This is a genomic window from Leuconostoc sp. XM4, assembly GCF_055698815.1.
The window spans coordinates 1300075-1415417 of record NZ_CP134507.1; the positions used below are offsets into that span (position 1 = coordinate 1300075).

The 115343-nt window shown below is 37.2% G+C and carries 108 protein-coding genes, 3 tRNA genes, 1 pseudogene and 1 other annotated feature (2 of these 113 only partly in view); of the genes and pseudogenes, 19 read left to right on the forward strand and 93 right to left on the reverse strand.

From position 1 onward, the window contains the following. On the reverse strand, nucleotides 1-433 hold the start of the coding sequence (locus RHP64_RS06605) for a beta-galactosidase (protein WP_061514975.1). It extends 2678 nt beyond the left edge of the window; the window shows 433 of its 3111 coding nt (coding positions 1-433); the start codon lies at nucleotides 431-433; its stop codon lies beyond the left edge, outside the window. A 223-nt stretch (nucleotides 434-656) separates the two neighbouring features. On the opposite strand from RHP64_RS06605, the gene RHP64_RS06610 reads away from it, so the two are divergent. Beyond that, nucleotides 657-2012, forward strand: a complete 1356-nt coding sequence (locus tag RHP64_RS06610; RefSeq protein WP_025268204.1) for a threonine/serine exporter family protein — start codon at nucleotides 657-659, stop codon at nucleotides 2010-2012. 59 nt (nucleotides 2013-2071) lie between these two features. Here the strand turns inward: RHP64_RS06610 and RHP64_RS06615 are convergent, their stop codons facing one another. Continuing rightward, nucleotides 2072-3016, reverse strand: a complete 945-nt coding sequence (locus tag RHP64_RS06615) for an NAD(P)-dependent oxidoreductase (RefSeq protein WP_060461419.1) — start codon at nucleotides 3014-3016, stop codon at nucleotides 2072-2074. A 218-nt stretch (nucleotides 3017-3234) separates the two neighbouring features. Here RHP64_RS06615 and RHP64_RS06620 point away from each other — a divergent pair, with 218 nt between their 5' ends. Both RHP64_RS06620 and RHP64_RS06625 read left to right on the forward strand, forming a co-directional pair. Further along, the gene (locus tag RHP64_RS06620; protein WP_011680029.1) at nucleotides 3235-4278 is read left to right on the forward strand and encodes a branched-chain amino acid aminotransferase; all 1044 of its coding nucleotides are present in this window, start codon (nucleotides 3235-3237) and stop codon (nucleotides 4276-4278) included. Nucleotides 4279-4398: 120 nt separating this feature from the next. Next, a tRNA-Glu gene (locus RHP64_RS06625) sits at nucleotides 4399-4470 on the forward strand. 81 nt (nucleotides 4471-4551) lie between these two features. Here RHP64_RS06625 and RHP64_RS06630 read toward each other — a convergent pair. The 7 genes from RHP64_RS06630 to RHP64_RS06660 all read right to left on the reverse strand — a co-directional run bounded on the left by RHP64_RS06630 (nucleotide 4552) and on the right by RHP64_RS06660 (nucleotide 9546). Further along, on the reverse strand, nucleotides 4552-5049 hold the full coding sequence (locus RHP64_RS06630; RefSeq protein ID WP_011680030.1) for a YutD family protein: 498 nt from the start codon (nucleotides 5047-5049) through the stop codon (nucleotides 4552-4554). Further along, nucleotides 5049-6392: a bifunctional metallophosphatase/5'-nucleotidase gene (locus RHP64_RS06635; RefSeq protein WP_025268206.1), complete on the reverse strand. Its 1344-nt coding sequence runs from the start codon at nucleotides 6390-6392 to the stop codon at nucleotides 5049-5051. The genes RHP64_RS06630 and RHP64_RS06635 overlap by 1 nt, the downstream gene beginning before the upstream one ends. A gap of 84 nt (nucleotides 6393-6476) precedes the next feature. Further along, nucleotides 6477-6923 carry a hypothetical protein gene (locus RHP64_RS06640; RefSeq protein ID WP_025268207.1) on the reverse strand — a complete coding sequence of 149 codons (447 nt, stop codon included), beginning with the start codon at nucleotides 6921-6923 and terminating at the stop codon, nucleotides 6477-6479. 1 nt (nucleotide 6924) lies between these two features. Beyond that, nucleotides 6925-8019 (reverse strand): aminopeptidase P family protein, encoded by a 1095-nt coding sequence (locus RHP64_RS06645; RefSeq protein ID WP_025268208.1) that lies wholly within the window; start codon nucleotides 8017-8019, stop codon nucleotides 6925-6927. A gap of 116 nt (nucleotides 8020-8135) precedes the next feature. Further along, a complete protein-coding gene (gene rpmA / locus RHP64_RS06650) occupies nucleotides 8136-8453 on the reverse strand; it encodes a 50S ribosomal protein L27 (RefSeq protein WP_002814840.1) in 318 nt (105 codons plus the stop codon). Between the two features lie 27 nt (nucleotides 8454-8480). Beyond that, nucleotides 8481-8780 (reverse strand): 50S ribosomal protein L21, encoded by a 300-nt coding sequence (rplU, locus tag RHP64_RS06655; protein ID WP_002814842.1) that lies wholly within the window; start codon nucleotides 8778-8780, stop codon nucleotides 8481-8483. Between the two features lie 11 nt (nucleotides 8781-8791). Then, nucleotides 8792-8875 (reverse strand) — a sequence feature (ribosomal protein L21 leader region). An 89-nt stretch (nucleotides 8876-8964) separates the two neighbouring features. Then, on the reverse strand, nucleotides 8965-9546 hold the full coding sequence (locus RHP64_RS06660; protein WP_002814844.1) for a TetR/AcrR family transcriptional regulator: 582 nt from the start codon (nucleotides 9544-9546) through the stop codon (nucleotides 8965-8967). A 536-nt stretch (nucleotides 9547-10082) separates the two neighbouring features. Here RHP64_RS06660 and RHP64_RS06665 point away from each other — a divergent pair. Next, a complete protein-coding gene (locus RHP64_RS06665) occupies nucleotides 10083-10343 on the forward strand; it encodes a SemiSWEET family transporter (protein ID WP_010285162.1) in 261 nt (86 codons plus the stop codon). A gap of 517 nt (nucleotides 10344-10860) precedes the next feature. Next, nucleotides 10861-11073: a hypothetical protein gene (locus RHP64_RS06670; protein WP_025268209.1), complete on the forward strand. Its 213-nt coding sequence runs from the start codon at nucleotides 10861-10863 to the stop codon at nucleotides 11071-11073. A 318-nt stretch (nucleotides 11074-11391) separates the two neighbouring features. On the opposite strand, the pseudogene RHP64_RS06675 reads toward RHP64_RS06670, so the two are convergent. Together RHP64_RS06675 and RHP64_RS06680 are read right to left on the reverse strand one after the other, a co-directional pair. After that, nucleotides 11392-11565: pseudogene (locus tag RHP64_RS06675) on the reverse strand (SemiSWEET family transporter); the annotation flags it as partial. A 533-nt stretch (nucleotides 11566-12098) separates the two neighbouring features. Continuing rightward, nucleotides 12099-12172: transfer RNA gene (locus RHP64_RS06680), tRNA-Arg, on the reverse strand. Nucleotides 12173-12272: 100 nt separating this feature from the next. Here RHP64_RS06680 and RHP64_RS06685 point away from each other — a divergent pair. The 4 genes from RHP64_RS06685 (at nucleotide 12273) to RHP64_RS06700 (ending at nucleotide 15404) form a co-directional block, all read left to right on the forward strand. Further along, nucleotides 12273-12791 carry a hypothetical protein gene (locus RHP64_RS06685; RefSeq protein ID WP_011680038.1) on the forward strand — a complete coding sequence of 173 codons (519 nt, stop codon included), beginning with the start codon at nucleotides 12273-12275 and terminating at the stop codon, nucleotides 12789-12791. Nucleotides 12792-12970: 179 nt separating this feature from the next. Next, nucleotides 12971-13504: a GNAT family N-acetyltransferase gene (locus RHP64_RS06690; protein WP_011680039.1), complete on the forward strand. Its 534-nt coding sequence runs from the start codon at nucleotides 12971-12973 to the stop codon at nucleotides 13502-13504. A 94-nt stretch (nucleotides 13505-13598) separates the two neighbouring features. After that, entirely contained in the window at nucleotides 13599-14489 is an 891-nt protein-coding gene (rarD, locus tag RHP64_RS06695) for an EamA family transporter RarD (RefSeq protein WP_071952191.1), read from the forward strand. 195 nt (nucleotides 14490-14684) lie between these two features. Further along, nucleotides 14685-15404, forward strand: a complete 720-nt coding sequence (locus RHP64_RS06700) for a hypothetical protein (RefSeq protein WP_025268212.1) — start codon at nucleotides 14685-14687, stop codon at nucleotides 15402-15404. Nucleotides 15405-15518: 114 nt separating this feature from the next. On the opposite strand, the gene RHP64_RS06705 is transcribed toward RHP64_RS06700, so the two are convergent. The 6 genes from RHP64_RS06705 to RHP64_RS06730 all read right to left on the reverse strand — a co-directional run bounded on the left by RHP64_RS06705 (nucleotide 15519) and on the right by RHP64_RS06730 (nucleotide 21418). Beyond that, the gene (locus RHP64_RS06705; RefSeq protein ID WP_011680042.1) at nucleotides 15519-15839 is read right to left on the reverse strand and encodes a DMT family transporter; all 321 of its coding nucleotides are present in this window, start codon (nucleotides 15837-15839) and stop codon (nucleotides 15519-15521) included. A 42-nt stretch (nucleotides 15840-15881) separates the two neighbouring features. Further along, nucleotides 15882-17570, reverse strand: a complete 1689-nt coding sequence (locus RHP64_RS06710; protein WP_025268213.1) for a glycosyltransferase family protein — start codon at nucleotides 17568-17570, stop codon at nucleotides 15882-15884. Between the two features lie 754 nt (nucleotides 17571-18324). After that, a tRNA-Ser gene (locus RHP64_RS06715) sits at nucleotides 18325-18413 on the reverse strand. Nucleotides 18414-18457: 44 nt separating this feature from the next. After that, nucleotides 18458-20299 (reverse strand): translational GTPase TypA, encoded by a 1842-nt coding sequence (gene typA, locus RHP64_RS06720; protein ID WP_025268214.1) that lies wholly within the window; start codon nucleotides 20297-20299, stop codon nucleotides 18458-18460. 61 nt (nucleotides 20300-20360) lie between these two features. Beyond that, nucleotides 20361-21149 (reverse strand): inositol monophosphatase family protein, encoded by a 789-nt coding sequence (locus RHP64_RS06725; RefSeq protein WP_011680044.1) that lies wholly within the window; start codon nucleotides 21147-21149, stop codon nucleotides 20361-20363. Then, a complete protein-coding gene (locus RHP64_RS06730) occupies nucleotides 21146-21418 on the reverse strand; it encodes a UPF0223 family protein (protein ID WP_002815004.1) in 273 nt (90 codons plus the stop codon). The genes RHP64_RS06725 and RHP64_RS06730 overlap by 4 nt, the downstream gene beginning before the upstream one ends. A gap of 55 nt (nucleotides 21419-21473) precedes the next feature. Here RHP64_RS06730 and def point away from each other — a divergent pair, with 55 nt between their 5' ends. Next, nucleotides 21474-22052: a peptide deformylase gene (def, locus tag RHP64_RS06735; RefSeq protein WP_025268215.1), complete on the forward strand. Its 579-nt coding sequence runs from the start codon at nucleotides 21474-21476 to the stop codon at nucleotides 22050-22052. 49 nt (nucleotides 22053-22101) lie between these two features. Here def and RHP64_RS06740 read toward each other — a convergent pair whose 3' ends face one another. The 19 genes from RHP64_RS06740 to parE form a co-directional block, all read right to left on the reverse strand. Then, complete coding sequence (locus tag RHP64_RS06740) at nucleotides 22102-23001, reverse strand: DnaJ C-terminal domain-containing protein (protein ID WP_011680046.1); 900 nt, start codon at nucleotides 22999-23001, stop codon at nucleotides 22102-22104. A 63-nt stretch (nucleotides 23002-23064) separates the two neighbouring features. After that, a complete protein-coding gene (gene dnaK, locus RHP64_RS06745) occupies nucleotides 23065-24912 on the reverse strand; it encodes a molecular chaperone DnaK (RefSeq protein WP_011680047.1) in 1848 nt (615 codons plus the stop codon). An 86-nt stretch (nucleotides 24913-24998) separates the two neighbouring features. After that, a complete protein-coding gene (gene grpE / locus RHP64_RS06750; RefSeq protein WP_025268216.1) occupies nucleotides 24999-25568 on the reverse strand; it encodes a nucleotide exchange factor GrpE in 570 nt (189 codons plus the stop codon). Between the two features lie 16 nt (nucleotides 25569-25584). After that, nucleotides 25585-26610 (reverse strand): heat-inducible transcriptional repressor HrcA, encoded by a 1026-nt coding sequence (hrcA, locus tag RHP64_RS06755; RefSeq protein ID WP_014324886.1) that lies wholly within the window; start codon nucleotides 26608-26610, stop codon nucleotides 25585-25587. Between the two features lie 121 nt (nucleotides 26611-26731). Continuing rightward, a complete protein-coding gene (gene ribF, locus RHP64_RS06760; protein ID WP_301554476.1) occupies nucleotides 26732-27676 on the reverse strand; it encodes a riboflavin biosynthesis protein RibF in 945 nt (314 codons plus the stop codon). Between the two features lie 2 nt (nucleotides 27677-27678). Further along, nucleotides 27679-28587 carry a tRNA pseudouridine(55) synthase TruB gene (gene truB / locus RHP64_RS06765; RefSeq protein WP_014324887.1) on the reverse strand — a complete coding sequence of 303 codons (909 nt, stop codon included), beginning with the start codon at nucleotides 28585-28587 and terminating at the stop codon, nucleotides 27679-27681. Then, nucleotides 28565-29104, reverse strand: a complete 540-nt coding sequence (locus tag RHP64_RS06770; protein WP_025268218.1) for a PTS sugar transporter subunit IIA — start codon at nucleotides 29102-29104, stop codon at nucleotides 28565-28567. The genes truB and RHP64_RS06770 overlap by 23 nt, the downstream gene beginning before the upstream one ends. 2 nt (nucleotides 29105-29106) lie before the next feature. After that, a complete protein-coding gene (locus RHP64_RS06775; RefSeq protein WP_025268219.1) occupies nucleotides 29107-30282 on the reverse strand; it encodes an aminotransferase class I/II-fold pyridoxal phosphate-dependent enzyme in 1176 nt (391 codons plus the stop codon). Nucleotides 30283-30377: 95 nt separating this feature from the next. Further along, nucleotides 30378-30731 carry a 30S ribosome-binding factor RbfA gene (gene rbfA / locus RHP64_RS06780; protein WP_002815019.1) on the reverse strand — a complete coding sequence of 118 codons (354 nt, stop codon included), beginning with the start codon at nucleotides 30729-30731 and terminating at the stop codon, nucleotides 30378-30380. 72 nt (nucleotides 30732-30803) lie between these two features. Then, on the reverse strand, nucleotides 30804-33308 hold the full coding sequence (gene infB, locus RHP64_RS06785; protein WP_462785001.1) for a translation initiation factor IF-2: 2505 nt from the start codon (nucleotides 33306-33308) through the stop codon (nucleotides 30804-30806). Continuing rightward, entirely contained in the window at nucleotides 33309-33629 is a 321-nt protein-coding gene (locus RHP64_RS06790) for a L7Ae/L30e/S12e/Gadd45 family ribosomal protein (RefSeq protein WP_011680055.1), read from the reverse strand. After that, a complete protein-coding gene (rnpM, locus tag RHP64_RS06795; RefSeq protein WP_462785002.1) occupies nucleotides 33619-33915 on the reverse strand; it encodes an RNase P modulator RnpM in 297 nt (98 codons plus the stop codon). The genes RHP64_RS06790 and rnpM overlap by 11 nt, the downstream gene beginning before the upstream one ends. A 53-nt stretch (nucleotides 33916-33968) precedes the next feature. Next, nucleotides 33969-35066: a transcription termination factor NusA gene (gene nusA / locus RHP64_RS06800; RefSeq protein ID WP_011680057.1), complete on the reverse strand. Its 1098-nt coding sequence runs from the start codon at nucleotides 35064-35066 to the stop codon at nucleotides 33969-33971. Nucleotides 35067-35090: 24 nt separating this feature from the next. Then, nucleotides 35091-35567, reverse strand: a complete 477-nt coding sequence (gene rimP / locus RHP64_RS06805; RefSeq protein WP_002815024.1) for a ribosome maturation factor RimP — start codon at nucleotides 35565-35567, stop codon at nucleotides 35091-35093. A gap of 294 nt (nucleotides 35568-35861) precedes the next feature. Continuing rightward, nucleotides 35862-36131, reverse strand: a complete 270-nt coding sequence (rpsN, locus tag RHP64_RS06810; RefSeq protein WP_002815025.1) for a 30S ribosomal protein S14 — start codon at nucleotides 36129-36131, stop codon at nucleotides 35862-35864. Continuing rightward, nucleotides 36131-36280, reverse strand: coding sequence for a 50S ribosomal protein L33 (gene rpmG / locus RHP64_RS06815; protein WP_002815032.1), 150 nt, complete (start codon nucleotides 36278-36280; stop codon nucleotides 36131-36133). Before rpmG ends, rpsN begins: the two co-directional genes overlap by 1 nt. 165 nt (nucleotides 36281-36445) lie before the next feature. Continuing rightward, a complete protein-coding gene (locus RHP64_RS06820; RefSeq protein WP_011680058.1) occupies nucleotides 36446-37351 on the reverse strand; it encodes a manganese-dependent inorganic pyrophosphatase in 906 nt (301 codons plus the stop codon). A gap of 46 nt (nucleotides 37352-37397) precedes the next feature. Next, on the reverse strand, nucleotides 37398-39836 hold the full coding sequence (parC, locus tag RHP64_RS06825; RefSeq protein ID WP_025268222.1) for a DNA topoisomerase IV subunit A: 2439 nt from the start codon (nucleotides 39834-39836) through the stop codon (nucleotides 37398-37400). A gap of 142 nt (nucleotides 39837-39978) precedes the next feature. Beyond that, nucleotides 39979-42042 carry a DNA topoisomerase IV subunit B gene (gene parE, locus RHP64_RS06830; RefSeq protein WP_014324893.1) on the reverse strand — a complete coding sequence of 688 codons (2064 nt, stop codon included), beginning with the start codon at nucleotides 42040-42042 and terminating at the stop codon, nucleotides 39979-39981. 176 nt (nucleotides 42043-42218) lie between these two features. Here parE and plsY point away from each other — a divergent pair, with 176 nt between their 5' ends. Beyond that, complete coding sequence (gene plsY / locus RHP64_RS06835) at nucleotides 42219-42833, forward strand: glycerol-3-phosphate 1-O-acyltransferase PlsY (protein ID WP_014324894.1); 615 nt, start codon at nucleotides 42219-42221, stop codon at nucleotides 42831-42833. Here plsY and dtd read toward each other — a convergent pair. Beyond that, the gene (gene dtd, locus RHP64_RS06840; RefSeq protein ID WP_011680061.1) at nucleotides 42827-43276 is read right to left on the reverse strand and encodes a D-aminoacyl-tRNA deacylase; all 450 of its coding nucleotides are present in this window, start codon (nucleotides 43274-43276) and stop codon (nucleotides 42827-42829) included. The two genes, plsY and dtd, sit on opposite strands and share 7 nt — an antisense overlap. Nucleotides 43277-43436: 160 nt before the next feature. Then, nucleotides 43437-45674: a RelA/SpoT family protein gene (locus RHP64_RS06845; protein WP_025268223.1), complete on the reverse strand. Its 2238-nt coding sequence runs from the start codon at nucleotides 45672-45674 to the stop codon at nucleotides 43437-43439. A 315-nt stretch (nucleotides 45675-45989) separates the two neighbouring features. Here RHP64_RS06845 and RHP64_RS06850 point away from each other — a divergent pair, with 315 nt between their 5' ends. Then, entirely contained in the window at nucleotides 45990-47198 is a 1209-nt protein-coding gene (locus RHP64_RS06850) for a multidrug efflux MFS transporter (RefSeq protein ID WP_014324896.1), read from the forward strand. 20 nt (nucleotides 47199-47218) lie between these two features. Here RHP64_RS06850 and RHP64_RS06855 read toward each other — a convergent pair whose 3' ends face one another. The 6 genes from RHP64_RS06855 to RHP64_RS06880 all read right to left on the reverse strand — a co-directional run bounded on the left by RHP64_RS06855 (nucleotide 47219) and on the right by RHP64_RS06880 (nucleotide 53035). Beyond that, nucleotides 47219-47521, reverse strand: a complete 303-nt coding sequence (locus RHP64_RS06855) for a DUF7671 family protein (RefSeq protein ID WP_025268224.1) — start codon at nucleotides 47519-47521, stop codon at nucleotides 47219-47221. Next, a complete protein-coding gene (locus tag RHP64_RS06860; protein WP_025268225.1) occupies nucleotides 47514-50015 on the reverse strand; it encodes a carbamoyl phosphate synthase preATP-grasp domain-containing protein in 2502 nt (833 codons plus the stop codon). Before RHP64_RS06860 ends, RHP64_RS06855 begins: the two co-directional genes overlap by 8 nt. Beyond that, nucleotides 49996-51075 (reverse strand): carbamoyl phosphate synthase small subunit, encoded by a 1080-nt coding sequence (locus RHP64_RS06865; RefSeq protein WP_011680066.1) that lies wholly within the window; start codon nucleotides 51073-51075, stop codon nucleotides 49996-49998. Before RHP64_RS06865 ends, RHP64_RS06860 begins: the two co-directional genes overlap by 20 nt. Before the next feature lie 125 nt (nucleotides 51076-51200). After that, on the reverse strand, nucleotides 51201-51728 hold the full coding sequence (pyrR, locus tag RHP64_RS06870) for a bifunctional pyr operon transcriptional regulator/uracil phosphoribosyltransferase PyrR (RefSeq protein WP_011680067.1): 528 nt from the start codon (nucleotides 51726-51728) through the stop codon (nucleotides 51201-51203). Then, a complete protein-coding gene (locus RHP64_RS06875) occupies nucleotides 51718-52656 on the reverse strand; it encodes an RluA family pseudouridine synthase (protein WP_011680068.1) in 939 nt (312 codons plus the stop codon). Before RHP64_RS06875 ends, pyrR begins: the two co-directional genes overlap by 11 nt. Then, nucleotides 52646-53035, reverse strand: a complete 390-nt coding sequence (locus tag RHP64_RS06880; RefSeq protein WP_014324899.1) for an EbsA family protein — start codon at nucleotides 53033-53035, stop codon at nucleotides 52646-52648. The genes RHP64_RS06875 and RHP64_RS06880 overlap by 11 nt, the downstream gene beginning before the upstream one ends. A gap of 184 nt (nucleotides 53036-53219) precedes the next feature. On the opposite strand from RHP64_RS06880, the gene RHP64_RS06885 reads away from it, so the two are divergent. Beyond that, nucleotides 53220-53603, forward strand: a complete 384-nt coding sequence (locus RHP64_RS06885; protein WP_002815051.1) for a ribonuclease HI family protein — start codon at nucleotides 53220-53222, stop codon at nucleotides 53601-53603. 20 nt (nucleotides 53604-53623) lie between these two features. Here RHP64_RS06885 and RHP64_RS06890 read toward each other — a convergent pair whose 3' ends face one another. From RHP64_RS06890 to RHP64_RS06900, 3 genes are all read right to left on the reverse strand, one after another. Further along, entirely contained in the window at nucleotides 53624-54151 is a 528-nt protein-coding gene (locus RHP64_RS06890) for a GNAT family N-acetyltransferase (RefSeq protein WP_025268226.1), read from the reverse strand. Nucleotides 54152-54209: 58 nt separating this feature from the next. After that, nucleotides 54210-55412, reverse strand: coding sequence for an aminotransferase class I/II-fold pyridoxal phosphate-dependent enzyme (locus tag RHP64_RS06895; protein ID WP_025268227.1), 1203 nt, complete (start codon nucleotides 55410-55412; stop codon nucleotides 54210-54212). Between the two features lie 152 nt (nucleotides 55413-55564). After that, entirely contained in the window at nucleotides 55565-56698 is a 1134-nt protein-coding gene (locus RHP64_RS06900; RefSeq protein ID WP_025268228.1) for a THUMP domain-containing class I SAM-dependent RNA methyltransferase, read from the reverse strand. 22 nt (nucleotides 56699-56720) lie between these two features. Here RHP64_RS06900 and RHP64_RS06905 point away from each other — a divergent pair, with 22 nt between their 5' ends. Continuing rightward, complete coding sequence (locus tag RHP64_RS06905) at nucleotides 56721-57002, forward strand: hypothetical protein (RefSeq protein WP_025268229.1); 282 nt, start codon at nucleotides 56721-56723, stop codon at nucleotides 57000-57002. On the opposite strand, the gene RHP64_RS06910 is transcribed toward RHP64_RS06905, so the two are convergent. From RHP64_RS06910 to RHP64_RS06930, 5 genes are all read right to left on the reverse strand, one after another. Beyond that, nucleotides 57003-57638, reverse strand: coding sequence for a DnaD domain-containing protein (locus RHP64_RS06910; RefSeq protein WP_002815059.1), 636 nt, complete (start codon nucleotides 57636-57638; stop codon nucleotides 57003-57005). Between the two features lie 98 nt (nucleotides 57639-57736). Continuing rightward, the gene (gene asnS / locus RHP64_RS06915) at nucleotides 57737-59044 is read right to left on the reverse strand and encodes an asparagine--tRNA ligase (RefSeq protein ID WP_025268230.1); all 1308 of its coding nucleotides are present in this window, start codon (nucleotides 59042-59044) and stop codon (nucleotides 57737-57739) included. Nucleotides 59045-59051: 7 nt separating this feature from the next. After that, nucleotides 59052-60245, reverse strand: coding sequence for a pyridoxal phosphate-dependent aminotransferase (locus RHP64_RS06920; protein ID WP_025268231.1), 1194 nt, complete (start codon nucleotides 60243-60245; stop codon nucleotides 59052-59054). 14 nt (nucleotides 60246-60259) lie between these two features. Further along, a complete protein-coding gene (locus RHP64_RS06925; protein ID WP_025268232.1) occupies nucleotides 60260-60787 on the reverse strand; it encodes a hypothetical protein in 528 nt (175 codons plus the stop codon). A 71-nt stretch (nucleotides 60788-60858) separates the two neighbouring features. Beyond that, complete coding sequence (locus RHP64_RS06930; RefSeq protein WP_025268233.1) at nucleotides 60859-63252, reverse strand: exonuclease domain-containing protein; 2394 nt, start codon at nucleotides 63250-63252, stop codon at nucleotides 60859-60861. A gap of 161 nt (nucleotides 63253-63413) precedes the next feature. Here RHP64_RS06930 and mvk point away from each other — a divergent pair, with 161 nt between their 5' ends. From mvk to fni, 4 genes are read left to right on the forward strand one after another with little or no spacing between them, the layout of a single operon-like run. Beyond that, nucleotides 63414-64346 carry a mevalonate kinase gene (gene mvk / locus RHP64_RS06935; protein ID WP_011680077.1) on the forward strand — a complete coding sequence of 311 codons (933 nt, stop codon included), beginning with the start codon at nucleotides 63414-63416 and terminating at the stop codon, nucleotides 64344-64346. After that, entirely contained in the window at nucleotides 64343-65284 is a 942-nt protein-coding gene (gene mvaD, locus RHP64_RS06940; RefSeq protein WP_080987883.1) for a diphosphomevalonate decarboxylase, read from the forward strand. The genes mvk and mvaD overlap by 4 nt, the downstream gene beginning before the upstream one ends. After that, on the forward strand, nucleotides 65277-66296 hold the full coding sequence (locus RHP64_RS06945; RefSeq protein ID WP_014324909.1) for a mevalonate kinase family protein: 1020 nt from the start codon (nucleotides 65277-65279) through the stop codon (nucleotides 66294-66296). The genes mvaD and RHP64_RS06945 overlap by 8 nt, the downstream gene beginning before the upstream one ends. 1 nt (nucleotide 66297) lies before the next feature. After that, on the forward strand, nucleotides 66298-67350 hold the full coding sequence (gene fni, locus RHP64_RS06950; RefSeq protein ID WP_011680080.1) for a type 2 isopentenyl-diphosphate Delta-isomerase: 1053 nt from the start codon (nucleotides 66298-66300) through the stop codon (nucleotides 67348-67350). Nucleotides 67351-67366: 16 nt separating this feature from the next. Here the strand turns inward: fni and hpt are convergent, their stop codons facing one another. The 4 genes from hpt to larD all read right to left on the reverse strand — a co-directional run bounded on the left by hpt (nucleotide 67367) and on the right by larD (nucleotide 70874). Next, the gene (gene hpt, locus RHP64_RS06955; RefSeq protein WP_011680081.1) at nucleotides 67367-67930 is read right to left on the reverse strand and encodes a hypoxanthine phosphoribosyltransferase; all 564 of its coding nucleotides are present in this window, start codon (nucleotides 67928-67930) and stop codon (nucleotides 67367-67369) included. Further along, nucleotides 67927-69222 carry an adenylosuccinate lyase gene (gene purB / locus RHP64_RS06960; protein WP_002815074.1) on the reverse strand — a complete coding sequence of 432 codons (1296 nt, stop codon included), beginning with the start codon at nucleotides 69220-69222 and terminating at the stop codon, nucleotides 67927-67929. Before purB ends, hpt begins: the two co-directional genes overlap by 4 nt. After that, nucleotides 69215-69979 carry a formate/nitrite transporter family protein gene (locus tag RHP64_RS06965; RefSeq protein ID WP_061514978.1) on the reverse strand — a complete coding sequence of 255 codons (765 nt, stop codon included), beginning with the start codon at nucleotides 69977-69979 and terminating at the stop codon, nucleotides 69215-69217. Before RHP64_RS06965 ends, purB begins: the two co-directional genes overlap by 8 nt. Nucleotides 69980-70154: 175 nt before the next feature. Then, entirely contained in the window at nucleotides 70155-70874 is a 720-nt protein-coding gene (larD, locus tag RHP64_RS06970) for a D/L-lactic acid transporter LarD (protein ID WP_042250343.1), read from the reverse strand. Nucleotides 70875-71087: 213 nt separating this feature from the next. Between larD and RHP64_RS06975 the strand changes: the two genes are divergently transcribed. After that, nucleotides 71088-71540: a flavodoxin gene (locus RHP64_RS06975; protein WP_002815077.1), complete on the forward strand. Its 453-nt coding sequence runs from the start codon at nucleotides 71088-71090 to the stop codon at nucleotides 71538-71540. A gap of 11 nt (nucleotides 71541-71551) precedes the next feature. Here the strand turns inward: RHP64_RS06975 and RHP64_RS06980 are convergent, their stop codons facing one another. From RHP64_RS06980 to RHP64_RS07160, 37 genes are all read right to left on the reverse strand, one after another. After that, complete coding sequence (locus tag RHP64_RS06980; protein ID WP_014324911.1) at nucleotides 71552-71968, reverse strand: GtrA family protein; 417 nt, start codon at nucleotides 71966-71968, stop codon at nucleotides 71552-71554. Between the two features lie 43 nt (nucleotides 71969-72011). Next, entirely contained in the window at nucleotides 72012-72914 is a 903-nt protein-coding gene (locus RHP64_RS06985; RefSeq protein ID WP_061514979.1) for a glycosyltransferase family 2 protein, read from the reverse strand. A gap of 10 nt (nucleotides 72915-72924) precedes the next feature. Next, entirely contained in the window at nucleotides 72925-73797 is an 873-nt protein-coding gene (locus RHP64_RS06990) for a hypothetical protein (protein WP_011680086.1), read from the reverse strand. 1 nt (nucleotide 73798) lies between these two features. Next, entirely contained in the window at nucleotides 73799-75706 is a 1908-nt protein-coding gene (locus RHP64_RS06995; protein WP_111303478.1) for an LTA synthase family protein, read from the reverse strand. Nucleotides 75707-75812: 106 nt separating this feature from the next. Continuing rightward, on the reverse strand, nucleotides 75813-77201 hold the full coding sequence (locus RHP64_RS07000) for a hypothetical protein (protein ID WP_129531692.1): 1389 nt from the start codon (nucleotides 77199-77201) through the stop codon (nucleotides 75813-75815). 753 nt (nucleotides 77202-77954) lie between these two features. Beyond that, the gene (locus RHP64_RS07005; protein WP_025268248.1) at nucleotides 77955-78908 is read right to left on the reverse strand and encodes a glycosyltransferase family 2 protein; all 954 of its coding nucleotides are present in this window, start codon (nucleotides 78906-78908) and stop codon (nucleotides 77955-77957) included. A 43-nt stretch (nucleotides 78909-78951) separates the two neighbouring features. Further along, complete coding sequence (gene glf / locus RHP64_RS07010) at nucleotides 78952-80142, reverse strand: UDP-galactopyranose mutase (RefSeq protein ID WP_025268249.1); 1191 nt, start codon at nucleotides 80140-80142, stop codon at nucleotides 78952-78954. Beyond that, nucleotides 80142-80912, reverse strand: coding sequence for a DUF4422 domain-containing protein (locus tag RHP64_RS07015; RefSeq protein ID WP_011680093.1), 771 nt, complete (start codon nucleotides 80910-80912; stop codon nucleotides 80142-80144). Before RHP64_RS07015 ends, glf begins: the two co-directional genes overlap by 1 nt. Beyond that, on the reverse strand, nucleotides 80909-82285 hold the full coding sequence (locus RHP64_RS07020; protein WP_059442141.1) for an O-antigen ligase family protein: 1377 nt from the start codon (nucleotides 82283-82285) through the stop codon (nucleotides 80909-80911). Before RHP64_RS07020 ends, RHP64_RS07015 begins: the two co-directional genes overlap by 4 nt. 9 nt (nucleotides 82286-82294) lie before the next feature. Continuing rightward, nucleotides 82295-82921 (reverse strand): YveK family protein, encoded by a 627-nt coding sequence (locus tag RHP64_RS07025; protein ID WP_011680095.1) that lies wholly within the window; start codon nucleotides 82919-82921, stop codon nucleotides 82295-82297. 17 nt (nucleotides 82922-82938) lie between these two features. Beyond that, a complete protein-coding gene (locus RHP64_RS07030; RefSeq protein ID WP_011680096.1) occupies nucleotides 82939-83565 on the reverse strand; it encodes a sugar transferase in 627 nt (208 codons plus the stop codon). Between the two features lie 65 nt (nucleotides 83566-83630). Beyond that, nucleotides 83631-85076 carry a flippase gene (locus tag RHP64_RS07035; protein WP_128739693.1) on the reverse strand — a complete coding sequence of 482 codons (1446 nt, stop codon included), beginning with the start codon at nucleotides 85074-85076 and terminating at the stop codon, nucleotides 83631-83633. 96 nt (nucleotides 85077-85172) lie between these two features. Further along, on the reverse strand, nucleotides 85173-86684 hold the full coding sequence (locus RHP64_RS07040) for a glycoside hydrolase family 32 protein (protein WP_129531690.1): 1512 nt from the start codon (nucleotides 86682-86684) through the stop codon (nucleotides 85173-85175). Between the two features lie 108 nt (nucleotides 86685-86792). Beyond that, nucleotides 86793-89822 (reverse strand): glycoside hydrolase family 68 protein, encoded by a 3030-nt coding sequence (locus RHP64_RS07045; RefSeq protein WP_462785003.1) that lies wholly within the window; start codon nucleotides 89820-89822, stop codon nucleotides 86793-86795. Between the two features lie 396 nt (nucleotides 89823-90218). Continuing rightward, nucleotides 90219-93290 (reverse strand): glycoside hydrolase family 68 protein, encoded by a 3072-nt coding sequence (locus RHP64_RS07050; protein WP_129531689.1) that lies wholly within the window; start codon nucleotides 93288-93290, stop codon nucleotides 90219-90221. Nucleotides 93291-93428: 138 nt separating this feature from the next. Continuing rightward, nucleotides 93429-94460, reverse strand: a complete 1032-nt coding sequence (locus RHP64_RS07055) for an acyltransferase (RefSeq protein WP_128739697.1) — start codon at nucleotides 94458-94460, stop codon at nucleotides 93429-93431. Between the two features lie 60 nt (nucleotides 94461-94520). Next, nucleotides 94521-95834: a GH25 family lysozyme gene (locus RHP64_RS07060; RefSeq protein WP_011680103.1), complete on the reverse strand. Its 1314-nt coding sequence runs from the start codon at nucleotides 95832-95834 to the stop codon at nucleotides 94521-94523. A 45-nt stretch (nucleotides 95835-95879) separates the two neighbouring features. After that, on the reverse strand, nucleotides 95880-96389 hold the full coding sequence (locus RHP64_RS07065; RefSeq protein WP_011680104.1) for a hypothetical protein: 510 nt from the start codon (nucleotides 96387-96389) through the stop codon (nucleotides 95880-95882). Between the two features lie 104 nt (nucleotides 96390-96493). After that, nucleotides 96494-97501 carry a hypothetical protein gene (locus RHP64_RS07070; RefSeq protein WP_105296126.1) on the reverse strand — a complete coding sequence of 336 codons (1008 nt, stop codon included), beginning with the start codon at nucleotides 97499-97501 and terminating at the stop codon, nucleotides 96494-96496. 122 nt (nucleotides 97502-97623) lie between these two features. Next, entirely contained in the window at nucleotides 97624-98673 is a 1050-nt protein-coding gene (locus RHP64_RS07075) for a WxLIP family cell surface protein (RefSeq protein WP_160212038.1), read from the reverse strand. 28 nt (nucleotides 98674-98701) lie between these two features. Further along, entirely contained in the window at nucleotides 98702-99436 is a 735-nt protein-coding gene (locus RHP64_RS07080; RefSeq protein ID WP_150288607.1) for a WxL domain-containing protein, read from the reverse strand. Continuing rightward, nucleotides 99429-99749, reverse strand: coding sequence for a hypothetical protein (locus tag RHP64_RS07085; protein WP_060461435.1), 321 nt, complete (start codon nucleotides 99747-99749; stop codon nucleotides 99429-99431). Before RHP64_RS07085 ends, RHP64_RS07080 begins: the two co-directional genes overlap by 8 nt. An 83-nt stretch (nucleotides 99750-99832) precedes the next feature. After that, the gene (locus RHP64_RS07090) at nucleotides 99833-101365 is read right to left on the reverse strand and encodes a hypothetical protein (RefSeq protein ID WP_150288608.1); all 1533 of its coding nucleotides are present in this window, start codon (nucleotides 101363-101365) and stop codon (nucleotides 99833-99835) included. Nucleotides 101366-101749: 384 nt separating this feature from the next. Beyond that, complete coding sequence (gene rfbD, locus RHP64_RS07095; protein WP_060461437.1) at nucleotides 101750-102589, reverse strand: dTDP-4-dehydrorhamnose reductase; 840 nt, start codon at nucleotides 102587-102589, stop codon at nucleotides 101750-101752. 48 nt (nucleotides 102590-102637) lie between these two features. Then, nucleotides 102638-103675 carry a dTDP-glucose 4,6-dehydratase gene (rfbB, locus tag RHP64_RS07100; RefSeq protein ID WP_060461438.1) on the reverse strand — a complete coding sequence of 346 codons (1038 nt, stop codon included), beginning with the start codon at nucleotides 103673-103675 and terminating at the stop codon, nucleotides 102638-102640. A gap of 13 nt (nucleotides 103676-103688) precedes the next feature. Next, on the reverse strand, nucleotides 103689-104282 hold the full coding sequence (locus RHP64_RS07105) for a dTDP-4-dehydrorhamnose 3,5-epimerase family protein (RefSeq protein WP_150288609.1): 594 nt from the start codon (nucleotides 104280-104282) through the stop codon (nucleotides 103689-103691). 9 nt (nucleotides 104283-104291) lie between these two features. Next, nucleotides 104292-105167, reverse strand: a complete 876-nt coding sequence (rfbA, locus tag RHP64_RS07110; RefSeq protein ID WP_150288610.1) for a glucose-1-phosphate thymidylyltransferase RfbA — start codon at nucleotides 105165-105167, stop codon at nucleotides 104292-104294. 56 nt (nucleotides 105168-105223) lie between these two features. Then, nucleotides 105224-106375, reverse strand: coding sequence for a glycosyltransferase family 2 protein (locus tag RHP64_RS07115; RefSeq protein WP_150288611.1), 1152 nt, complete (start codon nucleotides 106373-106375; stop codon nucleotides 105224-105226). 467 nt (nucleotides 106376-106842) lie between these two features. Continuing rightward, nucleotides 106843-108351, reverse strand: coding sequence for an oligosaccharide flippase family protein (locus RHP64_RS07120; RefSeq protein ID WP_105296134.1), 1509 nt, complete (start codon nucleotides 108349-108351; stop codon nucleotides 106843-106845). Continuing rightward, nucleotides 108338-109222 carry a glycosyltransferase family 2 protein gene (locus tag RHP64_RS07125; protein WP_105296135.1) on the reverse strand — a complete coding sequence of 295 codons (885 nt, stop codon included), beginning with the start codon at nucleotides 109220-109222 and terminating at the stop codon, nucleotides 108338-108340. The genes RHP64_RS07120 and RHP64_RS07125 overlap by 14 nt, the downstream gene beginning before the upstream one ends. 2 nt (nucleotides 109223-109224) lie before the next feature. Next, nucleotides 109225-110346 carry an EpsG family protein gene (locus tag RHP64_RS07130; protein WP_190323650.1) on the reverse strand — a complete coding sequence of 374 codons (1122 nt, stop codon included), beginning with the start codon at nucleotides 110344-110346 and terminating at the stop codon, nucleotides 109225-109227. A 20-nt stretch (nucleotides 110347-110366) separates the two neighbouring features. Beyond that, on the reverse strand, nucleotides 110367-111356 hold the full coding sequence (locus tag RHP64_RS07135) for a glycosyltransferase family protein (RefSeq protein WP_105296137.1): 990 nt from the start codon (nucleotides 111354-111356) through the stop codon (nucleotides 110367-110369). Further along, entirely contained in the window at nucleotides 111349-112593 is a 1245-nt protein-coding gene (locus RHP64_RS07140; RefSeq protein WP_105296138.1) for a CDP-glycerol glycerophosphotransferase family protein, read from the reverse strand. The genes RHP64_RS07135 and RHP64_RS07140 overlap by 8 nt, the downstream gene beginning before the upstream one ends. A 17-nt stretch (nucleotides 112594-112610) precedes the next feature. After that, entirely contained in the window at nucleotides 112611-113525 is a 915-nt protein-coding gene (locus RHP64_RS07145; RefSeq protein WP_105296139.1) for a GT-D fold domain-containing glycosyltransferase, read from the reverse strand. A 9-nt stretch (nucleotides 113526-113534) separates the two neighbouring features. Beyond that, nucleotides 113535-114356: a glycosyltransferase gene (locus RHP64_RS07150; protein WP_146105440.1), complete on the reverse strand. Its 822-nt coding sequence runs from the start codon at nucleotides 114354-114356 to the stop codon at nucleotides 113535-113537. Between the two features lie 270 nt (nucleotides 114357-114626). Continuing rightward, entirely contained in the window at nucleotides 114627-115286 is a 660-nt protein-coding gene (locus tag RHP64_RS07155; protein ID WP_150288613.1) for a sugar transferase, read from the reverse strand. 35 nt (nucleotides 115287-115321) lie between these two features. Beyond that, nucleotides 115322-115343: the final stretch of a CpsD/CapB family tyrosine-protein kinase gene (locus RHP64_RS07160; RefSeq protein WP_150288614.1), read on the reverse strand. It continues 743 nt past the right edge of the window; only the last 22 of its 765 coding nucleotides appear in the window; its start codon lies off the right edge, out of view; it ends in the stop codon at nucleotides 115322-115324.

The following is a 115343-nucleotide window of genomic DNA, read 5'->3' on the forward strand; positions in this document are numbered from 1 at the left end:
CAGACCCAACACCATTAAAGACAACATGTGATTCTGTGTTATCTGCTAACCATTTATTATCAAGAAAGACCTTTTTGGAATAAGCGCCAACCGGATTCTCAGTCGGCACATACGGTGGATTTACTGGAAATGGATAAGTAACGTTTGTATAAACAGGAACATCATAGTCCCCCTGCAACTGCCAATTACTAGGAACATGAATAATTTTTGACGTAGGCAAGTCTTTTTTTCGCCATTCTTCGTCAATGTCTGATAGATTTTCAAAATAACTAAACTGCCAAGGTCCATTGAGGCTTTTTCGTGGTTGTTTAATTTCTCGTTTGTCTCGTTCATTAGCGTAGCTCATACTCGTGTGTAGTGGTAATCGATTCCAATTCGTTACCACTGGATTTTCCCAATCATGGCGTGCTAATATTTGTTTTATACTTGTCATATTTAATCCTCGAGAATTCTTCTGCCAAATTATACACACATCTTATCATCGATGTTCAGAAATGTAAACGCTTACCTATCGGAGTTCATCTACTTTTGGGACGCAAAGAACTTGTTAACCCTTTATTCATCACTATTGAATAGCTTGAATACGACAGCAACTGCAACTATAATGAAGGAATTAGGAGTGTTGTATTAATTTCATTGATTCATTGGAGGAAATAATGGACAAGAATAGTAATCCACACGTGTTAAAAAAAATACCTTTGTCTTTACGCCATCATATGACGATTCCTTGGGCCACTTTTATTAAAAGCGAAAATATTCCAGCTAAAAATGCTAGTCTCCAGGAACGCGCCTCAATTGTTGGTCGAATTGGTATTCTCATGTTGTCTTGCGGTACTGGCGCATGGCGAGTGCGAGATGCAATGAATAAGGTTGCTAGAAAACTAGACCTCACATGCTCTGCCGATATTGGATTAATTTCATTGGAATATACTTGTTTTAGCAATAATCAAAGTTATTCTCAAGTATTATCGCTGCCAAATACAGGTGTAAATACCGACAAGCTAAATATTTTAGAGCATTTCGTTAACAATATCCAAGATGATTTTTCATCTTTAACTATTGGTCAAATTCATCATACGATTAACGACATTCAAAATCGACCAAAGCAATATACGCCGATCATCTCTGGCCTTGCTGCTGCTCTAGCATGTAGTGCGTTCATTTTTTTACTTGGCGGCGGTATTCCAGAGATGATCTGTTCATTTATTGGTGCTGGGATTGGAAACTATGTCCGTTCAATTTTAGGTAAACATGCTATAACCACCATTGTGGGCGTCGCTATCAGTGTTGCCACAGCATGCATCACCTATATGTTTGCATTTAGAATATTCGAATTTTATTTCCATATTTTAGCTCAGCATGAAGCCGGATATATTGGGGCTATGCTCTTCGTTATTCCTGGTTTTCCTTTTATTACTAGTATGTTAGATATCTCGAAATTAGACATGCGCTCTGGTTTGGAAAGACTAGCTTATGCCATAATGATCACGCTAATTGCCACATTAGTTGGTTGGTTAGTCGCTTCGCTGGTTCATTTTAGACCAGCAAATTTTTTGCCACTTGGCTTATCGTCAATCACACTGATGTTACTTCGTATCCCAGCCAGTTTTTGCGGCGTATTTGGTTTCTCAATCATGTTTAACAGCTCGAAAAAAATGGCTGCTGTGGCTGGATGCATTGGTGCAATTGCCAACACTCTGCGACTAGAACTAGTCGATTTAACTACTATTCCTCCCGCAGCGGCGGCATTTTTTGCCGCTTTGGTTGCAGGATTAATCGCATCGATGGTCAATCGTTACAATGGTTATCCAAGAATTTCCTTAACTGTTCCTTCCATCGTCATTATGGTGCCTGGTTTGTATATCTATCGTGCAGTATATAGTATTGGTAATAACCAAATCGGTATTGGCGCGCTATGGATGACCAAGGCTGCTTTAATTATCATGTTCTTACCACTGGGGTTGTTTGTGGCACGTGCCATACTAGATAAAGACTGGCGGCATTTTGATTAATATAAACAAAAAAGCAGTAATACTCTAAATTAGAGTCTTACTGCTTTTTTAAAAGAATATCAATATCCTTTATTTAGATCAACAACATTTTGAACGAACGTACCATTAGCCATAAATGAAGGAACATTTTTTTCAAACAAACGAAATAATCCACCAACACGACCAGCACTTTCTTGTTCACCCCAACTTGTATGTTGTGTCAATAAGATTTGTGGCCGCTCAAATAATGGATGATTCATTGGTAATGGTTCAGGTGTTGTGACGTCTAATGCAGCATATTTGACACGAGAATCATCAATTGCTGAAAGTAGGTCGTCCTGATTCAAAGTTGTGCCACGCCCAATATTGATAAACAAAAACAATTGATTAAACTGTTGGAAAAAATGCTCATCAAAAAAGTTTTCGGTTTCTTTTGTCCCTGGTAACCCGTCAACAACAACTTGCGATTTAGCTAGTGCTTCTTGATAGTCAGAAATCGCATAAGTTGCATCGAATCCTTCAACTGGACGACCTGTAGTATTTACACCAAAAACTACACCGCCCAATGATTTTACAGCGTGAGCAATTTGCTGTCCAATTCGACCAGTACCAAACACCAAAACTGGTAATTCACTCATCAAATACTGATCTGTAAAAGGCTCCCAATGTTTCCGTGTAGAATAAACATTTAAGCCACGAGCAAAGTGGAGAATATAGCCCAAAACAGTTTGAGCTATAGGTACCGCTTTTAACCCACTCGCATTTGTCACAGTAATTTGACGCTCCTGTAGTGTTTTCAAGGGTAAGTAGTCAACACCAGCCGATTGCGCCTGAATCCACTTTAATTTTGATTCTGGGTTAGCAAGGATTTTATGCCCAATTTCTGTATCCCAAGCATAACTTATCAATACCTCAGGTAATTGCTCATCGGTAATCGTGTCCGGTGTCACAACGCTAATATCATATTGTGCAAGAAATTCACGGTTTTCTTGCGTTATTGCTTTCACTGCCAGTAATAATGCCATTTTAATTCATCTCCAATAATACTTGATTTATCACTGATATGATAAATAATTTTAGTGATGTTGTGCAATGACCCAATTCATAGGCTTCAGCACTACCTTTAATTATACGAGATTTCTAAATAATTAACATTAAAAAGATTCATCGTTAGCTATTGCACAATTCCCTTCTAAGCGTTATAGTAGTTTTATCATATTTTTCTAAGAAAGAAGGACGTATTATGTCAGAACAACGAAAGGCTAAAGCTGAAGATTTTGATTGGGACAACTTGGGATTCGAATACCATGACCTTCCTTATCGTTTTCGTGCCTATTATAAAGATGGTAAGTGGAGCGAAGGTGGTCTCGAAACAGACTCAAACATTCCAGTCAATGAGGCAGCAACCGGACTTCATTATGGTCAAACAATTTTCGAGGGGTTGAAAGTTTATCGCCGTAAGGATGGTGGTGCAAACATTTTCCGTCCTGACCGTAATGCAAAGCGTCTACAAAATTCAGCCGCTCGTTTGATGATGGCTCCCGTCCCTGAAGAACTTTTTGTGCGTGCTTTAAAAGAAGTTACGAAGGCAAACCAAGATTTCATCCCACCTTACGGAACTGGCGCAACACTTTATCTACGTCCCTTTGAATTTGGTGGTGGCCCAGTTGTCGGCGTGCATCCAGCAGATAACTATGTCTTTGAAGTATACGCAACTCCTGTTGGTGCTTACTACAAAGGTGGATTAACACCAACAGCCTACGTTACTAATCATTATGATCGTGCTGCTCACGGTGGTACTGGTGCAGCCAAGGCTGGTGGTAACTATGGTGCCTCAATGCTTGCTGGTGATGAAGCCCATGCTGCTGGTTATTCTGATGTTGTTTACTTGGATCCTCGTTTGCATGAAAATATTGAAGAGTTGGGATCAGCCAACTTCTTCGGTATCACAAAGGATGGTCGCTTCTTAACACCAAAGTCACCTTCAATCTTGCCATCTGTAACCAAATATTCATTGCTTCAAGTAGCTGAAGAACTTGGCCTAAAAGCTGAAGAAACAACTATTTCAATCAATGATCTTGATCAGTTTGCTGAAGCTGGTGCAATGGGAACTGCTGCTGTAATTTCTCCTGTAGGTTCAATTACACATAACGGTAACAAGCACGTATTCTATTCTGAAACAGAAGTTGGTCCTTGGACACAAAAGCTTTACGATCGTTTGACAGCCATCCAATATGGTGACCAAGAAGGTCCCGAAGGCTGGGCAGTTGACGTACCACTTGATTAATATACTAAAAAAACGTCTTAGTGACGTTTTTTATTTTGTACTTAAAAAGTATTGACAGCGCTGCAGATTCTTGTTATTCTATTATAGTTGTTTGATTCAAGCAAATAACAAATTGATCATGGCTCGTTGGTCAAGTGGTTAAGACGCCGCCCTTTCACGGCAGAATCGAGAGTTCGATTCTCTCACGAGCTACTAATTAAGTTACAACTTTGGTTGTAGCTTTTTTTGTTTCTATATATCAATAAATCAAAAAATAAGAGCCTAAAATGGCTCTTATTTTTGCTTAATCACAAATGATTTCTTGTTTTTTTGTTTAGCTGCAGCCACTTTTGCTCTTGATTCTTTTTTATGAGTTACGGGCCGATGATGCTTACTTTTATTCTTATTTTTGGAACGCTCGTTCACCTCAGGAACACGAGGATTAATATTTTCTAGAACAAAGTATGGTGCGCCAAAATTCACATATTCATACAAATAATCCTGTAAAGATTGAATTTTATCATGATTATTCACTGCTTTATTATTATTATAAAAGCCCTTCAAGCGTAATTGTTCAGCAGAAATATCCCCTACAATATAATCATACTGAGCTAATAGCGGTGTGTATCGTATGGCTAGTTTATCTTCATCAAAGGCATCTTTAAAGTCTTCAACTATTTCTAGCGTCAAACGGTCAATTTCAACCTCATTACCCAGCTTTTTAACTTTATAAGTCCCTTTGCGTTCCTCTTGTTGTTTGAGTGTACGTTCTTTTAGTGTGTCGTGATCCATTAGTTATCCTTATATTTATTCGCATAATAATTTGCCATAAGTTCACGCAAAAGTAGATTTAATTCTATTTTTGCTGGCGCTTGCGCTACATCTGGGAAAAAAGAAATCCACTTGTAATGATCGAGTGTCGCTATTTTATACAATTTACCTTTATCGATCGCCTCTCCATTATACAAAACTTCACCATTCTTTTGTCGATCAATACCATCAAAGCGCATATAACCAAAAATTTTACCTCGAAACCCACTACCTTTCATAGGATACTGCGCTAAGTTCGTTATCTGTTCGTCAATACTGTGCAATAAGGAGAGCAGCTTTTCTCCAGATATGGTAATTAGCATTGGATTAATTGCGTGTGGCATACTTTCTAGTAGTTCATAGCGACTTAGTTTTCCTTTTGGTAACTCTTCACTAAACATCCCTGTAGAAATCATTGACACTGGCACATTATAATACTGCTTCAAAGCACGTAAGCCATCATAAACTTGTTCATCTGATGTTATCTCACGAGGCAATGTGCACACGTACTGTTGTTCGAGTAATTCTCGCCCTTTAGCAATCCAACTCCGAACTGTTTTATAATCATCATCGTTTTCTGCTAACTCATAAGTGGGTGTTGCTATCGCCGACTTATGAATAATTCGATGACCCTTGATAGTTAATGTGATATCACCGACATTTTCGCCATAGCGCCCTGCCGCTGCTAACAGAGTGCCACTAACCATTTTACCTTGCGGTAGCAGATGATGCGTATGGGCACCCATAATAACATCTACGTCATATTTCTGAGCAATATGCTCATCTGTTGGCAAACCTAAATGAGAGAGTAACAAAATAATATCTACTTGATCACGCAAAACTGGTAAGTACTTGTCTAACGTCTCATCAATAGCAATGGGATCCCAGCCAAGTGCCGGATAAGTTAGTTGGTATGGCGCTGTTAATCCTATGACACCTATTTTCGTGTTATCTTTAGTGGTCAAAATTTTGTAATTTTTAGCCCACTTAGGTTGTGTATCATGAGGCATTTCCTTCAAATTAGCCAATAATACATCAAAGTTAGCATTATCATATAAATGATTCATGGTGTCATGTGAGAAAACAAGCCCCTCGTTGTTTCCAATAGTCACACCATCATAATGTACATCATTCATTAACGAAACATTGCTCAACCCCTGAGTTGCTTCAGTCAATGGATGTAACCTGTCGATTGCATCCCCAATATCAAATGTAAAGCTCTCATCATACTTAGCCTGACCTGCTAATAAATAGCGTGATATGCGCGGCCAATTTTCGAAATGCGAATGAATGTCATTTGTATGTAATAAGTGAATTGTCCCCATTGGTTTCCTCTCTAGCCGATCACGAAATGATTTATATTTTAATTTTACACCTATCTACGTAAAAAGACGTCAACCGACGTCTTTTTATTGTCCAAAACGATACAAAAAATGACTAAAATCGTCCAAATTTGCAGGAAAAGCATTTAATCCCCAAATAAATTGCTCCTTTTCCCCTGGTACTTTGAAACGAACACCCCATTCATCATTTTTACTAGGATCATCATAAGATGGGCCACGGTATTCACTCATCCAAGTCGTAATATAGGCCATTGCCTCCTCTGAAAAATGATCCCAAACTTTTGTCATATCAACCCAATCCTCACGATAACGCCAATTAAAAGGCTCCCCTTTGTCATTTAAATGTGGATTATAAAACATAAAGTCCTTATCTAAAATATCTTTTGCTTCCTGCGCCTTGAGAGCACTCTGCCAGAAAGCATGCCCTTCTTGACGTTTTACGTATATGTAATCAAAGCCCGTAACCAAATTACCTCGATAAAATACTAAAAAGTCTAATCGTTCTTGTGCCATTCTATTCCTCAATAACTATTAAATCTTTAGGCAACGCCGCTGTCAAATTTTCAAAACCATCTGTCGTAACAATAACGTCATCCTCAATACGGACGCCACCCTGATTAGCTAGATAAATTCCTGGTTCAATTGTTAGCAAATGCCCAACTTGCATTTCATCACTAGAACGTGGGCTAATTGCTGGACCTTCATGAATGTCCAGACCAACGCCATGACCACCACCATGATTAAATTGCTGACCATAGCCATGTTCTGTAATATAATCACGTGCCACTTTATCAATTTCGCTACCCGATATTCCTGGTTTAACAACATCAATAGCATTTTGATTAGCCTGTTTAACAATTTCATAAATAGTCTTCAGTTCATCACTAACATTGCCCACAGCAATTGTTCGTGTTACATCCGAAGTATAGCCATCAACATAATACCCAAAATCGATGGTCACTAACTCACCATTTTCAATCACTTTGTCAGTTGCTTCACCGTGTGGTAATGCTGATCGATATCCAGAGGCAACAATTGTATCAAATGATGCTTTTTGTGCACCATATATTTTTTGTAGTCTATCCAATTCATTGGCAACTTCACGCTCTGTCTTACCCGGTTTTATAAAGGGTAGCAAGTCCTTAAATGCTTTCACTGAAGCGTTAGCCGCCTTACGTAAAGCTTCTAATTCTTGCGCGTCTTTGACTTCGCGTAACACTTCAATAGCTTTTGGCAATGCATCAAAATCAATATCTGCTGGCAATAATTCATCCAAGTAATCATAAATGTGATAAGGTAAGCTTGCTTCGAAAGCCAACTTCTTGATACCAAATTCTTGCGCTGTTTCTACGGCAACGCCGTAATAATCACGTGTGACTTTAAAATCAACACCCTCAGGTAATCTATTTTTGTAGTCTTCTTCGTAACGAGCATCTGTAATTAAGCGAGCATTCTTCTTGCCAACAACTACAATACCATCACCTGTGCCACCTTCAAATCCAGTTAAATATTTTGTATTAAAACCTTGATAAACAATCATACCGTCCAAGTTAAGCTTGGCCAGTAGCTTCTGCAATTTAGCAATACGCGCCTCATAGTACTTTGACATAAAAATCCTCTTTCCTATAACTGATTTAATTATAACATCTGCAACGTTAATCATTTGTAAGTAAAAAGACTAACATATTATCTGCATAATACGTTAGCCTTTTCAATAATTATTACTTACTTTGCAGCAGCAACAATTTCATTGTATTGTTCACGTGTGTAAACAGATACTTGACGCTTTTCGCGACCTTTACGTTCAAACTTAACAACACCGTCTGTCAAAGCAAACAATGTGTCATCGCCACCCTTTTTAACGTTTACGCCTGGATAAATATGCGTACCACGTTGGCGGTAAATGATTGAACCAGCAGTTAAGTCTTGTCCGTCAGCAACCTTAGTTCCTAGACGACGACCAGCTGAGTCACGACCGTTGGCTGAAGATCCGCCACCTTTGTGGTGCGCGAACATCTGCAAGTTTTCTTGATTCATCAACATAAGTCTATTCTCCTTTACAAGTAATGATTACGCGATTGAATCAATCTTCACGCGTGTATATGGTTGGCGGTGGCCTTGCTTAGTATGTGAATGCTTCTTGGCACGGTACTTGAAAGTAATAACTTTCTTTTGCTTGCCTTGCTTTTCAACAGTACCTTCGACCTTTGCACCTTCAACAAAAGGTGTACCAATCTTTGAATCAGTTAATACAACTTGGTCAAAAGTAACCTTTTCACCTGCTTCTGCATCTAACTTTTCGACGAAGATTGTGTCGCCTTCAGCGACTTTATATTGTTTGCCGCCAGTTACAATAATTGCGTATGCCATTATTGGTTTCTCCTTATACTTAGACTCACCATCACAGGCGGTCGGGCCCTTGTCCCGAGCATGCTTTGACCTGTTCTGAGTGGTTGTAGCTATGCTAACAACCGTTTAATTATAACAAAAATAGATCATCGAGTCAATGATTTTCAAAAGAGCTTCAAATAATCCAGAATGACTCAGATGACCATCATATCAGTTCATTACCATTGCTAAAGTCGAATAGGTTCAATCCGTTGCTGGCAACCGTGTTGGTATTGATTCGCCATAGCTCTGTAAATTCTTTAAACAAGTCAGATTGCGAAATGTTCATATTATCCGCTAACCACTTAGCCATGATGGCCCAAAAGCCAGCATTGATAACTTCCCATTGATATTGTTGCGCCCGTCGTTCTTCGTCGTTTAACTCACTGGTACGGGTTGCCATTTGGGTACGCAGCCTACTATATAGTGCATCACTAAATGGTTTGTCAATATCATGGTTCAAAACAGCATTATAAAAAGCCGCTTGTTTACTAACCGTATTGATCATGTCGGTTATTTTAAAAGTTTGTTGCGTATGTTCCAGTAGGTCATTAATCAAGGAATCATTAATCTCAGATATAAGATGTTCTTTGTTACGATAATATTTGTAGAATGTGCCGCGCGTGATGTTCGCACGAGCCAATAGGGTTGTGATAGAAAAATCTGGCTGAGTTGATAGTAATAAAATTGTTTCAGCTTGAATAATGTGTTTAGTACGTACAACACGTGCATCAGTTTTATTTGACATAAATTTACTCCTGACTAAAATATTATGGTTATTCCCACTTTATTTGCTATATTCTTCAATCATCAATTTCAGTTAGTAATTATTAACCAATCAGATATTCTAATTATTCACTCTTAGTAAATCATAACATATTGAAATTAAATGAAATATTACTTTTCATGTCACGGGCAGCGACAGCATATTCACTAATCTTTTCCAATAAAAAAGTACCCTAATCAGGCACTCGTTACATAGTTTATTATATTAAACTATTGTATTTAACAGACATGATTATCCCCATCCCCGTCTATGTATGGTGATCCCCCAATAATGAAATGAATAAGGATCTTATGAAATAAAATAGAATATAGAAAAGATCACCGTATGTTTATAATAGCACTATTTCTAAAAAAGGTACAAATTAATATGACAAATATTCTAAAATTACAACTTTTAAGGTAAAAATTGCGACCACTTTTCATCAATATGATAAAAGTTGTGATTTTCTTCACTTCGTTGTATTATTAAAGCGTACAATAAAAAGGGAGAAGAATATCGTGAAAGAAACAAATTTTATAAAGTACCTAAGCTGGATTGCGACCGTCATGGCTGTGTTAATGTATGTTTCGTATATCCCTCAAATTGCAGATAATCTAGCTGGTTCTAAGGCGAACCCCTTACAACCACTGGTGGCGGCTATCAATTGTACCTTGTGGGTTATCTACGCACTAAAAAAGAATCATCGCGACATACCTGTCGCCTTAGCTAATTTTCCAGGCATAATATTTGGTCTAATTGCTTTCGTGACTGCCGTTTAACTTCTGGACAGCTTACATTGTGATTTTATAAACATTTTTAAAGATTGTGTTCATTAAAATCAGGGAAACATTTTTTATAATGTTCCCCTGATTTTGTGTCATTTCATTTGTGCGTTTTTTGCTTTTTATAAATAACGTGATAATTAACCAAGGGGGTATTTATAAGAACTGTCACCAAAACTTTAACCCATGTTTCCTCAATGACTATGCTAAGAATGCAACTCCCGATAATAGTTGATACAAAGAAATAATCAGCTGCTTTCAGTTTTATTAGCTGTCTTAATACCAATTGCTCTCATGTCACTAGATAAATTTTGATGCTTTCAACATCATCAAAATTCCAGTAACGAAATTTCCAAGACTGGACTTATAGATGCGCAATACTTATCAGTAGTATCTTTATGCTTCAAACCAGACAAATAATCTTGCTCGGGTTCTTTAGACTTTTTCATGTTATTTAAGACTTTCTTTTCACGGTGTTAGTGCTATAATTTATCTATACATCTAGGGGGAAAGTATGGTAAATTTTATTGTTTCTTTATTACATCTTATAATCTTTGTAAGTGCTATCGGATCGTTTGTGGTTTTGAAACCTTTATTCAAAACATTCACCAAAGCCCAAAAAATATGGGTTATCATTCTAGTGGTTGCTGTTATCATTGTGTTTTTTACTAATGAAATGCCAGATATGATTAAAGGGTATAGCGACGGCTACAATGCTTATAAATAATCAAAAACCATCAACATTATTGATGGTTTTTATTTTGGTGTTGTCTTTTCATGATTAAGCACTTTTAATAGCGTTTTGTGCTAATTTAAAAATGGCATAATTTAAACTATTTTTTTAAAAAATGGAACAAAACAGCAGCTATAAGAACCAAAATAATTGGAATAAATACACCAATCATTAACCATGATTCTGCTGAAGCTTCATCACTCATATCGTCACCTTCAATGTGTTATTTACTAACATCATACCAGTAAATAATCACATATTCATAATCCTCCCAAACTAATTTTAAAACAAAAAGCACCGTAGTGCCTTATTTTAATGAATATAAATTGTAATGACAGTTACTAATCCAAAAAAGATGCCTGGAACGTTAGAAATTATGATTGGCCAATCTTTATATGTTTTACTCCAACCATACCCTGTCCAAAGAGAAGCGTTAATCACTGCAACTAAAGGCTGTAAAAAACCAACAGGATGACCCGAACAGTTACTAAGTAGTTTTAATCCTGTGCACATTTGTGAATTATAAGTTGGTGACTTTTTATAGAATCTCTTCCACAACCCGCAATGACATCTTGTGAGAATTTAAAGAGCACTACAGCAAGCACTTTTTTGACTATTTCAATATCATACTCAAAGATGAACGTAAAGCGGGTCTCGAATGTATAACAAAAAACTCTTTAAATGAACCCTACAACATTTAAATAGTTCTTTGTAAATCACTTATTCTTAATTGTGAGCACTTCTTCAATTTCTTGAATGCTTTTATCAAAAAAATTTTGCTGGGAATAATCTGTACTTTCAAGTGAAGACTATCTATTGGGGATATCTCTTCAGCGGAAAAACGTGTTTAGATATGTAACCACTGCGTGGTGTTTCATTAGTCAAAAAAGCGCAAAAATCGAAAATACGATTTGTAAAAGTTTAAGAAGAACTACAATATCACTTCCCAACACCTACATATAGCAACACTTAAGCAAACAAAAACCGTCCTATCAACATTTGTGATAAAACGGTGTAAATGCGCTGAGGGGGATTCGAACCCTCGACCTGCCGGGTAGAAACCGGCTGCTCTATCCAGCTGAGCTACCAGCGCGTACTATAATATAATAACATTTTATTACGTTTCATGAAAGTATTTTTTTTAATCTTAAATTGATTTATACTAACATTAGATAACATTGGGAGAATACCACATGAGAAAAGCATTTATTGCCTTGGGTGTCGTGATTGCAGCGTTGCTCATCGCCTTTATAACTTTTAATCAACAGCCAAAGTACGCAGATGTTTCTATGCCAAAAGCTGATTATACCCATTTACAAGAATCGCGTACCAATATAAAAAGATTGATTGATGATTTAAGTAAATTTAATTACAAAAAAGACAGCACAATGGCGGCAATTGAAAAAGATGCTAAAATTATTGCTAACGAAAACAGTAAAGATCTAAGTAGTTCTGATGCACAGACACTTCGTGATGCCTTATATGGGCAAAATGGCATTGTCACGATCGTTAAAGCCGCACAAACTGGTAAATACAACATTGACGCTAGTGTTGCTTCACGTTTCCATACCGGATTCGATTCAATCATTACCATGTCTGTCAACGCAATCAATAAAAGCTCTGCTCAGCGCGCAAATATTGTTACTCAAATGAAAAAAGACTTAAATATCGAAGAAGCCATATACCAAATTGGTGCCAAGCATGAAGAATAAAAAAGCGATTCTAACCAATCGCTTTTTTATTTTTGCTCTTTTCACAACAAACGAACCCTATCTCAAAATAACTCCTATTCCCTTGAACAAATTGACTACATTTAACTATTTATTATCCTGCAATCTCATGTTAAAATGGTTACCTATTATTTTTTTATCCCAAAACTAGGAGTAATAATATGATGAATGTTCGCACGGTGAAGTTAGCAGACGCACCAACATTATTGAATATCTACAAACCTTACGTCGAAAGAACAACCTCTACTTTCGAGTACAATGTTCCTACTATCCAGGATTTTGAAGACCGAATCGCCAATACGCTTGAGAAATACCCTTATATCGTCATAGAAGAAGATAACACGATTTTAGGCTATGCTTACGCTCATGAGTTTAATAGTCGTGGCGCGTACAAATGGACCGTTGAAATTAGCGTATACGTCTCACAAGAAGCTCGCAGTCGCGGAATAGGTAAAATGCTCTATTCCGAAATTGAAAATATATTAAAAAAGCAAAATGTTGTTCATATTATCGCTTGCATTACTGAAGAGAATGAAACAAGTAAGAAGTTCCATGAACGAATGGGCTATGAGAATGTTGGCTTGTTTAAAAAAATAGGTTTTAAATCTGGAAAATGGCTAGATAACTTTTGGATGCAAAAAACACTCTGTCCTTCTGATCAACCGAAAGAGTTTGTGCCTTTTAGCTCATTATAATTATCCGTACTAATTCAAATACTTAACATAAACGTGATAAATCGTTTGCAACAAGTGGTATTATAATAGTTATATTTAATTCGGGAGTATAGCTATGGAAAATAAACGTCTAGGAATTATTTCAGGCCTCTCTGCATATCTTCTGTGGGGCATGCTTGGTGTGTTCTGGGAACTATTAAGTGTTGTCCCAGCAATGTATACTTTAGCCTATCGAATTGTTTGGTCGCTTGTAACCATTAGTGTGGTGTTAACCTTTCAAAAAAGTTGGAAAGAAGTCTGGCACGTCATTATTGAATTAATCCAAAATCACAAAATGGGTTTGATTATATTAAGTGCCTTCCTAATCTCAATTAACTGGTTTTTATATATCGATATGGTTACTCATGAGCAAGCCACTGAAGCGAGCCTCTCTTACTATATAATGCCACTAATGAATGTAGTTGTCGCAGTTATTTTCTTACATGAAAAACTATCAAGATCCAAAATAGTCGCCTTAATACTTGTTATTATTGGCGTTGTCATCCTAACTATTCAAACTGGATCACTACCTTTAAATACACTACTAATGGCGGCTACATTTTGTTTCTATGGCTTGATCAAAAAACAAGTACCCTTACCAGCTACAATTTCATTAACACTGGAAACCCTCTTCGTTGCACCTATTGCTTTAGTTTATCTGTTCTTATCTCCACATGTGATGATACAAAATGGGCCTAAGATTACGATTCTATTGATTATGAGTGGTATCTTAACGGTTATCCCCTTACTTTTATTCGCTGTTGCCAATAAAAATACTGACTTTATCACGTTGAGTTTTATTCAATATCTTAATCCAACTATTCAATTGCTTATGGCCATTTTTGTTTTGCATGAAGCCTTTAACTGGCATAAGGTCATTGTGTTTGCTTTTATTTGGACTGGCATACTCGTATTTATTATTGGCAGTTTGAATAGCTATCATAAATTGAAAAAAACAGTTTCATAATAAAAAAGCATCTTTGCGAAAGTGTTCCAAACGAATCGCAAAGATGCTTTTTGATAACATTTTTTACATATTTTCTAAAAATGTTTGCTATAATGCAAAAAAGAGCTTCTTTTAATTAGAGGTGCTAGTGTTTTCTGCCTTCACGTGCTAGGCGTCCACGTTAAAAAGTTGAAGAGAATTTGGGAGAATTTGAAAATGTTAGATTATGCAAACTTCAACAATAAGTTAAACAGTTGGAAACGAAAACCAATTTTTTGGATTATTCTTTTATTTATTTGGCCGCTTTTTTTACTTTGGTGGCTTGGCCTTTGGTCCATCAATGACATTAAAAAGAAGCGTAGCCATGCTCCTTGGTATAAAATAAAAGGTACTTATGGACTAATCTTCATTGCCCTATTTCTATTGATTGAGGCATCACCAAATCATAGCAGTAGCAATAGCAATCAAACTAGCTCGGAAATAAGTAGCTCCTCTACATCTGAAAACAGCGAAGCCAGTCAATCCAAATCAATTTCAATAGCCGCAGAAACGAGCTCCCGTGCTGAGGTTGCTAGTATAGAAGCAGCTTCATCATCTCAAGCCAAAGCTAGATCTGATGCTGAAAAATCTAGTTCAGAATCTGCCGCTTTATCCTCGTCAATCTCCGCTAGTTCAGCTTCTAACAGCGAATCTATTGTTCAATCATCTCGTATTGCTGCTTCTCAAGCGCAAGCTAGTTCTGAAGCAACACAACAGGCAAATACTGATACTTCAACTGTAACCACCCAGACAGCTGATAGTAATAATATCAATTCTACTGATCGATATAAATGGGCTATACAAGATGGCTTTACCTGGGAAACTAGGAAAGGTCATTCTACTAGAATAGCACCTGGAGAAGCTTTACCTGTTGGCTATCATTGGCAAGTCCAATGATTGTACGAAGTTATTTGTTAATTCACAAAATAAAAATTATAAAGCCCTTTCTTAACTGATAAGGGCTTTATAATTATGTTTTATTGAACCATCAACGCAGTTGGGAACCACTTGTCACTCTCCGGCTGTCATCTTTATTCCAATAATTGCAACAATCAATAATGCAACAAAAAACCACGTAGCAGTTGAGAATTTATCGTGAAAAAGGATAACCCCCACAAGGACTGAACCAACAGCGCCAATACCTGTCCATATTGGGTAAGCGAGACTAAATGATAAGTGTTTAACAGCTTGCAGAAGACAAAGCATGCTAGTAATTAGACCTACTACAGTAATAACAGCCCAACCCACTTTAGAAAAACCATCACTTAACTTCATAGCAGTTGACCATAATATTTCCGAAATACCCGCAAACAACAAAAAGATCCAAGACATAGTTATCCTCCAAAATTAAAGCAGTTAAATAATCTAATTAGTTCAATGTTTTTTAAACAATGGTAACAGCTTAGTCAATTTTTTATTTTTTAATACAATTAAAGTCAACAATGCAATGACACTTATCCAAAATGAAATTATTTGAACCGGCGTCTTTACATATTTCACATCAATTTTACTAATACCTTTTTCTATAGGAACAACGATGGCATTGTTTTTATTATATTTTTCAGGCATTTTTTCCCCATTCACGTATACTGTGAACCCAGGATAAAAGATATTTGGCAATACAACATCAGTATACTTTTGTACTGAATTAATTCGATAATGTATGCTGTCGTATCCTGTTGTCCAACGTGTTTGTTGTATCTCTTTCTTTGGATTCATCAACGGAATAGAATGTTGTTCTAACTTATCTTTGATTTTGAATGCATTATGTGGCAAATAATCATATACATAATTATTTAGTGTGGCATTTTGAAAATCATCCCAAGAAACTATTTTAACAGCATTGCCGTTTGGGTTTCGCTTAATACTAAAATTAAGACTAGTGACTGAGAGCAATCCAATAGAACAAAATAGCGTTACCAGCAAGTAGCGACTCTTTCTATTTTCAACAATATTAGCAATGGCAATTGCCCCAAGAAAAGCTGAAATAAAAGTCGCAGTATAGAGAAATCTGCCAACGAATTGTATGAACCCTAAATATTTATCAAAAATTGGCCAAGGAAAGATATTAGTTACAAGTATTAAATTGATCAGCAAAACTACTGATAAGTATTTTAATGCGGGATGAAATTTGTTCCAGCCATTAATAACAAAGAATACAACGATTAGGCCTGATAAACCTAAGCTGTACGAAGCCAACTTGTCTGTTAAAAATACACTCATTGTAGGTAAAACAGTATTTGACAACAATAGTTTATTGACAGAAATATTTTTAACAAACAACAAATTTTGTAGAAGTGGTGCTAAGAAAAACGCTGAAAGTAACGCTGAAAGCATTCCTGCGTAAATTAACTTTACTATACGCGTTAATTTAATATTCTTAGCTTCTTTAACAGTAAATGTCATTGAGAATGAAAAGACCAACATCAAAACAACAACTACCGCATCAGGTAGATCACATAAAATGAGTCCGGCAACCCCTAAAGACATTATCCACCATTTTTTATGATCTTTTAATGCAATCTGATACATTCCATAAAAAGCAATTGGCATAAAAATAAAAATAAAAGATCCACCAAAGCTACGATAAAACAATGTTATAGAAATCGCAAAATGACTAAATCCATATAGCGCACTACTTAATAGAGCAATGAAACGACTTTTTGTTATTTTTAATGTACAAATGTACATTGACATAAACGTTGAAAAAAAGATTAAAGCAATAAATGCCAAATAACCACCGTACGCATTGCCAAAGATTATGTGCAAGAGCACCTCTGGAAGCATAGTTATCAACGGATAAAAAAGATTTTGTGGATATCCAAATGATCCAAAAGTTTTAGTCATCACACTGGGAATTGCTTGATCCAAATGACCATGACTTAAATTCAAATAACTTTCTGCGACACGAGCCATATGGAAACGCCCATCCCATCCCTCTTGATGGATATAGGCTGGCCCATGCAAATAAGGTAAAATAATCAAACAACTGAATAACGCAAAAAGTAAGCAAACACTTATGTTTAAATGCTTACCAATTATATACTTAACTTTATTTATCATACTATTCTACTTTCCCCAAAAAAGAGCGAAATAACCTTCATTAACATCTCCAAAATAAGAAACACGCTCCTATGTATCATAACAGAAGTAATAGTGTTTTTAAAGCAAAAGTTTCTATAATAATTTCTGAAGTGAACTTTCACCATAATTTGTACCTAATTTTTCTAACATTAGAAGAATAGAGATAATTTGCTACTAATCACTGTTCAATTTTAAGAAATAGCAGCTTTCTATCAAATACTTTGTAAGCATTTAATGGTTTTTAAATCTGGCTATGTTTTTATATAGCATACCCCATATACCATATTTGTGATATCCTTTAATTACTAGCGCCAAAATGATACTGATTTAAAAAAGGACAGAATTTCATGGATTGGAAAAATTATTCTTTGCAAACTCAAAATGCCGACTAGGCATTTTTGGATGAAATGTTAAGACGATCAAAAAGTAAAAAATTCGAGTTATCAGATTTTTTTGAAAATTATCAACACAAAAGATATGTCCTCGAAAATTGGAGTCGTAATCATTTACACAAACAAGTATTTTTTTCAAATTTTGATGAAATTATTCGGATTGAATGATTTTAAGAATAAACCCTACATAAATTTTTTTGCAGTTTGAGTTACGAAAACAGTAAATGGCTCCTACTGTGTACTGTGCTGTTTTCTAACGTTGTATTAAGTTATGCAAAATAAAAAAACGTTGAGATAACAACGTTTTTGTACATATAAGAACATGAGATAACATATAATAAAGGAGCTAGCGGGATTTGAACCCGCACACCGCGAAATGCGGCTCGACGGATTTCGAGTCCGTTGCAGTACCGGATTGTGCCATAGCTCCATAACGAAGAACCCAAGCAGGTTCCTGATTATTTAAAATAAATGTTAGTTTGTTGATGCCTTACGACGCTTAGCAGACTTTTCACGCTCAGCTGTGTTCAAGATAGCTTTACGGATACGTACGTTTTCAGGAGTTACTTCAACATATTCATCATCATTCAAGAATTCCAAAGAAGCTTCCAAATTCATGATACGTGGTGTCTTAATTGAAGCAGTTTGGTCCTTGTTTGATGAACGAACGTTTGATTGTGGCTTCAATTTTGTGACGTTGACAGAGATATCATTGTCACGCGCATTCATTCCAACAATCATTCCTTCATAAACTTCAACACCAGCACCAACGAACATTTGTCCGCGATCTTCAACACCCATGATAGCATAGTTTGAAGTTGTTCCTTGGTTAATAGAAACCAAAGCCCCATTACGACGTCCTGGTTCCCAGTTACGAACAACTGGACGATATTCAGCATACGTATGGTTAAAGATACCGTATCCACGTGTAGCTGACATAAATTCAGTTGAGTAACCAATTAAGCCACGTGAAGGTGCCATATAAGTCAAACGTGTTTGTCCGTTACCAACAGACTCCATGTTGACCATCTCACCCTTACGTTGGTTCAATGAATCAATAACTGTTGATGAATATTCATCAGGTGTATCGATTTGAACTGATTCATATGGTTCTGATTGAACACCATCAATTTCACGGTAAATAACCTGTGGACGAGAAGCTTGCAACTCAAAGCCTTCACGACGCATCGTTTCAATCAAAATTGACAAGTGCAATTCACCACGACCAGATACTGACCAAGCACCAGCTTGTCCAATATCTTCAACGCGCAATGACACATCAGTATGCAATTCACGACGCAAACGATCTTCAATTTGACGTGCAGTAACAAACTTACCTTCTTTACCTGCAAACGGACTGTCATTTTGACGGAATGTCATTTGCAAAGTAGGTTCGTCGATACGTAAAATTGGTAATGCATCTGGATGAGCAGGATCTGCAACTGTTTCACCAACAGAGATATCTTCCATACCAGAGACAGCAATCAAATCACCAGCTTTAGCTTCTTGGATATCTACTTGGTCTAACCCGATGAAACCAGCAAGCTTAGTTACACGGAAACTTTGTGTTGAACCATCCAACTTCAAAACTTCAACGTTGTCACCAATTTTAATTGTTCCGCGCTTAACACGGCCGATACCGATACGACCAACGAAATCATTATAATCCAACATTGCCACTTGGAATTGTAATGGTTCATCTGAGTTGTCAACTGGTGAAGGAATTGTATTAAAGACAGCATCAAAAATTGGCTTCATCGTATGTTCTTGATCGTCAACATTTGGTGACAAAGAAGATGTACCGTTCATCGCTGAAGCAAAGATAACTGGGAAGTCCAAATCTTCTTCATCGGCACCTAATTCAATAAACAAATCCAATACTTCGTCAACAACTTCTTCAGGACGTGCACCAGGACGATCCACTTTGTTAACGATAACGATTGGTGTCAAATGTTGTTCGAAAGCTTTTTTCAACACAAAACGAGTTTGTGGCATTGTACCTTCAAAAGCATCAACGACCAACAAAACGCCATCAACCATACCCATGATACGTTCAACTTCACCACCGAAGTCCGCGTGTCCAGGTGTATCCAAAATGTTAATTTGCTTGTCCCCAACCTTAACGGCTGTGTTTTTTGACAAGATAGTGATACCACGTTCTTTTTCAATATCGTTAGTATCCATTGCACGATCACCCAATTCCTTGCGTGAATCCAATGTGTCTGATTGCTTCAAAAGTTCGTTAACCAGCGTCGTCTTCCCGTGATCGACGTGGGCAATGATAGCGATGTTACGAATGTCTTCGCGATTTGCCAATTTTCTAGTACTCCTTTAATTTAAATGCTGCCACATACAAAAGCTAGGGACACTTCGTTCCCTAGCTTCTATGCAACGCCAAAATATCGCGATGCGCTCGATTCGTAGCAACTAATACTATGTTAGATGATAACATATCTAACTGCTTTCCGTCAATATCTGAAACAATTAATCCTAATGTTTTTGCTAAAACTTGACCAGCAGCAAAATCCCATGACATCATTTTTGAAGAATATCCAACGGCCTGACCACGTAAGACACGGATAAAAGACGGACCAGCAGCGCCAATAACTCGGTATCCCAAGGCACTTTTAGCAATTTCATCATATCCAAACATTCCATAGAGCAAGCGCGCACCACTCAATAAAACAATTCCTTGATTAAGCGCATCATTTTCTGGTGGATCTAACCGCAATTGATTGGCAAAAACACCCATTTGAGGACCCCCATGATAAACAATATTATTTACCACATCCATAATCCATCCCAAAATAGGTTGGTTATCAATGTAAAGTGCTATCATAATAGCAAAGTCATCGTGCTGTTTATAGAAATTCATGGTACCATCAATTGGATCGACAAACCACACATGTCCAGCCATACTAATTGGTTTATCACCAAATCCCTCTTCACTCACAATTTGTGCATCTGGATCAAATTTTCGAATGTACTTGTTGATTATTTGCTCATTGCTTTTATCAACATTTGTAACTAAATCACGTGCATCGTGTTTAGTAGCTACATCTAAATGCTGATTCATTGCCGCTATTGTAGATTTTTGCAATTCATCAAGCCACACTAATACAGTTTGGTCAATTTCTTGAATTTCAAATGGGCTTAATGTGCTCATAAGCGTACTCTGTCTTTCGTCGAATTTTGGACAAATTTTATGGTTTTATATATGCTGTATCCCGTTTGGCGTTCAAAATCCTTATCAAATTTTTTCTGCTCGCTTTTGGCAGGCATTATTTTTCTGTATGCATCGTAGTTTTTTAATACCTCTTCACGAGAAGATCCTTTTTCATAAACACCTAACACACTGTTTATAAAATTTGTCACAATAATAATATCTTGGGTCGTCCAATCACCATCGATTGGTAATACATAATTTTCATTCATAATTTTATTTTAACATGTTATAACGTTTGATATACTAGATTGTGAGGTAAAAAAAATGACAATCAGATTTACTATGGATAAAATCACACGGGACGGGGATCCCGTACTACGTAAAACGGCTGCGTCCGTTCCTTTCCCTTTGAGTGAAGAACACGCACAACTTGCTAAAGATATGATGGAATATTTAGTTGTATCTCAAGATGAAAAACAAAATGAGAAGTACGGTCTACGTCCAGGTGTTGGATTAGCTGCTCCACAAGTAGGCTACTCTTTGCGTATGTCATCAATTTTAATACCTGCACTTGACCCAGAAGGCACAACTGACGAACCTTATTTTAAGGGCACGATTTTCAACCCTGTAATTATTTCAGAGTCCGTCAAGCGAGGTGCCTTAAACGTTGGTGAAGGTTGTCTATCAGTTGATGAAGATGTGCCTGGCTTTGTACCTCGTGCTTATCGAATAACAGTACGCTACCAGGATGAAGATGGTAATAAGCAAACAATTAAATTGCGCGACTATCCTGCCATTGTTTTCCAGCATGAAATTGATCACTTACATGGGCACTTATATTATGATCACATTAATATGCAATCGCCTTGGGAAGTTGATGAAGATACAAAATATATTGATTAAGTTGGTCAATCTAAAAAGCTCTGCAGATAATCACTGCGGAGCTTTTTGATTACAATTTATCGAAGAAACTCTTTTTCTTAGTTGTACCGTCGGTAGCTTCCTTGAAAGCTTCCAACGCCTTTTTCTGATCTTTATTAAGTCGTGTCGGTACTTCGACAGTCACAATAACAAATTGATCTCCGTGTCCATTGCCACGCAAACGCGGAGCACCCTTACCACTCAAGCGGAAACGCTTACCAGTTTGAGTACCAGCTGGGATTCTTAACTTCACTTCACCGTGAACCGTCTTGACTTGAATTTCGTCACCCAACGCAGCTGTCACAAAGCTTATCTTTTGTTCTAAGTAGACATCTGCACCATCACGTTCAAATCCATCTCTTGATGGTGATACTTGGAAGACAACGAACAAGTCTCCTTGTGGTCCACCATTAACACCACTTTCACCTTGTCCACTCAAACGCATTTGCTGCCCAGTTTCAACACCAGCAGGTACAGTAACCTTAATCTCGTGTTGCTTACCATCACCACGGTTAAACTTAATCGTAGTTTCCTTACCAAAAATGGCCTCTTCAAAAGTCAAGTTCATGCGGTACTGTAAATCTTGTCCTTTGCGCGGACGATTTGGATCAAATCCGCCACCAAACATTTGACTAAATATATCACCCAAATCGGAGAAGTCGCTAAAGCCACCTTGGCCGCCAAAACCGCCTTGGCCACCAAAACCACCTTGTGCGCCGTTAGGTCCAAATTGATCATATTGCGCACGCTTTTGTTCATCACCTAGCGTCTCAAAAGCTTCTTGAACTTCTTTATATTTTTCTTCAGCACCAGGTTCATGATTCAAATCTGGATGGTATTTTTTTGATAGCTTACGATAAGCCTTTTTAATTTCATCTTGACTGGCGTCTTTACTAACGCCGAGACGGTCATAATATTCAGTGTTATTCACGCGCCCGCTCCTTCTAATTTATGTACACAAACCGCACTCAATGAATGCGGTTTGTTTTAATAATTACTTCTTGTCGTCTTTATTTGGATCAACTTCTTCAAAATCACCATCAACTGTGTTGTCATCAGCAGACTTTGCGTCTCCTTCAGCTCCGTCCTTTGGCGCTGCTTGTTGATACAACTTCATTGCTAATTCACCAGCTACCTTAGTTAATTCTTCTGACTTAGCCTTCAAATCTGTCAAATCAGCATCATCAGCTGCGGCATCTTCCTTAGCTTTTTTCAAAGCTTCCAAAGCGTCTTGTGTTGGCTTCTTTTCATCGTCACCCAACTTGTCACCAACTTCTTCCAAAGTCTTTTCAGTTTGGAAAATCAATTGATCAGCTTCGTTGCGTGTATCGACAGCTTCTTTCTTCTTAGCATCAGCCTCTTCGTTTGCCTTGGCATCGTTCATCATCTTTTCAATTTCTTCGTCTGACAAACCACCAGCAGCTTGGATTGTAATCTTTTGCTCCTTCTGTGTTCCTAAGTCCTTAGCAGAAACATTAACAATACCGTTACGATCAATGTCAAATGTCACTTCAATTTGAGGTACACCACGTGGTGCGGCCGGAATATCTGCTAATTGGAATCGACCCAATGTCTTGTTGTCGGCAGCCATTGAACGTTCACCTTGCAAAACATGAATGTCAACAGCTGGTTGATTGTCAGCTGCAGTTGAGAATACTTGTGACTTTGAAGTTGGAATCGTTGTGTTGCGTTCAATCAACTTAGTGAACACACCACCCATTGTCTCAATACCCAATGACAATGGTGTAACATCAAGCAAAACAACATCCTTAACATCACCAGTAATGACACCACCTTGAACGGCAGCGCCCAAAGCAACAGCTTCATCAGGGTTAATTGAGTGGTTAGGTTCCTTACCTGTCATCTTCTTAACAGATTCTTGTACGGCTGGAATACGAGTTGAACCACCGTTCAAGATAACCTCGTCGATGTCAGAGAATGACAATCCGGCATCCTTCAAAGCACTCAAAACAGGTTGCTCTGCTTTCTTAATCAAATCAGCTGTTAATTCGTTAAACTTTGCACGTGTCAATGATGTCTGCAAGTGCAATGGTCCGTTATCACCTGAAGCAATAAATGGCAAATCAATTTGAGCTTCGTTTGCAGATGACAAAGTCTTCTTAGCTGATTCTGCGGCATCCTTCAAACGTTGCAAAGCTAATTTGTCATCCTTTAAATCAACACCATTTTCTGACTTAAATTGTTCTGCCAAATAGTCAATAACTTTGTTATCAAAGTCATCACCACCAAGATGAGTATCACCGTTTGTTGACAAAACTTCAAACACGCCATCTCCTAATTCAAGGATTGACACATCGAATGTTCCACCACCTAAGTCATAGACAAGAATTTTTTCATCCTTATCTAGCTTGTCCAAACCATAAGCCAATGCGGCAGCTGTTGGTTCGTTAATGATACGTTCTACTTCCAGACCAGCAATCTTACCGGCATCCTTAGTAGCTTGACGTTGTGCGTCGTTAAAGTAGGCAGGAACTGTGATAACAGCTTTTTCAACCTTTTCACCTAAGTAATCTTCAGCATAGCCCTTAATATATTGCAAAATCATTGCTGAAATTTCTTGTGGTGTGTAGTCTTTACCATTGGCATTAACTTTATAACCAGCTTCACCCATGTGAGACTTGATTGAAATAATCGTGTCTGGGTTTGTAATTGCTTGACGCTTTGCAACATCACCCACTTGACTTTCGCCATTTTTAAATGAGACAACTGAAGGTGTTGTACGACCACCATCTGGATTTGTGATGATCTTTGGTTCGCCACCTTCAAGGACAGCAACAGCTGAGTTTGTCGTTCCTAAATCAATACCAATAATTTTTGACATAAATATTTTCTTCCTTTACTTTAAAATCATTTTCATCTTTTTAAGGTGTGGTATCTCATCGATTGAATCACCATGCAAAATCGTTCTTATTTCGCCACTGAAACCATTGCTGGTCGAATTACGCGGTCTTGTAATATGTAACCCTTTTGCAAAACTTGTGCAATCTGGTCAGATTCAACTTCATCTGACTCAACACTTTGAATTGCTTGGTGCTTAGTTGGATCAAAAGATTCACCAATTTCACCCGTTGACGTAATACCATTGTCTGTTAAAGCTTGATTTAACGTCTTAAGTGTCATCTCCACACCTGTTTTAATTTGCTTTGACACTTCATCGTTAGCTTCAACTTGAAGGGCTCTTTCCAAATTATCAACGGCTGGCAATACTGCACTGGCTAATTTTTGTCCATCATACTTGCGTACATTTTGTAGTTCACGCGCATTACGCTGTTGTATATTTTGAATTTCTGCTTGTGAACGTAATAATTTTTCTTCGAGGTTGTTAACTTGCTCTGTTAGCTTATCAATTTCCGCTTGTTTCGGATCAGGCTCCACCTGCAAATCATCAGCTTCAGATTCAATTTCTTCGGTCAAATTTTCATCAGTTTGATCAGAAATGTTCCTATCTTCTACAACTTCTTCGTTTTTTTCTGTCACAAGTGTGACCTCCTAGCTATGTATATTCAATCATTTTGCGACTTAACGCTTCACCAAACGCGTCTGTAAGCAACGTATTGGTACTATATGACATAGGAATTGGACCAAGTAAAGCAATAATACCACTTCCTTGATTTGGTACCAAAAATCCACGCGTAATCAAGCTGAACTCTGAAAGTAATGGCTCGCCAATCTCACGTCCAATTTTAACTTGAACATCTCGTGTTGGCGAAGCAATTTGTCTAACATCCTCAGCATTGTTCAAAAATTCCAACAGAGGCTTCACATCAGCGATATCTGTTTCTTTACTAAAGTCTAGAACATTCAATCGGCCGCCAATATGGACGTTATCTCCGTTCGATCGTGCTAACACGTCGCCAAATAGTTGCAAAAAAGCTGCCGGCGTTTTAATCATGCGACTCATTTGCGTAGGCAACTCATCAGACTGCATCATACGCAACACATCATTAACCGGTCGACCGACCATCTGATCATTGATGTATGCAACCATACTTTCTAACGATTCAATCGCCATTTCATTTGGTAATTTAAATGTCTGGCTAGTCACTTTACCATCATTAGTAACCAATACTGCAATCAGCTGATGGCCCTCCAATGGAACCAATCGAAATCCCGAAACTTTAATATCAATTCGCCTTGGCTTCAAAATTAACGCAGTATAACCAGTTAAATTTGATAAAGTCCTAGCTGTTTCGTCTAGCAAATCATCTATCTCATGGAAGTTTCCACGGAATGATTGAATGACCGCTTGTACATCGCGATCAGTCGCTCTGCGTGTCATCATCAGGTGATCTAAATAATAACGATACCCTTCGTATGATGGTACTCGACCAGCAGAAGTATGCAATTTTTTTATAAGATCATCGGATTCTAGCGCTGCCATTTCATTACGAATCGTAGCAGAGCTAATTTTAATATCTAGATGTTCTTGTAGACTTTTTGAACCAACCGCATGCTCACGCTGTGTATACTCATAAATAATGGCGGTTAAGATTAACTTTTGTCGTTCTGTTAGCGCCATATTATCGACTCCTTTTAGCACTCACTATATCTAACTGCTAACACTTATTATAATACACTATTTGAGAAATAATGCAAGTCTTTTTAGCACTCTTTTTATAAGAGTGCCAAAAAACTGTATTTTATAATTTTGTATTAAAATAATGCCTTGTTTGTCTTGCATCTTCATTAAGTTGATCTATCAGTGCTTGAATGTTTTCAAATTTCACTTCACCACGCAGATAATGACACCATTGTATCTGAACAAACTCACCATATATTTCTTCTTGATAATCTAAAATGTTAATTTCAACTGTGATTGGACGAGCATCACCAAACGTCACATTGCGTCCGATGCTAGCCATTCCTAGATACCAAGTATCATATACTTTTATTTTTACAGCATAGATACCAATACCAGGCAGCCATTCCTCTTCAGGTGTTTGTATATTGGCAGTTGGGAAGCCTAATTCACGGCCTCTAGCTTCGCCATGGACGACTATACCTGATGTCGAATGGACACGACTAAGCTGCTGTGCGGCGCCATCTACGTTCCCCTGATCTAACATAGATCGAATTGTTGAAGAAGAAACTTTCTGATTATAATCATCAAATTCAGACACAGTAATAACATCAAAGCGATTAGTTGCATATGTTGCTAAATGTAGCATATCACTATCCGTTCCCGCTGCACCATACAAATGGTCGAATCCTGCTACCACCGTAACAGGGTTTAATTGCATGACCACCTCATCTACAAACTGTTGACCACCTAATTTAGCAAGTTTAGAAGTAAATTGCATAACATAAACCCGATCAATACCTAGCTGGCTCATGATGGACTTCTTTTTGGCTAATGGTGTTAAATAACGCAGTGGTTTTTTCAACGTCTGAAAAGCTACAATTGGATGTGGATCATAGGTCAACACAGCCAAGGGCACCCCTTGTTTTTCAGCTTCTGCTTTCGCACGAGCTAAAACAGCCTGATGCCCGCGATGAACACCGTCAAAAAAGCCCATTGCAACGACCTGTTGAACCGGCTTTTTAAAATCTAATATCGGATAATGTAAACGAATTAATTCTGTCATAGTCATTGGTTATCAAATACATAACGAGAGCGCCATAATTGCTCAATCTCGTCATATTGATATACTGCTTTCAGTTTGTTTTGATAATATAGTTGCAAATAGCTGTCATTTGCAGGCCAACTAGAAATTTTCTGACCATTTTTTACAGCAAACCATTCATTTTCACTCAAATTTTTAGTTGGCCACTTCAATACTTCTCTAATAGGTATTACTTGTTTTAATACTTCTTCATACGATAGTGTGGACAAAAAATCCAGGTCACGTGCTTCAGAAATTTTGAAGCCGCTCCCCATCGTTCGAGTTAATTGTGTCATTGTTGCCGGGATCCCAATTATTTTGCCTGCATCTACGGCTAAAGTGCGAATATACGTGCCCTTGGAAACTGTGGCTTCAAACTTGAATACCTGCTTACCATCTATAAATTTAATACCGGATGTACGTTTAAAGTCATGAATTACCGCTTTACGAACTGGACGTTCAACAGTCTCACCATTTCGAGCATACTCATAGAGCCGCTTACCATTAACTTTTACAGCAGAGTACATAGGTGGCCTTTGTGTGATTTCGCCATTTAATTGCTGTATCGCTTGATCAATTTTCTGGTCAGAAAAAGGCGTTACGATATCCAGCTGATCAACGATTTCACCATCAAGGTCCTCTGTTTCTGTTGAAAACCCTAATGTAATTTCACCAATATAACTTTTTGGCCGTGTTTGCAATTCATCAATCAACTTTGTCGCTTTACCTAAAGCAACTACTAGGACACCATCAACATTCGGATCTAAAGTGCCAGCATGGCCAACTTTTTTTTGACCAATAATACGGCGTACTCTACTAACAACATCAAAAGATGTCATGCCACGAGGCTTATTGATAACTAACAAACCATCAACTATCTGATTCTTTGTCATTTTGCAATTCCCCTACTTGCCAGACGTTTTGTCCTGCATAAACAGAACCATACCGAATATTTGGTAGGTCTTGGTTTGCCCAAACAACATAAATGCGTAGTGCTTCATGATCAGCAGATAGCACCTTCTGATTTGTCGTTCCAATAACATCACCTGCATGTAATTGTTGTCCTACACCGTATTGAGCCAACCGAACGACATTTGATGTGCCCACGACAGTTACAGTTACAGTCTGTTCTGAAATATCTGTTAGCGTCAAATAATCATTAGTGGACTCAGTAACAATACCCGAAACCGGTGCCATTAAATTACCACCATGCGGCACTAACATAACCCCGTTTTTAGTTTTAAAGGGTTCATCGCGGCTGTCGGTAATTTTTTGTAAATCCCCAGTCACTGGCGCTACTAAAACAGGCGTATCATTATTACGCGCTAATCTAGTCGCATTGATTTGACCCGTACTCTTCAATTGTGATAATTTTTTTTCTGAACCAAAAAGTCGTTTCCAGAAGTTCATCTTTAGCCGCGTACCTTTTCAATATATTTTGTCATTCGCTTCATTCCTTTTGCCAAGTCTTCATCGGACGCAGCGTATGAAATACGAATGTAAGCTTGCGCTGCATCGCTGAAGGCCGAACCAGGAATAACCGCCACTTTACCTTCTTTTGCTAACTGTAAAGCAAACACATCGCCATCAGTACCTAAATCAGCAGGCAATTTAGCAAATAAATAAAATGCCCCTTCTGGCTCAACCACATCAAACCCTAACGCCTGCAACTGTGATAACACTTTGTCTCGACGTTGACGATAAATATCACGCATCTTTACTGGTGTGTCGGTTACATCACGTAAAGCAACCAAAGCCGCATCTTGAACAAATGTGGGTACAGCGAAAACCAGCGTTCCATGTGTTTTTTGCAATTGCGCAATTGTCTCAGCTTGGCCTAAAATAAATCCCACACGATAGCCTGTCATGGCATGAGATTTGGATAAACCATTAATGTAAATTGTGCGTTCAGGTATGTACTCAGCAAATGATACATGTTCTTGATCATAAGTTAGGACGGAATAAATTTCGTCAGAAATGACCCATAAATTATGCTTCGTAAATGTTTCAGCTAATGCAATGATCTCATCACGTGAGTATGTTACTCCCGTGGGATTAGTTGGGTAATTCATCAAAATAGCTTTAACGGGTACCGTCGCATTTTTGATGGTTTCTTCGACCATATCAGGTGTTAATTTAAAATCGTTTGCCGTTGTATCAATGGACAAACGCACACCATGTGCTAAATCAAGAGAAGAAAAATAAGGTCCATAGGCTGGTTCTGGTACCAACAAGCCATCATTATCATTCAGGAGGGTTTGAAATATAACATTTATGGCTTCACTCACACCCTGTGTGATGATAATATTTTCTGGACCATTATAATTTAAATGATACTCACGATTAAAATACGCAACAGCAGCTATTCTCAAATCTGTTTCACCTTGACTTTCAGCGTAGTGAGAACGATCATTTGTAATTGCATCAATAGTCGCTTGCTTAATACGTTCATCAACAGCAAAACCAGGTTCACCAAATGTTAATCGTAAAATATCTGGAATATCACGAACTTTTAATTGAAAATCCAATAGTTTGTCAGGCGCCATATCCAATACTATAGAATTGAAGGGTTGAGTTGGATTAGTCATATTAAATCTCATTTTCTTAAAAATTAATTGTATAGAACTATTTTAACACAAAAAGCGCTCATCCTAATGGAGAGCGCCCAATATTTGATAATTTATTAATTTTCAGTGTGCAGCTTGCGAATCAAGTCCTCAATATGATTTCCGTATTGAACAGATGTATCACGCACAAACTTCAATTCTGGCGTTTTGTAAACCGTCAATCGTGAACCTAATTCTTTACGAATCAATCCACTAGCAGCTTCCAAGCCGGCTTGAGTTTTCTTAGCATCACTGGCCAAATCAGATAAAATGGAATAATAAATTGTTGCTATCTGCAAGTCACCAGACAATTCAACACTTGTTACTGTAACCTCTTTTACTCGCGGATCATTAATACGCTTAAGTAATAAATCAGTAACATCACGTTGTACTTCTTGAGCGAGACGACCTGCACGTTGTGGATTTGCCATAACTATTTCGCCTTCTCTTTCTTTCTATTAAAAGACACAACCTACCAAAAAGCATTCAGCGTAATCGGTCTCTTACTTAGGTTTAACTTCTTCCATTACATAGGCTTCAACAACGTCCCCAGCGTGAACATCATTAAATTTGGCCACTGTAAATCCGAATTCAAATCCCATCTTCACTTCGTTAACTGCATCTTTACCGCGCTGCAATGAGCCAACTTCACCGTCAAACACTACCACATTATCACGTATGACGCGAACCTTAGAATCCTTAGTAATTTTACCTTCTTCAACCATGGCACCGGCAATAGTTCCGACCTTAGAGAATTTGAATAATTCTTTAACTTCGACTTTTCCAATAACCTTTTCTTCGTATACAGGTTCAAGTTGGCCCTTCATAGCTGCTTCAACATCGTCGATCGCATTATAAATGACATTATAGAAACGAATATCAACCTTTTCAGAATCAGATTGTGATTTTGCCAAAGGTGTAGGACGAACGTTGAATCCGATGATAATTGCACCAGATGCTTCAGCCAAAGTAACATCCGATTCGTTAATCGCGCCAACAGCAGTATGGATAATATCCACACGAACACCGTCAACCTCAATCTTTTTCAGTGATCCAGAAAGTGCTTCGACAGATCCTTGAACATCAGCCTTGACAATAACTGGCACCGTCTTCATCGCTTTTTCAGCCATTGTATTGAATAATGTATCCAAAGTAACAACTGATCCTGAATTACGAACTGCTTCTTGTGCTCGCTTTGCACGTTCTTCACCGGCTGCGCGAGCTGTCTTTTCATCAGCCATAACAATGAAACGATCACCAGCTTGTGGCACCCCATTCAAACCAGTAATTTGGATAGGTGTCGCAGGCAAAGCTTCTGATAGCTCAACGCCACGTTCGTTTGTCATTGTACGTACACGGCCATAAGTATTACCAACAACAATTGGATCACCAACATGCATTGTTCCTTGTTGTACAAGAACAGTAGAAACTGGTCCACGTCCCTTATCCAAGCGGGCTTCAATTACTGAACCACGTGCTGGCATATTAGGATTTGCTTTCAATTCCAAAACTTCAGCTTGCAACAAAATCATTTCCAGTAGTTCATCAACATTTTGACCAAACTTAGCTGAAATTTTAACGAAGATTGTGTCACCACCATACTCTTCAGGAACTAAGTCATAAGCCATTAACTGATTCATCACATCGTCAGGATTTGCTCCAGGCTTGTCAATTTTGTTAACAGCAACAATGATTGGCGTTCCCGCTGCCTTAGCATGATTAATCGCTTCAATTGTCTGTGGCATAACACCGTCATCAGCAGCAACAACAAGAATTGTCAAATCAGTTACGTTAGCACCACGTGCACGCATCTCTGTGAAGGCGGCGTGTCCTGGCGTATCCAAGAATGTAATTAATTTATCATTAATACGTGTTTGGTATGCACCGATATGTTGTGTGATACCGCCTGCTTCACCTTCAGTAACATGAGAATTACGTAGATAATCCAACAATGTTGTCTTACCATGATCAACGTGTCCCATGATCGTCACAACTGGTGGACGAGAAACTAACTTGCTCTCATCAATATTTTCATCATCAAAGAATCTGTCAATATCAGCAACGTCTTCTTCTTCTTTTGCTTGTGCTTCGATACCATAATCAGCTGCCAAAATTTCGATTGTATCTTCATCCAAACTTTGGTTTTGATTTGTAACAATGCCCAGTAAGAATAACTTTTTAATAATTTCTGCTGTATCACGATGCAACAACTTTGACAAATCTTGCACGTTCATACCAACACGATATTCCAAAACTGCTGGTAATGGTTGTTCTTTACGTACTGTTGCTGGAGTTGATGGTTGGTGTTTAGCAGCAATACGACGTGACTTTTTAGAACCGCGTGGACGATCATTACGGCGTGGTGTTTGTTGGCCAGTACCATTAGTATTACGCTTACGTGAGTTATTGCGCGCAGAATTATTACCAGAAGCGAGAGCGCCACCAAACTTCCCTGCACCAGTGGTTGTTGATGCAGTAGCTGGTTTAGTTGCACTAGTTTCTTTCTTTTCAGCTGGCTTAGTTGCTGCAGCTGGCTTCTTTGGATGCTTAGCAGCTGCAGAAGCTTGGCGCTTCTTTTCATTTTCATTCACGTACTGCTTCAAGCTATTATCCGGTTTAGCAGAATAATCAACTTGCCCTTCACGTGGCTTCGTTGACCAATTTTTCTTCTCTCGAATCATTGGACGCCCTTCAGCAGGTGCAACGCGTGATCCAGGACGATTGTTGCGGTTTCCACCGTTATTTGAACGGTTTTGGCCACCAGTAGATGTATTCGAGCGATTCTGATTATTGCGATTTTGGCTTTGGCCACCATTATTTGGACGATTTTGATTGTTATTGTTAGGACGTGCAGGACGGTTTGGACGTGAGCCTCCTTGGGCTGGCGTTGTACCATCTGCTAACTTTGCCGCATGACGGCGTTGTGATGCGGGCAATTCCTTACGTTCTGGGACTGCCTGTTTTCGTGCAGGACGGTTTGAACCTGAGAATTTCTTTTCTTCTGTCATTTAGTTCCGCTCCTTTTCTGAAATTAATTGTTTAATTTTTCGACTAAAACCTTGATCAGCAATGGCGAAAACACCTCGGTTAACACCAATGGCATCCGTTAATTGCTTTTTAGTATAGTCTTGTACTAGTTTGATATTATAGAAGTTTGATTTATCGGCGAATTTTTTTGCCTGGCTTTTACCACCATCACTGGGAAAGAAAACTAGAAAAACCTTTTGCCCACGAATAGCTGATAACGTAGGTTCTGTTCCAAGTACTAGTTTACCAGCGCGCATTGCTAAACCAACTAAATTCAATATTTGGTCATTCTTATTTATCACCAAACAACTCCCGACGTGCTTGTTGATGGTCAACGTAAGCAATGAGTTCATCATAGAATTCATCTGCTACTTTCACACCAAATGCTTTATCAAGGATACGCTTTTCTTTAGCCATTTCTGCATTTTTTACATTTAGGCTAACATACGCACCACGACCATTGGCTTTCCCTGTTGGGTCTAAAGTCACGTCACCTTCTTTACTACGCACGACTCGAACGAGTTCTTTTTTAGGAAACATTTCACCCGTTACAATGTCTTTTCTCATTGGTATTTTACGAGGTTTCATATGTACCAGTATGACTATAAATCACTTGATTTATGATCATATTTCCTTTCAAATTATTCTTCGTTTTCGTCAGCAGCTGTAGCAGCTGGTGTTGGGTCTAAGCTAGCTGCTGCTTCACTTTCAGATTTAATGTCAATCTTGAATCCCGTTAAACGTGCTGCTAAGCGAGCATTTTGACCCTTTTTCCCGATTGCTAGAGATAACTGATTATCTGGAACAATAACCGTTACCGCACGGTCGTTGGCTGGATCAAAAATGACATCAGTTACTTCTGAAGGGTTTAAAGCATTCGCAATATACTGTGCTTCATCTTCAACCCACTCCACAATATCCATATTTTCACCAGCTAGTTCGTTAACAACGCTTTGTACACGTGCACCACGTTGACCAACCATGGCCCCAACTGGATCTAAGTCAGTATCATGCGTATAAACGGCAATTTTTGAGCGATCACCAGCCTCACGCGCAATAGACATGATTTCAACAGTACCATCATAAACTTCTGGCACCTCTTGTTCAAACAATCGTTTAACCAAATCAGCTGCTGTTCGTGATACAAAGACTTGTGGTCCCTTGGCATTGTTTTCAACTTTGTTAACCAAGACCTTAATACGATCTCCCATGTGATACCGCTCATTGGGCATTTGATCGTTTGGGGCCATTACAGCTTCTTGATTTCCAGGTAAGTTCACATATAGGAATCGTGCATCTTGTCGGTCAACTTCACCTGTTATAATTTCATCTTCATAATCAGAAAACTTGTTATAAATAGCTTGTCGTCCAGCTTCACGCATTTTTTGCACAATCACTTGTTTTGCAGCTTGTGCCGCCATACGACCAAAATCTTTTGGCGTAACATCAAAGCGAATCTCATCTCCTGCTTCATATGCTCGATTGATTGCCAATGCATCGGATAAAGAAATCTCTATTTCTTCATCTTCAAGATCATCATCTAAAACAACATGCTTTACTTGTTTAATACTAATGTTGCCCTTTTTATCGTCGAATGTTGCTTCGACATTATCAGCGGTATTGTATTGCTTCTTGTAGGCGGCTTTCAATGCGTCTTCAAGCGCTTCGACAACAACTAAACGATCAATTCCTCGTTCTGATTCAAGAGCATTAAGTGCTTCCACTAATTCTTTACTCATTTGATTTTCTCCATTTTTAACGATTTAAAACTGGACATCCAGTATTGCTTTAGCTATTTCGTCAAAGGTTAATGGCAAACGTCCATTAGTTGTCGTCAGCGTCAAGCCATCTTTGTTTAGATCAGCAATCTTTCCTTGCCACTTTTTTTGGCCTTCTTTGGCAACAAACAAGGATACTAAAATATTTTCATTGGCCTCTTTAGCCCACTCAAAATGCCATAGTTCCTTTAATGGTCGATCAGCGCCTGGTGATGAAATATCTAAAACATAGGCTTCAGGAATTGGATCTGGATCCACGGTATCTAACAATTCATTAACTTCTTGCGTGAATAGTGTCAAATCATTCATCGTAATAAATTGATGATCAGGTTTATCCAGCAAAATCCGTAAAACTTTTTGTCCACCTTCTTTGGTAAACGTTAAATCCCACAGTAAATCATTATGTGCTTCAATGATTGGTGAAATCAAGTCAATAACTGTCTGTTCGGTTTTGTTTGCCATTTATTTTCCCCTTTCGATGAATAGTTTTGTCAATTACGTTTACTAATATAGCGTTAACACTATCTTATATTGACAATAAGCGTGCTAATCCCATAAAAAATGAGCCGGCCGCTTTTCCAAGTGACCCGCCCATTTACAATTGCTATGTAAATTAACTATATTTATTGTACCCTATTTATTAAAATAGTGCAAATTACAGTGCACATACGTCAACAACATAAAAAAGCCCGCAAGCTGGGGCTTTTTTATACTAATCCTTCGAATGAAACAATTAGAAAAAGTTGCTGGTTTCTTTTACCAAGAAGCCTTACGAACACCAGGAATTTGACCCTTGTGTGCTAATTGACGGAAGTTCAAACGTGACATTCCAAATTCACGCATGTAAGCGTGTGGACGGCCATCAATCCAATCGCGGTTATGAACGCGTACTGGAGATGAATCCTTTGGCAAAGCTGCCAATCCAATATAGTCACCCGCAGCCTTCAATGCTGCACGCTTGTCAGCGTACTTTGCAACTAAAGCTTCACGCTTTTGTGCCTTAGCAATCTTTGACTTCTTTGCCATTACTTAATCTCCTTAAATGTTACTACTTTGCGAAGTTTTGGTGAGTACTTCTTTAACTCAAGGCGGTCAGGCGTATTACGACGGTTTTTAGACGTCAAGTAGATACGCTCACCAGTTTCATCATTTCCTAGAACGACGTGGATACGCATAATCCTTGCTCCTTAGTGTTTTTCTTAAAATTTTTATTTGCTTGTCAATACAAATATCTATTATACATGAACCGATTACCAGTGTAAAGGTCTGTGAATAAATTTATCAACATTTTATCCACAAAAATTCATAATTCGAATTAAATTAATTTGGTATGAATTTTTTTAGAGTTGGTTTTCTAATGGTGGAACTACTTGCTTCTTTCTAGAAACAACACCAGGTAGATCAATTACATTATTGTCAAGTTTTTGATTAAATGCTGCTTCGATTGATTGAGCAGCATCTCCAATGTACAAGCCCTTAGAGTTTGAATTCAAGATATCAGTAATCACAAACAAAAAGTCTTCATAACCTTCCTCTGCAATTGCTGCTTCAATTCCTGCCTGACGAGATAATACTTCATCAATATCAACAGTGTTGACTTGACCAATCCGGAATTGGTGCCCGCCCATTTCAAATGATTTGGCATCACCATCAATTAATTCTTTATCAGTGCGTGATGACAAATCTGTTCCAGCTTTCAACAAATCCAAACCATAGGCAGCATAATCTTCAAGTCCTGCAATCTTAGCTAAGGATTCCAAAGCGGGTTGGTCGTATGATGTCGTCGTTGGACTCTTGAGCAATAATGTGTCAGATATAATTGCTGAAGCTAATAGACCAGCAATTTCTGCAGGAATAACAATGTTTGCTTGTTTGAATTCATAGTACAAAATAGTTGCTACAGAGCCCCATGGCTTAGCCGTGATATACAAGGGTGTAGAATTTGTGAACGCAAACTTATGATGATCATAAATATTTTCCACGGTAACGTCAGCTAAATTATCAACTGATTGTGCAGCTTCATTATGGTCAACTAAAACAACTGTTTCTGTATCGGCCTCAGAAATTACACGAAGCGGCTTAACTTTAAAATAATCTAACGCGAATTGCGTTTCAGCGTTGGGCTCACCTTGCGCGACTGCTTCTGTATCCTGACCTTGTTGGTTCAATAAATAACTTGCAGCGATTGCTGATGCGATTGTATCTGTATCTGGGTTCTTGTGCCCAAAAACTAAAGTCTTAGCCATTAGTTTATCTCCTAGCATTTTATATTTTTATTTTAACAAAAATTAATCATTTTGTCTCAGAAATTGTTAGCGGTTTTATAATCCACGGTTCGCCATTTTTATCAGTGTCAACGACATATTGGCCATTGCCAATACGTTGTGATTCATGATAATCACTTAATTGTAATTCTTGAATTTGATAACGCTTTGTCAAAATAGAAAGTGCTTTCACATTGCTATCAAATATTGTCGCTGTGGCAACTTTATAGGCTACAGTTTTCTTTTGTGTGAAAATGAGAACACCTTTATTACCACGTTTTGAATGGTTAATTAACGATACTGGCATATACTTGAAGGCGCCATTTTCAGCAACAATAGCAACACTTTGTTTATCATCGGTAATAAACAAGGCAGCTTTAATCGTGTCATCATCGCGTAAGTCCATTGCCTTGACTCCAGAGGTACGGGAACCAATTTCTGGCACCTCTTTTATCGCGTATCGTAAACCAACACCATTATGTGACAACAATAGCACATTTTGGCGCTTAACATTTTGGAAGTACGCAACATTAACAACGTAGCTCACATCTTTTTTAAGCTTAATAGCCATCGAAGATTTCTTTTTATAAGCTTTGGGAACAATATCTACTAAAGTAGTTTGTTTAATAAATCCGTCATTTGAAACTATTGTAAATGCGCCACCTTGTTCGAGATTATCAACAGCGATAGCTTTAATCACCACTTCGTCTTTATCCCAGTTCGATAGTTGCTGTGAAAAATGTTCTCCTGTATCTTTCCATTTTGTATCAGGTAGTTCATGAACCGGTCGATAAATAACATTCCCCTTGTTGGTAAACATAAACAAATGATTTGTCGTATTTAGGGTTCCTTGGAAAACAACTAGATCATCTTCTGCCAGACCATTTTCATTATCCGAAGCTTTAAAGGAACGCAAAGATGCACGCTTATAGTAACCATTACGTGACACTAACACTTGAACATCTTCTTCAGCAATCGTTACCGCTGTATCAATTACCAAATTCTCAACTTCTGCTTCAATAACACTGCGACGTGGTGAAGAATAGGCCTTAGTAATTGCCTTAATTTCTTCGCGAATAACATCTTTCAATGCTGACTCTTCGTGAATAATTTGGTTCAAACGATTAATTTTATCATTCAACTGGGAAAATTCTTCTTCTAATTGCGTCACATCTGTGTTGGTCAATCGATACAATTGCAACGTGACAATGGCTTCAGCTTGTGCTTGTGTAAACTCAAAACGATTAATTAAGTTTTGTGTAGCGTCTTTACGATTCTTAGATGCTCGAATGGTAGCAACGACTTCATCCAATATAGACAGCATGCGGATTAAGCCTTCAACAATATGTTGCCGTGCTTGTGCTTTAGCCAATTCATATGCTGATCGCTTTAATACAACCTCTTTTCGGAACGAAAGGAAAGCTTCTAAACCAGCCTTCAAACCAACGTGTACTGGTCGTTGATCATGAATAGCAACCATATTGAAGTTATAAGATATCTGCAAATCAGTTTTTTTGAACAAATAAGTCAAAATACCATTGGCATTTGCTTCTTTAGATAATTCAATAACAATAGACATTCCCTCGCGATCGGATTCATCGCGGACTTCTAAAATGCCGGTTACTTCTTTATTTAATCGAATGGCATCAATTTTTGATACCAAATTTGACTTAACAACCTCATAAGGCAGTTCAGTAATTTCAATTTTCTTCTTGCCAGCGCGAAGATCAGATATTTCTGTCTTAGCACGAACAACGATTTTACCACGTCCAGTTTTGTACGCTTTTTTTATACCATCAAGTCCCTGAACAATACCACCAGTCGGAAAATCAGGGCCTTTTACATAGCGCATTAATTGCGATAAAGTAGCGGCTGGATGATCGAGTAAGTAGATTAATGCGGCATTGATTTCTTTCAAATTATGGGGCGGAATTTCTGTTGCATATCCCGCCGAAATACCAGTTGCGCCGTTAATAAAAAGACTAGGAATACGAGAAGGTAAAACTGTTGGCTCATAAGTTGTGTCATCAAAGTTCAAAACCATGTCCACGGTTTCTTGACCCAAATCCGCCATCATTTCACCAGCAATTTTAGACAATCGCGCTTCAGTATAACGCATTGCTGCAGCCGGATCATTGTCCACTGAACCATTATTACCGTTCATGTCTATCAACGGCTCACGAACTTTCCAATCCTGCGATAAACGTACCATGGCTTCATAAATTGATGAATCACCGTGCGGATGAAAATTACCCATTACGTTACCAACAGATTTTGCTGATTTACGATATGGATGATCATAAGTGTTTCCATCCTGATCCATTGCAAACAAAATACGCCGTTGCACTGGCTTCAATCCGTCTCGAATGTCTGGCAAAGCACGTTCTTGAATTATATATTTTGAATAGCGCCCAAAGCGCTCCCCCATCACTGCTTCAAGTGAGAGTTCGGTTATACGATCTGCCATCTAAGTGCGGTTCTCCTTGATTAAAACATCTATAAAATTACTAATTACAGATAAATGTCATAAAAAGTTTTATTTAAAATATTAAGTAATAACCTAACCATAATTTGAATAGCTAGCTATTCTTATCTAGTAACAAGTGAAATCAGTCGTCACCATTCTGCCAAGTCTTAATGACTGGCACATTTTTTTGTTCTTTAAATTTTGTACCAGTTTCTTGATTGCGCGCTTTTTCAAAAACATCACTAGACTTTGTGTCATCCCCATCAACTGTGTCTAGAATTGACCCGGCTTCATCCAATGTAAAGTGAACATTGGCTTCAATCCATTCACGCCGCGGATCAACTTTATCACCCATCAATGTAGTGACACGTTTTTCAGCTAACACAGCGTCATCAATTTTAACACGTATTAATGTTCTTGATTCGGGATCCATTGTCGTTTCCCATAATAATGGCGCATTCATCTCACCAAGTCCCTTGAACCGTGTTAATTCATAACGTGCATCACTCTGACTCGTAATTGATTCTAACTCATCATTAGTCCAAGCAAATTGGTCTTCTATTTTCTTGGAAGAGTACTTGACGCGGTATAATGGTGGTAAGGCTATATAGACACGCCCAGCTTCAATTAATGGCCGCATATACTTATAAAAGAATGTTAGTAGTAAGGTTTGAATGTGCGCGCCATCATCATCGGCATCTGTCATAATGATAATTTTGTTAAATGAAGCATCTTCAACTTTAAAATCAGTTCCAACACCGCCACCAATGGCATAAATCAATGTTGATATTTCTTCGTTTTTTAAAATATCTGCTAACTTAGCTTTTTCAGTATTTAGTACTTTTCCACGTAGCGGCAAAATGGCTTGGAACTTACGGTCACGACCTTGCTTTGCAGAGCCCCCAGCTGAATCACCCTCGACTAGAAAGAGCTCATTTTTATCAGCATTTTTAGATTGGGCAGGTGCTAACTTCCCGGAAAGCAGACGATCTTTCGCCCCTTTAGTTTTACCAGTGCGACTTTCGTCGCGGGCGCGACGAGCTGCTTCTCGAGCTTCGCGCGCGCGCAGTGCCTTACGGATTAAGTTTTGTCCGAAGTCACCATTTTCCATTAAGAAGCGTCCAAGAGTTTCATTAACCACAGAGTCAACAATACCACGTGCCTCTGGCGTTCCTAGTTTATCTTTGGTCTGTCCTTCAAACTGCAAAAACTGTTCTGGAACACGCAATGAAATAACAGCTGATAATCCTTCACGGACATCCGTGCCTTCTAAGTTTTTATCTTTATCTTTTAGTAAGTTCACTTTTCGTGCATATTCATTAAAAGCCTTTGTCCACGCAGTTCGGAAACCGACTTCGTGGGTTCCACCATCCTGTGTACGGACATTGTTAACAAATGAAAGAAGTGTTTCAGAGTAACCATCATTGTACTGCGCTGCAACATCAACAACAATACTCTCTTGTTCACCCTCAAAGGTCATAACTGGTCCGATAGTTTCTTTGTCTTCATTCAGAAAACCAACAAACGCTTCAAGACCTTTTTCATAATGATATTCTTCAACACGAACTGGATCAACTCTTTCGTCGGTTAACGTAAACTTAACACCACTCATTAAGAATGACGATTCACGCAAACGTTCTGCTAAAATATCAAATTTATAAACCGTAGCACTAAAAATTGTCGCATCTGGCTTGAAAGTAACCGTTGTCCCTGTTGGTTCCTTAGTTTTACCTAAATCTCGTAAGGTACCAACTGGATTACCACCATTCACGAATTCTTCTTGCCACTTATGGCCTTCGCGAACAATGGTTACCGTTAAGCTCTCCGACAATGCATTAACAACAGAAGAACCAACACCGTGTAACCCACCGGAAGTCGCATAGCCACCCTGCCCAAACTTTCCGCCGGCATGTAAAACTGTTAAAATAACTTCTGGTGTGGGTTTACCAGACTCATGCATGCCAATTGGCATCCCACGGCCAAAGTCTTGTACGGTAATAGCGTTATTATCATGTATCGTAACGCGAATTTCATTTCCATAGCCACCAAGTGCTTCATCGACAGCATTGTCAACGATTTCATAGACCAAGTGGTGCAAACCACGACCATCTGTTGAACCGATATACATTCCTGGACGTTTACGAACGGCCTCAAGTCCTTCTAAAATTTTTATTGAATCTGAATCATAATGATTTTTTTCTGGCATATTAATCTATCCTTCGATACACGAACCAGTGTTCGTGCGCTAATGTCAATCTATTTTATCATAGATGAAAATCTTGTTTCTGACAAGTGTCAATATTTTATTTTCAATAAGTTATGCCATATACTACTTAAATATATGGTAAACTTGTACTTGCTTTTATATTAAAGGGGTTTTTTATGTTTACTACTATATTAATGTTTATACTCTCTTACTTGATCGGATCTCTAGTCCCAGGATTTTGGGTAGGTAAAATCTTTTACCATAAAGATATTCGCGATGAGGGGTCAGGTAACATTGGTACTACCAATTCATTCCGTGTTTTGGGTATCCGAGCTGGCATAACTGTGCTGGCACTTGATATGCTTAAAGGTACGGCAGCAGGCTTGCTTCCCTTATTGTTCCATAGTAGCATTAATCCAATGTTAGTGGGTATTGGTGCTATACTGGGACACACGTTCTCCATCTGGATTGGCTTTAAAGGTGGTAAAGCAGTTGCTACTTCAGCTGGTGTATTACTTGCCTATAATCCCATATTTTTCATCATCATCATTAGTATTTTCGTTATTTTATTGTCAATTAGTTCAATGGTATCTCTGAGCTCTATGATTAGTTTCTCATGCGCCGTCCTAATATCACTATACTATCATGATTGGATACTAACGATAGTTGCTACCATACTAACAATTTTTGTTTTCTACCGCCATCGTACAAATATTTCCCGAATCAGAAATGGTACAGAAAGTACTATACCATTTGGCTGGTATTATAACCACAAGAAAAGCGCTCATTGAGCGCTTTTTGTATCGAATAAAATTGTCACCGGTCCATCGTTTGTTAAGCTAACTTGCATATCCGCTCCAAATTCTCCAGTTTCAACCTGTAATCCACTTTCCCTTAATGTCGCATTGAATTGATTATACATAACAGTCGCAAATTCTGGTGCCCCTGCCTTGGTAAAACTTGGACGATTTCCTTTTTTAGTATCAGCAAACAACGTAAATTGTGAGATAGATAAAATAGCGCCAGAAACGTCTTCGATACTACGATTCATCCGGCCGCTTTCATCTTCAAAAATTCGTAAATTATGTATTTTCCGAACTAAATAATCTATATCTGCTTGCTCGTCACCGTCAGCAACGCCAACTAACAATACATATCCTTTGTTAATTGCTCCTTTTACTTGGTCGTCAATTTTAACACTAGCTTTGCTTACGCGTTGCAATACAACTTTCATGCTATCTCCATTCTAAAAATACATTTACTTGCTAACATCATACGTGAAAAACGATATCGTATCAAGAACTTTCAAACGTCTTCCAGTTTTGACACAATTTTTATCATAAAAAGCCTCGAAATTGTTTTATTTGAGGCTTATCAACATATTTTGACATATTTTAATGAAATGTGCGTTCCACATCGTATACTGCTGGTAAATTGTTTAGAGAATCCATAATTGCTGTCAGCTGTTCTGAATTTTTGACACCTATTGATAGAGAAACTTGCGCCATCCCGTTTTTTGTCACATGACCGTTAACAGAATTAACATAGCGCGTTCGTCCATTAACACTACGAAGTACATCGTTTAGCAATCCACCGCGATTTTCACCATGAACAGTCAAATCAGCATCATAATTAGGTTTTGAGCCATTTTCATCTTCCCACTGTACATCCACAAGACGTTGTCCTTGAAGTTGAGCGGCTCGAATATTTGGGCACCCCACACGATGAACAGAAATACCACGTCCCTTCGTGATATAACCTTTAACATCGTCTCCTGGAACTGGTGTACAACATCGACCTAAACGTACTAATAAATTATCCACTCCTGCAATAACAATATCATCAGCCGTTGATTTTTGTCGTTTGGTGAAAGCTGTTTCATCACGAGTGATTTCGTGGCCTTCCTCCAGCATTTCACGCTGTAATTCCGCTGTAGCAGCTTCCTCATTAGCCTCGCGTATCTTTTCGGTTAATTTATTAGCCACACCAGGTACAGCAATATCGCCAAATCCTATTGCTGCCAACATATCATCTGCCGTATGATAGTGCATCTTATCTGCGGTTTCTTGAATATTTTCTGGCGTCAGAATCTCAGCAGGATTGAAATTATTGTCTCTTAGGTTTTTAGCTAACAATTCTCGTGCTGCGGCGATGTTGTCTTCTCTGTCCAACTGCTTAAAATACTGCTTAATTTTGTTTCGTGCTCGGCGTGTCGAAACAATCTCTAACCAGTCACGGCTTGGTTTAGCATTAGCAGAAGTGATAATTTCTATAATATCACCGGTTTTTATTTTATAATCCAGTGGTACGATTCGACCATTTATTTTTGCACCAGTTGTTTTAATCCCAATATTTGTATGGATTGAAAACGCCATATCCAACGGTCCGGCACCTTTAGCCAGTTCGAACACATCACCACGAGGTGTAAACGCATAAACACGATCAGAAAACAAATCACCCGTTACACCATCCATAAAGTCTTCAGCATTTTTGGCATTTTCTTGCAGTTCTAATATGCCTTGGATGACATTTAAGGCTTGCTGACTGTTATCATCGACATTTGCCTCTTTATTTGAGCCCCGATTTTTTTTATATGCCCAATGTGCAGCTACTCCATATTCAGCCACTTCATGCATATGATGCGTACGAATTTGCACTTCCAATGGACGTCCGTCAGGACCAATAACTGTGGTATGTAAACTTTGATATCCGTTCGCTTTTGGCAATGCAATATAATCTTTAAAACGGCCAGGAATCGGTGTCCATTTTGAGTGTATTGCTCCTAATACAGCATAAGTGTCCGGAATCGAATCCGTTAATACGCGAACAGCCAATAAATCATAAATTTCTTCAAAAGCCTTATGCTTATCCACCATTTTTCGATAAATTGAGTAAATATGCTTTGGACGACCATACACATCAACATGACTTAATTCAAGATCTTTTATCGCACCATTAATCTGGTCTACTGCTTCCTGTACGTAGCTAATTCGTTCTTCGCGCTTCATATTCATCAGTGAAGCAATATGATAATATTGCTCGGGATCAATATAACTTAAGGATAAGTCTTCAAGTTCCCACTTAATCGTACTAATACCAAGGCGGTCAGCCAGTGGCGCGTAGATTTCCAATGTTTCTTTTGCAATACGCTTTTGTTTTTCTTCCCGTAAAGCGCCTAAAGTGCGCATATTGTGCAAACGGTCGGCTAACTTAACAATAATCACACGTATGTCTTTTGACATAGCTAAAAGCAACTTACGATGGTTTTCTGCAAGCTGTTCTTGTGAACTTTGATATTGAATTTTACTAATTTTCGTTACACCATCAATAATTTGGGCAATTGTTTCTCCAAAATTATCTCGAACATCCTGTAACGTAGCCGTCGTATCCTCAACAACATCATGAAGATAGCCTGAAATAACCGTTGCCGTATCCATCTTCAGTTCTGCCAAAATACCAGCAACTTGAATTGGATGAATAATATATGGTTCCCCAGACTTACGTTTCTGTTCCTTGTGCAACTCTGACGCCCATTCGTAGGCCTTTTTAACATTTTTTGTATCTGATTCGGACATGTATTGTCCGACCATCTCGAGGACTTCCGGTCCTGTATAATGCTTTGTTTTTGCCATATTTTAGCGTATAATGTGTGACCATTTATCAATGTTTCAGTGTTTGATACACTACTGTCTTAAGCAAGCTAGATCCACTGATTTCAAAGATGTCGCACACAATTCCCTTCATGGATTCCGGAGAGTACAAAATCACTTAACAAAACGATTTGCACCTTATTAACGCTTTACAATGCGTACTCTCATTATAAGCAAAATTTAATTTTTTCACAAGCCACGTTTAAATCTGTGCACGAGTGAGTCATAAGCGCTAAAATTAAATAATAAACTTTACTTGTTTAATTATTTAAAAATAGGGAGATAACGTGCTTAGTCATGTCAAAAAATCAAGAAAAATCTCTTTGGAAACGTAACGTATTGGTCCTTTGGTTTGGTGTGTTTATGACAGGAATCGCTCTGAGTGAAGTCATGCCATTTCTTTCTTTGTACATTGACACCTTAGGCCATTTTAGTAAAAATCAGCTAACATTTTATTCTGGGGCAATTTTCTCTGTGTCATTTTTAGTTATGGCGATCGTGTCCCCTTTATGGGGGAAGCTCGCTGATAGAAAAGGTCGCAAATTAATGATGCTTCGTGCTGCACTTGGTATGGCGATTGTCCTATTTTTAATGGGGTATGTCACTAATGTTTGGCAATTATTCATTCTTCGTGCCCTTCAAGGTGCTACGGGCGGCTATATTTCCAATTCAAATGCCTTAATTGCCACACAAACCCCGAAAGAACACGCCGGTCACGCACTTGGCATTTTGGTAACTGGTATGACAGCTGGTAATTTACTTGGTCCACTATTTGGTGGTACTTTAGCTTCAGTTGTTTCATATCGTATGTCTTTTCATATCACCGGTATCATTTTATTTTTGGTATTCATACTGACCATGTTTTTTGTTAAAGAGGAGCCTCACGTAGCCCCTGCTGATTCAAATCCAACGTCAACAGCTGATCTCTGGCATGCACTACCAAACAAACAATTAATTTTTGGACTATTTATTACTACAATGTTAGTACAAACAGTCAATACCTCCATCAATCCCATTATCAGTCTGTTTGTCCGTGAGTTAACAAACAACAGTAACAACACTACCTTTCTCGCCGGTGTCGTGGCAGCAATGCCTGGTATTGCAACAGTTTTTGCAGCGCCACAGTTTGGAAAAATTGGTGACCGCGTGGGTACACACAGAATGATAAAAATTGGTTTTTGTATTGCTATCGCTGCATTAGTCCCAACAGCATTTGTAACAAGTGTCTTCATGCTAATGGTATTTCGATTTATTATTGGTATTAGTGATGCCACCATGTTACCAGCTGTGCAGACCTTGCTATCTAAAAACTCACCCTCAGCAATGACTGGCCGAATCTTCAGCTATAATCAAAGTTTCCAATCAATCGGAAGTGTCATGGGTCCAATGTTTGGTGCCCTAGTAGCCAGTGTATTTGATTATCGAGGTATTTTTATTTTCAGTGCTTTGTTAATCGTATTGAATGCTATCCTGTTTAACTTTAACACCAAATCTTTGAGAAAATAAGCATACAAAAAGGATGAACTTTATGATTCATCCTTTTTGTATGCTTCAAGTTTTCTCAAGTCAACAGTTGCTTCTGTCCATCTTTGTAACGGCACATAATCATGGCGCTTATTAAAAGATAATTTTTCTTGTGATAGTACAGCAACACTTTGATTATTTTCTGTCAAAAATACTTGCCCAGTATGTTTGTACTTTCCTTTTGTATGTTTTCCAGTTCGCCACCTGTGCAAAGTCGCGCCATCTTTAGGAATATAGTTTCCTGACAGATCCTGCTCAACTACAATACCTGTAAACATATGTGTTTCATACTTGTCTTTACTCATAATATTTGATGCCCACCCCTAATTCAAATCTTGTACCGTCAATAGGCTCTGTGGGTTGCAAGTGGAGCTCATAATCAATATTGGAAGCCACTAAGCGGACATCTGTTTGTAGTGTCAATTTATTAACATTATCCAATAACTTTCTATCTTGCTCCGTCATCCGATCTAACAATGATCGAACTGTCATACGTAGCCACTGAACCTGCATTACTTTGCTTATAAAGGCAACTTGTCCAAATGGCATAGGACGTAACCATGTATCATAACTGATGTTTGAGACTTCAACATGATCTACCCAGTCATTACCATTTTGACACCATATTACCTGGTACACGCCTGGATTTTCCAAATGTGTTTGTGTTAGTTCTTTTGGCAAATCAACAATTTGTGGCACAATCCGCATTTCACCGACCATGTGTTGGGTGATGTTAATTGGATAAATTTGATGCCCATCAGAAAATACGTTTAAGGCAAATTCAGTTTGTGTTGTTTCCGGTCCACTTGGTGTATGCTTTTCCTTTGGCAAAATCAACACGTTCTGATTGAGTTCGCGTAATGCCGTAATTAACTTACGTCGATTCCCTGGAATAATTATGGCTATCGGATTTTCGAGTTCAACAACCTTCATGACGTCTGAAATTTCCAATGGCTCCAAATATTGCTTATCAGCCAAATTTTGCATCAGCGTTGCATCACTAGCGTTATTATTCATAATTACAGTATGGTACTGCAGACGTCGTAGTTCAGATAACACAACGGTTGTCGCATAACCACCAGATGCAGCATCCCCTAGTCTAAAGGCACCACTACCGATGACCAGAACAGTATTATCACTGACCTGTTCAGATTCATTTTCTTCTTCGTAAGTCGAGTAATATTGACGTGCGTTCTCTGGAAACTCACCGGCCGATGGTTCTAAAGCTTTATAAGTTGGGTCAATGTTGTGTTCCTTTGTTAAGGCTCGAATAATTTTAAAATCGGTATCCCAAAAAAGAGCAATTAGACCATCTGATAAGCCATACCTTTTACCACGCCGCAATGACACGATACTGTCTACATCTTTTTCAATCTCAAGTTCTAATTGCAATAGATGCCTTAATTGATAAAAGTAAAATTCGTCAATATTTGTTAATTCGGCTAACTCGTCAATTTCGTAACCACGTTTTATGGCTTCAATGAGTAGCAACACACGATTATCTTCAGGATGAATTAGCTGCTGGATTAATGCGTCATCACTAACATGTGCCATATTTGTTGGTGAAAATGTGGCATTGTTAAAATGTGCCGATCGAATGGCTTTTTCGAGAGCCTCAATGAATGTACGCCCAAACCCAATCGTCGAGCCAACAGACTTTTGTATACTATTCAGCTGTCGATTCACCGAAACATTGGATTCCTCTAACTCACCGAATGGAAAAATTGGCAACTTTACCGTGATATGATCCATCATCGGTTCCATCATAGCCATTTTTTGACCAAAATCGTGTGAAAGCACAATGTCTTCTAACGCAATACCCATCGCCAAGTTAATGGCTACTAGCATTACTGGATATCCAGTTACAAGCGCCATACGACTAGACATTTGATCAATATAGGGTGAAACCTTAATGATATAAATAGCACCTGTCGTATCGTCAAAGGCAAATTGAACGTGCATTACACCTTGTAGTTCTAATAAATCAGCAACTTGGAAGGCATACATCCTCATTTTTTCCAAAATTTGGTCTTGAATCGTTAATGTTGGTGACACACTTAATGAATCAGCAGTATGAATACCAATTGGATCCATATCCTCACTGGCACCGATTTTCATCTTGTTCCCGCGAAAATCTCGTAACACTTCCATTCCAATTTCTTTCAAACCATTTATGGCTTTAGAAATAATGATTTCTTGCGTCATTGACTGTGTTTTGGCATTATCAATTGCTTCTTCAAATTCATCTAACCGCTCAACCATCTGACGTGTATTAGTATTTTTTGGATGCAGAGATCTAATCATTAATGGGACCTGAAGCTCACGTAACAATTCGTTTGCATCGTCTTGCGCTTTGACAACATGGCTTGTGATAACTGGTAAACCAGCTTCTGCCATAAATTTCGTAAAATCAGCCAGATTATTAATCCTTAGTAACATATCAATGCTCAAGCCAAGAGTTTGAGGTACTAAACCGTCCCCATGCTCCCATGATTGCACAACATCTGCCCATAACCTTACCGCGCGCACGCCACCAAAAAGTGGTAGCACCGTGTCAATATGGTTATGCTTAATAACCTGTTTAACGTTTTCAACTGTCAAAGGCTTCCAAATTGTTTCAGCCGCTAAACTTTCTAGAGACAATGCGTAAGGGTTTTCGTCAATTAGAAAGACATTAATACCATGTCCCTTTAATTCGGGCATGACCTGATAAATGGCTGCATCATGCTCCGATTCAAGACCAAAATCATTTGATCCCGCACCAATGAATAAAATATTTTTAGCTGTGATGTTCGACATAATCTTCTACCGTTTCAAAAAAATCTGCAAATACTGCTGTCGCTTCATATGGTCCTGGAGCGGCATCTGGAAAAAACTGTACACTAAAAGCTGGATAATCACGGTGACGCAGTCCCTGTACAGCACCATCTACTAAATCACGATAGGTAACAAATAATTTCTTATGGTCAAGTAATTCTTCGTCAACCGCATACCCTTGGCCCTGCATTGCATAAAAAATTTGCCTAGAAATAATTTCTTGAATAGGATGGTTCATGCCGTGATGTTCAGATGGGAGTGCCACCAATGTTGCATCATTGGCTAAAGCAAATAATTCATGGCCCAAGCCAATACCCAGTAACGGCGCCTTTGTTTGCAATACTCTGATCAACGTAAGAACACTTTCTGGCAGTGAGCGCGGATCGCCAGGGCCTGTAGATAGGATAATGCCATCTGGATCTAAGGTTAATACTTCATCAACGCTTGTTGTATATGGTAAAACGGAAACATTGGCATCGTAATCCCCTAACATGCGAAGAATACCATGTTTTAAACCAAAATCTATTACTACAATATGACGACCACGCCCGGGATTAGCATATGGCTTAGAGGTCGCTGTATTTTGGACTTGTTTATTTGTTAAAACTGTCGCTACTAATTGATCTACTGCGTGATCATCAGCGTAGTCAACAATTGTAGCTTTTTGTGGCCCAGTTTCTCGCAAATGTCTGATCAATTTTCGTGTATCAACTTGATACAATCCAGGAATATTGTGTTGCTTCAGGAAACGATCTAAATTCATACGACGTTGCCGATTAACTGATACCTCAGCCAAATCATGTACGATCATTCCTCTTATCATTGGTTTCACTGATTCATAAGCCTCAGCATGAATACCCGCTGCCCCGATAACAGGCATCGAAAAGACAATCATTTGCCCATCGTAAATTGGATCTGTGATAATTTCTTGATATCCAGTCATGGCCGTATGAAAAATGATTTCCCCAAAAGTGGTGGCAGGTGCACCAAAGCCAAGGCCCTCAAAAACCGTGCCATCTTCTAGGATTAAATGTCTAATCATAAGCTATAATTCTCCAAACTGCTGTATACAAATAGACAGTATTGTATGCAGCATTAAAGTAACAGATTATCTGTTATCTACTTCCCCACAAATATATCAATTGATCCTTAGCCACCAAAAAGTTATTAATGAACAATTTCAACTGCATCTTTCCCATCAATTTCTTGCACAAAGACTTTAATCTTTTCATTCTGTGCGGTGGGAATATTTTTTCCAACAAAGTCTGCTCGAATAGGCAATTCTCTGTGTCCACGATCCACCAAAACAGCTAGTGAAATCGTTTTAGGACGACCAATATGAATCAGTGCATCCAATGCTGCTCGAATAGTTCGTCCTGTAAACAATACATCGTCAATCAAAACAATATTCTGTTCGGAAATGTTCAATCGCTCTTCTGAGTTCAAACCTAAATCGTTATGCTGATCAGGTTTATCATCCCGAAAGTTAGTAATGTCAATGGCCATGACCGGAATTTGAACGCCTTCTAATTGTTCTAAACGATCTGCAATACGGCGTGCAAGATACTCGCCACGTGTTTTGATTCCCACCAGAACCAAATTTTTACCGCCCTTATTACGCTCAATTATCTCGTATGTAATACGAGTTAACGCGCGCTGTAATGAGGCATTATCTAAAACTTCTTTATTTGGCATATTCATCTTCCTCTCTATTAATCGGTGTTAATGTTGATAAAGCAAACTGAAAGTAATCTGGTAATGGACTGTCAAATGACAGTTCATCGCCTGTTGTAGGTTGCTCTAAAGTCAGTGTCTTAGCATGCAATAATTGCCCATTCAACTGTGTACCATCTAGCTTCTGTGCCGTGCCGTATACCGGATCCCCAACAACTGGATGACCAATGTAACTCATATGCACCCTTATTTGGTGCGTTCTGCCAGTTTCTAAACTCACTTTTAACAGCGTATAACCAACATATCGTTTTAAGACACGAAAATGCGTGACAGCCTCACGTCCGCCTTCAATAACTGCTTGTTTTTTTCGATCAATTTTATGACGTCCAATCGGAGCTTCAATTGTTCCTGAATCTTCCGTAAATTCACCACGGACTAGCGCGTAATACACGCGCTGATTTTTATGAGATTTTAACTGTTCAGATAGTGAACGATGAGCCTTATCGTTTTTTGCGACCATTAGTAGGCCGCTGGTATCACGATCAATGCGATGTACTATTCCAGGTCGGAATTCACCATTGATGGTTGACAATGGTGAATGATGAAGTAATGCGTTCACCAATGTACCAGAACTATGTCCTGCAGCAGGGTGCACGACCATTCCTTGTGGCTTATTTACAACAATAATATCATCATCTTCATAAATAATATCAAGCGGAATGTTTTCAGCTTCGATCTTTGTTTCTTGAGTCTCAGGTGGAGTAATAGATATTGTATCTCCACTGACAACTTTATATGAGCGTTTTACTTTATGATTATTAACTAAAATCGTACCATCCACTAGCCAATTTGAGAGTGTGGTACGTGAGTAACTCAGATTTTCTTTCGATAACACAGCATCAACACGCCCAGCTTGATCTGTTATATGAATTAATATTTTATTTGCCATCAGTATCCATGTAATCCTTAATTTGTTGCACAATGTTTTTTGTAAGATAATATTTTCGTTCTCGGTCAGCACGAACAAATGATAAAACATGACCATTCAACTGCCAATGTTCAATATCTTTCAAAGAAATTTTTTCATACTCTGATAATAACACCCGGCCCAAAAAAAGATTAGGCCCAGCGATGTAAACACGTCGACGAACGACTAATAGTACGCCTAATAAAATCATCACCATAATAAACAAAATTGGTAGGATTTCAAGTTTGAAACTCATTTCATCCCAAACGACAATACTGCCCATAAAAAATATACCCCACCACAACCAACTAATTGTACCTGTTGAATCCAGTGGTTGAAAAAAACCGCGTCTTGGTATCATGTGTTGCCCTTTTCTGTAAACGTATTCAACTAATATTTTACCAGATTTCAATTAAAGGAATGTAAAAAGTTACTGCTAACAATGCATAGCTTATTATCCTCAATGTATTATTCGACGACAACATATAATATTTCAACAAAATTTGTTATACTTTCGGTATACGTTCAATTAAAAGGAAACTTATATGATTACACTATATGTTGACGCAGCACGTGACGTATCTACTGGTCGTTCGTCAGCTGGCGCAGTTTTAATTATTGATAAAGTACAAAAACAGCTAAAAACAGCCTTGAGAGAGACTGTTAATAATCATGAGGCTGAATTTTTGGCAGTTCTTTGGGCATTAAAGTACCTACCTAGCAATGAAAATGTACAAATATATAGTGATTCAAAAATCGTAACTGATGCCTTGCATAAATCTTATGCAAAACACTACCAAGGGCTTGTTGATGAAATCAATCTACAATTAACACCATACCCTCTAGTTTTGATCAATTGGGTTCCAGAAAAAGAAAATCGTGGAGCTCATAATTTAGCTTTGCAAGCATTAAAAAACGCGAACCATTAAAGTTCGCGTTTTTTAATTGTTTACAATACAAGTTGGTACGCCCACCGAACACCATTAATTTCTTCTCCCTCATTAATGTGCACAATGCCACGCTTCTCAAATCCATTACCCGTGATAACAGCTTGCATTGGCAAGTTACCTGGATGAGTATCAATTCGAAAATCGCTTGTACCGTTTTCATAGAAAAATGTCAAAATAGCAGTTATGAATCGCTGCGCCAGTTTTTGCCCCCGGTACTTATCAAGGATAGCAAAGCGATGAATGCCAATGTAATCTGTTTCATCATTTAGCCATTGACCGTCCTCTATCAGCGTATATATCGGGTCTTCACCTGCTAATATTGCTGTATATCCCGCAACTTGATGATCCACAACCAACACGAATCCTCTTTGCAGTACTAAGTCTTCCTCAATCGTATCTTGATTAGGATATCCCGATTGCCACTGTGAAAGCCCTTGTTCTTTCAGGTAATAACGGGCATTATTGATGATTGATACAATTGATTTTATATCCTCCTCATGCGCCCGTCGCATATAAACTGATGTCATATTCCCGTCCTTATAATTAGAAATAATTTATTTTATCATAAAAATTATAATAGGACAATCATAAAATTTTTACCGTTCTCTTTTCTTCACAGTAACTTTCCAAACGATTCATAGCTGTCTCTAGCATGTCCAGAGATGCCGCATAACTAATTCGTACATATCCTGCACCACCTGGTCCAAATCCAGATCCAGGAACGACTGCCAACTGTTGCCTATCTACCAAGTCATAAGCAAACTCCACGTCATTTTGATTTAAATCTACAGGTATTTTAGCAAACATATAAAATGCGCCGCTTGGTGTTGCCATTTCAAAACCTAGTTTTGTCATTTTTTCAACTAAGTAGTCACGTCGTTTTTTATATTGCTCTTTCATCCATAATGTATCGTCCTTACTTTCAGAACTTTTAAATGCTTCAGTAGCCGCTGCCATTGCAGGATTTGAAGGTGTCATTATGACAAAACCATGCACCATATTAATTTTCTTCATTAATGCCGCAGGACCCGCCAAAATACCGATTCGATAGCCCGTCATGGCATGGGACTTTGATACGCCATTAACAACAATTGTTTGTTCTGGTAAAATTCTTGCCATTGAAACATGAGGTGCATCATAGCTCAATTCAGAATAGATTTCGTCTGAAATGATTAAAATATCTGTTTCTCGTACCACGTCTGCTAAAGCTTTCAACTGTTCTGCTGTGTAGGTCACGCCAGTTGGATTAGAAGGATTGGTGATAATGATTGCTTTGATATGGTCTTCGGTAGCAATAATTTCGCGTAAATGATCTGGCGTTAATACGAATTCGTCTTCCGAAACGTCAATAAACACTGGGTGCCCACCATTAATGCGTGTCATTTCAGCATACACAGGGTAGGCGGGCGTCGGGATCAGAACCTTATCATCAGGATTCAAAATTGCTGCCAATAATGTATAAAGACCTTCTGTGGCACCAACTGTTGTAATGATTTCTTCAGCTGGGTCAAAATCAAGTCCATAACGATCATTTAAAAAGTCACTAGCTGCTTGACGTAGTGTTTTCTTTCCTGCTGAAACTGAATAGTGTGAATCATCTGCACTAATTGCAGCTAAAGCAGCTTCTTTAATATGCTGGGGAACTGAAAAATCTGGCTCACCAATTGTTAGTTTCAGGATATTGGGAATATCACTAACTTTTTCGTCGAATGAATGGATTGGGCTAGGCTTTACTTTATCTAAATTATCATTAAAAATACCGACTTGTTCTAACTTTGACTTAATCATATTGAATCCTCATTTCATTGTTGCTTTATTCTAACAATGATGAATTATTTTTTCACGAAAATATTGTACAAAGAAAAAATTTATCATTGGTCATATTGCATAAATAGTCACCCTGAAAATAAAAAAACAAGAGATCATTGATCCCTTGTTTTTTATCTAACACGCTTACCCCAGTACTGGAAGTAATCGACACGCAATGCCCCATTATATAGTTTGCGTCGTTTTGTCGCTTTTTCACCGTAAGATTTTTCAAACTCCAAGTCACTAGTTAAAATATACTTACTCCAACTTGGTAGATTACGATAGACAGAACCCATTTGCTCGTATAACTCACGGGCGGCTTCGAGTTCACCTAAACGTTCACCATAAGGCGGATTAGTCACCAGTACACCGTTAAGTTTATCAGTTGTCCAGTCTTTGGCAGCTAACTGCTTGAAAGTGATATCCTGACCAAGTCCCGCATGTTTGGCGTTTTCTCTAGCAATATCAACCATATTTTCGTCAATATCAAACCCTTCAATATCAAGAGTACGGTCATAATCAGCTTGCGCTTCAGCTGCATCACGCACTTCGTCTGACAATTTTTTATCAAACCAGTCCATGCTCTCAATATCAAAGTCACGAATTAATCCAGGTGCGATATTACGACCAATTAATGCTGCCTCAATCGCAATCGTTCCAGAACCAGTTGTTGGGTCAACAAATGGACGATCCGGGTGCCAATTTGTTAGCAAAACTAGTGCCGCTGCAAAGTTTTCTTTTAATGGTGCACCACCCTTATTCACACGATAGCCACGCTTAAATAGGGATTCCCCTGTTGTATCCAAGGTAACCATAACGTGATCTTTATCAATCATCACTTCAAGTTGTGCAAAATAACCGTTTTCAGGCAAACGTGTTCGAATATGATAAGCTTCTTGCAATCTATTGACGATTGCTTTTTTAGTAATAGCTTGAACATCTGGCACACTAAATAACTCAGATTTTTTTGAACGTCCTGCGACGGGGAATTCTGAATCATAGTTCAAATAATCCTCCCATGGTAACGCTTTAACGCCCTCAAACAGCTGATCAAATGTCGTCGCATCAAATTCACCCACAATAATTTTAATTCGATCAGCTGTACGAAGCCAAATATTAGTATTCAATATATCTTTTTGTGTACCATCAAAACGTACTCGATAATTTTCAACTTGATGTTCATAGCCCAAGCGTTCTAGCTCTTTACCAACAAGCGATTCCAATCCTGCTGCTGCTGTTGCCATTAAATGATATGTTTTTTCCATGATTTTCCTTTATAATTAGCGTATGAGATTAACTGATTTAGAAGATTTAACACAATATATGTCACTTGATACAAAATTATTAGTACAAACTGAGGACTTTGTTAATCCAGTGACAGCAATAAAATATGCAAATAATCATTCGGATATTATATTGCTAGCTAATGATCAGACTAATGCCATGACACTATCACAACTATTCGCACGTTTGCGTACACTACCGGCAAATACTATTCTCCTCACAGAAAATAATCAACCTATTTTTGGTTTTCATCTTGATAATCAATACAATATTATTTTTAAATAATTAATCAATAATATTGTTATATGTTACACCACGTCTGCGCTGCTTAGAGACCTGCGCTGCCTGTGGTGTAGTAATATTATCACGTTGCCAGTTGGCCAAAATTGTTTCAATATAACGCAAACTACGGGCATTATTTGCAACAGCCTCTTGAATGGCCAATAACATCATCACTGGCTCAAAGTGATCCTGATCGAACCAATGCCCAACAGTTTGCATTTCCATTGGTGATAACGGACGCCCAAATTCTGCCTCTAACGTCTGCATAATCTCACGACGAGCACTCTTACCATCTGACACAATTTCCGACCGTTGTGTAGTTTGACCATCTAATAGTTTTTCGTATAATGGTGTAAAATCATAAGTTTCAGTCTGAATACTGCCACCTACCACCTGCATCAAATCTCGTCTTATCAAACTCTGCAAACGCGTAATAACAATTTTTTCGGTCGTGTGCATTACTTGGGCAATAGCTGCCGGTGTAGCTTGATCTCCCCGCCCTTGAATACGCTCCACCTGCATATACAATGCTAAATCATCATTATCTAGACCAACATCTTGATAATGTAACAACAAGTCATTACTTACGCCAGTGTTACCAGCTTGAATATACTGTTGTAATCTTTTTTCTAACGTCATATTTCCTCGGTTTTAAAAACGTCCAAATAAATTGGACGTTTTTCTTATATAAATAGTGTATCACATTCGAGTAAGAATACTATGATACAAAACTATAATTAAGGACGTAAACGGTTGGTCATTCGTGGAAATGGAATGGCTTCACGAATATGCTCCTCACCAGTTACAAATGTCACCATACGTTCTAAGCCCAAGCCAAATCCTGAGTGTGGCACTGAACCGTACTTACGCAAATCAAGGTACCAAGCATACTCATCCATGTTTAACCCTAGTTTTTCAATTTCATTCTTCAGGTAGTCATAATCCGTATCACGTTCTGATCCACCTATAATTTCTCCATAACCTTCCGGAGCTAATAAATCAGCTGAAACAACAATGTCATCTCGTGTTTTATGGCGCTTCATGTAGAATGGCTTAATTGCTTTTGGAAAGTTAACAATAAACACGGGTTTAGCAAAATGATTAGCCAAGAACGTTTCTTCGGGTGAACCAAAATCAACACCCCACTCCACATCAAAATCATTATCTTGTAATAATTTGACTGCATTATCATAGCTCACACGTGGATATGGTAACTGCGTATATGAACGAAGTAGGTCTTTGTCACGCTTGAGAATGTCAAGTTCTTGATCATTATTCTCGAGTACCTTTGAGATCAAGAAAGCAATATAACGTTCTTGGAGTTTCAAACTTTCCTCTTGATCCATAAAAGCCATTTCAGGCTCAATCATCCAAAACTCAGTCAAATGACGTCTCGTCTTAGATTTTTCTGCGCGAAATGTTGGCCCAAATGTAAATACTTTACCAAACGCCATTGCACCAGCTTCAGCATACAATTGACCAGTTTGCGACAAGAATGCTGGTTCGCCAAAATAATCCGTTTCAAATAATTCAGTCGTTCCTTCTGGGGCAGATCCAGTCAGCACAGGAGCATCTAATTTCGTAAAGCCTTCTTTGTTAAAGAACTCGTATGTTGCTGCAACAAGTGTATTACGAATTTTTAGAGTAGCAAACGGCTTCAGATGCCGTAAATACAAATGACGTTCGTCAAACAGAAATTCAGTCCCATGCTCTTTAGGCGTAATTGGATAGTCATGGCTTTCACCAATTACTTTAATATCGGAAACAGCCATTTCATAACCGAAAGATGAACGAGCATCTTCATGAATTTCACCAGTAACATAAATACTAGTTTCTTGCTTCAAACTTTTAGCAGTTTCAAACACTTCTTCTGACACGTCAGCTTTAGCAACAACCCCTTGGAAGAAGGCTGTGCCATCACGTAATTGTAAGAATGCAATTTTGCCACTACCACGCTTTTGACGGAGCCAAGCCCCAATAGTCACTGTCTTTCCAACAAAGTTTTTTGCATCAATAATCTTAATTTTAGGTATTTCTTCAGTCATCACTATATTAATCTTTCGTATATTTTTTAAAGAATTGCGTCAAACGTAAAACTGCTTCATTAAGGGTATCTTGGTCTTTAGCATAACTCAAACGCAGATATCCTGGCATGCCGAATCCCTCACCGGCAGGCAAAGCAACATGTGCTTCTTCTAAAATTTTCGTTGATAATTCAACAGTATTACTTACGCCAACAAGTTTCATTAATTTTTCATCAACTTGTGGAAATAAATAAAAGGCACCTTGCGGCTTTACATCAACGTGTACGCCATTAATTTTGTTTATTGCCTCAAAAGTCGTATTTAATCGTTGTTCAAACGCTTGACGCATTTTTTCAACGGTGTCTTGCTCCCCATTCAATGCCTCAATTGCTGCATATTGAGCCGCTACTGTTGGATTGGAAGTCATGTGTCCCAATAACTTATTCATCGCCGAAATAATTTCTGAACTCGCTAAAGTCCAACCTATACGCCATCCTGTCATTGAGTATGCCTTAGACACACCATCCACAATAATCATAGCACTGTTTTCAAGATGTTGTAACTGCAACCCAGATGTAAACTCAGCACCATTATAAACAAGTTGACCATATATTTCGTCTAAAATAACATAGACCCCATGTGTATTTGACCAATCTAGGATATCTTGAATTTCTTGTTTACTATATACTTGCCCAGTTGGATTGGTAGGAGAATTGACAATAACCAACTTGACCGTTTCTTTAATTTTGTCCAAATCTGAAATGGTTAACTTCATCGACGAGCTTTCCGAATGAACCTCTATCAGTTCACCACCAGCTAGCTTGATTTGTTCAACATAACTCACCCACTCCGGAGCAGCAGTAACAACTGTGTCACCAGGATTTAGTAAAACTTGCATCAATACATACAGTGATAATTTTGCTCCTGTCGTTACGGAAACATTTTGAGTAGTAATAGCTGCTTCATATCGCTGACTGACATTTTCAACAATCGCCTGCTTCAAGGCAGGTAAACCACTGGCTGGTGTATAAAAACTTGTTTTTTGTGCTTGAATCGCTTCAATAGCTGCGTCAGAAATATTTTTAGGTGTTTGAAAATCAGGCTCACCTACGCCTAAATTAATGACATCAATACCCTCTGCTTGCATTTGTTTAGCAAGGCCGTTCATAGCTAACGTTGGAGAAGCAGTTATAGCATTCACACGATTCGAAAAAGTCTTCACTTTATAGTTACCTCTTACATACCTGAAATGGCACGATACGTCTTTCCTGATTTAAAGTCTAATGTTAAATAATTTAGTTTATTGTCCTGCCCTTTATAACTAATCTCCCAAACTAATACACCTTGGTATTCACTAATATTAGCTGAATATAACTTTTTTGGCTTGTATTTGTTAGTTATCATTTTTTTGAGCTGACTATCTGTCATTCCTGATGAACGATTATATGTTTTTATTTTATTATTGCGAACAATTGCAACTTTTTGAGTGCCAGTCGTTGTTTGCCCTAGAACAGCATAAGTGGTCGTCTTTCGATAATTAACAGATACTTGTGTTACTGTTGCAATGCTTGTTTTTTCACGTACTAATTTTTCAACTCGATTTTCTGCCTGGCGCATTGGAGCTAATGAAACGTAAAAATACCCCAAAATAAAGGCTGCTAGGATAATCAGAATACCGATTACTATGAACCAGAAGTGCGCCCAATGAATGCGCGCTTGGCGATGTCGCTGGCGGATTCGAATATCATCTTTAAATTGTATCATTTTTTGAACCCTCCATAATGGCATGTACACATGATATTATACCAAAAAATATGGTGATTTTGATCTGCGAGTTAGAGGTCATGCAATAATCGATCATATTGCTGTTCTAAACCTTTTTTCAAGTTCATCTTTTCAACGACAATTTGTTGCTTAAATCGATTACGTTGCATAGCATTCAATTGAGAAACTAATATACCATTTTGATGACGTTGCATTTGGGTTAAAACATAAGCTAGACGTGATACAGGTTGCCATACTTCTCTTTCTGGAACAATTACAATTGCAGGTAATTCCTGCTCTCTAAGCCACATGGTTGAAAAAATTTTGGGGGTAACAATAATAATATTATTTCGTTTGGTTTGACTCTGTCGTTGTATTTTTTCCAACGAGCCAGTAATTCCTTCCGCGACAATATTATAATTCGTTGTCACTGCATATTTTATTTTTTGATACCAATGATTAACCCGTTCTTCATTGGGGACGATTAATAGTATTTCTCCAACATTACGCTGCGTAATAGCTTGTAAATGCACTATTGGAGACGCACGTTGCAATTGTACAACATGAATTGGTTGTAAATCATTATGAACAAATTCACGCTCAACAGTAAAGGGCTCCGGTACATCACGTAAGAATTCCGTAACCTCTGTTGGTAAAAACTCACTCACAATTAATAATTTATGAACATTGGAAACAAATTCTGCTTGATAAATCGCACGTTCCAAAATATCGAATACGACTTCAGTTTGAGTTTGTCCGTTAACTTCGGAAAATTCATTTGCCACCACAATGTCATTTTGTAACTGTAAGCGTCTAATCTTCAACAATTGATCTCGAGCATCTTGGAACTCATGAGGAATACTATTTTCACTAATTTCAAATAATTCCTTCAAATGTAATATTATCAGTAGAAACCGTTCCACGCGCTTTAAATTAGCCCGTTGATTATCGGATTGCAATATTTGTTTTAGTAGTTTTAATGCTTCACTTAAACTCTGCCGAACAAATAAGCGCTGTTTATGCGTCAAACCAGCAATCTCTTGATGATTCAATCCTTTTAAAATGTTTTGATACTGCGTAACATTTAAAGAAACGTGAAAATAATCATGTAAATCATCAACAAATTGCGTTGGTGTTTCCATGACAACAACTGGCCATTTATCAATCTTTTTCTCTTCACGCAGTTTCTGACTTTGCACAAAGTATGTGCTGAAGTTCATGATAATGATATTAGCTTGATGCGCACTTTTATAAGCCTTTTCGAAAAATTGTGCATGACTGTCACCACGAATCGATGATACGTAGTCACCATTTTGAACACCTACCGAAATTTCTCGAAGTAAACCAGTTTTTGTTTGCGTTAGCCAAACCAAAACACGAGCTTTAAAAAATTGAATTTGCAATGTACTTTTTTCTTCTAAAGTTTGAGCAAACTTTTCAACATCTATATACTCTGATGGCTCGTACAAAATAGCACTTTGCATTGGTCGGCTAAATAGTTTTGTAAGATTAGTAATAATGTCTACTTGCTGAGCTTGTAAACTCTCATCATTAGTCAATAAAACCGCTGTTTTTCCACTTAGAATAACTGGAACCAAATAGGCCAATGTTTTTCCAACTCTCGGACCGGTTAAAATGGTCAGCAAGCCATCAGTACGTTTATTTAAGAATTGATTGGCACGATCCATTAAACTGTTCTGTGCAACATTTGTCGTTAACCACTGCCCAAATAACTTTGTCTTTTCGTCACTTGTTTCTGGATAATCAACTTGGGCAGATTTAGAAGAATGAATTGTTTGTTCTGTTGTAGTGGTTAATACAGCGACTTGCTCAACGGTACCAAAATTTTGCTTGTTTTTTGAATGAACAAGCTTTAAAAATTGCTGCGTTTGACGTAGTAACGGCCAATCACCTTGTTGCAATTGTTTTAATGTAATGTCCGGTAATTCTTCAAGTTTTTTCCAAAATTTCAAAAACAGCAAAGCCGTGGCATGCGCATCCGCATTGGCACGATGTGCATTTTTGAGCGTGATATTTAAGTAGGTCGTTAAATCTAATAAACGATATCCCGGCGCCGTTGGAAACAATATTTGAGCAAGCTGTACTGTGTCAATAGCAGCGGATTTTAAGAGTGGAAAACCAGTTCTTTCGAACTCATCATTTAAATACGGATAATCAAAATTAACATTGTGCGCAATAATCACTGTATTTTGAAGTAAATTTTGCAATAACGGTGCAATTTCTTCGAAATACGGTGCGTTTTGCACATCCTTTTGTGATATATGCGTGAGCTGCTGAATTTGACGATCAATTAGTTGGCCAGGATTGACAAAAGATTCAAAATGATCAACGATTTGACGTTTCTTTATAAATGTCATACCAATTTGAATAATTCGTCCACCTTTTTTTACGCTATGTCCTGTGGTCTCAAGATCGACAACCACGAATGTATCGTTGGCGTTCATATAAAGCACCTTTCTAAACGTGCGTGCTAGAGCACTTTTTATGTGAGAATTGCGCTGTTTACTACACAATAATTATGCGCACTAAACAACGCAATTCTCTTTTATATTTTACACTAAATACTACTGTGCGGTACAATAGTAGAGTACATCTGGAGAAATTTATGTTAAGTCAAATGAATGGCGTAGGTCAATCCCACGCAAAAGCAATATTAATCGGCGAACACGCCGTTGTTTATGGCGAACCTGCCATTGCAATTCCCCTACCAAATATGACGGTCACTGCTACATTGAGGCCAGCATTTCGTGGTCAAACAATCGATGGTGCTGAATTCCATGGTGATTTAAGTGAACTTGGTGCAAACGTTGAAGGTATCCGACAGCTATTACTGCGCCTAATCAATAAATTTAAAATGACTAATGTGCCATTCCTTCTCTCTATTGAGTCAAATGTTCCTCAAGAACGAGGATTTGGCGCTTCAGCTGCTCTAGCAACTGCGATTACAAGAGCATTTTTCGATTACTTTAACACGACTTTAAGTAATACGGAACTGAATTACTTCACAAACATTGAAGAAGTCATTTCCCATGGATCACCTTCTGGCTTAGATGCCACCACCGTTAATTCGAGCAACCCGATTTGGTTTATCAAGAACAAAACAATGGAAAAATTCGAAATGAACTTATCAGGTACGTTGGTATTAGCCGATACAGGTATCCATGGTCAAACCGTTCACGCTGTCAGCATAGTCAAAGAATTTTTGATTAATGATCAAGAACGTGCTTGGTCAACAATTAGTCATCTCGGACAAATTGCTGAAAAAATACGGATTGATATTTCTGAAAATAATCCCGAGCATTTAGGTATGATGTTTACAGCAGCCCATCACGAATTACAATCATTGGGTATTTCACATCCTAAACTTGACAAACTAGTTAATGCTGCGAATCATGCTGGTGCTTTAGGAGCAAAGTTAACAGGCGCTGGCATTGGTGGTGCTATGTTTGCTTTAGCTAGAAATAATAATGATGCAATCGCAATTGCCAATGCTCTCAATAAAGCTGGCGCACAGAATACATGGATTCAACCCTTATGAAAGCTACTGCCCATACAAATATTGCCCTCATAAAATACTGGGGGAAAAAAAATACGGAACTGAATCTACCGACAACTAGCTCACTTTCATTAACACTAGACAAGTTTTACACAACAACTTCTGTGGAACCTGCCAATCATGATCGTTTTATTTTAAATGACCAAGTCGTCGACGCCACTCGTGTTCATCGCTTTTTGGATATTCTGCGACAACAGTTGGGTGATTTTACACCACTGCAGGTTATTTCTGAAAATCATGTACCTACAAGTGCTGGATTAGCCTCCTCTGCTTCGGCTTTTGCTGCGTTAACAGGAGCTGTTACACACGAATTAGGAATGGACCTACCCAAGGAAGAATTATCCCGCTTAGCCCGTCGTGGTTCTGGTTCAGCTAGTCGCTCTTTTTTTGGTAACTTCGCCATGTGGCATAAAGGTATTGACGACGCATCTTCTTTTGCCGAGAGCCTTAACGCGCCTGAATTGCCCATTGCCTTGGTTGTTGCTGAGGTTTGTGATGCGCCTAAAAAGATAACTTCAACTGAGGGAATGAAACGTGCTATTACCTCACCAAATTATGATCGCTGGCTATCAAAGTCGGCTAATCAATTCATTGATATGCAACATGCTATCCTAGATCAAGATATTGACAAAATTGGTGCTTTGGCTGAAGATAATGCCTTGGGTATGCATGCTTTAAATTTAACAGCTACAAGAAGCCCATTCACTTATTTTACAGACAAAACACAATTAATTTTATCTTTGATACAAGATATGCGCCATCAAGGAATATTGGCCTATGCAACAATTGATGCAGGGCCAAACGTTAAAATTATCACAACAATGCAAGAAGCGCCCAAAATTGTGACCATACTAAATCATGCCATACCATCCCTGAAACTTGAAATTGCTCAAAGCGGGCCTGGAATTTCTTATGACTAAAATATTAATCCCTGGTAAACTCTTTTTGGCTGGTGAGTATGCAATTACTAATCCTGGCAATACCGCGCTTGTTGTTGCCATTACTACAGGGTTAGCAATAGAAATTACCACAGCCCGTGAAGTTTCTACTATTACTTCTAATATCATTACAGATGATCTAACTTTCAATATCAACCAAGAAACGCCAGAGCAAACTGATGACTGGCGTTTTGTTCGCGCGGCTGTGAATCTGATGACACATTATGTTCACACGAAAAAAATTAGGGCAACATTACAAGAAGTAAATATTGACATCAAAAGTAATATGAATCATCCTACAGGTAAAATTGGTCTTGGTTCGTCTGCAGCCGTGGTTGTAGGCATCGTATCGGCTTTTAATAACCATTTCAAACTCAACCTAACGTTACTGACTCAATTTAAAATTGCTGCGCTCGCACACTTGCATGTGCAGAAAAATGGTTCATTAGGTGATGTTGCAGCAATAACATACGGCGGTGCTATTTCATACCAAAGCCCTGATTTGTCTCAATATCAAACGGCAGATAAAAATTGGCTACAGCCTGAAATTGTAGATGTGCCCTGGAAAAAACTAAACATCGTTCCCCTCAGTTGGCCGCAAGACTGGCAAATCCTTTTAGGTGCCACACATGAAAGCGCCAATACAAGTAAGGCACTCGCCTCAAAAACATTGCCAACTTCTTTTTTCAAAGAAAGTCAACATGTCGCTGACGACGTCGTTCAATCGGTTATTAAAAACGACTACAAGCAATTTTCAAAAGGTTTAAAATTGAATCAAACCATCTTACGGCACACATTATCCCAAAAATACGTTACGCCAAAACTAGCAATTCTACTGCAGACACTTGGCGATACCGCAGGAAAAATCAGTGGTGCTGGATTTGGTGATAATGGCTTTGCTGTTGTTAATGGACCTACAGATTTACCAGAAAAGTGGCTTGCAGCTGAAATTGAGCCACATTACGTCCAAATTGCCCCACAGAATCGAGGTTAAAATGACTGAATCTGCTCAATCTCATCGTAAAGATGAACATCTATCGCTTGGTGTCAAACTCTGGCGTCAAAATACAATGCCTGTCATTGGTGCAACTTATGATGATGTACGTTGGTTACCCAATACTTTTCCCGAAACGAGTGTGTCAGAAGTTGATGTTTCAACCAAATTATTTGAACACCACTTTAAATGGCCCTTCTACATTGAAGCCATGACAGGCGGATCAGCTTTAACTGGTCGCATCAATATGGAACTTGCTGAGGTAGCTGCTGAGTCAAATATTGCTATGGCAGTTGGCTCACAATCGATTGCACTTAAAGAACCAGAAACTCGTGATACATTCACAATTGTTCGTAAGAAGAATCCCAATGGTTTTCTATTTGCCAATTTAGGGGCCGACCATCCTATTTCAAATGTACGTACTGCCATTGATATGATTGATGCTAATGCCATTGAACTTCATGTTAATGCCGCCCAAGAACTTGTCATGGCTGAAGGTGATCGCAAATTCTATTGGCTAGACAATCTTGCTGAAATCATCGCAAAGTCACCTGTTCCGGTGATAATTAAGGAAGTCGGCTTTGGTATGAGTCAGTCTACTTTCAAACAAATTGCCGATCTAAATCCAGCTGCTATCAATGTTGGTGGAGCAAACGGAACAAATTTTTCTATTATTGAACAAAGGCGTAATCGCCTTTCTGAAGCTGTTAATTTAGATCATTACGGACTATCAACTGTCGAAAGTTTGCTGGAAGCAAAAATGGCTAAAAATAACTTACCCTTAATTGCTACAGGAGGCATTCAAAGTGTGAATCATGTCATAACTAGTCTCATGCTGGGCGCGTCTTTAACTTCTAGTGCTGGTTTCATGCTCACAACACTAATGGAAAAAGGTCAAAAATCATTACTCGAAGAAATTAATGCATGGCAAGTAGCGTTGCCACGTCTATTCACATTACTTGGTGCCCAAAATATCACGGAACTGCAACATAAACCACTAATATACAGCCCTAACCTACAAAATTTTATTGCACAACAAAAAGCATCTCAATGAGATGCTTTTAAATTTGTTATTTTATTAAATCAACTTTGTCAAAGTCAACAATAGCAATTACTGGTAAGTTTCTGAAAAAATTATTGTAGTCCATACCATAGCCCACAAGGAATTCATCCGGCACTTCCAAACCAAAATAATCAACTTCAAAATCAACTACTCTAGCCTCTTTCTTATCAGCCAATGCCACTGTGGTCACACTTGAGGCACCCTTTAATTCAAAATAATTGTGCAGCCACTGCATTGTTCTTCCTGAATCAATAATTTCATCAACAATAACAACATCCCGCCCAGTTAAATCCATGCTAACATCATGAACTACTTTGACTTGACCAGTTGATGCTGCGCCTGAATAACTTTTAACGTCTACAAAATCGAAATCAACATCCAGTGGCATCTTTCGAAGTAGATCGGTGGCGAAGATAACCCCGCCTTTTAATACGGCAATAAAAATAGGTCGTTCTTTATTTCCCTCAAACTTTGTAGTCAATTCATTAGCCACACGCTGAACCTGTGCTTGAATATCTGTTTCTGTCGCCAACACCCCTTTGATAGCTGGGTGTGTGATTAAAGGTTTCATGCTAGACCTACTCTCTTAAAAATTTCATCAACATGTCGCAAATGATAATGATAATCAAATGCATCGTCAACTTGTTCTTTTGTTAAGTTTGCTTGGATGGTTGGGTCTGCATCTACTAGGTCGCGGAACATCAATTGCTCATCCCACGAACGGGCTGTCAATGGTTGGACAGTGTCATATGATTGCTCACGTGACAATCCTGCATCAATCAAACTCAACAGTAAACGCTGTGAATATATTAACCCATACGTACGGTCCATATTCTTTTTCATTGTTTCCGGGAACACACCCAAATTATTTAGAATACCAGTATGGCGGTTTAACATGTAATCAAGTAATGCGGTTGCATCTGCAAGTATGATACGCTCTGCAGATGAATGCGAAATATCACGCTCATGCCATAAAGTAACGTTTTCCAAAGCAGTTACTGCGTAACCACGTAGCACACGTGCCAATCCAGTAATGTTTTCATCACCAATTGGGTTTCGCTTATGTGGCATGGCCGATGAGCCCTTTTGTCCTTTAGCAAAGCCCTCTTCAACTTCATGTATTTCAGAGCGCTGTAGGGAACGAATTTCAGTAGCGAGCTCCTCCATTTGAGTACCAATCAAGGCAATTGTCTGGATATAATCTGCGTGTAAATCACGTGGTAGTACTTGTGAACCAACTGGTTGAGGGGTTAGCCCAAGTTCTTTCATAGCAACTTCTTCAACACGTGGTGGCACGTTTGCAAATGTACCAACGGCACCTGAAAGTTTCCCAGTTTCTACCTCTGCCGCAACACGTTCAAAACGTTCTATAGCGCGTGTTGCTGAAGCATAGAAACGTGCCATTTTCAAACCAAAAGTTGTTGGCTCAGCATGCACCCCGTGCGTACGACCCATCATAACTGTGTCTTTATATTGCACAGCTAATTTTTTAATTGCTTCACGCCAGTCTTGCAAATCTTTTTTTATCATATCATTTGCTTGGCGCAAACGTAAAGCTTGTGCTGTATCAACAACATCCGTTGAAGTTAGACCATAATGAATCCACTTGCGCTCATCACCCAAAGATTCAGATACGTTACGTGTAAATGCAACTACATCGTGTCGTGTAGATAATTCTATTTCTGCTATTCGATCTACATCAAATTTTGCATTTGCACGTATTTTTGCAAGATCCTCGGCTGGAATGTGGCCTTCGGCGACCCAACCAGCGTCAACAGCAATTTCAACATCTAACCATGTTTGATATTGATTTTTCAGCGACCAGATGTCGCGGAGTTGTTCTCGTGAATATCGTTCAAGCATTATTTTTGTCCTTTGTGAAATAAAGTGAAGCAGCGAGTAATAAGCCACCAAACGTGTTACCTAAAAATGCTGGCACAAGATTATGCAACATTTGTACCAGTGTAATCGTACCATTAAAATAAGCAGCTGGCAGCAAGAAAAAGTTAGCAATAACATGATTGAATCCAATCAACACAAAGATCATGACTGGAAACCACATACCTACTATTTTCCCAATGGTATCCTTGGCGACCATACCTAAGTATACACCCATCGCCACCAACCAATTCGCACCGATTGCCGAAAAGAAGATCATCGGCATACTTGGAGTTACTTTAGACATTGCCATTGTCGCAACTTGTTTGCCATAAATATCCACCTTAGTCAGTCCTAAATAGTGTCCAAAAATATAGGCTAATAAAATCGCACCAAGTCCATTGAGCAAAGTTATCAGTATTACTTCAAAAAAATAACGTAACCAACCCAAATTACGATTTAAAGCGCCGTAACCAAGAACAAACATATTTCCAGTAGCTAACTCTTGTCCAGTGAACACAATCATAATTAGTCCGACCGGAAATAAAGATGCGCCGACCAAAGAGACAACGGGAGATTGGAGAGCAGTTAGTGGTGCCATTGCACGTATTGCTGCTAAAAATCCCAAAGAAATAGCAACGCCACCCAGTATCCCAAGCGTTACTTTTTTCCTGAGAGGATAGCTAACTTTTCGTCGTACAGTATCAACTAGCAATGCTTGCATTTCAACGTTTGTGTGCATATTCATCTCCAGAATAACTTTATTTAATTTTCTCTACTCAATTATTTTACCAGTTATTTTACTTGTTGCGTTCGTAATTAAATTAGTATTTTCTCACAAAAATAAAAAAAGTTCGGTTTAACCGAACGAAACAGTGTTTTTTATAATTTTAAGCGAACGTTTGGATTGTAAGCGTTCACAGGCCTAAATAAAACTTTGAAAATAAGGCAGCGAAAATTGCACCAACAAATGGCGCTATTCCGGGCACAAGAATACCGTATTGGAAATCACTGGAGGCTCGTCTTTTCCAAGGAATAATTGTATATGCAATACGAGGCCCCATATCTCGAGCAAGGTTCATTGCAAATCCAGTAGTACCACCTAGACCCATACCAACAGCCCAAACTAAGAAAGCCACAGCTAGCGGAACCATACCAGGAACATCCCCCGCTTTTGCAGAAATAGCTAATATACCTGTCAAAAATACGAATGTCGCAAACATTTCAACAAAAAAATTACGTGGTAAGTTACGAATTGCTGGCGCTGTTGAAAAAATATTGCGAACGATTACTGGATCAATATCTTTTTCAGATAATTTAAATTGATCTGCATACATAATATAGACAATAATTGAGCCGAAAACACCACCCAATACTTCTACTAAACTAACAATTAAGAAATAATCAAAATGAATATTTCCTAAAATAAGTTGGACCATTGCCATTGCAGGGTTAATATAAACTTCCCCGAAGATAAACAAAACAACTGCTATTCCAAAACCCCAAGTTGTAATCGAAAACAGATGACCTGAACCGTGGTATTTTGTACGATTCAACACTTCATCAGCGTGGACGCCAACTCCGAAAATAATCATGAGCGCAGTACCCATGAATTCAGCCAACAATTGATGTATCATTTTTAATCTCCTAAGGGGTTGAAAATTTGCATGTGAAGTTTTAAATTACAGTCACCTAAACTATATTAAGGCCTCAGAACCAGACTGTAAAGGTTTTTTATGAATTTGTCAACAAACCGTCATATTTCTAGGTGTTTCGTCAAATCGTAGCTTTTAATAGTTTAATAAAATGCTATAATTACTTTTGATAATTAAAATAAAGAGGACTATAAAATGAAAGCACAAGTTGTCTATGCAACGCTTACTGGGAACAATGAAGATGTAGCAGATATTATTATTGAAGCGCTTGAAAATGCTGATGTTACGGTAAAAAAATCTGAAATTAGTCAAACCGAGGTCGATGAATTAGAAGATGTCGATATTGCCGTGGTTGTCCCCTATACATATGATCAGGGCTCACTGCCAGATGAAGGATTAGACTTTTATGATGATTTAGCTGATGCAAATCTTGCGGGTGTCGTATACGGTGTTGCAGGATCAGGAGATACCTACTATTTGGATGATTATTGCTTAGCAGTACCAAAATTCGAAAAGCAATTTTCGCTTACCAACGCAACTAAGGGTGCAGCAGGTGTCAAAATTAATTTAAACCCACAAGCAAACGATATCCCAACACTACAAAAATTTGCACAAGATTTAATTACTGCAGCTAAAAACAACAAATAAAAAGAAGGCGTTCAAGCCTTCTTTTTAAATATAACTAATTTACTTAACGCAAAGTTGGAAATGATTACAAAAACATTTTGTATGATATTCCAGATTTGAGCATCTTGCTTTAACAAGTTAACCCCAAAATAAAAAATAACAAAGCCAATTACGGCAGTAGCAATTCTTGCTACCAAGAACTGAAATATCTCATTGATTACCGTCTTAAGGTCGTGAGCTGTTGAGTGAAACACCCAAGTTCGGTTTGTAAGATAAGCAAAAAAGATAGACCAAAACCAAGCAAAAAGATAAGATACAGAAGAATTCATATGCCATGCTTGAAAGGCTAACCAAAAGGCAATGATGTTAACCAACATTGTTAAGCCGCCAAATACGATATACAAAATAGCTTCTTGGTACTGAGTCAGCAATAACTTTATTTTTTCCATGAATTTCTCCTAAAAATAAAATAGCCCCCAATTAGGCACTATTTCATTTTCCCTTTAAATCATCTGCAAATTCAATTATTGGATTGAATGTTTTACCAGCCTGAAATCCCTTTTTAAAGATATCAAGCTTTTCTTGCTTTCGTTCTGTATTCGAAAACTTAATTTGGAAATATTCAGCCCACATACGTAGTAACGCACGATTACGACGATAGAAATCACGTTTTTTTGCATAATATCTTTTATTTCGGTAAGAATAAAAGTAACGTGGTGTTCGGTTTTCATTATCATTAAGTAGACTACTACCCACATTTTCTGCCATCTTGTGGGTCACCTTTGCGCTTGGTACAAAATATCCAGGTGCAACACGACCGGCGCGTTCGGTATATTCAATATCATCGCCCCAAATAAAGAATTCCGTGATAGGCAACCCAATCTTTTTAACTACTTCACGTTTTACTAATAATGAAACGAACGTTGCATTTTGTAGTTGCACAGGTTCCACTTGATCCTCTGGAATTACTTTCAAACGATTCATTGGTGCTGGCTGATTCATTAGTGCACGATGCCCATCAGTCCAACGAACATCACTAGACAAGAAACCGAATTGATCTTGCTTATCAGCAAACTTCAATAACTCAGTTAACGTATCTGGATGCACAACAGTGTCGTCATCCATCAACCAAACAAAGTCATCGGTTGTGTGCTCCATAAAGTAGCGCACACCTTTATTAAAACCGCCGGCGCCACCAATGTTTTCTGGTAAACGTACATATTCGATTTGGTTGCCAAGTGAGGTTAGATACTCTTGCGTATCAGATTTACTATTATTATCAACCACAATAATGTGTGAAAGCTTGGTATCTTGCGTCTGTAAACTTTCAATTACTTCTTTTAGAAGAGTAAGACGATTAAATGTGACAATCACTGCACTGACATTCTGAGACATATTGTTTTCCTTAATTCAAAAATATTGTTAAATTTACCACTAATGTTAGTATAAACAAAAAACCAACAGTCGTATAGAAAAAAATTTTTTTAGACATATTCCATTTTACATGAATCGTCACAAAATCTAATAAGAATTCAATGAGTTTTATTGCAGCAATCAAACCAAAAACAGAAATAAATATATTTTCCGCTCGACCATAACTAAAGTACACACCACTCATTTTAGCAGCAATTATCGTAACGATGCTCCCTATCAAAATCCAAATAACTCGCATTTTAGTAGATTTGACAATAATACTATCGTTCATAACGAGCAAACCTGTTCCAAGTAATGCTGCATTTAAGCTGAATGGTAGATCAATAATTTCACCTATATATTGAGGCGCAATCATCAAAACTATTGCAGAAACAATGAGTACGCGTTTATCGGAAATTTTTTGATGCATATAATGGGCTAGTTTCATCGCAATGGGTGTCATCATTAAAAACCAACCGATTGGGTATTTCGTCCAGACTTCCCCTAAGGGCGTATTCAAATTCCCCTCATTACCAAGTGCACCAGCAGAGATAGCATCCCACCAGTTTCCCATAGCAAATTGAAATGGTGTGCGCACAGGAATCACCTGCAATGTGATAAAAAATCCAATGACTGCTAATATGGTTGAAAGCAGCAAATAACAATCAAAGATGTCACCTGGTTTACGATCTTCCAATGATGCCAATCGCGCAAGGCCCACCAATAGTAACGGCCAAGAAAAGTAACTCACCAGCTTACCTAATCCATGAAAAGCATGTAAATCACCTGTAACTTTTGTTAAATACACAACGCCAATTAAAGCAATGATGACCGTTAAGAAGGCGTTTAAATATTTTTTTGTCATATTATTTCACCTTCTGGAAAAACTTTGTTTTTAGTAAATAGTTTTTACCTGTCGTAATATCATATTGCACGAGTTTAAAATCCTTCACAAGCTTTTGTTGTTCTGCCGTCAAAGATTTTTCATCAATATTTTTTCCGTTTTTATCAATAAATGACAGTTTACCATTCTCATCACGTTTGTAGTTGTTAATTGTTGGTACTTTTTCAAGCAATTCGGTCTTCAATGCCCAGTACGGATCGACCTTCATATTGTTCATTTTAAGCACCATTGCAGTGAAATCAGATGGGTCTGCATAGCTTTCTGAAACATCAACTGTACCGTTAGCTTTTTTGGCTGCATCATTTTGCCAAATAAAATAGGGTGTTGAATGCGCTGATAAAGCATCTGTAGATGTGTTCACGAAGCTAAATATTCCTGGCCAGTGATCCCCATACCAGACCAGTGTAACCGGCCGCTTTAATTTGTTTAATTTATCAAGAAATGCTTGTGTAGCGTTATCCGTGTAATGAAGTCCCTGCAAATAAGATTCTATCGTATCCAAATCTGCATTTGAATCAGTTGGCTCAATAACATTGTAATCACGTCCGGAAAATGTCCAAGGTGTATGATTTTGCATTGTTAATAATTGAATGAATTGGCTGTCATTACCACTACTAATTTTAGAAAGCACATTTTTATATGCTGAAGTGTCGCTAGCATGATTGCCGCCACCAACTGAAGCTGTATATTTGACTGGTGTGTCACTGTCAGTTGTATAGAAATAATTAATACCCATATTTTTGTACACAGCACGTCGATTGTAAAACGAACCCACATATGGATGGACCACAATTTTTTTATCAAACTGTCCAGTGACCGTTGATTTTTCATTAATGCTACTTGTTAATTGTGAATACGGCATCGTAATTGTTGGCTTATACGCTGTGATATTAAATCCCGTCAAGGTCGAATATTCAATTCCAGCAGTACCACCGCCATATCCTGAGGAAACCATATGGCCAGAACTTGTAGTATTCATAATATTATTGAGCTTTTTTAAAGGATTATCACTAATTGTCAATCCTGGCACATAACTTGGTTTTGTTAAAGATTCACTGAGCGTATAAATAACTGTTTGGTTTTTAAAGTTTTTATTTTGTCGTGTTGCATTGATGCTTTTTGCTTCGCCTTGGTATTTTTTTACCAGTTTCTTCATCGTGGCCTGACTATAACCCTTAGGTTGTACCATCGCATCTGTCGTTCGTGAATTTAGCAACGCGACAATTCCACCATTAGAAACAGCATCGTAAAGTGAATCCCATACTTTAGGATCATCCCCGAGCTTAATAAAGGTTTCTTTATTTTGATCAGAGTTTATTTGGAAGAAAGGCACTAACGCCAAAATAGAAATAATCATTAATACTGCACGCCAGCGAATTGATCTAAAGACAATCCATTTACTGCGACGGTAAATAATGAAAAGTAACACCGCCATAACAATTAGAATTACCACAAAAGCTATTACTAATTTGATATCTAACATTCCAATCAAATTACCAAAAGCCGTCACTTCTTGTAGACTTGCCTCGGTTATTGCTTCTTGTCTAACGTTAATCAATTGGTATTCAGCAACCGTTACGATGGCTGTTAAAACAGCCATTACGATAATTGTTACCGGTATCCGATTACTAATAAGAGTAATAAGCCACATTAATATCATTAGAATCAATACGTTTATACCGGCCGAGGTCGTTTGATTGATGACAAATTGGATACCATTTGTCCAAGCACTACGCCCCCAATCACCAGTGCCATATCCCGGATCGGTGATCATTACTCCCACTTGAATAATATAAAGTGCGATAATTGATAACCAAAGAAACAAAAAATTAAGCCGTAAAAATTTAAATATTTTATTCCGTATCTTCATTTTATTTTCCATTCTAAAAAAGGAACAGTGCTATGCACTCTCCCCAATGTTATAAAATCTATTATACCGTAAAAATTTAATGCTGTCTGCCAAAGTCAAGCAGGTACTATATTTTGCTTTTATTCAAAGGCAGTATCTTATCTTTTTTACGAAACATATATGTAATGATACATAAAATAACAAATAATAAAGTAAATATCGCATTATATTGCTTTTTCGATACAAGAGTATTTTGGCTAGATCGAGCAACTGTCATAACTGGCATCAACTCAGGGTGCCCCGAAATACTTCTGTACAAACTGTTAAAAGAGAAATCAGCCTTACCTATATCAATAATTCCCTGTGTATAAATCGCTTGGTTAGTTGGATTAGTCAAGGTTAAGACATACTTTCCCTTCTGCATAGTATTGGCTTTTGTGTTTCCATTGCTGTCAACCTCAATTGACTTATGCAATGTAGTATTCATCAAAGAGATCTGAAGCGGTAAATATTTTTTTACTTGCTGTGATTTACTGTCTGAAGAAATACTATACGCAGAATTATAAAAAATACCAGTATTTCCCGTTGTTTCAACATCAAATGTTATTTTTAATTTGTCATGAGCCTTTATTTTTACATCGCTTTGTCCTGCATATGCGACATATGGCTGATGAATCGAGACGTTATTTTTTTCAACTAACTGTGTTGTCAACGAATAGTTTGATAAGTAACCAAAAACTAGCAAACCCGTACTTATAATAAAGTACCTAATTACGTCTTGTTTTAATACACTACCGAATCGACTAATCCATCCTACAATGTCTAGTTCAGCTAACGCATATGAAAAAATAAATACAGTAAACGGCACAGCTAATAGGCTATATCGATCTCGAACTTCCCACAAACCAACTTGGAAAGCACAAACACCTAATACACCCAACACACTAAACAATACTACTGGAGGAATCGAACGCTTATTTTTTAAATGGCGCCAAAGAAAGACAAACGTCATTACGCTCAGCAATATGTAAAAAAATTGAAAACCATTAACTAAGGTCACACCAAACCGGTCTAAAATTGATTCTTCTAGATTATTTTTATTTCCGGCGTACCAATAAAAGAAATCCTGTATGGTTAATCCCGTACCGTACATATATGTTGCTTTTTTTAGAAAATGTTCTGATAATGAACCAACTGAATAGTTAAGTAGACGACGTTTGATGGAACTAAGATATAGCCTATTCTTTTCTTTAGGAGTCCGTCCAGGTTGTTCATACAGCCAAGCGTCATTCCCATCAATTTGTCCGCTTGTATTTGGATTCAAGCCCATGTTAATGTATCTTGTAGCAGGTGTTACAACCTGATTATTACGTTCATAGCGTTGAGCTGTTTGTATAACGCTCGACCCGAAATACACAACAATCACAGTCGCTATTAGAATACTGATTTGTACAAATTTTTGACGAAGTGTTTGGCCCATCAAAACAATAGTAATCAATAAAGCAATTATAATCACAACACTATTTTGCCTTAGTATGAAAGTAAAAGCTAAATCTAACGCTGCCAAGAAAAACCAAAAATATTTAAATCTAGACTGACTGTACCAAACACGACAAAGTAAACCGAGTAACAAAATCACTAATGTAGATGAAATACTGTCATTATATATCCATTCTGTAAATAGTGTTAAAGGTAAATATAACAGTAACGAGAATAATAATATATTCCCCAGTTTAACATTGATATGCTTTTTTACAGTATAGCTAGTAAAAAGGATTGCTCCATCCAACATCAATAATTGGATAATGTACGTAGCTCTGAGCTGATTGACTATGTGAAAAAAATTAAAGAATCGATATATAAAACTCCAAAAAATAGCAATGTTTACATTATTAGGATAAATTTTGAAATAATAATTCCAATCAGAAACATTGTGTGATAAATTTTGTGCTTGAATATAAATGTATCCAGTGTCTGTGAAAGGTGAATTATGCGTAGATAAAATTATAGTAAACTGAGTAAAAATAATTAGACCAACAAACAAATAAAATAAAATTCTTTGCAGTCTTTTAGAAATAATTTGGAAATAATTTAAAAAAAGTACCAGCAGTATAAATAACAGAACTGATCCACATAGCAAAGTGAGAGGATTAAACAACTGGTTTGACGAGTGTTGAAAAGTTGCAATCAAAGACACTAAAAAAAAGAAAGCAACTCCTATAACAATAATTATATTGTTTAATAATTTAAAAATCACAAAAATTTCCTCTTACTTTTCTTCTTTTGTGATATAGATAGGCCTTTTTTTTGTTTCCAAAAAAATAGCAGCCATATAACGACCTATAACGCCCAGACTCAATAATTGAATGCCACCAATAAATAGCACAATGGTTACCATTGATGGCCATCCAGCGACGCTATTATTGTTAAGCAATGCCCTAATCACTATAAAGGCAGCACTCAATAGTGACAAAACAAATGATAATAGTCCTAGCACCGTTATCACAGTTAAAGGTACCGTTGAAAATGAAACTACGCCTTCAATAGCATACTTTGTTAATGACCAGAATGACCATGATGTGTTCCCCGCAACACGCTCACGATTTTCAAATGGTATGTATTTCGTGTTAAAACCAACCCAAGTAAAGATACCCTTACTAAAACGTTGATTTTCACTTAATGACAAAATAGCATCTACCATCTGTCGAGTCATGACACGGTAATCTCGTGCGCCATCAACAAGATGCGTTTGACTAATTTTGTTCATCCAAGTATAAAATTGCTCGGAAAACCATGACCGAATTTTTGCCTCGCCATTACGATTGGCTCTACGGGTTCCAACAGCATCATATTCACCGTTTTGAACCTCTCTCAGCATTTCTGGCAAAAGTTCAGGTGGATCTTGCAAATCAACATCCATAACAGCTACATAGTCACCATCCGCTTGCTGTAACCCAGCATAAAGGCCCGCTTCTTTGCCAAAATTACGAGAAAAACTAATATAATGAACATTATCATTAATTTTAGATAAATCTCGTAAGATCGATAGTGTACTGTCTGTCGAGCCATCATCAATAAAATGATAATGGACATCAGCAGTCAAATTAGGTTTGAGCTTCTCAATAGTATTATAGAAAATATTAATCGTTGCCTCTTCATTATGAACAGGAACAACTAGTGATAATATATTTTTCTTTAAGTGTCGTTGGACTGTACTTTCCATTATGATTCCCCTCATACGTTATGTACGCCCTAATGGGCTTGAGCTATTTTACTTGATCGTGAGCAAAATTAAACTCTTGATCAATGTCAAACTCTTGACGTACAGTATTGAATGCGTCATTGAAGACTTGATCCATATCAAAGTAACGATACTTTCCTAAGCGACCGCCAAAAATAATTTCTGGATGGCTCTTACGAGCTTCTGTAGCGTATGCTTTGTATATCTGTGTATTCTTGTCATTATTGACAGGATAATAGGCTTCTTTTGATCGATCCCATTCCTGTGGATATTCCTTTGTGATGATTGTTTTACCTTCATCAGCGAGGCCGTCCAAATGTTTCCACTCCATTACCCGTGTGTATGGTGTTTCGGAATCTGTGTAATTAATCACGGCATTACCTTGATAGTTGTCTGAATCAATAACCTCATGCTCAAAACGCAGGGAACGGTATTCTAATTCACCAAACTTATAATCAAAGAATTGATCAATCATGCCCGTGTACAAAACACGTGGAAATTCTGATAGCAACGTTTCCTTGTAATCAAAGAAATCTGTATCTGTCAAAACATCAACTAATCCATTGGATTCTGCGACCATATTTTCAAAAATTTGAGTGTAACCGCCTACAGGAATACCTTGGTAACGATGATTGAAATAGTTGTTATCATAAATAAATCTAACTGGCAACCGTTTAATAATAAAAGCTGGTAATTCAGTAGCCTTCCGACCCCATTGTTTTTCCGTATAACCTTTAATGAGTTTGTTATAGATATCTGTTCCAATCAATGAGATTGCTTGTTCTTCCAAGTTACGTGGTTGGCGATCCCCAAGATCTTTTAGTGCAATTTGCTTTTGTTCTTCAATCTTTGCATGTGCTTCATCAGGTGTTTTAGTACCCCACATCTGATAGAAAGTATTCATATTAAATGGCAAATTATAAAGCGTACCTTTATAGTTGGCCACCACTTGGTTTTGATACCCATTAAATTCCGCAAATTTACGAATATAGTCCCACACCTCTTTATTATCAGTGTGGAATATGTGGGCACCGAAGTCATGAACAGTAATACCATGTTCTGTGTGCGTATGCGTATTTCCACCAATATAGGGACGTTTTTCAACTACAAGTGAGCGCTTCCCGCGTTTAGCAGCTTCGTGTGCAAAAATCATGCCAAATGGCCCTGCACCAACGATTAAATAGTCATAATTTTTTGTATTAAATTGATTTGTCATTAGAAATGTACCTTTTTATTTGTATTTGGGAAAAACTTTCTTTTAAGGAAATTATACCCTTTATCTAACCAGTTTGTGCGCTCTAATTCTATTACTGGGCACTCTGCTACAGTGAGCTTTTTCGTATTAACCCAAGTATCCATTAATCGTTCACTTAGAAAACCATATACCCGTTTTTCTTGACCCTCGAGCTTATCCACATCTACTTTTGCTTCTACTTTGCCAAGCACTTCAAAAATGAAATCTGTGTACTCATTGAAATACCTACGCGGCATGATAAACATGTTAAAAAGATGTGCCGATGTCGACTGTTCCATATTCTCAAAAGCAGGTAAATACTCTGGATAATCCGCAGCAATAATTTCCTTCATTATATTATAAGGTTCAGCCGTGTGTGCGTGTAAATAATGATCACGTTGATTTTCAATATAGTAATTTCGCTTTTGAGGCAAAATGATATCAGCCTTTTTCAATAATTCCTGAGTTTGTGACTCAGTTAGGATAGCCGATAAACTGTGACCCTTTTTTTTACCCAAATAACGGCGGTAATGAAGTAGCCCCACGACCGGTGTGTCTGTGTTGTGCCGAATCCAATAAATTGCAGTTAACTCATTAAAGTTAGGATTTTTAGTTGAAATATTTTGTCCAACAGCATCAGATTGATAACCATCCGGTACACTATCATGTTGGGCCGCACCCACAAATATTGGTTGATAGTCGCTATCTTCTGGCATGATATACGGTTTATGTGTTGCAATGTATAAAGTCACAATGCTAACTCCTTTTCTTGATTAATTAGCATTTGCCGATAAAAGAAAAACATCAACAAATATGGCCATAAGAAAATTTGAATAACAAACAACGACGATACAGCGACTAAAATAATCATAATCATAAAGCTAATCTGAGTGCCTAAATGCCATTGCCAATTTTCTGGTTGACGTATTTTAAGCTCGTGTTGTACTACCAACGAACGTATGATTAAACGAGCTAGCATCCACAATGCTGGTATCATGATAACCAAACCATACGTCGCAAACCAACCAATTCCATCACTGAGCACAGGATAACCAATGTGCCTGTACACTTGCTGAAACTCTGGATTATAGGTCGTAGACTTTGGCACGTAATCCATAATGAAATACCCTGTGAAACCATAACCAACACCAAAGAGTGGGTGTGATAGGAATGTCAGCACTAAGGCAATGGTGCCACCTAGTCGATTAGAAGTCCCTTGTTTGTTGAATAAGAAATTATAAAAAATATCATGTATTGGCTGCACGAAGAAATATCCTAATGCAATACCAACAATAGCCATTATACCAAAAATAATTAAAATAATTTTATCATCACGTTTACTCCATAAAAACCAGAGTACGGCAGCTACCACTAATGTGATCAGTCCCGTTGTTGTTCGGGCAAGTACCAAAAACATTAAAATCGAACCAATAAAGGCCCAGTTAAACCATTTTTCTAAGGCAACGTGCTTTTTAAAATGCCAAAAATTTTGTTTTGTTATCGCGATACCTAAAATGATTGGCAAATAAACGACACCTAATAGGTTAGCTAAAAAAGCAGCTTCAGGTTCAAAACCATTCAATCGATAATTGTTAACTGCGTAGCTACCGGCTGCATAGAAATCGCGCCCCATCCAATGTCGTTCGAACAGACGTGCAATGGCATTAACGTACGGACGTATAGAAAAGTTATTCAGTGTCACCAACAACTGTGGAACCAAAACGATTCCCATGTATATCAGTAAACTAATCAGTCCACTTTTAATAAATAATCGTTCCTCTTTATGATTAGTGACCGTGAGGACGATTAATGCCCAAGACATATAGACAGTGACAATCCACCCCGCCAAAAAAATCATTGAACGAATAATACCAGTTGTTTGAATTGAGTCACCAGAATGCTGATAACTTAAAAACATCGCGATAAATTGCATAACCAAAAAAAATCCCGCTAGCAAAAAAGATTGCGCGCTAGGAATAATTTTTGCAATACGAGATGGAAAGCGATATATCTGCAACAATATTAAAAGTACAAATACTGGAAAAGCAATCATCATTGTTGTTTCAGCAAAACTATATGAATATGTTTTAGAGAAAAATGTGATTGGTAGTAAAAAAGCTGCCACAGCGGTGCCTCACTTTGTTGTCTTAGTCATCATTCGCTTATAGTTTTGAAAAATACCAGTAAGCAATATGATAAATGCGCCTAAGGTAATACCAAAGGCAAACCCAAATACGGCTAATTTCTTAGGGCTATAAACTGTGCCGGAGAGTACATCAGCCTTTTTCGCTGACGATAACAATAATGGCTTGGCCATGTCAGGATATAACTTGCTTCCTTCGATTGAAAATGCTTTAGCATATGCGTTAGCGATTGCAACCGACTTTTTGGCAGTTGCAGCGGAAGCACTAAAACGCATCATCAGCGTTTGGTCTGGTTGTGAAACAGTAATTGCGCTTACAATTTCTTTTTTTGTAACAGACACTGTGGATAGCTTTTTAGCCTGATTAACAACTGATGGATCGCTAGCAATCTTTTTATAAGTGTTAATTAACATTTGATCTGCTTGCACACGAGAATTTGGATCCTTAACCCCCGTGTTGCTTTTTGCAACAATAACATATCGTTCAGCCGTATATGCCGTCAGCACAGAGTGTTTTGCATATGTGTAAAGAGATGCTCCCATAACAATCCCCAGAATAAGAATCCACCAACTATTTTTCAACAGTCGTTTAACTAAATCTATTAACGAAAAACTCATTTTTTCTCTCCTAAAAATTAAAATGCACCATCGCGCTTAAATATTGCAATTACTGTTTTAAACAAAATATAAAAATCAAATCGCAAATTAGCACGATCAACATAATCTAATTCCATCTGTGCTCGTTCTGGATACTCAATATTACTGCGACCACTGGCCTGCCACAAACCAAATACACCAGGTTTTACTGATAAAAACTTATCAATATCTTCCCCATATTCGACTAACTCATCTTCTACAACTGGTCTTGGTCCGATAATACTCATCGTTCCATTCAAAGTATTCCAAAACTGTGGCAACTCATCTAGAGATGTTTTACGCAAGAATGCTCCAAATTTAGTGATTCGAGGATCCTCCGCTGTAGGTAGCTTATAACCACTAGCTACAAACTTAGCATATAAATCAGCATCTTGTTTTAATATTTTGTCAGCATTGTCAACCATGGATTGAAATTTATATATTTTAAAGCGTTTTCCATATTGGCCAACTCGCTCTTGTGCATAAATAATTTTACTTGTTTTCTTATCTTTAATAATAATTAAGGCAATAATAGCAAACACTGGTGACAATAGAAACATCGCCGCCAAAGATACGCTAATATCTAAACCCCGTTTTGCGGTTAAATAACCTAGTTTGCGTTTCAATTTTCCACCTCATTCGTGCACATATGTGCATGATATAACTTTACCATTATACCAGAAAAAAAGCGTCATTTCGCTATTTTATTTAGTAAGGGTATTTTTTTAAGAATTGGTGCTCGTAAAATAATGAGAATTAGGACATACATAAAGACACCTAATACCAGTTCTATTGATGTACTTTTGATGTTGATTTCTAGATATTGACTAATCATCGTAACCGAAACATACATCCCTAATCCCGCAATGATATAACGCCACATTTCAGAAAAATGATGCCAGATATTCATGTCTTTACGCGTAACGTATAGCTGATAACCAATCACCAAGAACTCTGATATCGTTGTAGCCACCGCAGCACCATTCACTCCTGCCACATAAATTAACCAGAAATTAAGTAGCACATTGGCTAATGCACCAATAGTGACAGATAGTGTAAATTCATTCAGACGTTTGGTTGGCACCAAATACTGCGTGCCAATAACCGTACTCCAGCCAATGAAAATAATAATTGGGGATAGAAGAACAATGACTTGACCAACTACTTTAAACTGCTCACCCAGAAACCAAATCATGGCTGTAGGGGCAATAGCAGCCATTCCAAAGGCCATTGGAACTGACAGTGCGGAGACAAAATCCATCGATTGTGTAATATTCTGCTTCATTTTGTCAAATTGCCCTTTGGCAAACTGGGCAGACATCCGAGGTAGCATTACAGTTCCAACAGATGTAACCAGTGCCAGCGAGACTTTTATAATTCGATCAGCATTATCATAGAATCCAGCCGAATCTGTTGAATTAGTAAAGAACGGCAACATTGTTTTATTCAACTGTAAATAAACTTGAGTCGCAATAGTTGGTAAAAACATCATAAATATTGGTTTCACATGTTCTTTTAAATCAAGTTGATGCCAGTTTGGTAATGATATCTTTTTAAATAAATAAAACCACATTGACAAGTTACCGAAAACTTGTGACAGCCCGAGTAACAAAATATAATTGCCGATATCGTTTGGTGTTTTCACTAAAACAAATATCAATACTGTCATTGCAATTTTAACGAGGGCATTTCGTAGGACAGTTTTCTTGAAATCCTCCATGCCCATAAAGTACCAAGAAATGTCAAGAATACCGGAAATAATGACCCAAGTTTGAAGGATTAGATAAACTTGATTATCTTCAATATTACTATTCAATTGCACACCATACTTCAAAAATAAAAAGTATAGCGCTAAGGAAAAGATTCCAGCAATCGTGTGAATAATTTGGATTTCCCAAAATTTTTGCTGTCTTGCTTGCTTATTGTCTTTTACATAGGCAATTTCGCGACTACCATATGTAACAATTCCAAGACTTGCAATCAATAAGAAGTAGGTTACAAACGAATTAGTCCAGCTTGCAACACCGACACCATTTCGACCAAGAACTCGCGCTAAATATGGCATTGTTATTAATGGTGCAATAATGTTAAGCAGCTGATATGCCGCAGTGTATAAATAGTTTTTTGCAACTTGCATGTTGTTAAGTTGTCCTTAATTTAGTCATATGACCAATAAACGGTTAGCCTAATAATAGCCCCTTCATAGAATTATATCAAATTATGAGATTTATGTTTACTTCATTTCCTGAACGACTAGGCTTGAACTTTTATTATCTAAATTATCGAATACAATGTTATCACCACTATCATTACTGTACTTAGCAAACGTAGCTACTTGTCCAGTCTTTGTCCAGAATACTTCAATACTGTATTGATCAACGTAAAAATCAACCTTTTCTGACCAATCTCCCCACAAATTGGTGTTATAGTCCTTATTATAAGCATCATTTGTAACATAATTACTTTGGCGATGTACCGTCAGTTTTTTGTCAAAATTATTAAAATGAAAGGAAACATTGCTATCTCCATTGCCAGCTCTAATAGTCAATTTTTGGTTACCGTTCACAACGGTACTAATTTTGTAAGCAGCTTTATTGGTTTTGATGCGACTTTTACTGTGCGCCCTCACCAGAGCTGTTTTCTTTTTTGTGTCAAATAGACCATTAGTAATAATTTTTGATGTTTTTAATTTATTATCTGAACTTAAAAACATTTTTCTAAACGCCGAATAATTGCCTTTATACTTTATATCATCACTAACGCGATTAATATAATCCCAGTTACCCATCCATCCAAAGCCAAGCAATTGTTCATTATTTTCTTGATAATTGTGTGCAGCATAATAATCAGTACCAAAATCAACACGTTCTGGATCAGTTTCAGCTTCAAACTGGCCGTTTTTCAATTGACCAACAACGTAGTATGAGCCGGTACTTTTTTGAAAATCATCAGCAAAACCATTAGCACCAAAAAACAAAATCCATTGCTTTTGATTATTATTTTTTTGATAAATTTGATGTATTTCAGGAACTTCTAAAGTACCTAAATCCCGTGGTGAATAAAAGCTATCTGTGTATTGCCAGGTTGTGCCGTTTTTGGAAATATAAAATCCAATTTTCATATGATTGTTATCATCCGCCTCAGCTACTGTCATGACAAATTGCTTGGCATCAGAATCATATATTACATGAGGGTCTCGAAAATCTTTTCCTTCTTTATATGGTTTTGCTACTGGCTTGCCATTATGAGCAACATGCCAATTTTCACCTTGATTAGTCGAATACCACATATAGGTCCATTGATTACCATTAATGTATTTCGTAGCATAAGCCAGTAATGAGTTTTTACCATGTCCAGATAAATTATCTGCGTCTTTGACAATAGAACCTGTGGCAACTGATTCTTGTTGGGAAACTGGTTTGATATCGGCGCTATCGGCTACTTTAAATGTTGTTAAATCTGAAGATACCGAACGAGCCCAACGAGTTCTTTGTTGATTTGCTTCCAATCCCTTACCAGTGTCCACCAAATAGAACAGTTCATATTTTTGACCATTTTTTAAAATAGTTTGCGTATCATTTGATAACCCATTTTTAGATAAGCCGTTTAAATGCCATTTTTGAGGTAATTGTTGTTGTGTCATATTTTTGCTGTTGTTTTTCAAACATATTAACCAACCAATCGAAAACAATACTATTCCCGCCATTATGATTGATAATACTTTTCTCATTCTATGTCGTTGCATGATGTTTCCTCTCTGTTAATAATATAGTAAAATTATGAAAAATAGCAATCCTGCTTTAAAATCAGGATTGCTATTTATTTTATTATTTTCTATAGATGTTATTATTTCTTAACGTAAGTAATATGTGCCATCATTTCCAAAATTATATTGCTGACCATCTATCTTTTGAATACCTTGTAATGCTCGACCATTGGCATCTGTATAATACTTCTTGCCCCATGCTTCACGCCATCCTGCATTTTGACGAACACCGTTCACGAACCAGTAATATGTGCCCATGTAATAACGGAAGCCTGTATATGGCTTACCATTCTCAAACCAGTTATAACCACCATTGGCCTTTGAATAGCTTGGTGAGTACAAATAGCCATTCGCTGCGCTCTTCAAATTATACGTACCATTTGTACCAAAGTCATAGGCTTGTCCATCAATGATTTGGATACCTTGCAATGCACGACCACTAGCATCCGTATAATACTTCATGCCCCATGCTTCACGCCAACCAGCATTTTGACGAACACCGTTCACGAACCAGTAATAAGTACCTTCGTAGTAACGGAAGCCTGTATATGGCTTACCATTCTCAAACCAATTATAACCACCATTCGCTGTTGACAATGATGGTGAGTACAAGTAGCCATTCGCTGTCCCCTTCAAGTTGAAAGTTCCATTCGTACCAAAGTCATAAGCTTGTCCATCAATAATTTGAACGCCTTGTACTGCACGACCATCAGTACCAACGTAATACTTCATACCCCAGGCTGTTTCCCACTTACTCTCTTGACGTTGTCCTGACTCGAAGAAGTAATAAGTATTTTGATAGTATCGGAAGCCAGTATACTTTGAACCATTTTCAAACCAGTACCACTGATTGTTATCCGTTACATCTTGTAAGTAACCTGATGCAAAACCACGCTTAGCGTATGTTTTGTCATTACCAAAGTCATAAGCAACACCATTAACTGCAAACTGACCTTGCTTCACACGACCGTCGTTACCAAAGTAATATTCTAATCCCCAAGTTGCTTTGCGGATGTCATTTTCTACTCGTTTGTACGTTACTGGGTCAAAGTAGTAATAGGTATTGTCATAAGCTTGCACACCACTTTGGCGAACACCATCTTTAAACAAATAATTCGCGTCATTCGTATAATCATATTGGTAACCATTAGCTACTTGATCATTGACATAAAACTTATTATCAATCCAACCAATCTTTTTACCAGTTATGTTTGATGTCTCTTTTGTGCCAACTAGTTCGTCAACACTGCCTTTACCATTATAAGTCCATGTTCCTTGTGCTAAAACAGTATCTAGTACTTTTGTTGTTTTACCATCGGCACCTACTTGAACTAAGAATGATGGTGCTACCGTAGAATTAAGTCCAACGCCAGCTTTTTCAGCACGGTTACTCATGTATGATGTAATTAACAACAAATCATTATGTCCTGCAACAGGAACTGCATAATATGAATAAGTATCTGTTCTAGATTCAGCTAATTGTGTTCCTGTTATCACACTACCGCTACCATTCAACGGTGTATAAGGTCCAAATAAGCTATCTGAAACATAACCCATCATACCAACATTAATATTAAAATCAGCTGTTGGCACAACACTCTTACTCAAACGTGTATCTGTAAAAAGATAAAATTTCCCGTTCAATGGCACAATATTAGCACGTTCGATTTCATCGGTAATACCATTGGCTGCTAGAAGTGGTGAATAAATTTGTCCAATAGTTGGATTATTTTGCTGTCCTGTAAGCTTCACCAATCCAATAGCGCCATTGGCCTTCTTTGAGAATTTCAACTTATCCGCATTTGCCAATGTTGTTTCTCTTGCTGTTTGGTTGAATTCATCAGTTCCACCATAGTAATCCATGTTATCGACAGCATCATCACTTTGATAATTCTCAGTACCTGTGTTGGATTCAAAAGTTAGATAACGTTCTCCATCAACCTCAATCACGTGCGGATCACGTAAGGTAAAGTTATCTCCCGTATCATAGTATCCTGCATCGATCCATTGTTGCAGAGTTTGGTAATGCTCCTCATCCCCTGTGAAGAGTTCATGATCATCACTAACTTTTGCTACACGAACTTCAGTATCCGTATATGCCATTGACAAGTTAGCAGTTGACAAACGTTGTACTGTGCGTGGTTGGTCAGTTTTTGTATAGAATAATTGGATACTGTCATCATCATTGACCGTTGCAGATCCAGACCACTGCTGCTTATCCCACAATGCATTGAAGCCAAAGACTGGCCCAGCATTCTTCCAATTATTGATTGCTGTATCACCATTCTTAGTGTAAAGCATGTAAATATGTTGATCGTTATCCTCTTTTGGAGAACCTGCTAAAGCAAAAACAATGTTGTAACCATGATAATTTGCAGTGACACCAGTTTTTGCGTCTTGTAGTGCCCAAGAATCCCATACATCCAAATCTTGTACTTCACCACTTTGCGCATCTGCCGTTGCCATTGCTGGCAAATTCTTAATTGCATCAGCATTGAAATATGGTACAGACGTATCTGAATTCAAATTAGCAATGTTATCCGCAACATCTTTTAAGTTAGCATATGTCATGTTGGTAGTTGAGGTACCATCATCATTTTTAGTAACTAATGTTGTTTTAGAGTTTAAATCTTTTGACACACTGTCGTCTAGTGTCACAACTGAGGTGGTCGCTTTTTTATCATCAGTAGTAGCGTCAGTTGCTGCATTTTTGTCCGCTACTTTTTTCGAACTATCATCTGATGATACTGCTGCCACATTCGCTTTGTCGTCAGTTGTTGCACTCTTAGTATCATCAACTGACGTAGTTTCTTTATCATCAGTTGTTTCTTTGTTAGCATCTACTGTCTTAGTAGTACTATCTGTAGCCTTTTCTTGATTGGCTTCAGTTGTCGTTGCATCAGGAGTCGTTGAATTGACTGTCGTTTCTTTATTAACATCTGATGGAGCTGTTGTGTCAGTATTCACATCAGTTGTTTTGCTCAGTGTTTCTGTGTCAGTTGTTGTAGTATTACCAACCGTGTCTGCACTAACAGAACTCACTCCCATAGAAATAGCTGCTACTGTTGCTGCTCCAGCTACCCATATCTTCCCCGCCTTGTATAACTTCTTTCTCATCGATAAGAACTCCCAATTTAGAATTATTGCATCTCGTGCAACTACGTTAAGTATAAACGTTCATCATTTCAAAAATATTACAAAAAGTTGTTAAACGTATAACATAGTTCATTGTTGAACAAAAATGAATTAAATAAACATTAAAATAATAATATTAATATAAGTCTTTAAATATCAATATCGATTCTATTATCAACATTTATGTTTTAATTGTATATAAATTTTTTTAAATATTAATATATGAAATCATTCATGTGTTTTATTGAACTATATGAATTACTAAAATGAATCTACCATAGTTAAGTAAAGGTGCAGAGTGTAGCCATAGATTACAGTACTTTCTAAATTAGAATGATCATGCCTCAAAACAAAATAAAAAAGGCTTTCGCCTCTTCTTTAACGTAAGTAATATGTGCCATCATTTCCAAAATTATATTGCTGACCATCTATCTTTTGAATACCTTGTAATGCTCGACCATTGGCATCTGTATAATACTTCTTGCCCCATGCTTCACGCCATCCTGCATTTTGACGAACACCATTCACGAACCAGTAATATGTGCCCATGTAATAACGGAATCCTGTGTATGGCTTACCATTCTCAAACCAGTTATAACCACCATTGGCCTTTGAATAGCTTGGTGAGTACAAATAGCCACTCGCTGCACTCTTCAAATTATACGTACCATTTGTACCAAAGTCATATGCTTGTCCATCAATGATTTGGATACCTTGCAATGCACGACCACTAGCATCCGTATAATACTTCATGCCCCATGCTTCACGCCAACCAGCATTTTGACGAACACCGTTCACAAACCAGTAATAAGTGCCTTCGTAGTAGCGGAAGCCTGTATATGGCTTACCATTCTCAAACCAATTATAACCACCATTCGCTGTTGACAATGACGGTGAGTACAAGTAGCCACTCGCTGTCCCCTTCAAGTTGAAGGTTCCATTCGTACCAAAGTCATAAGCTTGTCCATCAATAATTTGAACGCCTTGTACTGCACGACCATCAGTACCAACGTAGTACTTCATACCCCAGGCTGTTTCCCACTTACTCTCTTGACGTTGTCCTGTTTCAAAGAAATAATATGTGCCCATATAATAACGGAACCCAGTGTACTTTGAACCATTTTCAAACCAGTACCACTGATTATTATCCGTTACATCTTGTAAGTAACCTGATGCAAAGCCTCGCTCATAATAGGTTTTATCGTTACCAAAGTTATAAGCAACACCATTCACAGCAAATTGGCCTTGCTTCACACGGCCGTCATTACCGAAGTAATATTTCTTCCCCGTATTATCTTGATGAATCTCATTATCAACTCTTTTATATGTTACTGGATCGAAATAATAATATGAATTTGCATAGTTTTGCACACCACTTAAGCGAACACCATTTTTAAACAAATAATAACTAGTATTGATATAGTCGTAGACATAGCCATTGGCTAATTCATTATCAACATAAAACTTATTGTCAACCCAACCAATTTTCATATCAGTTAATTCTGATGTTGCTTTATTTCCTACAAGTTCCTCAACGCTAGCACTTTTGCCATCATAAGTCCATGTACCTTGAGCTAAAACAGTATCCAATACTTTTGTGCTCATACCATCAGCACTTATTTGAATCAAAAATGATGGTGCAAACGTGGCATTCATTCCTGTCCCAGCTTTTTCATTACGATTACTCATATATGAAGTGACCAATAATAAATCACTACGTCCCTCAACGGGTACTGCATAATATGAATACGTATCAGTTCTTGAAGTAAATAATTGCGTCCCAGTAATCACACTACCGCTACCATTCAATGGTGTATAAGGCCCAAACAAACTATCTGATACATAACCCATCATACCAACATTAATATTAAAATCAGCTGTTGGCACAACACTCTTACTCAAACGTGTATCTGTAAAAAGATAAAATTTCCCGTTCAATGGCACAATATTAGCACGTTCGATTTCATCGGTAATACCATTAGCTGCTAGAAGTGGTGAGTAAACTTGAGCAACTGTAGGATTATTTTGATCTTTAGTCAATTTAATCAGGCCAATCGCACCATTAGCCTTTTTTGATAGTTTCAGTTTATCTGGGTTCTGTAGTGTATCAACTTTGGCTTGTTGATTAAATTCTTCTGTTCCGCCATAATATGTATCGTCATTTACGGCATCATCACTTTGATAATTGTTTGTACCGGTATTAGCTTCGAAAGCTAAGTAGCGTTCTCCGTTTACTTCGATAACATGAGGATCACGCAGTGTGAAATTATCGCCTGTCGCATAATTACCGCCTTTATCCCACTGCTCGAAAGTTTGATAATTTTCTCCATCCCCTTCGAAAATAACGTAATCATTATTGACTTTGGCAACATTCAATTCTAAATCATCATAAGACATTGATAAGTTTGCTGTTGCTAGTCTTTGAACAGTCATCGGTTGATCTGTTTTTGTGTAGAACAATTGAATACTGTCATCATCATTGACCGTTGCAGATCCAGACCATTGTTGCTCATTCCATTTCGCATCGAAACCAAAAACAGGGCCAGCATTTTTCCAATTATTTAATGCTGTATCACCATACTTAGTGTAGAGCATATAAATATGTTGATCGTTATCTTCTTTAGGATAACCAGCAAGGGCAAACACGATATTATAGCCATGATAATTTGCAACAGCACCTGTTTTTGCATCTTGTAACGCCCAAGAATCCCAAACATCCAAGTCTTGAATTTGACCAGTCTGTGCATCTGCCGTTGTCATTGCTGGCAAATTTTTAATCGCATCAGCATTAAAATAAGGAACAGATGTGTCTGGATTTAAACTAGCAATATTGTCAGCAACATCCTTTAAATTAGCATAAGTCATGTTAGTTGTTGACGTACCATCAGCATTTTTAGTGACAACGGTTGTTTTTGAATTCAAATATTTTGAAACACTATCATCTAGTTTTTCTACAGATGGAGTTGATTGCTTCTGACTAGACGCATCATTTACTTCTGCATTATCTGTAGCAGTTTCAGCCAACTGTTCGTTATTACTGCCACTTTCTGATTCAGACGTATTAACTGCTGTTTTTGTTTCAGCTACTGCGGTAGTTGATGTTGTATCTTGATTATTTGTGGTTTCAGCTTTTATTTCCTCATCCTTCTGAGCAGTATTGTTACTAGTAACCTTAGCATCGCTGTTTGATGTCTCTGCTGAGTTAGAATTGCTATCATCACTATTAGTTGTAACAGTGACCGCATCAGTGTTACTAGTATCTACCTTGTTGTCATCTGATTCCGTAGAGGAAATACTCGATTCGGTTGCGCTAGATGTTGTAGTCGCATCTGCAGTAGTTGTACTGTTCGTAGTATCCGCACTAACAATGTTGGGTGCTACCACGACTGCAGCTGCAACTGCAGCTCCGGCTACCCATAATTTCCCAGCCTTATATAACTTTTTTCTCATATGAACTCTCCACTTTATACTACTTATAATATATCTTTGTTAAGTATAAACGCTTATCATTTCAATAGTATTACATTCGCTTGTTAAGCGTATATCATAAATAAAAAAAGACGCCGTATACGTCTTTTTTTATTTAATCTATACAATTTTATTTAGCAATGGAATTTTATGAATAATTAGTACAAGAGCAGTTGATGCTAACCATACAATGATCGGCAAAATGATCATGTGTTTTAGCGAACTGTCGGCAATATGTAACTTTCTCTCAGCAAAGTAAATGAAGAATTCATGAATCACATACACACCAAGCGATGTACTGGCTACTTTTTGCAAAGCAAGTTGCACTTTAGGACTCGGTTGATATGTCGCCAAATGACTTTTAACAAATTCAAATACGCCGATGGAGAGTATAAATCCAAATAATCCCCAAATATCATAGACTTCGCGTGCAAATTTGCCTCTTTTGATGGAGAGGTAAATTGTCAACGCAATCATGATGGCTACTGATGCTAAGGCAGCCACATATAGCATATTTTTTTGCCATTTGTGTAAAACAGTATTTTTTAAGTACCAACCAACCACGAAAAAGCCAACGCCACCAGCAGCACCTATTTGTATGCCATGTAGAAAAAAATTATCTGTTTGTAAACGAACTTCATAGTAGTAACTTAAGATATTGACAAAGATCATATTCACTGCTAATAAATATAAGGCTAGTGTTTTATCAGCTTTATTCGTAATTTTAGCTAACAGTGGTGCACTGATATAGAAACCAATGACAAAATAAAAGAACCAAAATATCGGCTGGATACTATTGTGCATAACTGCATCGATAAATTGACCGATATGATAATCAGTTGGTTGATGAAATATAAATGGATTTAAGATATACCACACAAATGACCAAAAAATAAATGGCACAAAAACCTTGGTCATTCTTTTTTTGAAAAAAGTTACTGTATCATATCGTTCGCGATAATCTAGCAAATGGGCACCAGACATCATAAAAAAGATTGGCACTGCCCAAATAAAGGTAACTTGAAGTATTACCGCTATAATCCAGTGCGAATCACCAGTTTGATTTGAAAAAGCATATTCTGAGGTATGAAGGAAAACAACTGCTATCGTAGCAAGTATTGTCAGAATATCCATGTAATAATAACGCTTCATATTTTTACTCTCAATATTTTTTTAATTTTTTGCAATAAAAAAGGCTTTCGCCCTCATGAATTAGCGCATGTAATATGTGCCATTATCACCAAAGTAATAGTCTTTACCATCAATTTTTTGATGTCCCTGAACAGCACGACCCGTGCTATCTGTCCAGTATGTGTAACCCCATGCATGTCGCCAACCCTCATTTTGACGAACACCGTTCACAAACCAATAGTAAGTACCCGTATAATAGCGGAAGCCAGTGTATGGTTTCCCGTTTTCAAACCAGTTATAGCCACCGTTGGCAGTTGAGTAAGATGGTGAGTACAAGTATCCACTAGCCATCCCCTTCAAATTATAGGTGCCATTTGTACCAAAGTCATAAGCTTGCCCATCAATAATTTGAATGCCCTGTAAGGCACGACCAGTATTATCAGTGTAATACTTCATGCCCCAAGCTTCACGCCAACCGGCATTCTGACGTACACCATTGATAAACCAATAATAAGTGCCCATGTAATAGCGGAAACCAGTGTATGGTTTGCCATTTTCAAACCAGTTATAACCACCATTGGCAGTTGATTGTGATGGTGAGTAAATATATCCGCTGGCCGGCTTTCCATTTTGATAGAAAATGCCATTATTGTAGCCATTGGCGTTAATCGAAATTAAGTTTTGATAATCAATCGAAACATCAAATGTTCCTTTTACGCCAGGAAAACTAGTATTACTGTTCCATTGCCACATACCATATGATTGATTCCATAAAGAACTAGCGCTTGGCTGGTATGGATATTGTGCCATCCATACCCGATTATTACCTATATATGAAAAATTCAAGTTCGTTTCATTAACATAAGAAACATATGTATAAGTAGAAGTATTTGTATATCCAGCAGCTTTAACTTGCGCGTTAAAGGCTGTTGCATTGGCAGTTACACTGCTATTTTTTGTGTATGATTCTTCCAAATCATCAACCATCAACGTATCTTTTGGTAGTTCTAATGAGGCTGCGTAATTAGTAAAATACTTTGCTTCAGCTTGCGCGTCAGCTTTTGAAGCGTACCATGAATAGTGATATGCTCCAACTTGTAGGCCAGCTTCTTTAGCATTAGTAATCTGCGATTTAGCATATGGATTTTTATATGAATCGGCTTCTGAAAGTTTCACAATTACGGCTTTAACACCATAATTTTGCATCTTCTTATAATCAGCTACAGAAATAGTTCCATTGTTAGAGGAAACATCCACAACATCCATTCTAGGTAAGCCAGAAGTACCTGCTGTGATAGCAGGTACACCATCAGCTGCATGAGCCTGACCAACAGCTACTAATGAAGCAGCAATGCTCACCGCTGCGATGCTCGACCAAAAAGTTATTTTATTCATTTACACACTCCCACATATGTACACTGACCGATGTCAGCAATTTTTTTAATTATGAAAATTAGCCTTTGCGTAATCAACAACTGACATGTTTTGTTGAGAAGCTTCAGTGATAATTTTCTTGATATCGCTTGGTGCCCATTGATCCGCTGGTAATCCCGCCGCAATAAGTTGCTTACGTGTTTCAGCAATCATTTCTGATGTCACTTCAACGCCTTGAACGGTTTTGTTTGGATCATAGGTTGGGCTATCCGTTGTATTAGAACTTACAGAACTAGAAGATGATGAACTATCTGAAGATGACGACTCTGAACTTGACGAGTTTTCTGATGAACTAGATGATGTCGTTTGCTCAGAGGAAGAACTAACAGATGAAGAACTTGATGAAGATGATTTTTCAACTGAACTACTTTTCGAAGTCTTCGATGAACTTTTCGATACTTTAACTGTTGTTGACGATTTTGATGTTTTCGAAGAATCATTATTTTGATGCCCTAAGGCTATTATCCCCACAATAACAACAATGACAGCGGCAATGATACCAAATATTTTTTTCATTAACACTTCTCTCCCATAAGTAAAAAAACAATTAGCAATGTTCTAACCTTAAGTACTCATTTTGACATAATGCCTGCTAATTTACAATAGGTTGACGGCAGCTGTTACCCAATTGTCAAAAAGCTGTAGTCATTATCAATATTTTTTTTGGTATTTGAACTGGTAGCACCAATTAAAAATAACCTGGTGGGTTGCATTTCGAAATAGTTAACCAAAGAATTGATATTTTTAATTGATAGATTCTGCGCTTCGTCAATAAAAATGTAATCAAAGTTTTGTAACTTCTTCGACTTTATCTTCTTCATGAACTGGCGAATTGGAATGATTTTCCAGTCATAATTTCGTCTCAAGCTAGATTGAGTGGCATTTAATTTCCCAACATGAACAATTAAGACAGTATTATTTTTGCTCAATTTTTTAACAGTATCGTACAGCATCAGTGCTTTTCCATTCCCAGATGGTACATTAACAGCATAGAAACCTGACTCACTTATTGTTAAAATATTGTTCTGAAGTACTTGTTGCTGTTGACTCAGAAGATAGTCCCCCTCTAAAAAAGCATGTGTTTCTCGAAACGGCGAAACTAAATATAAATTGACCTTAAACAAGCTATCTAAATTGCCCACATCTATACTATCGAAAGTTGCCAGTATCCGATAAAATTCTGATGCCAAAAACAAATGCGTTGATGATACATCTGTTGCCTCTAGTTCATCTTGTTCAGTTAATGTGTAGATAATGTCTGAATCTGAGTTATAAGTAAATAGTTTAATTTCTTTAGCAACTTGTGACAAATAGTATTTATTGTTGATTAACTGTTTTCTGACCTTCTCTTCATCATAATCAGCTTGGCTTTTGAGCTCAATATTAACTACACGATGCCTTTGATCAAAGGCTAATAAATCGAACTCCTTACTAATTTTTGGCATACTGTAACCAATATAAAAAAAATTTAAGGGTACCTGCTCATCAATAAAATGACGCACTAATCGCTCAATCCCTTGTAGTTCTCTTTCACGAATAGATAGCACACCTAAATCATTTAGATAATGTTTGATGCTTTCAGACTCTATATTTGAAGCAATTTTTCTTAAATTAGCTGTTTTCAACATTGCACTCACTATTTCCTTAAATGTCGCCGAATTGTATCGTGCCTTTTTTATTATAGTACCAATAAAATATTCTAATTAAAAGTTGAAAAAAAGCAGAAACGAATGGTGTTTCTGCTTTTTGGTTACTGATTAGAATTTTTCTTGCGCTGTAAAATAATCACGACAATCAAAATAATGATTATGATTAACAATGCAGCACCTATCAAAATGTACAGCCAATTACTATTATTAGTATTCGCTTTTACATCAACATCTGATTTGTTTAAATCTCGTGCTTGTTTTGATTTAATCGTGAAATCTTTAGTGAATGTCCATTTTTTGACTTGCTTATTAGCTGTAGCTGTAACTTTCATTTTCAGCGTATAGTCACCAGCCTTCATTGACGTACCATTTAATGAAATAGGATAAGTCAAATGACTATTTGGCGCAATTTGCATATCACTTTTAATCGATGTGTATACTGGTTTCTTACCATTTTTAGAATAAATCTTGGCATCAACTGATACTTTAGACATCAAGACCGATTGATCATTTTGAAGTTCGGCGTTAATGACATTGCGATAATTTATTTGTCCAGGATTGACTTGAAGTAAATTAAGATTAGGATCAACCACTTTATCGGTTTCCTTTAATAAGATAGCCACCGCATATGAGTATTCATTTTGAACCGTTGTGCCGTTTTTGGCTTTATCTTGATTTACTTCGCTTGATTTTTGTTGAAATGTCAAACCACCGAGTAATATACCATCAAATGATTCTTTAGGCATAGTAATATGGAAAGCAACATTTTTAGACGAGCTGGCGGGGATTACAACACTTGACGGACCCTTGACAATATTTGAAATGTCATATTTCAAAGAGCTGTCATTTTTTATACTGGATTTACCATATTCGACAACCCCATTGGAATTTGTTTTGGCAGTATTGACGCCAACTTCAACAGTGATATCTTTTTTTGTATCATTTTTCAACGTAACCATAATATCTTGCTGTTGATTCGAATTCATTTTCAGATTGAAATATGTCTTTGACTTATCAATTTGATTATCGGGAACAACGGTGTTTACTGAAAAATTCATTTCAGCAGCAATTGCTGTGTTATTAAATACAAAAAAAGAAAACATTGCTATGAACACTGCCAATGAAAATCCGTAAATTTTTTTAACTATCATATTAATGTCCTCTTGAAAAAGTTAACCATTATTCTACAGCTGTATCAGATAATGTCCATTTAAGTGTTGTTGTATATGTTCCTGCTTCTTTAACAGTAGAACCAGGGACCGATAATTCAACATTCTTCATTGTATATAACGAAGTACCTCGGCCTTGACCTGCTTTAGCAGTCATGAGGGGTGTTCCCTCATGCAAACTTATTGTCACAGGATTTGTTGAAGTCTCTGGATTTGTTGAGTTGTCAAATCCAGATTCGTTTCCAGAAGCATAAGTCCCATCATTAATAGTAATAGTTGCACCCTTTAACTCACTATCGCCATTTTTAAACTGTCCCATTTGTTGAACACTTAGCTTCCAACCTTTAGCATCACCTGATCGGGCATCAGTTACTTGAACAAAATTAGGGCTCTCTTGACCACTATATGTTGGAAGAGTTGCTTTATATTTTTGTGTCGATGTTGATATTTTATTAGACTCGTTACCATTATCAAAATTAAATGATGAGGCATAATCAATTCTAAGCGTTGTCCCAGTCGCCTCAGTCGAATCATCAGGAGTAATAATATTCTTACTGCCATCTTCATTAATTGGATTATTTGGATTTAATACAGAGTTTTCGCCTTCTGTATTTTCCTTAAATGTAATTGTTGCTTTTGATTTTATTTCTGAAGCTGTCTCCGCATGTACCACAGCGAGTGGTGCTGTTGTTGCTAATCCCAAACTTGCTAATCCTGCTAGTCCTAAAATTTTCTTGTTAATCATAATTCTTCCCTTTTTCTGTTCTCTTATTCTCTGAAATAATCACCATCGTAATGATGATAACACTGCATAATATGTATGATAATGATTGCCTATGTGTTACAGCTACACTTGGTAGTCGTGTAATGACCGGTATCACCTCCTTTCGAGTTGAGACATAACCAAACTGACGGCCAAATTTACCATGAGCCATTGGTGCATTCACTAATGTACCTTTAGCTGTGGACATTTGATTGGTTGGCTGTTGCTCAACAGGTATATAGTCAGGTATTTGAAAACTTATTTGCGCGTGAGATTCAATTGCAGATCCCAACATTAGCCGAACAAACAGTCATAGAACTAGCAATTACGTAGCTGGATAAGACACACAACAGAATCTTTTTAGTTTCATGTAGACTCTCATGGACTATCAACCAATGTCCATCTCAGCGTTGCAGTATAATTACCTATTTCTGTTATTGTGTCTAAATTAGATACTTGCATATCGTAGAAACTATATTGTTTCTTTTCTTTGTTATAGCTCCAATCAGACAATAAATTACCAGTCCCATCATCTTGCCAGGGCCAATAATTAATACGTGCCGATGTTGTTGTAAAGTCTTGTAAAGACGTTGTTAAGCTGCCCGAGCTGTAATCACTCTTCACTAACTGCCAACTAACATCATTAGCGAATGATCCATTTTCTGATGTGAACTGTTTAGCCAATTCAACGTTAATTTTTATTTCTTTACCTTTTTCACCACTGACTTGACAGTTACCTTTCCAATTACCAATCAAACTTGTTTCACTATTCATCTTGTGAGAACCAAAATCTACATCTGGAGCAGAGATTAACTTTGGTGACACACCATTGTTTCTATCAATTGGCAGTTCCAAATCTGGAAAAGTACTACTTGTTGGAAAAGTGTTATTTCCTACGTATTTATGTGCAACAATGTTACCATTAAACGTACCAATACCAGACAGTGTGACAATGCCTTCAGGCGATAATATGGCATTACTTGTTTCTTTATTATTGCTCTGCCAATCAACATTACCTGTATAATTAGTTTCAGAATCTATATTATAAAAATTAAACATGATATTTTTGCTTTTCGAAACCGAATCAAAAGCCATGCTACCTGTTGAAAAATTGTTCACACCGGAAGTATCGATTGTAATAACGACCTTCTCCACATCAGATATTCCCTTAATTGACAAAGAATAGCCAGGAAAATCACTTGCTTTAACAGTTAAATACTCGACATTATCTTCCGATGGAATATGACTCGCATCAATTGTTATCGTACCACCCCACTTGTTTTCAACAGTGGCATTATTATTTTTGGAGTGGTTGGCGATTATTTTTGATACAGATGATAGCCTCGCGAGTTCTGTATCTATATCCAAATATTCATTATTATCAGTATCTTGCCGTAATACTTTTGGTGTTTGGTTTAATTTTAAGCCGTTGATTGTTGATCGTCCATCGGTTGCTGTTGGCTGTAAATATTTAAAAGACGAGCCTAAAATTAAAGTATCGTTATTAAATGTTGCCTGATCATTATTAGACTGTATGCTTCTTTGAAGATAGGAAATCCCCTTATGACCAGCTGAACTGCCACCTTTTCTAATCATGTCTTGTGTAGCAAAATTACCTTCTATTGGTCGATCATCAAGGTCCATTGTTTTTGAAAAAATATTGAATTGACCAGATAATCCCAATACAGTATTCGTTAATTCTGAAAAATCATCTTGCCAGTGACCTGCTGCTGGCAAAGTGACCCTAGTATCGTCTTCTGCAAGTCTTTGAAATTGATATGTACTTGATGATTTCTTGTATTGATATGTGGTTGATACTGACGTTCTTTGAGGTGAAAAATTAATATACCATGCACTCACAATCGCTACAGTTAACATTCCCAATAGAGCTAATAGTGCTTTTTTTAACATGAATTCCTCCTTTCTAATACACTCAAACGCTTATCATTGTACCAGTTACAATGTGAAATCAAAACAACAGAAATATGTTTTTTTATAATCGTTTATTAATTCACAATAATATTTATACTTTAGTTAATTACTATCTTAACGATTTTTGTTTAGAATATTTTGTATCAATAGCTTTAATACAAGTAAGTACTTGCATATTAAATTAGAACGAATGACAATTTCAACCCGACGTATTTCGAGTCGTTTTGCTTGACTTATTGTAAAATGTATGTTATTAAATATTATTTTCACAAGTAAAATAGCAAACAAAAAACCTTACTCCATATAAGATAAGGCTTCTTTCCAAACTATATTTTTATCTCATCAGCATGAATTTAACTACTACTACTTTATCCCTGCCAAAAACTCCCCCAGTGCCTCGCGCCAAGTACTAATCTCAAATCCTGTCGCCCTAGCCTTCTTCAAACTCATCACTGAATGCTTTGGTCGGTAAGCTTTTTGTGGAAATTCTGCGCTAGTTACTGGGGCAACTTCAACGTCTGTATCTTTCAAAATTTCCCGAGCAAAGTCAAACCACGTGGCAATATCGTCGTTAGACAAATGATAAATACCATAGGCGGCCTTAGTATCTACCAAATGAAGCATAAACTCAGCCAAAGTACGTGTCCAAGTTGGCCGTCCCAGTTGATCATTCACAACTGTCAACTTGGGGTGCGTGGCTGCCAAGCGTTGCATGGTGTAAACGAAGTTATTACCAAACTCGCCAAATACCCAACTTGTGCGAACAATGTAGGCATCAGCGCCACTTTCAGTAACGGCCAATTCACCGGCTAGTTTAGCTCGTCCGTAAGAATTTTGCGGGTTAACCGCATCTGATTCGAGGTATTCGCCCTCGTTGGTGCCATCAAAAACATAATCTGTTGAAACGGCTACCAGCTTCGCCTCGTATAACTTAGCAGCATCGGCAACATTTTTAGTCCCATCAACGTTAACCTGCCAGTTTAACTCGCGCCCGTCATCTTCGGCTAGATCAACTTTTGTGTACGCCGCCACGTGCAAAACAACATCCGGTTGCTCTTGTTCAAATGCTGATAACACAGCTGCGCTGTTCGTAATGTCGAGCTGTTTTGAATCAAAAGCGACAAAATCTAGTCCACGTTCGCGCAATAACTTTTGTAATTCTTGCCCTAATTGACCCTTAGCACCTGTAATTAAAAATTTCATTCCAATTCTCCCTCATAGACAAAAAACTCACATGCGTGAGTTTTAACTTTATTGATTATTTTGTGCGTACTTGGCTTCAACTTCATCTTTTTCAGCTTGCCACCAAGATTGATTGTCTTTGTACCACTGAATGGTATCAGCTAGGCCAGTTTCAAAATCAGTATACTTTGGTGTCCAACCCAACTCTTCGCGAATTTTTGTGGCATCAATTGCATAACGTAAATCGTGGCCTGAACGATCTTGAACAAAGTCGAAGTCATCTTCAGCTTTACCCATATCTTTCAAAATAGCGCGCAATACCGTGATGTTGTCTTTTTCACCATCAGCACCAACCAAGTAAGTTTCGCCAATTTTTCCCTTTGTCAAAATTGCCCAAACTGCAGTCGCATGGTCGTATGTATGAATCCAATCACGGACGTTTTTACCGTTTCCATACAACTTTGGTTTAATCCCACTGATAATATTCGTCACTTGACGAGGAATGAATTTTTCAATGTGTTGGTATGGGCCGTAGTTGTTTGATGTGTTGGAGATAGTAGCTGGCAAGCCAAACGAACGTACCCAAGCACGAACTAACAAATCAGAACTAGCCTTTGTTGATGAATAAGGGCTTGAAGGACGGTATTGTGATTCTGGTGTGAACTTTTCACCGGCCCCTTCACCATGCCCTGGCAAATCTTCACGCAATGGCAAGTCGCCATAAACTTCGTCAGTTGATACATGGTGGAAACGCTTATTATACTTGCGTGCTGCTTCAATTAAGGTATATGTACCAATAATGTTTGTCTGTACAAACGGGGATGGGTCTTTTAATGAATTATCGTTATGACTCTCAGCGGCATAGTGGATCACGGCATCTGTTTCAGATACTAATTGATCAACCAATGGTGCATCAGCAATGTCGCCAACCACTAATTTCACGCGGTCTTCAGGCAAACCTGCTAAGTTTTCCCTGTTACCAGCATAAGTTAATTTATCTAAAACTGTCACAAAAACATCAGGATGTTCTTCGACAATGTAACGGACAAAGTTCGCCCCGATGAAGCCGGCACCACCCGTTACTAAAATATTCTTATATTCAGTCATGAATGTTCTCCTATTACAATTGCTCTTTTGTTAGTGGCACGACATCTTTTAGCAAAGGATGATTTTTGTCTGCTTCACTTACTTCAGCATTTTCGACATCATGCCATTCAATGCCCAAAGCAGGATCTGCGTAATTCACAAAGGCATACTTTGGCTTTAAATCAAGTGCCCAGTAGTCATTGACTAAGTATGAGTATGATACCGTTTCACTCAATACTTGGAATCCATTAGCCACACCACGTGGTACATAAATGCCCTTACTGGCATCAATAACCGTTTGGTAGACATGTCCAAATGAATCACCTTCGCGTAGGTCAACCCAAGATCCCAACACACGACCATTATCAGCCACAGAAATGTACTTATCCCATGGTTCAGCATGCAGGCCACGTAGCACACCCTTTCGTGATAAGGACACGTTATTTTGCAACTTGTTCTCTTTAAAGAAAGACTCTGGAAAACCAATAGGTAACATCTTTTCTTTTTGGAAGTTTTCCTTAAACCAACCACGATTATCACCGTGAACAGGAATATCGAAAGCAATCATCCCCGGAATAGCTGTAATTGGTTGTGCTGCCAATTTTTTCTCAAAAAATTCTTCAGTCATCTTAACGCCTTATTCCCCTTCTTCATCAACAATTCTTAACAAATATTGACCGTAATCATTCTTTTTTAATGGTTGCGCCAATTTTTCTAATTGAGCAATATCGATATACCCCATACGGTAAGCAATCTCCTCTAATGAAGCAACTTTTAAGTTTTGTTGTTTTTGAATCGTTGCAATAAAGGAAGAAGCTTCAAGGAGAGAGTCGTGTGTTCCAGTGTCAAGCCACGCATAACCACGTCCCATGACTTGAACATCTAAATCACCACGATCTAAATAAGCTTGGTTAATATCAGAAATTTCAATTTCACCACGCGCTGACGGTTTAACATTGGCAGCGATTTCCACGACATCATTGTCATAGAAATAAAGACCGGTTACGGCGTAATTGGATTTTGGCTGTTCTGGTTTTTCAACAATGGACAAAGCCTTGCCATCCTTGTCAAATTCAACCACACCAAATCGTTCCGGATCCTTGACTTGATAACCGAACACTGTGGCACCAGATGTTTTCAGAGCAGCTTCTTGTAACTTCTCTGATAACCCTGCGCCATAGAAAATATTGTCACCTAGCACCAGAGCCACAGCGTCATCACCGATAAAGTCAGCACCAACAATGAACGCATCGGCCAAACCGCGAGGCTCTTCTTGAATTGCATATTCGATATTTAGACCAATTTCATGGCCATTACCAAATAGTTCTTCAAAGCGTCCAACGTATTCGGGCGTTGAAATGAGCAAAATATCCTTAATACCAGCTAACATCAAAACGGACAATGGATAATAAATCATTGGCTTGTCATAAATTGGCACCAACTGCTTACTTGTTGCCTTGGTGATTGGATAAAGTCTCGTACCGGAACCTCCGGCTAGGATAATGCCCTTCATTTTTCTCTCCTTATATATGCTAATGCATTTTACATCAAAGAATAGTGTCCGTTAATTTAGTTCGAACCAAGTATCTTTTCTTTCTTCAAAAAGTCAACTGGAATTGCACATAATTGTCCATGGATTGACAGATTTTTCACTGTCTCGCCATTAATGCATTGTATGTTCTGCGCTAATGATTTCTCACCTGAAAACAATTCTGTCTCTAAGTTCGATAGTTCCTCATCGTTCATACCATACTTAATTCCCAGAACCATCCATCGCGATGCTTGGCGAACTTCGTTAATACTTTGTGCATCCATACGCTCATTGATAATTTTTCTCAAACCAGCAATTAGCTTCTCTCTCTCTTGTTCATTTTTTTGAAGCTTAATAATTTCTATCACAGTGGTATATGAACTATTAAATAGTCGACCAATATACATTGCCTTAAGCCTAGATTGCTCTGCCAAAGTCCAATTAGGAGACGCCTCAATAATATTGAATACCTCTGATAAGATATTGAGGTATTTCCAAGGTTCATTGTAGGTATAACTTGAGCTCTTACCCAGATTACCAAAGTCTTCTCGTTGATTCCAATAATAGTAATCTTTATCCGCTAAGATAGAAATCTTCCTCGAAACAGAATAGGCTTTCATGTTGAAAACTTGATCCTCTTCGACTGGAATGTAACTACTGTCAGGGAACCTAACATCATATTGATTTAACATCGCCCGTCGATACATCTTATGTGGTGCTAACGTACTGAGAATATGATCCGTTATAATGCTCGCGTTTTTAATGTTCGTGCCGTTCTTAAAGGGAACTTGTGTGCCGTTGTACATTTTACCCTCAGCGTATTTGCCAATAATCACATCAGAATCATCGCCAGCAAATTCAACAAAAGTCAACAAGGTGTCATCCGCCAAATTGTCATCTTGATCCATAAGCATGATGAATGTCCCATGTGCTTTTGCTATCCCATGATTTCTTGGAATGCTTGGATAGCCATGATTCCGCTCTTCGACAACTATTCGCAAATGCTTAATTTTAGACTCATATTCTTGAATAATATCTAATGGCTTGGTACTCTTATCATCAACAATAATTACCTCAAAATCATCTTGGTTCATTGTCTGTCTGACCAGAGAGTCGAGCGCTTTTCTGATATAATTTCCAGCATTGTAATGTGCTATAACAACTGATACTTTAAATTCATCTTGATTCATTCTTAGTTTCTCACATATTTTCTGTTGCTACAATAATCCAGCCAAGTTATGATTTGACTATAGATAATTAATAAACAAACCATTAATTTTTAGAATCAAATCCTTACTCCGTATCCATATTTCCAATTAACTAGCTATAGTATTGATAAATAGTTATAATTACCATAAAAAACAATTATGAAGAGACAAGAATATTGCTGTTTCGACATAAGTCTCCTAGCACAGATAATCTTAAAACAAAAAAAACAACCTATCCCTATTATTTAGTATAGCGATTTATCCGTAATTATTGTTTAATTTTGACTTAAAAAGACCAATTATAGAACTTTGAAAAATTAATAGTTTCTAGAACAAAACAGTATATATATGATCTAATATTGTGCATAGAAATTTAATCGAGGAAGAGTATCAAACAGTCAGCAAGTATGTTAAATTTATTACTTTTTTAATAAGCAGAGTATAATAACTTAACTTCGAAAAATTTTATGTATAAAGTTTTTAAAATCCTTACTGGAAAAATAGGTAATAATGATTAAAAAACACATCATAGCTGTGAAAATTATTATTTTAATAATAATTGAATGAACAGCCACTGATACATACATGCCCAAACTAAGTAATAACAGCTCAGCAATAATTTCAATTATGAACAGCAAATAATAGTGTCTCAATCCAACTTTCAACCCAGACTTGAAAACAATCAGTGGCTCCCACCAAGAGTTTACTAAAAAATTACTAGAAATAGTGCCCAAAACAACACCCAGAACACCTAAATGGAAATACTTAACTAAGATAATAGAAATCACTAGATTTGAAACCGCTTCAAATATTGATTTATAACGTTGTTGCCAAAATAGGGAATGCGCAATCTGAAAAGAAATGGAAATCTGACGTAACTGGTTCAAGAAGAATAAAAAAACAATTGCAAAAGTCGTACAAAGAGAAAGCCGGTACTCACTACCGACCCATACAGAAATAAAGTGAGGTAGAAAAATAATCATTGCAAAACTGATAATTTGAATTAATAAACTGTTCCCTAAGAACAATTGATAAAATGTTCTTTCTTCCTTAATTGTGTCTTTTTCTGTACCTAAATTACCAATAGAAGCCGTTAAAGCAGAAATTCCAGTATTTAAAAGAGTAGTTAATCCGTTGACAACTATCAAATAATTTGAGTAAATACCTACAACACTTAATCCCACAAAATAGGATAAAACCAAGTTATCTGTACTGTTTAATATAATTCCTCCCAATTTAGAAGAAATCATTCCGGTAACATTTTGCAACAAATCTTTTTTTATTTCTTTTGGAACTGGACTGGGATGTACATTATCGAGTATTGGGTATTTCTTTTTGACAGTCCTGTTTAATGTAATATTTGAAAGAACTGTTGAAATAAGTAACACAAGCAAATAAACTACATAATTATTAAAAATAAATAATGTGATAATTTGAGCTACCTGCGCAACCATATTAAACACAAATTGATTGTATGCATTTAGATATCCATTTTGATCAGCAATCAAAAGCGATCTATTGGCCACAAGGAAATAACTCGCTGCAGAATTCATAAAGTACACTACAAAAGCAATACGTGTCCCATCAGGAACAATACCTTTAATAAAAAAGGGAAGAAATAACGTCAAGATGCTACCCGAAAAAATAATAATAATCACCATTATTAAATATATTTTTTTTAATAATGATACTAATGATTTCACTAATACGTAATCTGATTCAGCTAAGGGCTTATAAAGAGAGGATGTAATTGCTACGCCAATACCTAATTCTGTGAACGATAACATACTTAGAATATTTTTAAATAGCCCATCTAGACCCAAATAAGAATTACCAAGTTTATGAATGAAAAAATATCTACCTACAAACGTCATGATTAATGTAAGTAACTGAAAAGTAACACCAAACATGACGTTTTTTTTAGTGGCTAAAACTCGTGATTTCTTAGTTGGTTTCATCCAAATATCTCCCACTAAACAAGTAGTACATTCCTGCAAATATCCCCTTAATAGAAAACCTTAATTTATTGACTTTAGGTGTTTCAAATAAAAGAATTTCTTTCAAATTGATTAATTCTCGGACCATCATTCTGTATGGAGAACCATACTCTGGAAACTTGGCTCTCACTATAATTCTATTTCGATTTATATAGTATAGCCTGTATGCTGAATGGTCAAAAACATGCTTTTTTTTCAATCCTAAAAATGTTTTTATCATCGATTCAGGTATTCCATTGCCAATTTCATGTTCAAATATAACATTATTAACTCTATATATCGCGTACTCTTGTCGATGAAGTTTATAATCAAAGTCAAAATCAACATAATCAATAAACAATTTTTCATCAAAGCCACCGACATTTTCCCAAGCACATATATTTACTATATTTCCGGATGAAATAATTTCATTAACTTCTTCAATATTTGGCTTCTCATTGTAAATACTATTAATTTCTTTCCATGATCTATCAATAAATCTTCCAGATATAATTCCTACTTTGCCCGGAAAATGATTTCTCATTATTTCCACAACATAGCTTGTTGGTAAAATTGTATCTTGATCCAAAGTTAATACCCAGTCAGAACTCTGCTCTTTGGACTTTTTTATTCCAAAATTCTGAGCATAGGCGATCCCTTTATTTTCAAGAAGAGGAAACACTGAAACATTTGACGAATTAATGATAGAATTCCATTGATTCAAATTATCTGATCCATTGTCCACAATAAAAATTTTGTCAACTTGATTTATTATTGCTTTAACATTATCCAGTAACAATCTTATATCTGGATTATATGTCACAATAACTGCATCAATAGAATATTTTGTCATTCTTAATCTCCACTAATAATATTAGAATTTTTTAGTTTTGCTATATAAGCGATGGAATTTTGATAATCCGGTCCCCATATCATTGTATGTGTATAAGTTACTAAAATTAACGAAAGTACAAACAAAATTCTTCCATGCTTAAATAAATTGCTTTTGGGTTGACTATCGGTTATGTATATAGTGGCTAAAATTATAAAAAACAAAAATGCATTTCTAGATATTCTAGAATAGTCAGGTGACATAACAATCAAGAATAAAGTGATTATGGATATAAAAATACCACTATATAACATTTTCAACTGATCTATTCTAATTTTCTGAGTCTCGCTCAGAGAAGATATGAATTTGTTAGACAAATAAAGTACTAATAATACAGTAATCCAAATAAGTAAAATTATAGAAATACTAGTTCCTCTTGAAAAATTATTTTGAACATTACTTGCGGAATCATTACGTGAAGAAAATGAAGTCAAAAACTTTACAAGTATCCTCTGAAGTATTGAATTTCCAAAAATAGTCACAAACATCAAAATTATTCCCGCCACACTGATTATCCAAACTTCTATTTTTTTAAGAATTTTTTCGTTAATTAAAAAAATTGGTATGATTAAAATAAATAAAAATCCCAAATCATGAAATTGTGATGAAAATAGAATTAATAAGATGCCCAGACATTTTCCAATTAACGAAAACTTAAGAAATATAGCACTTCCCAATATAACCATAGATATCATCATCAAGTTTCTTGTTTGTGTAGCATCATTAAAAAAAACTGTTATTCCATATATCCAAGTGAACATTGCAACATTCTTAGTAAACAATGTTACACCGAAAAATAGTATGGTAAAGGCTAGGAACACAAACAACAATCGAAATTCTGCATAGTCAAATCCTATATGGCTAAAATATGCTGACATGACTGTGTATCCCTTCTCAAAGGGCGAAACTTCATAACCAATAGAGTTAAAATGTATTTTGTATACTGCATAATCGGTGGTTGTTCTCTCATCAGCTGTTCCAGCAAGCCAAGCCAATGATATAAATCCTAGCGCACCAATTATTCGAGTGTTTTTAAATAATAGACTAGCAATAAATGATACTATGATTGTTAAAACAAATAACATAAGCTTTACTCCAATGGATTTTATAATTTCCAATTGATGTTTTGACCTAAATGACCACTCCATCCGTCATGGATAGCACTCATAACCAAAACTAAACGTTTCATCGAACGGAAGGTTCCATGCCCGTACCTAATAAAACCAAAAGTAACAAAAATCGCTAGGTTCGTAAAATATATAAGATTACTTGTAAGTAATCCGTTATTTCGAATTAAATAGACATTGTTTCTAAGCATATATAAAAATCGACCTAACCCCTCATCACTTGCACTCTTGTAAAAAATACTATATCCAGAATTTCTTTTTTTATCCTCAAACCACGATTCACCAATTTCTGACAACGTTAAATTTTCACTTTTTCGAATTTTAATTCCTTTACGTTGTGCATTTAATGAAAATTGAGCATCGTCTTCATAAACAAAAAAATCTTCGTTTGGCAATTCAACATTTTTTAATACACTTTTCTGAGCAACGACACCTGCCCACGTAATAAACGTTGGTTCCGCTACTTCAATATTTTTTCGTTGTTTTTTTGGTAGCAAAAATTTATTTCTCAATGAAAAACCAGCTATTGAATTTTTGTACGATTCCATGCTTCTGTCCCAATTAGCAGAGAATGTTGAATCACGTCCTCTTCTTAACATAGACCATATATGTGGACTCCATCTGAACTTCGATTCTAATAATTCTAACTTTTCTGAAAACCCATCATCGACTTTGACGTCATCATCCAATACAAGGATGTATGTCTCATCGTTAACTTCCTTAGATTTTAAAATTTCCTTAATTCCACCGCCAAATCCACCAGCAGATCCCACATTAAAGTCATACTTAATTAAATCTACCTTATTTTCAAAAATACTCAAAACTTTCGCTATATCGTATTGCACACCATTACTAACTACGAAAACTTTTTGTGTTCCTTGTTTCAGGGCACTATTTATTGTTTTAACTAAATTCTGCACTCTATCTTCACTACCATAGGTAACAACCAGTGTTACAAATTCAATCATGTCTTTCCCCTATAAGAATATTGTATAGCCTTTGTGAGTTATCATTGTCACGGAGATCAAAAAAATGTTGAACTCTATCTATGTAGTAGTCACTCATTACAAAATTTCTTTCTATCACTTTACTAATATGAGCTACTAAATCGTCAATATTTGTAACAACAGGGCCGAATCCGTCACGCTCATGAGTAAAATAGTCATCGCTATATTGATAGTGCCCCTTGCTAAATTCGTCTTGGTCAAATTGAAAGTATATGACCGGCCTATTCATATATGCAAAATCCATTGAAATACTTGAATAATCTGTAACAATTAGGGAACTGTCTTTTAATACTTCTTTTAATGAATGGTCGTCTATAGAAATCAATTTAACATGATCAGACCCACCTGAAAAGTCGTGAAGATATTTTTGAATTTCATGATGTGGTGGCATGAAAAGTAAATCAATACTGTATTTATCCAACAACCCCAGCACCTTTTCATTATTTAATGTTGAATTAATCGTTTTAAAATAATTAGAGCTTAAGAATTCTTTATCTGAAACATTTGCTAGATATTGACGCCATGTTGGTGAAAATAAAATTATTCGTTCTCTATTCCGCAATAATTTATTATCAACGGAATTCAATTTATCAAACCTTGGCAGCCCTGTTTTAACAACATTACCAAATGGATATCCATACTTTGAAACTTCTTCAAATTCAGATTGTGTGCTTGTAACAAAATAATCAAATTTCGTTCTATTATAGTTTGAATTTTTTTCAGCATTCCATTGTTCAACACCATGTTGCAAAAATACGAACTTTAAGTCAGGAACCATCCAACCATATAACTCTTTAAATTCCCGCCAATTAACCCATTTCATTGGTAAGACATAATGATCATGAGTAGATATTAAAAAATCAGATCTGAAGACAGCAACAAAATGCTCAAATGATCCAGGCTCTATTACAGGACCAATACTACTGATATTTTTATATTCAAGCGCTGTTTTTTTTAAAATAAACGCTGTTTGAATTTCGGGATGGTTGATGCGGATATATTCAAAAAAGTCTCGTCCGTTATCTTTAGCATCAATACCCATCTCACTTATCAGCCATAAATTCCCTTTGTTCCCTTTGATTTTCGAAAATATGTACGCACTTAACATTACTGGAAAATACAACAATGCAATTAACAATTTCAATTTATCCTTAACAGCTGTGTTTCTTTTCAGTGTGTAGATTATTTTACCTATCATTCATCAGTTCCCTCCTTTCATAAAATTTTTTTATAAATCTGATTCTTATAAGACTCATCACTAAAATTCTCCTCCTGTCCCGTAGTTCCCCTTTCATTATCATACTTGCCGGAAACCTTAACTCGATGGCGAGATCCCTTTAAATAGTATTCATACTGTAAATCAAAGTGACCAATATCAATTGTTTGTAGCCCTAAACTAAAAATTCTATGCGACAAGACAGTAGCTGTTGGTCCAAGCGCTATCAAAACGATTGGATCAATCAACTGTTTGCTCAATTCCACAACAACTTCTTCTAAACTATCTATAGCGTCATAAGCATTTTCTGCAGGTCCCACAACACGCCTAACTACCAAGGCATTGTCAAACAAGTCATTTCCAATTCCAAAGCGAGTCTGCTTGCCCTCAATCATAATAACAGAACGATTTGACCAAATATTTTTAACTTCCCTAATCACATTGTCAACAGTATCCGTATTTTTAAGCTCTGTGGTTGTTCTACTGAAATTAGTATCAAAGAATAATTTCGTTTTAGCGTGGTCGGTCAAAGTCCTAATATGTTTTTTATTCTCAAAAACATATTTCCACCAAAAAACAGCAGTTCTCAAATTATCATCTTTTGTCGTCACAAATCCATGCGGTATTGCAATGACATACTTACCGGAAGGAGTTGCTGATTCGAACAACTCATTTGCAAGTTTTGGATCAAACTTTTGAAAGCCTATATCTCTCTGTTGAAACATTATTCTCATTTCGCCATCTCCAAAACGTCCTATGGATAATTTTTCTTCATTTATACGTTTAACTGTTTCAAGTGGTGGCAAAACTTTAACTTGTAATTTCTTTTGAGTATTAATATAAAAAGGTAAATAAATAACCTTAGCAATTTTTATCGATTGAACAAACCTACTTTTTATTATTCGTTTCAACATTTTAATAATTCACTTCTTTCTTAGAAAAATCTTATACAATACTGACCTAAAGGAGGTAGGAATTAATGCGGTAATAATTAGAATAATATCTACCAATAACATATCAAAGAGAGAAATCGAGCCAATCTTCATGAAGAACCATCTCAACTTCAAATTTCGAAGAGCATAAGTTACTCCTCCGCGTCTACCATACATACCAGTGTCGGTTCTCATAAACACAACAGCATCATCAATATTTTTAACTCGACCACCTAAATTTAGTACTCGCATCCATAAATGATAATCTTCAAAGGATTTAAAACTTTGATAATTTCCCGCTTTTAATATTTCATCCTTTTTAAACATGACAGTAGGATGATTAAAAGGGCTTCGGAATTTTGAAAATTTTCTAATTTCTATATCATTTTTGGGCAAGCGCCTTGAAGATGTAATATTACTTACATCGCCCACAAATTCTTTGGCTAAACCGCCCACTATGACCAAGTCAGGTTCACGAGAAAATTCCAATAATTGTTTTTCAAACCTATTCTTATCCGAAATATCATCTGAATCTGCCCTTGCAACTAAGTTTGTCTGAATATGCTTCATTCCTTCTCTAAGTGCAAGTCCTAGACCACTATTTTTTTCGAGACGAATGACCCTAATTTGACCTTGATATTGATTCTTAACAGTACTAACTGCCGTTTCTAATTGTCTCGGTATAAACCCATCCACAACTAAGATTAATTCCTTCGGTTTCACAGACTGTTGAAAATTACTTTGAACGGCCTCAATAAAGTAATTTGCATCATCCTTTTCATAAACTGACATTAAAACTGTGAATTTGTTCAAATTTCCCTCCTTGTAGTGACATAGAATAAACAATCTGTATCATATAAATAACCTGTCACAGATTTTTTATCTTTTAAAATTCAAATTAGCTGGTAACATTACCCCAAATTTTACAAATCAAAACAATTATTTAATATTAAAAGTACAGCATTATCGCTTATAGTTAAATAAATAAACTATCTCAAAATTTATTTATTATCTCCTTAAAGAGTTACGTATTGCTCACAACTATAAACTTAATGAACAATTATTTGTAGTAAGTAGGGTCAATTAGCCTTTGCTGCTAACATCAATACTTTCTTCGTCATGCCTCACCATATCTTTATCTGACTTATTATCATCAATCACTGTTTCTTTAAATACGCCGTCACGTTTCAATACAGATACAAACGTTTCCACAGTCAATAACATATCTACTCTAAAGCTTAAGTGTGCTGCATATTTAGCATCATAAGCTGCCTTATCTTCATCAGAAAGATTATTTCGCCCATTAACTTGTGCTAATCCTGAAATACCAGGTAATACTTGATCGGCACCGTTCTTTTTTCGCAAAGACAATACCTTTTCATCAGTCTTAGCCAGCGGGCGGGGTCCGATAAAGCTCATGTCGCCCTTAATAATATTCCATAACTGTGGTAATTCATCTACCGATGTTTTTCGAATGAACATACCAAAAGACGTCACATAGCTTGTAATGTCTTCAAATTCAGAATTTGCTTTTACTGGTGCCTTGTTTGTCATTGAACGAAATTTATACAGCGCAAAAGGCTTCGAATTCCTACCGTACCGTTCTTGAATAAATAGAACTGGACCTTCCGAAGTCAGCTTAATAATAATTCCAACAATAATTAAAGGAATCAATAAAATGATTAACATGGGGATTGCAAGTAATAAATCAAGCAATCGTTTAACAAATTTTCTATAAACCAATATATTTCTCCCATCTCCCAATATATGATTATTACTTAACCCTTAGTTTCTCCATAA

Coding starts and splice junctions, on each gene's coding strand:
- RHP64_RS07105 (WP_150288609.1), bottom strand. CDS start 104,282: ATGACTGAAGAATTTTTTGAGAAAAAATTGGCAGCACAACCAATTACA.
- RHP64_RS06880 (WP_014324899.1), bottom strand. CDS start 53,035: ATGATACCAAGACGCGGTTTTTTTCAACCACTGGATTCAACAGGTACA.
- RHP64_RS07115 (WP_150288611.1), bottom strand. CDS start 106,375: ATGAATCAAGATGAATTTAAAGTATCAGTTGTTATAGCACATTACAAT.
- RHP64_RS06925 (WP_025268232.1), bottom strand. CDS start 60,787: ATGATACAATTTAAAGATGATATTCGAATCCGCCAGCGACATCGCCAA.
- RHP64_RS07125 (WP_105296135.1), bottom strand. CDS start 109,222: ATGACAAAATATTCTATTGATGCAGTTATTGTGACATATAATCCAGAT.
- RHP64_RS07070 (WP_105296126.1), bottom strand. CDS start 97,501: ATGTTGAAAACAGCTAATTTAAGAAAAATTGCTTCAAATATAGAGTCT.
- purB (WP_002815074.1), bottom strand. CDS start 69,222: ATGCTTGAACGATATTCACGAGAACAACTCCGCGACATCTGGTCGCTG.
- RHP64_RS07040 (WP_129531690.1), bottom strand. CDS start 86,684: ATGCAACGACATAGAATGAGAAAAGTATTATCAATCATAATGGCGGGA.
- RHP64_RS06985 (WP_061514979.1), bottom strand. CDS start 72,914: ATGTCTCAGAATGTCAGTGCAGTGATTGTCACATTTAATCGTCTTACT.
- rarD (WP_071952191.1), top strand. CDS start 13,599: ATGGAAAATAAACGTCTAGGAATTATTTCAGGCCTCTCTGCATATCTT.
- hpt (WP_011680081.1), bottom strand. CDS start 67,930: ATGAAACCTTTAATCACACACCCAGCTATCAAAGGGGTGTTGGCGACA.
- rpmG (WP_002815032.1), bottom strand. CDS start 36,280: ATGCGTATCCACGTCGTTCTAGGAAATGATGAAACTGGTGAGCGTATC.
- truB (WP_014324887.1), bottom strand. CDS start 28,587: ATGACAAAGAATCAGATAGTTGATGGTTTGTTAGTTATCAATAAGCCT.
- dnaK (WP_011680047.1), bottom strand. CDS start 24,912: ATGTCAAAAATTATTGGTATTGATTTAGGAACGACAAACTCAGCTGTT.
- pyrR (WP_011680067.1), bottom strand. CDS start 51,728: ATGCCAAATAAAGAAGTTTTAGATAATGCCTCATTACAGCGCGCGTTA.
- rfbD (WP_060461437.1), bottom strand. CDS start 102,589: ATGAAATTTTTAATTACAGGTGCTAAGGGTCAATTAGGGCAAGAATTA.
- RHP64_RS06645 (WP_025268208.1), bottom strand. CDS start 8,019: ATGTCAAAGTACTATGAGGCGCGTATTGCTAAATTGCAGAAGCTACTG.
- rbfA (WP_002815019.1), bottom strand. CDS start 30,731: ATGGCAAATCCACAACGTGCAGGTCGTCTCGCTCAAGAAGTACAACGT.
- RHP64_RS06725 (WP_011680044.1), bottom strand. CDS start 21,149: ATGAGCACATTAAGCCCATTTGAAATTCAAGAAATTGACCAAACTGTA.
- larD (WP_042250343.1), bottom strand. CDS start 70,874: ATGATACATCAATTGTTGGCTGAATTCATGGGTACTGCGCTCATGATT.
- RHP64_RS07120 (WP_105296134.1), bottom strand. CDS start 108,351: ATGAAACCAACTAAGAAATCACGAGTTTTAGCCACTAAAAAAAACGTC.
- RHP64_RS07055 (WP_128739697.1), bottom strand. CDS start 94,460: ATGAAGCGTTATTATTACATGGATATTCTGACAATACTTGCTACGATA.
- RHP64_RS07035 (WP_128739693.1), bottom strand. CDS start 85,076: ATGCAAGTTGCAAAAAACTATTTATACACTGCGGCATATCAGCTGCTT.
- RHP64_RS06990 (WP_011680086.1), bottom strand. CDS start 73,797: ATGACAAAAAAATATTTAAACGCCTTCTTAACGGTCATCATTGCTTTA.
- glf (WP_025268249.1), bottom strand. CDS start 80,142: ATGACAAATCAATTTAATACAAAAAATTATGACTATTTAATCGTTGGT.
- RHP64_RS06730 (WP_002815004.1), bottom strand. CDS start 21,418: ATGAATGAAAATTATGTATTACCAATCGATGGTGATTGGACGACCCAA.
- RHP64_RS07135 (WP_105296137.1), bottom strand. CDS start 111,356: ATGATTGAATTTGTAACACTGGTTGTTACCTATGGTAGTGAAGATAGA.
- plsY (WP_014324894.1), top strand. CDS start 42,219: ATGTTTACTACTATATTAATGTTTATACTCTCTTACTTGATCGGATCT.
- parC (WP_025268222.1), bottom strand. CDS start 39,836: ATGGCAGATCGTATAACCGAACTCTCACTTGAAGCAGTGATGGGGGAG.
- nusA (WP_011680057.1), bottom strand. CDS start 35,066: ATGAGTAAAGAATTAGTGGAAGCACTTAATGCTCTTGAATCAGAACGA.
- RHP64_RS06885 (WP_002815051.1), top strand. CDS start 53,220: ATGATTACACTATATGTTGACGCAGCACGTGACGTATCTACTGGTCGT.
- mvk (WP_011680077.1), top strand. CDS start 63,414: ATGTTAAGTCAAATGAATGGCGTAGGTCAATCCCACGCAAAAGCAATA.
- rfbA (WP_150288610.1), bottom strand. CDS start 105,167: ATGAAGGGCATTATCCTAGCCGGAGGTTCCGGTACGAGACTTTATCCA.
- RHP64_RS06820 (WP_011680058.1), bottom strand. CDS start 37,351: ATGGCTAAGACTTTAGTTTTTGGGCACAAGAACCCAGATACAGATACA.
- RHP64_RS07090 (WP_150288608.1), bottom strand. CDS start 101,365: ATGTTAAAAAAAGCACTATTAGCTCTATTGGGAATGTTAACTGTAGCG.
- rimP (WP_002815024.1), bottom strand. CDS start 35,567: ATGGCAAACAAAACCGAACAGACAGTTATTGACTTGATTTCACCAATC.
- RHP64_RS06775 (WP_025268219.1), bottom strand. CDS start 30,282: ATGACTAATCCAACTCAACCCTTCAATTCTATAGTATTGGATATGGCG.
- fni (WP_011680080.1), top strand. CDS start 66,298: ATGACTGAATCTGCTCAATCTCATCGTAAAGATGAACATCTATCGCTT.
- RHP64_RS06905 (WP_025268229.1), top strand. CDS start 56,721: ATGAGATTAACTGATTTAGAAGATTTAACACAATATATGTCACTTGAT.
- hrcA (WP_014324886.1), bottom strand. CDS start 26,610: ATGGCGCTAACAGAACGACAAAAGTTAATCTTAACCGCCATTATTTAT.
- RHP64_RS07085 (WP_060461435.1), bottom strand. CDS start 99,749: ATGTTGGGATCTGCAATTGAATCTCACGCGCAAATAAGTTTTCAAATA.
- RHP64_RS07050 (WP_129531689.1), bottom strand. CDS start 93,290: ATGAGAAAAAAGTTATATAAGGCTGGGAAATTATGGGTAGCCGGAGCT.
- RHP64_RS06615 (WP_060461419.1), bottom strand. CDS start 3,016: ATGGCATTATTACTGGCAGTGAAAGCAATAACGCAAGAAAACCGTGAA.
- RHP64_RS06930 (WP_025268233.1), bottom strand. CDS start 63,252: ATGAACGCCAACGATACATTCGTGGTTGTCGATCTTGAGACCACAGGA.
- RHP64_RS06630 (WP_011680030.1), bottom strand. CDS start 5,049: ATGGATCACGACACACTAAAAGAACGTACACTCAAACAACAAGAGGAA.
- RHP64_RS06900 (WP_025268228.1), bottom strand. CDS start 56,698: ATGGAAAAAACATATCATTTAATGGCAACAGCAGCAGCAGGATTGGAA.
- RHP64_RS06700 (WP_025268212.1), top strand. CDS start 14,685: ATGTTAGATTATGCAAACTTCAACAATAAGTTAAACAGTTGGAAACGA.
- RHP64_RS07025 (WP_011680095.1), bottom strand. CDS start 82,921: ATGAGTTTTTCGTTAATAGATTTAGTTAAACGACTGTTGAAAAATAGT.
- RHP64_RS06705 (WP_011680042.1), bottom strand. CDS start 15,839: ATGTCTTGGATCTTTTTGTTGTTTGCGGGTATTTCGGAAATATTATGG.
- ribF (WP_301554476.1), bottom strand. CDS start 27,676: ATGACAGAATTAATTCGTTTACATTATCCGATATTAGATTTTAAAAAG.
- RHP64_RS06860 (WP_025268225.1), bottom strand. CDS start 50,015: ATGTCGAACATCACAGCTAAAAATATTTTATTCATTGGTGCGGGATCA.
- RHP64_RS06845 (WP_025268223.1), bottom strand. CDS start 45,674: ATGGCAAAAACAAAGCATTATACAGGACCGGAAGTCCTCGAGATGGTC.
- RHP64_RS06945 (WP_014324909.1), top strand. CDS start 65,277: ATGACTAAAATATTAATCCCTGGTAAACTCTTTTTGGCTGGTGAGTAT.
- RHP64_RS06980 (WP_014324911.1), bottom strand. CDS start 71,968: ATGGAAAAAATAAAGTTATTGCTGACTCAGTACCAAGAAGCTATTTTG.
- mvaD (WP_080987883.1), top strand. CDS start 64,343: ATGAAAGCTACTGCCCATACAAATATTGCCCTCATAAAATACTGGGGG.
- RHP64_RS06965 (WP_061514978.1), bottom strand. CDS start 69,979: ATGCACACAAACGTTGAAATGCAAGCATTGCTAGTTGATACTGTACGA.
- RHP64_RS06685 (WP_011680038.1), top strand. CDS start 12,273: ATGAGAAAAGCATTTATTGCCTTGGGTGTCGTGATTGCAGCGTTGCTC.
- RHP64_RS06855 (WP_025268224.1), bottom strand. CDS start 47,521: ATGAGTAAAGACAAGTATGAAACACATATGTTTACAGGTATTGTAGTT.
- RHP64_RS06865 (WP_011680066.1), bottom strand. CDS start 51,075: ATGATTAGACATTTAATCCTAGAAGATGGCACGGTTTTTGAGGGCCTT.
- rpmA (WP_002814840.1), bottom strand. CDS start 8,453: ATGTTGATGAATCAAGAAAACTTGCAGATGTTCGCGCACCACAAAGGT.
- RHP64_RS06850 (WP_014324896.1), top strand. CDS start 45,990: ATGTCAAAAAATCAAGAAAAATCTCTTTGGAAACGTAACGTATTGGTC.
- RHP64_RS06660 (WP_002814844.1), bottom strand. CDS start 9,546: ATGTCAAATAAAACTGATGCACGTGTTGTACGTACTAAACACATTATT.
- dtd (WP_011680061.1), bottom strand. CDS start 43,276: ATGAAAGTTGTATTGCAACGCGTAAGCAAAGCTAGTGTTAAAATTGAC.
- RHP64_RS06690 (WP_011680039.1), top strand. CDS start 12,971: ATGATGAATGTTCGCACGGTGAAGTTAGCAGACGCACCAACATTATTG.
- def (WP_025268215.1), top strand. CDS start 21,474: ATGACAATCAGATTTACTATGGATAAAATCACACGGGACGGGGATCCC.
- RHP64_RS06895 (WP_025268227.1), bottom strand. CDS start 55,412: ATGATTAAGTCAAAGTTAGAACAAGTCGGTATTTTTAATGATAATTTA.
- rplU (WP_002814842.1), bottom strand. CDS start 8,780: ATGGCATACGCAATTATTGTAACTGGCGGCAAACAATATAAAGTCGCT.
- rpsN (WP_002815025.1), bottom strand. CDS start 36,131: ATGGCAAAGAAGTCAAAGATTGCTAAGGCACAAAAGCGTGAAGCTTTA.
- RHP64_RS06910 (WP_002815059.1), bottom strand. CDS start 57,638: ATGACGTTAGAAAAAAGATTACAACAGTATATTCAAGCTGGTAACACT.
- RHP64_RS06710 (WP_025268213.1), bottom strand. CDS start 17,570: ATGATAAATAAAGTTAAGTATATAATTGGTAAGCATTTAAACATAAGT.
- RHP64_RS06875 (WP_011680068.1), bottom strand. CDS start 52,656: ATGGCAAATAAAATATTAATTCATATAACAGATCAAGCTGGGCGTGTT.
- asnS (WP_025268230.1), bottom strand. CDS start 59,044: ATGACTGAAGAAATACCTAAAATTAAGATTATTGATGCAAAAAACTTT.
- RHP64_RS06770 (WP_025268218.1), bottom strand. CDS start 29,104: ATGAACTTCTGGAAACGACTTTTTGGTTCAGAAAAAAAATTATCACAA.
- infB (WP_462785001.1), bottom strand. CDS start 33,308: ATGACAGAAGAAAAGAAATTCTCAGGTTCAAACCGTCCTGCACGAAAA.
- RHP64_RS06670 (WP_025268209.1), top strand. CDS start 10,861: ATGGTAAATTTTATTGTTTCTTTATTACATCTTATAATCTTTGTAAGT.
- rfbB (WP_060461438.1), bottom strand. CDS start 103,675: ATGACTGAATATAAGAATATTTTAGTAACGGGTGGTGCCGGCTTCATC.
- RHP64_RS07145 (WP_105296139.1), bottom strand. CDS start 113,525: ATGTTGAAACGAATAATAAAAAGTAGGTTTGTTCAATCGATAAAAATT.
- RHP64_RS06610 (WP_025268204.1), top strand. CDS start 657: ATGGACAAGAATAGTAATCCACACGTGTTAAAAAAAATACCTTTGTCT.
- RHP64_RS07075 (WP_160212038.1), bottom strand. CDS start 98,673: ATGATAGTTAAAAAAATTTACGGATTTTCATTGGCAGTGTTCATAGCA.
- RHP64_RS07140 (WP_105296138.1), bottom strand. CDS start 112,593: ATGATAGGTAAAATAATCTACACACTGAAAAGAAACACAGCTGTTAAG.
- parE (WP_014324893.1), bottom strand. CDS start 42,042: ATGCCAGAAAAAAATCATTATGATTCAGATTCAATAAAAATTTTAGAA.
- RHP64_RS07005 (WP_025268248.1), bottom strand. CDS start 78,908: ATGGAAAGTACAGTCCAACGACACTTAAAGAAAAATATATTATCACTA.
- RHP64_RS06995 (WP_111303478.1), bottom strand. CDS start 75,706: ATGAAGATACGGAATAAAATATTTAAATTTTTACGGCTTAATTTTTTG.
- rnpM (WP_462785002.1), bottom strand. CDS start 33,915: ATGAAACCTCGTAAAATACCAATGAGAAAAGACATTGTAACGGGTGAA.
- RHP64_RS07130 (WP_190323650.1), bottom strand. CDS start 110,346: ATGTTATTTGTTTTAACAATCATAGTATCATTTATTGCTAGTCTATTA.
- RHP64_RS06620 (WP_011680029.1), top strand. CDS start 3,235: ATGTCAGAACAACGAAAGGCTAAAGCTGAAGATTTTGATTGGGACAAC.
- RHP64_RS06890 (WP_025268226.1), bottom strand. CDS start 54,151: ATGACATCAGTTTATATGCGACGGGCGCATGAGGAGGATATAAAATCA.
- RHP64_RS06975 (WP_002815077.1), top strand. CDS start 71,088: ATGAAAGCACAAGTTGTCTATGCAACGCTTACTGGGAACAATGAAGAT.
- RHP64_RS07080 (WP_150288607.1), bottom strand. CDS start 99,436: ATGATTAACAAGAAAATTTTAGGACTAGCAGGATTAGCAAGTTTGGGA.
- RHP64_RS07045 (WP_462785003.1), bottom strand. CDS start 89,822: ATGAGAAAGAAGTTATACAAGGCGGGGAAGATATGGGTAGCTGGAGCA.
- RHP64_RS07065 (WP_011680104.1), bottom strand. CDS start 96,389: ATGAAAAAAATATTTGGTATCATTGCCGCTGTCATTGTTGTTATTGTG.
- RHP64_RS06640 (WP_025268207.1), bottom strand. CDS start 6,923: ATGGCACAAGAACGATTAGACTTTTTAGTATTTTATCGAGGTAATTTG.
- RHP64_RS07060 (WP_011680103.1), bottom strand. CDS start 95,834: ATGAATAAAATAACTTTTTGGTCGAGCATCGCAGCGGTGAGCATTGCT.
- RHP64_RS06635 (WP_025268206.1), bottom strand. CDS start 6,392: ATGGGGACAATTCACTTATTACATACAAATGACATTCATTCGCATTTC.